Below are 115,343 nucleotides of genomic sequence, written 5' to 3'. Positions count from 1 at the left end.
TAAATTGGTATTACAGAAAAAATTTGTACCTTCTGAGATTGAAATCGTCAAACGCGAACGTGAAATCCGCATGGATCAGCCATTTTCAGTGCTGATGGATCAAATGTTTAAAGCGGCGTATGGCAATCAATATTTAGGTCGTTTACCGATTGGCGATTTACCCGAGCTCAAATCGATTCAACTGGATGAAGTCAATAAGTTTTATCGAACATGGTATGCGCCTAATAATGCTGTAATGGTCATTTCAGGGAAATTTGACAAAGCAGAAGTGTTGAAGAATATTGATAAAAACTTTAGCCCAATTGCTGCACGTACGATTCCTGCCAGTGTACAAGTGCCAAAACTGGATTCAAGTAGAATCAATCCACGCAACTTTTTAGTTCAAAAGGGCAGTGATTTGGCTAAGTTTCATATTTATATGAATGGACAAAATCAGAAAATCCAACCTGCATTGGCACTTTCGCCGTTACTTTATACCATGCAACCGAGTGGACATTTATATCAGGGATTAGTTGAAACGGGGATCAGTACAGCAGTTCAGTCGACTACATGGTTAGATCAGGATTTTAACCTTGTGTTTTTAGGTGCAATTTATGCGCCGAATAATGATGAGAAAAAAGTCGAATCTACCCTGATTTCTCAGGTGGAAAATGGCAAAGCATTTGACGACATTGAGTTAAAACGTGTCAAAACTCTGATGCAAAATCAGGCAGATCTGATCATGAATGACGCGACTGCTTTGGGTTCGCGTTTGAGTGATTATATTGTCTCCTCAAAAGGTAATTGGGGGCAATATTTTAATGATCTGGATGCGGTGCAGAAACTCAATGTGAATGAGGTTAATCAAACTTTAAAACAGTTTTTAACGCCTGAACATCGTATTGCGGGGGATATTAAACCCACCCCAGAAGAACAGAAAAAGGCACTGGAACAAAAAAAGCAGCAGGAAAAACCCAAAACGCTAGATCAACAACAAGCTGCTGAAGAACCTTTAAAAGATGTCAGTATTTATAAGCAGGAAGTCAGTCAATATGTAAAATCATCGGCAGATTATTTACAAAATACTGAGAAAAAAATTCAACGCGGTAAACTTAAAAACGGTATGCAATATGCGTTGTTCCCAACACAAACCCGAGATGATCGTGTTTACGCTACGATCACGCTTGATTTTGGTACGGAAAAATCTCTATTTGATAAAGGTACAGTGCTGGATTTAACTTCTTATTTGTTGCTGCGTGGTTCAGACAAATATACTTTACAGCAAGTTGCTGATAAATCGATTGAAGCGGGCGGTGCTGCGACAGCGACCAGTGCAGATAATGGGATGACCATTAATATTCAAGCGCGTAAAGACAAATTTGAAGACTTTTTTAAATTTGTGGTCGAGGTGATGAAACATCCAAGTTTTGAGCAAACCCAGTTTGATTTGATTAAGTCACAAAGCTTGGCCAGTCTGGATCGTCCATATACTGAACCTGAGACAGTAGCTGCTTTGAATTTGGCACGACTTATTGAAATTTATCAACCGGGCGATTTGCGTTACCACTTTGAACCTGAATTTGCAAAAAAGCAGCTTAATCAAGCGACGCAGGCACAAGTCAAACAGCTTTATAATCAATTCTTTGCCATGAATCATGCCCAAATTGCAATTACAGGCGATTTTGATGCTAAAAAAATGCAGCAATTCATCGCTCAATCATTTGGTTCTTGGTCAAGTTCACAGCCTTATCAGAAAATTTTATCGACAGATACAGATTATCCTGCTCAGAAAATACATGCCTTGTCTGAACAACGCGAATTTGGAAACTATCAAAGTATTTTGACTTTCCCTGTGGGGGTGGATCATCCCGATGCACCAGCGTTGATTGTCTTTACCAATATTTTAGGTCAATCACAATTATCTTCACGTTTAGGGCAGGAGCTTCGTGAGAAAAATGCGCTGGTTTATGGCTTTGGTAGCGATTTGCAATTGGATAGTGGCACCAATGTGGGTGCATTAACCATTGAAGCTAACTATACTGCAGGGCGTGGTGAGCAAGTTTCTCAAACGGTGCATCATGTCTTGCAAAAGTTATTGCAAAGTGGAGTCACCGAACAAGAATTAGAATCTGCCAAGGCTGATATTTTGAAAAAACGAGTGACTACGCTTGAGGATGAACGCAGTATTCATCGTATGCTGAATAGTCAGTTAGAACGTGGTAAAAATATGCTGGATCGAGGACAACGTGATCGAGATATTGCTAAGTTAAGCAAGGCGGATATTGATGCTGTGATTAAAAAATACATCAAGCTCGATCACTTTGTTGAGGTCATGGCTGATCAATATGGTCAAACTGTAAACAAACCATAAAATTTAATTGTTCAATGGGCTGCCCAATCCATCTGCCTAAGTTTTAGGAGTAGATGGTTTGGCAGCTTTTTTATAAATGTGGATTTGGATTTGACTCAATAGTAAAAAAAAGGCTATGTTAATTTTGTTGAAAATATAAAAGTTCAAAATAAAGGTAAAATCATGTTGAATAAAAGCACAAGATCGTTCGTTATCATTGCATTAATTACATTATTGGGCAGTCCAGCCCTTGTTTTAGCCAGTACAGAAACCAGTACAGTTCGCAGTCAAAATGGAAGCTTGGTTTATCTTGGGGATAGTTACGCTAATCTAATGCAAAAAATGCAGCAAGCGCCTGTTTCTCAGCGCAGTTATGAGTGGGAAGAAAATCGCAAAAAATTAACCGCAGTCGATTATATCTATTTGATTGATAATACCTATTATACAGTGACCATCGTGAATAATGTCGTTAAAAAAATTGTTTGGGATCGTAAAATTGATCACTAAATTTTATAGACTTCTTTCATCACTGTTTAGATTGTCTTTATTGTCTCCCAAACAAAAATAAAAGAATTGATGAAAGAAATCTTAAAATAAAAGACATAAAAAAAGCCCGTAAGGGCTTTTTCTCAATGGTTGTGATCGTGTTTATGATCATGCTTATGCGTATGAAATTCTTCATTTTCACGAAAGCGTAAATAGTTATCAAACTGTTCGCAATACTCGTCATAATTATCTTCAAGCATCATTTGGAACTGTTGCAAAACATATGACATCACTTGTTGTTTGGCATCACGCATTTCATTGCCATCTTTAAAGTTATTGGCAGCAACCCAAGTATTAAAACGCGCTGTTCCAAATAACATGGCTGCACTGACCTGACCGCGAACTTCGGCAGGATTTGGTTTTTCACCCTTCTTAGGGCGGCAAAACTCATTGGCAAGTTTAATAAACTCATCAGCACGCTCAAAAAAAACTGCATTTAAAGCTTCTTCTTCAGTGATATCAGTGGCATCAATTTTTTGAGACATGGCTTTTTCCAACACAAACGAATGCAGCTATTATACGTGAAAGCCTTGCATAAACTAAACCTTTGATCTAGGCTTAAAATAGCCTAAGTAAATTTAAAACAGGTGCTTTATGCAAGATGCAATCGCCATTCAACGTTTAAAAACGGACATCGCTGTATTGCGTCAGCATAGTTGGCCACCTGAACATCTGGAGCATGTCGAAGGTTTACCGATTTATTATGGTTTGCAAAATGAAGTTGAACAATATTATCTTCAATGGAAAGAATTGATTGAAAGGGCACAAGCGCTATGCCAGCCTTTTATGCAAGATGAAGTCTTAGATGCAATTCATTTACCTAGCCATTTAAATTTACCACTATTCTTCTTTCATGTTGATCGGATTCGGATTAATAAAACTCGGGCGAAAGAATCCAAGACCTTTAGAGGTGTTGCCAGCTTAATCGAAAAATGTGGACAGTTTGACACAGATCAAATTTTTGCTATGCAGCAATGGCTGGAAAACGATGACACAGCCGCTTTAGTGGCTCATCGCGAATTTATTGATTTAAGAACTTATGTTTTCCAGCATGGGCAAAGTGACTATACCCGTACTCGATTTTATGTAAATGGTATTATTTTAGGGGTTGAGCCGCATTTTAAACTGGTCGATGCCCGTGAAAAACCAAGAAAACAACGTAGTGATAGTTATCAAGACCCAATTGCAGACAATGGCGTCTGGAAAGTCTTTGCTAAGCATCGTTAATATAAACATGAGACCTAAGTCTAAAACTTAGATCTCATTAACTTACCAAAACACTTTAATGTCTGCCAATTTCTTCAATGCTTGTTCGGACTCATGTAAAAGTTGCTGCTGTTTCGCTTTACTCCAACCCACGGCAAACCAGTATTCAGCTTGTTGATCGGCAGATTGACTAAAGACCTGCTCAGTCACGTGTAAATCGTTATATAAACCAAGTTTGTCTTGAACAGCTTGCAATTGTTTTAGATATTTTTTTACCGATTTTCCATCATATAAGCTTGAAACAAACTCAATGCAATAACGTAATCGTTTACACCGTTTACGGGTACGATGTCTTGCTTCAACTTCAAGTTGACTAAAATGATCAGCATCATGAATGATGTTCTGATGCAATTGGTTCAATGACTTCTCGATTTTTTTCTTGAGTTTTGATGATTCTTTATGATTTGTTTGCTCGTGATAACTAAATGCTAAAAGTTGTAGCAGCAAGCACATGGTTTCTGTTTTTTGAAAAAGTAGATGAAGCTGTTCATCTATTATTGCCGTTTCAGGTAAATTTTGAAAAGGCGCGTCTGCTTTTAATAATTCAGGCAATATTTCATCCCGAACCACGTCTAAATCACGAGTTGTCCCAAGCGCCTGAAAAATTTGCTTAAGCTGCGGCTCCCATAAAGGATCAATATCTTCTGACCAAGATTTAAAACTTTTAAAAATACTACGCATACGTCGAATCGCGATACGTGCCTGATGAATGTGTTCAGGATCAGCAAACCCATCTGCAATCACTGCGACATTGGGTAATAACTGTTGCAATGTATTTGACACCATTTTTCGTATGGCGGCATCTGGGGAATCTTTTTTACTTAATATCAAACTTTTGGCTTTCACCGCAGGAGATGCTTTTTGTTGAATTGACAATAAATTACCCCGTTCAGCTTTACTACGCACATCGAGCCAAAGCTGATATTTTTTCACCCATTCTTGGGTAAATAAAATCAATTGTTCGGGTGAACCTTGCTTTAACTCAAACTCAACTTCGCAAATTTTTTCGGATAGCTCTGCTGCGGAAACGATGCCATCATCCAGACAAACTTCAATGTCTGTTTCATCAATGGAAAAAATTTTAAAAGTACGCTGAACATCTGTTTTAAATTGCAGCATTAACTGCTGTTGTTCACCTAATACTTGGTCAAGTAAATCTTTAACAACTTTATTTTCAGAAAATAGCTCAAGATTTAATTCGGGTTCAATATCACATTGACCTAAATGAACTTCATGTTCAATGCGTTCCAAATGGTTTTTACCCGAAGCTTTAAAAGTTTGTACCCAATGATCACCTTCCTGACGTAACCGAATAGCCATATGATTTTGCGCAAGTAAACGTTCAGTCGTGTCATAGTACTTGGCTTGTAAACGAATTTTTTGGGCAGTTTTGGGCTTTAGTGCTTGCAATACACTTTTTTTCTTACTCTCAGGAAGCTGAAATTTTAGTTCAATTTCGACCATGCGCTTACTCCTAAAACTTCTTTAGATTTTAATGGTTTAATTTTGCTTAAGCATAACATTAAAAGCTGTTTTGAAATTGTAAGATTTCATGAGGTTAGCTTTGATCGTTGTATATCAGAATACATCTAACATGTTCTATTACTCCATTTCATATTACCAGAAAACAGGCTTTTTAAAGATTGAGCTTTCAGGTAAAGTCAGGAATAAATAGTCTCAGGATGATGACCATGAATGCGCCAGTAAAGTTTCAAAAAAATTCCAACAGCAACCTAAATATTCAATTACCCATTAGAAATTATCAGGAATTTTATCACTTCTATCTCACCGAACATCGCAATATTTTAAGCCGTCGTTTACATGTTACGGGAAGTAGTGTAGGGCTCTATTTTTTGAGTAAAGCAATTCGTAAGCGTCAACCGAGGTACATTGCTTATGGATTATTTTCAGGTTATGCCTGTGCGTGGATTGGACATTTTGTTTTTGAAAAAAATAAACCTGCCAGTTTTAAGCAGCCACTTTATAGTTTTATTTCAGACTGGAAAATGTTTTCAGATGTGGTTCGAGGTCGACTCAGTTTAAAAGATCGAAAATTGGATAAAATTAATAGTTGAGTATTTAAAAGCTTAACAATCAGTAAAATGATGATGCTTTGAATCAAGCAAGTTTAGATATATTCATTACTATCTTATAAAGTTAATTTTTGATTATTTAATTTATTTTTAAGGTAACTCATTTTTTAAAATATAGGTAAGTCGTAATTGATTATTACTTGCCTTTTTAGTGAATAAAATTTGAGGTGTTATGTTGATATTGATAAAAATAATTTTAATAAAATTCATGCAATTATAAGAAATGAACTGGTTAAGTTATAAATCTGTATTGATCTTTTAAGTATTTATTCTAATAATTGTCAAACAATAAGGTTTGGACGCCTTAGACCTTATCGTATTTACGACAAATTGATAGGATTTCCCATGAGAAAATTAACAACAGCACTCCTACCAGTAGCATTACTTGCTACAAGCTTTGCAACACACGCAGCAACTTCTGACGGTAAAACTATTGGGGTTTCAGCAGGCTGGATGCACATCATGCCTCAAGGTGAGAAACAAGGTGTTGCAGGAAGTTTAAATTTAGGTTCAAAAATCTCAACTTCTGATCCAGATGCAGGCTTTGAGATTGACGATGCTGATACTGGCGCAATTCTGTTTGATTACTATGTAAATGATAATGTATCTTTAGAATTTGTGGGTGGCTATCCACCGAAAATGAAAATTGATGGAAAAGGCACAATTCTAAAAAGTATTAGTCTAGGCAATAATACACTTGCAGGTCCATCAGTAAATCTTGGAAATATTGGTGAAGTAGGGGATGTGGATGCATATACACCTGCATTATTGGCTAAGTATCAGTTTGGGACTGTAAATAGTAAATTTCGTCCATTTGTTGGCGCAGGTATCATGTATGCTCATTTCTCAAATTTCAAACTTAATGGCTCAGTCAATCCTGCTCTAAATGCTTCTATGACGAGTTATCTAGGTACTCCAAGTGGTCAGGCAGTTTCAGGATATTTAGCATTGACTAATCCACAAGTGGCTAAAGCAATTGCAGCAGCGGGTGGTAATTTCGGTTTAGCTGTATCAAAAGTTGATATTGATGATGCGGTTGCTCCAATTGCAACCATTGGAGCAGACTATAATTTTAATAAAGACTGGTTTGCGACAGCTTCTGTATCTTATGCACATCTTCAAACAACTGCTAAATTAGATATTACCTCTAGCACTTTAGGTGGTGCGAAAGTTGTATCAGGTCAAAGTGAAATTGAAATCAATCCAATCGTGACTTACGTGGGTATCGGTTACCGCTTCTAATACTTTAAGTATAAAAAGACCTCGATTTATCGAGGTTTTTTTTATGGGAAAAAATTAAAAATAGATTGGACTTTCACATTATTTAATTGTGATTTTTGCTATAGTGATGCAGTTTATTATCCAGATAAGAGTAGTTAAATGTTAGAAGCTCATCATCGTAAAGCATTATTTTTTATGGGATTGGGGTTATGTTTTCTATTTTTTCTTATTGGAATGGCTTTTTGGGCAGCAAAAAGCGATGCAGAAAATCAGCGTCAATATCAGCAACAACGCGCAGAAATTGCCAAAAAATATAACCAATCTGATGCTGAATAAAACAGAATTTTATCAGCTTAAAATCTGAATGATTACAAAATGTCTTTATGTAATTGACGAATACTGGGGACGTTAGTATATCGAAAAATGCACTATGTCAATGAAAAATATATAAAGAAACTATTTGATAACTTTATTTAATTAGGAAAAGTGAATGGTCGTCGAGTTCTATGACCGCGATCACTTCAAGCGCATCATTTAAAATGACAAAATCTGTGACTTTTCGATTAAATTTACGTCTAATTTTATAGTGATTACTGGTAATCAAAGCACTAAAAGCGACTTGGGCCAGAACATGATGATTGGGAAAAGCACTTTTCAACCGATGAAACATTTTTGATTCAAAAGGTGTGATAGGAGCGCGAGCAAAAAACTGTTGTCTGGAAAAGAAAAATGATTTAAAGCAAGTAATTAGAAGCAATAGACTGGATATACAGCCTAAACTTAAAAAGAATATTTGAGATGAACTCAACACACTTTGCCTATACTAAAAAGAAAACCCACTCTAAATAGAGTGGGTTAAAAATTTGGCTCTCCCACCTGGGCTCGAACCAGGGACCTGCGGATTAACAGTCCGTCGCTCTACCGACTGAGCTATGGGAGAATCTGGAGTAGGATTCTAAAAGGCAATCGGTTTTCGGTCAAGCTTTAATAAGCTGAAATTATTAAAAAAAGTTTAACTGATTTAAAAATAGTCAGATGCTAGTTGCTTAGCTTTATTTTTAGATTTTTATTCAATCATTTTAATCAAAACAATAGACTTCTTTACATGATTCTTAGATTAGCGTTTGAAATGCAACGCCATGTTGTAGCCATAATACCTGTCTCGGACTTATAAAATACGTCTAATATTAATTCGAATCTGTTTATGATAATTTGCAAGTGTTATACAATATTTTTGCGTTTTACGATTAAATTTGAATTTTTATTGTATTTTATTATTTTAAGTGCAATTTAATTGCGTTTTATCGGTACAAACGCTTATTATTGCTGCTTAATTATAGTATCAACTCATTTATTGTGGTTTTCATTCAACTGATGTTGAATTTAATTGAAAACACAATAAATTTCAATTGGGTAAAGACCTGATATGAATGATTCACTTGATGAATATGATTTTAAAATCTTGCAGCATCTGCAATGTAATGGTCGATTAAGCAATCAGGAATTGGCTGAAATCATTGGTTTATCAACTTCACAGTGTTCTCGTCGTCGTATCGCGCTTGAGCAAAATGGCATGATTAAGGGCTATTATGCCCAGTTGCATCCTGAGGCTGAGTTACAGCCGATCATGGGAATGATTGAAATCAAGTTACTTCAATATAGTGATGATGTCTTGAACAGGTTTCTGGATTTTGTACAACATGAGAACATGATTCGTGAAGTTTATAAACTGACGGGTAATTTTGATTATTTATTAAAAGTGATGGTGCGCGATTTAAATGAAATGAGTCAACTGATTAATAAGCTGACTACGCTAAAAATTGGGGTAAGTAATTGTCATACCTCTATTGTTCTTGAGCGTATCAAAGAAAATTATCAAATGATGAATCTGGATCAATCACATGACTAATCTGACTGCTGATCTAAATCTCAATGCTGAGATCAAAACTCGACCACATACTTATATTGAAGATGGTCTTGCGATGATTATTGCGACCTTTATTATCTCATTTGGCATGATGTTGATGCAGCAGGCGGGAACACTGACAGGTGGGACAGCAGGTTTATCTTTATTGATTCATTATGCGACAGGACTAAAATTTGGTCTGGTTTTTTTCTTGATCAATATTCCATTTTATTATTTGGCATACAAACGCTTAGGTATGCCCATGGTGATCAAAACTTTCGTGGCGGTCGCGCTACTTTCTGTGTTAACAGAATTACATCCTTATTTTATTCATGTTGATGGCTTAACTCCATTGTATGCTACGGTTTTAGCCAATGTGTTAATGGGCTTGGGTTTTCTGATTTTATTTAGACATCGTTCAAGTCTGGGTGGTTTTAATTTGCTGGTTTTATTTATTCAAGAGCGTTATGGAGTTCCAGCAGGCAAAGTTCAAATGGGTTTGGATATTAGTATTTTACTGGCATCAGTTGCGTTCGTCAGTTGGACATTACTGGCTATTTCTATTTTAGGTGCAATCATCCTTAATTTGATATTGGCACTTAATCATCGTCCAGATCGCTATGTAGCTTAAATGATCTATACGCTTAAAGCAGCAGGGGCAATCCTCGCTGTTTTATTTACTTCTCACAAATAGACATCCAGCCATGACAATAAAAAAAGCCTACATTAAATATGTAGGCTTTTTTTGAATCTTGGCTCTCCCACCTGGGCTCGAACCAGGGACCTGCGGATTAACAGTCCGTCGCTCTACCGACTGAGCTATGAGAGATTAGTTTTGGCTCTCCAACCTGGGCTCGAACCAGGGACCTGCGGATTAACAGTCCGTCGCTCTACCGACTGAGCTATTGGAGAATCTGATGCGCATTCTAGGCACATCTTATGTACAGGTCAAGGATAAAAACTGAAAACAACATTTAAATGATTTATTTATCATCAAAACATAAACTTATGCTGCTTTATTCGGCATGCACGATGTCTTTAAAATGGTTTTAACCAAAGAAGATACAAAAATTTGTCTTTTTGAGCATAACAATCTTATGAAAATGTTTTCTCATGGTCTTGAGTATTAGGCTAAGCAAAAATACATTTATTGTTTAATCTATAATTAACTTGCTGAAATTAAAAACATTTATTTTTATATCCTTTGTTTTTTGATTTTTATAGTTATCATACAAAAGTATAATTGTTGACAATATTATTGATTTTAACCAATTAAACCATTATTTTTGACTTATTAAATATTAATTGTTGACAATATTGTGACAACTGAAATAACTCAACCGATTAAAGAGCTAAATTCAATCACGCTCACCGATCAGATATTTAGAAAGATTCAAACCGCAATTGTCAGTGGTGATATTGCCCCAGGTACTAAAATTTCTGAGCCTGAGCTTGCTCGCGTTTATGGGATTAGCCGTGGGCCATTACGTGAGGCGATTCATCGTCTAGAAGGGCAAAAGCTGGTTGAACGTACTGCGCATGTCGGTGCGAGAGTCGTGTCGTTGTCACATCAACAGCTTTTCGAGCTATATCAAATTCGTGAAACTTTAGAAGGTTTGGCTTGTCGTTTAGCTGCACAGAGCATCGATAAACAACAAATTTTAAATTTGCGTGAAGTGTTGCACTTGCATGCGCAAGATCCAAACTTTAAAGAAGGTAAAGGTTATTACTTACAAGAAGGTCAGGATGATTTTCATTATTGCATCATCAAAAACTGCGGTAATAAAACTCTTGAAAAAATGCTGTGTGATGAGCTTTATCATTTGATTCGTATGTATCGGGTGCAATATTCCAAAACGCCGAATCGTCCACACAAAGCGCTGTCTGAACACATTCGTATATTAGATGCGATCGCAGATGGCGATGCTGAACTGGCAGAGCTTCTGATGTGCCGTCATATCGCTTCATCTTATCGCAATATCCAAAAACATTTTATTTAACCCGATGTTATAGATCAGTTATAAAGACAAGGAGTAACAAATTCATGTCAGTATTATCCGCAGGACAAAAGTTTAGAGAAGCAGTTGCCACTGAGCATCCACTACAGGTTGTGGGTGCAATCAATGCTAACCATGCTTTATTGGCACAACGTGCAGGCTACAAAGCCATTTATTTGTCTGGTGGGGGTGTTGCAGCAGGTTCATTGGGTTTACCTGATTTGGGGATCAGTAACCTTGATGATGTTCTAACCGATGTTCGTCGTATTACCGATGTTTGTGATTTGCCATTATTGGTCGATGTCGATACAGGTTTTGGTGCTTCTGCTTTTAATATTGCGCGTACCACCAAGTCGATGATTAAATTCGGTGCGGCTGCAATGCATATTGAAGATCAGGTGGGTGCAAAGCGTTGTGGTCATCGTCCGAATAAAGCCATTGTGACCCAGCAAGAGATGGTCGATCGTATTAAAGCGGCGGTCGATGCACGAACCGATGAAAACTTTGTGATTATGGCACGTACTGATGCTTTGGCTGTAGAAGGTTTACAAGCTGCGATTGATCGTGCGGGTGCATACATTGAAGCGGGTGCAGATATGTTGTTCCCAGAAGCGATTACAGAGCTGGCCATGTATAAACAGTTTGCCAATGCCACGAAAGTGCCAGTTTTAGCCAATATAACCGAGTTTGGTTCTACGCCATTATTTACTACGGAAGAATTAGCATCTGCCGATGTCAGTATTGCGCTCTATCCACTTTCAGCATTCCGTGCCATGAACAAAGCAGCGGAAAATGTCTATGAGACGCTGCGTAAACAAGGCACACAAAAGAATGTGGTCGATACCATGCAAACCCGTCAAGAATTGTATGAGCGTATTAATTACCATGCGTTTGAGCAATATCTTGATGGAACTTTTGCGAAGAGTAAATAATTTTACCCCTCCTAACCTCCTCCAGAGGGAGAGGGAATTCACGAATTTAAGCCCTTCTTTCATGAAAGTCTTAGTAATCGTGAAGGCGGCATGGATGCCGCCACGTTGGGCTGCGGTAGCAGGGAAGTACCGTCAGGTCAACAAAGGATTTTTGCTTACTTTTGATCCCTCAAAAGTAAGTCCAGCCGAAGGCTTATCCTCAAATAAGATGAGAGTTCGGTAAGACACCGCTACGAAATTCACCAAAGGATATAAAAAGGACAATCTTATGAGCAGTAATGAAACAACCACAGGCTTCAAACCAAAAAAATCAGTTGCACTCAGCGGACAAGTGGCAGGCAACACTGCACTCTGTACCGTAGGCCGCAGTGGCAACGACTTGCACTACCGTGGTTATGACATTCTCGACCTTGCAGTCGGTAGCGAATTTGAAGAAGTGGCGCATTTACTGGTACATGGCAAACTTCCAAACAAAGCAGAACTCAAAGCCTATAAAACAAAACTTAAAGCACTTCGTGGTTTGCCCGCAGCACTCAAAACGGCGCTTGAACAATTACCACCATCTGCACACCCTATGGATGTGATGCGTACAGGTGTTTCAGTTTTAGGTTGCCTAACCCCAGAACATGAAGACCATAACGAAGCGGGCGCGAAAGACATCGCTGACAAATTAATGGCAAGCTTGGGCTCAATGTTGTTGTACTGGTATCACTTTAGCAACAACGGTCGTCGTATCGAAGTTGAAACCAACGATGACTCAATCGCTGCACATTTCTTGCATTTACTTCATGGTGAAGCGCCATCTGAAGAATGGATTCAAGCCATGCATACGTCTTTGATTTTGTATGCAGAGCATGAGTTCAACGCATCAACCTTTACTTCACGTGTGGTTGCAGGTACAGGTTCAGATATGTACTCAGCAATTACTGGCGGTATTGGTGCGCTGCGTGGTCCAAAACATGGTGGGGCGAATGAAGTTGCATTCGTGATTCAACAACGTTATGACAATGCTGATGAAGCAGAAGCAGACATCCGTAGTCGTGTTGAGAAAAAAGAAGTGGTGATTGGTTTTGGTCATCCCGTCTACACCGTTTCTGACCCACGTAATGAAGTGATCAAGAAAGTGGCGTGTGATCTTGCCGAAGCGCAAGAGAACAACAAGATGTACCTCATCGCTGAGCGTTTAGAAGCGGTGATGAAAGAAGTGAAAAACATGTTCCCGAACCTGGACTGGTTCAGTGCGGTGAGCTATCACTTGATGGGTGTTCCAACCGCAATGTTTACCCCATTATTTGTGATTGCACGTACCGCAGGTTGGTCAGCACATGTGATTGAACAACGTCAAGATGGTAAGATCATTCGCCCAAGCGCGAACTACACTGGCCCTGAAAACTTAGAATTCAAACCATTGGCGGAGCGTGGTTAATGACAAATCAATACCGTAAACCGCTGCCAAATCAGAATGGCAATACCCAGCTCGAATACTATGACGTGCGTCAAGCCGTTGAAGATATTCAGCCAGGCGCATATGAAACTTTGCCATACACCTCGAAAGTACTGGCTGAACAGCTGGTGCGTAAAGCTGATGCAGAAAACTTAACTGATTATTTAAAGCAATTGATTGAACGCCGTCAGGACATGGATTTTCCTTGGTATCCTGCACGTGTGGTCTGTCATGACATCTTGGGTCAAACTGCATTGGTTGACCTTGCAGGCTTGCGTGATGCGATTGCTGATAAAGGTGGTGATCCTTCTAAAGTCAATCCTGTGGTGCCAACCCAGTTGATTGTAGACCACTCATTAGCCGTGGAATTTGGTGGCTTTGACCCTGATGCATTTGAGAAAAACCGTGCAATTGAAGATCGTCGCAACGAAGACCGTTTCCATTTTATTGAATGGACGAAGACTGCATTTAAAAATGTTGACGTGATCCCTGCGGGCAACGGCATCATGCACCAAATCAACTTGGAGAAAATGTCTCCAGTGATCCAAAACCGTGATGGCTTGGCGTTCCCTGATACCTGTGTTGGTACAGATTCACATACCCCACATACCGATGCGCTTGGCGTGATTTCAGTGGGTGTAGGTGGTTTAGAAGCTGAAAATGTCATGTTGGGTCGTGCATCGTGGATGCGTTTGCCCGATATTATCGGTGTTGAATTGGTCGGTCAGCGTCAAGCAGGGATTACTGCAACTGATATCGTATTGGCACTCACTGAATTTTTGCGTAAAGAACGTGTGGTAGGCGCATATTTGGAATTCTTTGGTGAAGGTGCGGGCAGCATGTCGGTGGGCGATCGTGCCACGATTTCCAACATGACCCCAGAATATGGCGCAACCGCGGCCATGTTCTATATCGATCAAAACACCATTGATTATTTACGCCTGACCGGTCGTGAAGACGCACAAGTGGCATTGGTGGAGCAATATGCCAAAGAAATCGGGCTTTGGGCATCGGATATGACCCAAGCGGTTTATCCACGTGTGCTTCGTTTTGATTTATCGCAAGTCACACGTAATATTGCAGGCCCTTCAAATCCACATGCGCGTGTATCTACGGCTGATTTGGCAGCCAAAGGCATTGCAGGCAATTTGGATGCGGCAAAAGCGCAAGAAGCGGAAGGCTTAATGCCTGATGGTGCAGTGATTATCGCAGCCATTACCTCGTGTACCAATACCTCAAATCCACGTAACACCGTAGCGGCAGGTCTATTGGCACGTAAAGCCAATCAATTGGGTTTAGTGCGTAAACCGTGGGTGAAATCGTCTTTTGCACCTGGTTCTAAAGCGGCTGCGCTTTACTTAGAAGAAGCTGGCGTACTCGAAGACCTTGAGAAATTGGGTTTTGGTATCGTGGCCTATGCCTGTACCACCTGTAACGGGATGTCGGGCGCACTTGACCCTGTGATTCAACAAGAAATCATTGACCGTGACTTATATGCCACCGCCGTGCTTTCAGGTAACCGTAACTTTGATGGTCGTATCCATCCCTATGCAAAACAAGCGTTCTTGGCATCTCCTCCATTGGTTGTCGCTTATGCAATTGCAGGCACGATTCGTTTTGATATCGAAAAAGATGCACTAGGTACAGACAAAGATGGTAATCCAATTTACCTGAAAGATATCTGGCCTTCAGATGCTGAAATTGATGCGCTCGTCAAAGAAGCGGTGAAGCCTGAACAGTTCCGTAAAGTCTACATTCCAATGTTTGACTTGGGCGAATTTGAACAAGCTGAAAGTCCGTTATACGACTGGCGTCCGCAAAGTACTTACATCCGCCGTCCGCCGTATTGGGAAGGTGCATTAGCTGCTCCACGCACTTTAACTAATATGCGTCCGCTTGCGATCTTGGGGGATAACATCACCACTGACCATTTATCGCCTTCCAATGCGATTATGATGGATTCGGCTGCGGGTGAATATCTACATAAAATGGGCGTACCTGAAGAAGACTTCAATTCATACGCAACCCACCGTGGTGACCATTTAACTGCGCAACGTGCGACATTTGCCAACCCGAAATTGTTTAATGAAATGGTGGTTCGTTCAGACGGCACCATTAAGCAAGGTTCAAAAGCGCGTGTCGAGCCAGAAGGCGAAGTGATGCGCATGTGGGAAGCGATTGAAACCTACATGAACCGTAAGCAACCGTTGATCATTGTCGCGGGTGCGGATTATGGTCAGGGTTCTAGTCGTGACTGGGCTGCCAAAGGTGTACGTCTTGCAGGTGTTGAAGCGATTGTGGCTGAAGGTTTTGAGCGTATTCACCGTACTAACTTAGTTGGTATGGGCGTTTTACCGCTTGAGTTTAAAGCTGGTGTAAACCGTAAGACCTTAAAGCTAGATGGTACTGAGCTGTATAGCGTGATTGGTAATATTGCACCGCGTTCGACTTTAACTTTAGTCATTGAACGTGCCACAGCGGATGGTAAAGAAGAGATTCTTGAAGTGCCTGTCACTTGCCGCCTAGATACAGAAGAAGAAGTTTCTGTTTATGAAGCGGGTGGGGTGTTGCAGCGTTTTGCGCAGGACTTTTTAGAAGGTCAAGTGGCGTAATGCTTTAGCTAAAAGTTATTGATATTGTTTCATAAAAGCCCTATCTTGATGATGGGGTTTTTATTTTGAGAAAATACATGAAAGTAAAAGAAATCCGTCTTAACAATTTTAAAAGATTTTTTAACTTAACAATTAGAAATATTAATGAACAAGCTAAATTAATCATTATTGTTGGACCAAATGGAAGTGGGAAATCTTCACTTTTTGATGCATTTCACCATTACTATAAACAAAGGGCTGGTTGGGGGTGGAGCGGTGATACAAGTTATTATTCGAGAAATCCCTTATTAAGCTTTGATTCTTATAATTCGGTTCAGATTGATTTTTATGATTATAAAGAACAACATTTACCGCGGAATGCAATTTATTTTAGATCTGCATATAGGCATGAGCCAGATTTTCAAGTAAATCAATTTAGTAAAATGAATCAGCCATTTGATCATTTGAAAGTGAATAGATCAATTGATACAGATCAAACGGTTTCCGAAAACTATCAAAGACTTGTGCAAAACACTATGAAATCTTTATTTAGTGAAAATAATAATACGAGAACTGTGGAGGATTTAAGGGGTGAGCTGATTGGAAAAATAAGAGAATCTTTTAATAGAATTTTCCCTGAATTAACTTTAAGAAATATTGTCGATCCATTAAGCGATAGTTGTTTTACTTTTAAAAAAGGAAATGTTGAGAACTATCCGTATAAAAATTTGTCAGCTGGTGAGAAAGCTGTTTTTGATTTGATATTAGATTTACAAGTAAAAATAGATTCATACAATAATACTATTTTTATGATAGATGAACCTGAACTTCATATTCATACTTCTCTTCAATCTAAGCTTTTAGAGGAATTGTATAATATTATTCCTGATAATTCACAGCTTTGGATAAATACACATTCTTTAGGCATTATGCAAAAAGCTAAAGAGATTTCGACTCAATATTCTGATACTGTTAATTTTATTGATTTTCATATAGAGAGTTTTGATGATGAAACAACTTTATATCCTACATCTATAGATAAAGTGGTTTGGGAAAAGTTTCTTGCAATTGCATTAGGAGAATTAAAAAATTCATTTTTACCTTCTAATATTATTGTATGCGAAGGTAGTTTATTAGGTAATACCCGAAAAGAATTCGATGCATTTATATACTCAATGATCTTATCAAAGAGTTCCCAAAATATTACTTTTATAAGTGGGGGAGGATGTAATGATATTGAAAAACCAGATCATGCAGTTACCTTGGTTTTAAAAAATTTAATGCCTAGAACGAAGATATTAAAGCTATTAGATAGAGATGATCGTTCAGAGCAAGAAGTTAAAGAACTTAATCAAGATGATATTTATGTAACAAGCAGGCGTAATTTGGAAAGTTATTTGCTTGATGATGAAGTAATAGAAGAATATTTAAAGTCTATTGAAAAACATGAAAAACTAGCAGATGTATTAAAAATTAAAGCTGATGCTTTACAAGCGAGCATAATGAGAGGAAACCCCAATGATGATTTAAAATCAGCTTCTGGCGATTTCTTTACAAAATTTAAGCAAGAGTTAGGTATAACAAGAATTGGAAATAGAGCAGATACTTTTTTAAAAGATACCATAGCACCTGTGATCAAACCAGGCATGAAGATCTTCGAAGAAATTGAAAGTATGTTTGTTTCTATTTTGGATAGAGTCCAGTTACCAGAAAATTAAAAGAGATCTTTTTTATCTGAAAGTAGTCAACTCAATAAAAAAGCCCGACATACTGTCGGGTTTTTTCGTATTTGATTGTTAGATATGCCCCCTGTTGTATTCCATCCTTCATCTTTCCGCCACCACCACTCGTCAGAAAGGTCAATCATTCACTAGTCTTATCAAGTTATAATATATATACCATTTCTAAAATCTATGGAGAGCAAAAATGGTTACTGCTGGCGAAAAACCTGGAACAGGCTTCTATTTTTGTATTCAATGCGGGCACCGCGTTTATTTAGAAATTGGTACTGATCGTTTACCTCCGTGTACCAAATGCCTTGGCAAGCAATTTAACAGTAAGCTTGCTTAAGCTGCACACATCAAACAGTTATCCACTGTTGAGAATGAAAGCCCTGTTCATCGACAGGGTTTTTTATTATTTCCGCTTAAAATAATGGGTGCGTAAAATTTAAGCCTCAATACTTCGACTAAATTTCCAACATACAATAACGCCGAAACTCACTAAACACGTTCCAATCCAAAACGTCCATTCTGGAACTGTTCGTAGCAATACACTGGCAAATATACTTGATAGAACAGGGGTAAAATAAGTCGCCAACAATAACAATTGAATCTGTCCAAACTGTAAACTTTGATTCCAGTTTTTATAGGCAATCCCAATCAAAGTCCCCATGACAATGATGACTAGCCACAGCTTTACAGAAGGCATTTGCCACGACTGATGTGTCATAAAAAACAAAATCCACAGTGCGATAGCCGTAAAACAAAAAAATAAAGGAACGCCATTATGACCTTGTGCCAATTTTCGAGTCAGCACACAATATAACGACCATAAAATTGCCGCGATAAAAGCCAATAGATAAGCAACAGGATTTTTAGAAATAGTATCTAAAAATAAAGACAAATGAAAAAGTTGAGGGTTAATGACTATCCCTAGCCCTAAGATAGAAATAGCGATGCCTAAAAATGCAGGGAGTTGAAAAGAAAGCTGTCGATAGAGATAAGCAAACAATAAAGTCAAACTTGGCCATAAATAGTTAATCATCGCCAAGATCAAAGCTTCTTCACGTGTATGAGATAGACCAATCGAAGTTAAAAACAAAATTTCATAAAGAACAAAAAAGCTGCTGCAATAGACTAAATATTTTGGTGGTAAGGCTATTTTTAAGGCTTTGGGGTTGGATAACACAATACTAAATGCACTGACGCTATAAAGTAGTGCAATACCAAGCATAGGGGTTAATTGCTCGGTCACCAGTTTGACGCCACCCACGATACTCGCCCAAATCAAAATGGAAGAAAATCCAAGAAAATTGGCAGTCATGGGTTTCATCTAACATTACCAGTGCAAACAATTTGTTCATTTTAAACAAAATAAGAATAATGAGAATATTTTAATTTCAAAGTTATGCACCGCATTAAGACAAAAAAATGAAAACGCACCAATATGGTTCATAAATTTAACAGTTAAATTGCGCTAAAATGAAAATGTTTGAATATGGTGCAATTAAAATTGCAAGCAGTATAATAGCAATGGGATAAACAGGTCTTTTTTAATATTCTGCTAAAGAATTCAATAAATTAGAATAGTCTCAAAAAGTTGGTATGGGAATTGCTTTATAACAGCCAACGACTAACACGCACTTCACAAGTGCAATAATACTTCATTGGAGCATACAGAGCATGGCGAACAAGGTCCTCGAACTCATCAAAGAAAGTGGCGCTAAATGGGTCGATTTTCGCTTTACGGATACTAAAGGTAAAGAGCAACACGTTACTTATCCAGCAGATTCAATTGATGAAGATACATTTGAAGACGGTAAAATGTTCGACGGTTCTTCAATTGCAGGTTGGAAAGGCATTGAAGCTTCTGACATGATTTTACGTCCGGATGCAGAAACTGGTTTTATCGACCCGTTCTTTGCTGAACCTACAGTGGTTGTAACTTGTGACGTTATTGAGCCTTCAACTGGTCAAGGCTATGAACGTGACCCACGCTCGATCGCTCGTCGTGCAGAAGAATATTTAAAATCAACTGGTATTGGTGATACAGCATTCTTTGGTCCAGAGCCAGAATTTTTTGTATTTGACGAAGTAAAATGGGACATCGATATGTCTGGCGCTCGTCATACATTGATCGCTGAAGAAGCTGCATGGTCGACTGGTAAAGACTATGAATCTGGTAACTCTGGTCACCGTCCACGTGTTAAAGGTGGTTATTTCCCAGTTCCACCAGTGGATTCTTCACAAGATATGCGTGCAGAAATGTGTGCAAAAATTGAAGATATCATGGGTCCAGGTCGTGTAGAAGTACATCACCATGAAGTTGCATCTTGCCAGTTAGAAATTGGTGTGAGCTTCAATACACTTGTTCGTAAAGCTGATGAAGTACAACAATTCAAATATGCAGTTTGGAACGTTGCTCATCAATATGCAAAAACAGCAACCTTTATGCCTAAACCAATGGTAGGTGATAATGGTTCTGGTATGCACGTTCACATGTCGATCTCTAAAGATGGCAAGAACTTGTTTGCTGGTGATGAATATGCTGGTTTGTCAGAAATGGCACTTTACTTCATCGGTGGTGTCATCAAGCACGCTCGTGCATTGAATGCAATCACAAACCCGTCTACAAACTCTTATAAGCGTTTGGTTCCTCACTTCGAAGCACCAATTATGCTTGCTTACTCTGCACGTAACCGTTCAGCGTCTATCCGTATTCCTTACGTGTCTAGCCCGAAAGGCAAGCGTATCGAAGCTCGTTTCCCAGATCCAATGATGAACCCGTACTTGGGCTTTGCAGCATTGTTAATGGCGGGTATTGATGGTATTCAAAACAAAATCCATCCGGGCGAAGCGGCTGACAAAAACTTGTATGATCTTCCTCCTGAAGAAGAAGCAAAAATCCCAACAGTGGCTCACAGCCTAGATATGGCGCTTGAAGCACTTCAAAATGACCACGAATTCCTTCTTAAAGGTGGCGTGTTCACGAAAGAAATGTTGGATGCTTATATCGAACTTAAAACTGAAGATGTACGTCGTTTAAATACAACGACTCATCCAGTTGAATTTGATATGTACTACAGCTTGTAATCCATATCAATTTAAGAAAGCTCGCGTAATGCGGGCTTTTTTTATACTTTAAATTTTATGCTACATTGATGGAATTAAGAAAATAGAATAATAGTGAAGACTTAAATCATAAATTTCAGGCATAAAAAAACCCGCTTTAATGCTGCGGGCTTTTTTGTATTTGGCTCTCCCACCTGGGCTCGAACCAGGGACCTGCGGATTAACAGTCCGTCGCTCTACCGACTGAGCTATGGGAGAATCTGAAAGCGATTATAAGGGGATTTTAAATACGGTCAAGTCCAATCTGTCATGTTTCTTTCATTTTCCGTGTGTATGATGTTTATTTGAACAAATACTATATCTGACATAAAAATACTTGTGCTTTGAGTTGTAGATTGCTATGTTTAACAGCGTAAGAGTGTTTGAATGGACATTCAAACTGTGTGGATTTAACCCAACTTGCCAGCACTAAATGGCTAAATCGGAGGGCAGTATTATGCCAATTCTTCATATTCAAGATATCTTCTCTCAATTTAAATTTTATCAAGCTCAATATCTGGATATTGTGCGTGATCCCGCTTTGTATTATCAGCCGGTTGAAGATGCTCACATTCATTTTTCTATCGTGAGTGAAGAAAAAATCTATCTAGGTGATTTGTTACAATTATGGTTTGGGGATAAATGGACTGAGCATCAGGTAAAAGTTCTAAATGATGTCAATCATGGACTATGGACGCAATTGAGCGAATGCTGGTACAACTCTTTATTTCTTTTTGCAATTGAGCGTAAAGGTTTATTTGCCAAAACTTCTGCGCTGGCTTGGAGTACAGAAGAACAGCAGATTAAAGAAATTACCCTAGATCAAACCTTGCCTTATTATTGTCATTATTTAAGTCTGGAACGACCTAAACGTTATAGTTAATTTTAATCAATTGAACGAGTTTCCTTACTTATAAAATAAAAAAATCTATCCGAAGATAGATTTTTTTATTTGCAAAAGTGGATTAAGCTTTTTTCTCAGCTTCAATAGAGGCAATTGCAGCATCAATGCCATCGATAGATTCAGCTGCTTTTTTGATACGCGCTAAAGCATCGACTAAAACTTCGTCTGCAGTCGCATACGAGATACGCATAAAGCCACCCAGACCAAAAGCATCACCCGGTACAACGGCAACACCAGTTTCTTCAAGTAACCATTCAGAAAACTCGGTGCAAGATTTTAAACCTTTGGCACGAATGAGTGGACGAATATTGGCATAAGCATAGAAAGCGCCATCGGCTGGTAAGCAGCTAATACCATGAATTTCGTTTAAGCCATTTACAACTAAATCATGGCGGCGTTTAAATGCCTCAATCATTGGCTCAAGTACATCTTGTGGGCCATTCAATGCAGCTTCAGCAGCAACTTGTGAAATCGAAGTCGGGTTTGAAGTGGATTGAGACTGAATTTTTTTCATTGCGCCGATGAGCTTTGCTGGACCTGCTGCATAACCAATACGCCAGCCTGTCATGGCATAGGCTTTAGATACACCATTTAAAACAATAGTGCGGTCATACAAATCAGGAGCAACAGTTGCGATATTGTAGAACTCATCTTCCCAACGAATCGGTTCATACATATCGTCAGAAGCGATATAAACCTGTGGGTGTTTGCGTAAAACTTCAGCCAATGCTTCAAGTTCAGCTTTGGTATAAATCATACCTGTTGGGTTAGAAGGGCTATTTAGTACCAATAAACGAGTATTTGGTGTAATCGCTGCTTCTAATTGTGCTGGCGTAATTTTAAAACGTTGGTCTTCACCACATTTTACAATCACAGGTGTCCCTTCAGCGATAATCACCATATCTGGATAACTTACCCAGTAAGGTGCAGGGATAATGACTTCGTCACCTTTATTTAACAATGCCAATGCAAGGTTAAAAAATGATTGTTTACCGCCACACGATACCAAAATCTGGTTCGCTTGATAATCAAGATGATTGTCGCGTTTAAATTTTGCAATGATTGCTTTTTTTAGGCCTGGCGTACCATCAACCGCTGTATATTTAGTAAAACCATTATTAATGGCTTCAATAGCAGCATCTTTGATGTGTTGCGGGGTATCAAAATCTGGTTCACCTGCGCCCAAACCAATCACATTTTTACCTGCTGCTTTAAGTTCAGCAGCTTTGTTGGTAACAGCAAGAGTAGGGGACGGTTTGATGGCATTTACACGATCAGACAGACGTACGTCCACGGCAGCATTCCTTCTTATGGGATTAAAAAAATAAAAGCATACTATCTTAGCCCAAAATTGTTGAGACGTGTTTTATTATCAAAACAAATTTATAAAAAACATGACGCGAGTGTAATTCAAATAAACGAATAGACATTTACTTTGTTATTTTTAGCGGCATCTTAGGTGAAAATCATTTAAAATAAATAAAGGTCACCCAAAATTTAAGTGAACATCATGAGTGAACAAAAGCCCAAAGCGAAAAAGGCTTTAGTGAAATTACCTTTTCCAATGCCTCAAGCGGCAGATTGCGATGACGAAGATGCTGTGCATAATCAGGTTCGTCCAAAACCTGAACAATATGCTGATCGTACTTGGATGCCGCCACGTGGTACGCGTAGATCAATGGGAAAACGCTAATTTTAAGCTATTTTCTTTACGCTGAATCAAAAGCCTTTCATGTAACCATGAAAGGCTTTTTTTCGACTATGAACATTGTGACTTGACGCAGGATGATATTTTAGATTAATGTTATATTATAACATATCTATTAATGGGTCTTATATTATGCAAGTTCTATCTTCTCTTAAAAGTGCAAAAAAGCGTTCGCCAGATTGTCAAATTGTTCGTCGTCGTGGCAAGCTGTATGTGATTTGCAAATCCAATCCACGTTTTAAGGCACGTCAAGGATAAAAACAGGATTTTCCTGTTTTTTAACTCGCCTCTTTATCCTGATAAAAATGCTTTTTGCGCTGATACATTTGTTGATCGGCGCGTTTAAGCATGGCTTCAATACTTTCATTTTCAAGTGTGGTCGCAGACCCAAATGACATACTAATCGGCTGGCTTGAATAGTATTGATTGTCAATATTAAACAGTTCCTGAATGGTCTGTAGCATCACCAAAACTGCGGTTTCATCTGTTCCTGGCATCAGGATGACAAATTCATCTCCCCCAATACGTGACGCTGTATAGGTTGTATTTTGAATTGCTTGAGTTAATACACTGCCAACACGACGTAATAAACCATCGCCCACGTCATGCCCCAGTTGATCATTGACTTCTTTTAAGCCATTCATATCCAGGAAAATACAGGAAACAGGTCGCAAGATACTACGTTCCAGACGATTAAGTTCTTCCGTAAAGAACGAGCGATTATATAGTTTGGTCAGCACATCATGTTTGCCTAAATATTCCAGATAATTTTCTGCTTTTTTCCGTGCAGTGATGTCGGTTAAAGCAACTTGAACCAGCCCCCAATCCTTTTCATAGCCCGGAAAAACGGTAAACTGCAACAACACATTACGAATACTGCCATCTAGTGCATAATTGACCGCTTCGCGTTGATGATGAATATTACCTTTCCATAACTCAATCAGTTGCTCGCGGAAGGTGCCTAGCATCTCATTTGAAAAAACTTTATGGATATTTTTGAGCAGGATTTGTTTGTCAGGGGCTTGAAATAAATCGAGTGTCGCCTGATTGACATCGAGGATTAAAATATCCTCAATACATTGATTGACAAACTCAGGATGTACATCTAAAAAAGTTCGAAAATCGTCAATTCCAATCTGTTTTAATTGATCAATTCGAACTTTAACCCGACTAAAATCTTCAACCCAAAGAGAAGCTGGTGAATATACAAATCTTGCTTCAGCCAATCTGCGATTTTTTTCTTCTAATCTACGTGCGTTTTGATAAGAGGTTACATCTTCAGTGGTAATGAGTAACCTTTCAAAAGATTGTTCGTATCCAGGAAGGATTGACCCACGTAGTTGGATGTCCAGACGTTTGCCAGACAGAGTGTAATTGACTGCTACACTCGAAAAATGAGTTTTACCATTCCATAAATCAATTAATTCATAAATATGGGATTTGAACATATCTTCCTGAAAGATACGATCTAGATTGCTACATAAATGTTCCTGTGAATTTGCTTCAAATAAATCCAGTGTTTGTTGATTGACTGAGATGATTTTTATTTTATGAGCGCATTGGCGTACCCGATCAAGATCTTCGCTTAAAAATGCATGTAAATCTTCGACCCCCTGAGCGCGCCATGCATCAAACTGGATTTTTATATCGCTATAATCCTCCAGCCACATTGGAATCGGTGCAAGGTCAAAAATAGATGAATCTAAAGTCTGCATTCAGGAAATTCCAATGAATTATTTATTTTTCATGGAGTATAAAACCAACAGTTACACTTGGAAATAGTAAGGTGTAAAAAATAGACAATTTATGTGAAGTAGGTGAGCAAAAGCATCCATAGTTTTGCTGTGAAAGAGTCAGCATAAGATTTCTTTGATCACGTATTCAATTTTATTTATTCTTCTTCGCAAAGCCGAGATAAAAAAAGACGGAATAAGAGAAATCTATAAAGCTCTTTTATAAAGGAATAAAAGAGCAGGGAATACAATATCTTACGATTTTATTCGATTAATGGGATGTTGAATGGTGATGTCACCACGCCAGAGTTTAATGAAGTCTTGTTCATCGATATCATAAAGTTCCATCAATGCCACAATCACCCCGACAAAAATCATCGCGCCTTCGCGATTATCATGAAAATTAAAAATCTTGCCATTGAGTTTGCTTAAAATATCTTCAAGCTCACTTTCGCGGCCACGGCCATAACGGTCGCGCGGGTACATATCTTCATTTAAAACAATGAGTGCAATCGATTTTTCAGCATCACTTAAATCAGTTTTATCTAAGGCTTCTTCAAAAGAGTCACTACCATGATCAAAATAAAAAATCACATCGTCGTTAATAAAGGACTGTACAGTATGCGAAGTCAAATCTGGAAATTGTGAAATGGCATTTTCATCAATATAGGGTTTAAACGACTCAGGCAAGATCACATTGTTGTGAATCCCTTTAAATAAAGGAGCAATTTCAGAGACTTTATAACCTGCAATACCACAACCCAAAGCAGTGATGAAATATTTCATTTTGGGGTGATGTTGGGCATAGACTTTAAAATCATCTATATAGTGTTCAATTTGCGATAATGGCATCCGCTGCAAATGTTCATTTAAAGTGGGAATGGCAAAGCTTTGACCTGCCCAACCACGACCAACATGATTCACCGCACCAAAATGCTGTGCAGCGACACGTGCTGCACCATGTGTGTGTTGTCCAGCCATATTACTGCCAAAGACAAAAACCGTATCTTCAGGAAGTTCCGTGATGATGCTTTCGTCGTGATAATGGTATGCCATGTTGTTTCAATTCTGATGCTGATGTGTTCCATGTTGCAGACGAAACGCAGATGGGTCAAGTACAAAATGTAGAAATTAAATTTACAGGAAAAGCCTTTAAATTGAGGGTGAATTACCCCATAAAGGGCTTAGTGAAATGAAATTTTGAAAAGAAGAGAGCAGCCGAGTGAGCGATAAGCAACCCTTTGAATTAGTCACCAGTTACCAACCCGCAGGTGACCAGCCTCAAGCGATTGAAAAACTGGTACATGGTGTTGAAAGTGGCTATCGCAATCAGTTGCTATTGGGGGTTACGGGGTCGGGTAAAACCTATACCATGGCTAATGTCATTGCTCAGACTCAACGCCCCACGATTGTCATGGCGCATAATAAAACCTTAGCGGCGCAGCTTTATGGTGAGTTTAAGGCTTTTTTCCCTAATAACGCGGTGGAATATTTCGTCAGTTATTATGATTATTACCAACCAGAAGCATATGTGCCTTCGTCAGATACTTTTATTGAAAAAGATGCCGCGATTAATGATCATATCGATCAGATGCGTCTTTCGGCGACACGAGCTTTATTAGAACGTCGTGATGCAATTATTGTGGCCTCGGTTTCTGCTATTTATGGTTTGGGTGATCCTGAAGCCTATATGAAAATGTTGCTGCATGTGGTCGAAGGTGATCGTGTCAATCGTGATGATTTGATTCGCCGTCTGGTTGAAATGCAATATACCCGTAATGAACTGGAGTTTTTACGGGGTACTTATCGTATTCGGGGTGAAATTTTAGATGTATTTCCTGCTGAATCCGATCAAAATGCGATTCGCATCGAGTTGTTTGATGACGAAGTTGAATCAATTCGCTGGTTTGATCCTTTAACAGGTAAAATGTTGCGTCAGGTGCCGCGTGTAACCATTTATCCAAAAAGCCATTATGTGACGCCAAAAGACAATTTATCCCGCGCGATCGATACTATTAAAGTTGAATTACAGGATCAGCTTAAATTTTTCCGTGAACATGACAAATTGATCGAAGCACAACGCATCGAGCAACGGACGCGTTACGATCTGGAAATGATGCAGCAATTAGGCTACACCAATGGCATCGAAAACTATTCACGTCATTTATCAGGTCGTCCATCGGGCGAAGCACCACCGACTCTATTTGATTATATCCCTGATGATGCGCTACTAATCATTGATGAATCGCACGTGACTGTTCCACAAATTGGTGCAATGTATAAGGGTGACCGTTCACGCAAAGAAAATCTGGTGAATTATGGTTTTCGTTTGCCAAGTGCACTGGATAATCGCCCGATGAAATTTGAAGAATGGGAGCGTATTGTTCCGACTACAATTTATGTCAGTGCAACACCTGCCAAGTACGAATTGGAACGATCAGATCAGATTGTAGAGCAAGTGGTGCGTCCGACAGGTCTAGTCGATCCTGAAATTGAAATTCGTCCAGTGTTGACACAAGTCGATGATGTATTATCTGAAATTAATCTGCGCAAAGATCTGGATGAACGGGTTTTGGTGACGACATTAACCAAACGAATGGCAGAAGATTTGACCTCTTATTTAAAAGAATATGGGGTGAAAGTCGCTTATTTGCATTCTGATATCGATACGGTTGAACGGGTCAAGATTATTCATGAACTCCGCACAGGCGTTTATGATGTGCTAGTGGGTATTAACTTGCTCCGTGAGGGATTGGATATGCCAGAAGTATCTTTGGTGGCGATTTTGGATGCAGACAAAGAAGGCTTTTTACGTTCCGAACGTTCACTGATTCAAACCATTGGTCGTGCTGCACGTAACCTGAAAGGTAAAGCGATTTTATATGCAGATCGTGTAACCGATTCGATGCAAAAAGCCATCGATGAAACAGATCGTCGTCGTAATAAGCAAATTGAATTTAATCAGGAACATGGGATTACGCCGCGTAGTGCAGTACGTCAGAAAATTAAAGAAATTGATACTGGCGAAGTCTTTAATGATGATGAAATTGATGCCAAAATTTCTGATCAGGCGAAGGCGCTTTCAGCAGACGAACGACATATTCTGGCTGATCCAAAACTCTTTACCAAGCATATTGGTAAATTAGAGAAGGAAATGATCAAGGCATCGAAAGAGTTGCAATTTGAGCAAGCAGCGCGGTTACGCGATGAAATCGTGCGTTTAAAAGCGCAGATGTTGCAATAAATCTGGACACCATTCTCTGTGTAAATTGCTACATATCTATACATTATTTGCATATAAAACAAGCTAATGTGAGTAATCTTGAATAAATCGATGCCGATTAAATCAGGCAATGAGCAGGGGAATACAAATGTCATTAAAACAGAATCTCCCAAAAGCCAGTTGGACACTGACTAAAATTGCAGTGGGCGGGATTGTATTAACAGGTTTAGCGGTTGCAACGGTTGCTTATGCGCAAAGTAAGCCATTGCCAACGGTAGAGCGGGTTGAGTTAGACAAATACTTGGGTGTCTGGTACGAAATTGCACGTAAACCAATGTATTTTGAGAAACAATGTGCCAAGGACATTACCGCAACTTACACCTTGAATGAAAATGGCAACGTGACTGTTGATAATCGTTGTTACAGCAAAGATGGTGTGCTTAAACAATCGGTTGGTGAGGCTTTTGTCGAAAATCCTCCTTTTAATACCAAATTAAAAGTCAGCTTTTTGCCTGAAGCAATACGTTGGGTTCCTGTGGCGCGGGGAGATTATTGGATTCTTAAACTTGATGAAAATTATCAAACTGTATTGGTCGGAGAACCTTCCCGTAAATACTTATGGGTACTATCCAGAACGCCTGAACTGTCTGAAGATGTATTGAATGAGTATTTGAGTTATGCAAAATCTTTAGGTTATGACCTGAATGATATTATTCGCCCTCAACATACTCTAAAATAATGGTTATGATGATAAGATCAAGCCATGCGAATGCATGGTTTTTTTGTTTTTTAATCGTTTGATATTTTAGATATTTTTCGCGCGTTAATATAAGAGGTCAGGATGTTTAAGGGCATAATATTGTCGGTTATCGCATCGGTGACCTTTGGTGTATTGTATTTTTATACCCAGTTATTAAAAGGTCTGGACAGCGAACAAACCTTTGGTTGGCGCATGTTGGCAACCTTGCCTTTTTTAACGCTGCTGATGTGGTTGTTGGGGGATTTGCCGCATATTAAAAGCATTTATCAACGAGTGCTTGCAAATCCAGCTTTCCTTTTATTGGTGATCCTATCTTCGTTGCTGACTTCAGTTCAGCTTTGGTTATTTTTATGGGGACCTATGAATGGACGAGGTTTACAGGTTTCACTGGGATATTTTTTATTGCCGTTGGTTCTGGTATTGAGCGGTAGCTTATTTTATGGCGAAAAACTGTCTAAATTTCAAATCGCTGCTGTAATTCTTGCGGTTATAGGCGTTAGTCACGAAATTTTTCGTTTAGGGTCTATTGCTTGGGAAACGGCACTGGTTGCTTTTGGTTACTCGGCTTATTTTTTATTGCGTAAAAAAATGGGTACGGATAATCTTGGTGGTTTTTGGTGGGATATTGTCATTATCTTGCCTATTGCTGTGTACTTTATTCAAAGTGGAACGGGAAGTCTGGCGATACAACAGCAACCGTTCATGTGGTTGGTTGTGCTTGGACTAGGCTTATTAAGCGCAGTGGGTTTGGGGAGTTATATTTTAGCAAGCCGTTTTTTACCGATGATTTTATTTGGTCTGCTTAGCTATTTAGAGCCTATTTTATTGGCATTGGCTTCTTTGGCATTGGGTGAAAAAATTAGTCCTCAAGAATGGTACACTTACATTCCCATTTGGTGTGCGGTGTCATTGTTAGTGATAGAGGGAAGTTGGCACCTTTATCAACAACATAAAAATAAACGAGCACTTGAGCGAAATGTTGCGCATTATCAAAAACGCTTAAACGAGGAGATTTGAGATAATTTTAATCAAATTTCAACACTTTAGACTTGAGTAACATTTGATATGATCAAAAAAAATACGACGAAATTTAAATTTTGACTCACTTTTAGAAAAATAATGTAAAAATTAAAATAAAAAATTATAAGTATTTTATAAATTTATAGTGAATATCACTGAAAATATCATCGACATTCACAGCTTTTGATTCAATCTTGATGATAATTCCTTTACAATTATGGGGTTTTGAAATTCACGCCTAAAATTATTCATTAGAGGACGTATTTGTGAGCAAAGACACTATCATCGCCCTACACGCGGAACACCAAGGTCGCTGGGAAAACCGCGAAGAAATTGCGGAACATATGATCGCGTTAATCGGTCAGTTATACCGTGAAAAAAATATTGTCGTTTCTGTTTACGGTCGTTCTTTAATTAACCGCTCTGTGATTCAGATTTTAAAAACGCATCGTCGTACTCGCGTGGTTGATGTTGAGCTTTCTGTTGTTAATACTTTCCCAATTTTAGAAGCATTGGCTAAAATTGAGAATATCGGTTCTGCTGAAGTGGATATTGGTAAACTTGCTGTTGAATATAAAGAAAAAGGCGGCGATATCGATGCTTTTGTTGCTCAAGCTGTTGAGTCAATTAAAGGTAATGCAACTTCTGAACAACCTAAAGATGTCGTGTTGTACGGTTTTGGTCGTATCGGTCGTATCTTGGCGCGTTTAATCATCAGTCAATCTGGCTTGGGTCGCGGTTTAAGCCTTAAAGCAATCGTAGTACGCAAATCTTCTGATGGTGATTTGGCAAAACGTGCGTCTTTGTTACGTCGTGACTCAATTCACGGTACTTTCGCAGGAACCATTGCTGTTGATGAAGAAAACGAAGCGATCATCGCAAACGGTAACTACATCAAAGTCATCTATGCATCTAGTCCAAGTGAAGTGGATTATACCCAGTATGGTATTAACAATGCGCTTCTGATTGATAATACGGGTAAATGGCGCGATGCTGAAGGTCTAAGCCAACACTTGAAATGTGCGGGTATTGCACGTGTCGTGTTGACTGCACCAAGTAAAGGCGAAATGAAGAACGTCGTATACGGTGTAAATAACGCAGATATCTTGGATGAAGACAAGATTATTTCTGCTGCAAGCTGTACTACCAATGCAATTACACCAATCCTAAAAGTATTGGATGAGAAATATCACGTGTTAAATGGTCACGTTGAAACTGTTCATTCATTTACCAATGACCAAAACTTGATTGATAACTATCATAAAGCGGATCGTCGTGGTCGTGCGGCAACCTTGAATATGGTGATTACTGAAACTGGTGCAGCGAAAGCGGTTGCGAAAGCATTGCCACAGCTTAAAGGTAAATTAACAGGTAACTCGGTTCGTGTACCAACACCAAACGTTTCACTTGCGATCTTGAATTTGACTTTAGATAAAGAAGTAGATCGTGACGAAGTGAATGAATATATTCGTCAGATTTCAATTAACTCGAATCTACAAGGTCAAATTGGTTATACCAACTCAACTGAAGTGGTTTCAAGCGACTTTATTGGTTCACGTACTGCGGGCGTATTTGATGCTCAGGCAACGATTACTTCGGGTAACCGTTTAACTGCTTATGTTTGGTATGACAATGAAGTCGGTTATAGCTGTCAGGTATTACGTATCGCTGAGCAAATGTGTGGCGTAAGCTATCCAAAAGTTCCTGCTGGAACCGATGCTTAAGCATTTTTCTGATCAAGATTTCCAAAAGCTCAGTTTCGACTGAGCTTTTTTACATAAGATACAAAACCAAAGCTGAATATTTTACAAATTATGTGAACACTATTCACGAAGGAAAAACAGATTAAGGATAGATCGTTGCAATTCAGACAAGCGTTGGGTGCATTGGCATTTATTGTATTGGCAGCTCTGATTGGTGTTGCTATTGCTATATGGGTATTTAAAAACTTTAATATTTATATCCCATTGAAAAATCAAGCTGTTGATATTGATTTACAAGAACCTTTACAGGCCAAAGTTAAAATTCAGGATGCTTTGGATGTGGATGTGACGGGGAGAGTCAATGCCTCTATTCCCATTCGTGAAGATCTGAATATCCCTTTAACTCAGACATTGACTCCACGTGTTTATTTCGATAACCAAGTTCCAATTAAAACTTCGATTCCAGTCAAAGAAACCTTAAAAGTGAATCAGGATTTACCCATCGACACTAAAGTTCAGGTCAAAGTTTTGGGTAAAGATATTACTTTACCTTTGAAAGGAACGATTCCAATCAAACTGGATGTACCGATTGATATACAAGTTCCGCTTGAGCAAAATGTGCATCTTAAATTTGATGCCCCTGTACGTACAGTTTTAAAAGAAAATTTAAATATTCCACTGGATACGACGCTTAAAACCAATATTCCAATTAATGGGCATTTGAATGTTCCCATTGAAACAGCTTTAGCTGCTTCGGTAGATGTGCAAAATACTTTGCCGATTAAAATCAGACAGGGCGAGTTAAAAATTCCATTATCGAGTGTCCGGATTCAAAAGGCTGGCGATTTACAGCCTGCGCCACAGAACAAGGATTCTGTTGCTGTGCAGCATAAGGAACGGTAATCAATGTGGATTTTTGCTTCTGTTAAACGGACTTTATTGATTTTTATTAGTATCGTGATGTTGGTCGCGGTTTTATTCTGGTTGTATTTGAATATTCAGGCCTCTGTTTCAGTCTCTTCTCATCATGCCCAGATTCATTTACCAGAATCACTTCCGACCAAAATCTATGTCGGAAATTATCTGCAAACTCGATCGGTAGGTAAACTAGATACGACGATTGATATCAATCGTCAGTTAGATTTACCGTTACGTGGTAAATATTTGGCGGATTTAAGTTTTGAAGTAGAAACGCCAATCACTGTCAATATCGATTATTCTACGATGTTGAAAGTTGATGAAACGATGCCGCTTGAAACCACAACAGATCTGATTTATCAAAATAAATTATTACCCAAGTTTCCTTTAAAGTTAGATATTCCGATTCAACTGGATATCCCTTTTCAGCTAAAACGCAATTATACCTTGCCTGTTAAAATTTCATTTAGTGGGCCTGTCTATTTTGAGTTTAATGAACCAGTACATTTAAATGTACAACACCAGTTCAAACCGACTTTGAATATTAATGATCCAATGACCCTGCGTAAGATTGCGACTTTTAATGCCATTATGTATAACTCCGTACAAACGACTCAGGCAAATCTGGATATGCAGATGCAGTTACCATTAAAGAATATTCATCCCTAAAAATCAGTCTCAATTTTCATTTTTTAGGTCTTGGTTTTTATTCAAGCTTAGTGTTTTTTTAGCAAACTCAGAGTTTGTCTGCATTTTCTATTCGAGAATTTTAGTAAAATATGGCAGAATAGGCGGTTTTTAGAGATTTCAGAGGATTGGCACATGCGCTTTGTTGATGAAGCAGTCATTACCGTAGATGCTGGCGACGGTGGCAATGGCGTAGCCAGTTTTCGCCGTGAAAAATTTGTACCGTTTGGTGGGCCAGATGGCGGCGACGGTGGTCGTGGTGGTAGCGTGTATATCCAAGCGGATGATGATACCAGTACACTGGTGGACTATCGTTATACGCGTAAATTCCGTGCAGAACGTGGAAAAAATGGTTCAGGTGCGAACTGCTCAGGTCGTGGCGGTGAAGATGTTATTTTAAAAGTTCCTGTGGGAACAACCATTGTTGATACTGACTCAGGCGATATTATTGGCGATTTGGTCAAAGACGGTCAGCGTGTTTTAGTTGCTCATGGTGGCGATGGTGGTTTGGGAAATACTCATTTTAAATCATCAACCAACCGTGCACCGCGTAAATTTACTACAGGTGTCAAAGGCGAATTTCGTGAAATTCGTTTAGAGCTCAAAGTATTGGCAGATGTTGGTTTGCTCGGTATGCCAAATGCGGGTAAATCTACTTTTATCCGTGCAGTCAGTGCGGCGAAACCGAAAGTTGCGGATTATCCGTTTACCACGATGGTGCCAAATCTGGGTGTGGTTGATGCCGATCGTCATCGCTCATTTGTGATGGCAGATATTCCAGGTTTGATTGAAGGTGCAGCAGAAGGTGCAGGGCTCGGAATTCGCTTCCTGAAACATTTGGCGCGTACTCGTATTTTATTACATATCGTAGATGTGCAACCGATTGATGGTTCAGATCCTGCGCATAATGCTAGAGCGATTGTGGCGGAACTGGAAAAATTCTCTCCGACCTTGGCGAAACTGCCGATTGTATTGGTTTTAAACAAACTGGATCAATTGGATGAAGACAGCCGTGATGAATGGTGTCAACACATCATTGATGAATTGCAATGGACAGGACCAGTGTTTAAGACTTCTGGTTTGTTAGAGGAAGGCACTAAACCTGTGGTGTATTACCTCATGGATCAGATTGAACAACAACGCGAACGTGAAGTTGAAGATCCAGAATACGCAGCAGAAGTGAAAGCATTCCGTGAGCAGCTTGAAGCTGAAACGCGAGAACAAACCATCGCAGCCAAAGAAGCATATCGTGCTATGCGCCGTGCACAACGTCTGGAAGGCTTACTGGCTGGTGAAGATGATGATGACTTCGATGACGAAGATGATGATAACGATGTCGAAAGTATTTATGTACGTGACTAGAGTTCGCAATTTGGCTTTTTAAAAAACCTTTAATTCTCCCTGAGAAGCACTCGTCTCTGCTTCGCAAGGGGGAAATAATTTGAGGAAAACATGATAGAAGTGGTGGATGGGCAACGTCAGCTCAATGCGTGTAAACGAATCGTTGTTAAAATCGGATCATCGCTACTCACAGCAAACGGGCAAGGTTTAGATTTAGATGCAATCTCGCATTGGGCAATGCAAATTGCTGATCTACACACTGCTGGACACGAAATTATTTTGGTTTCGTCTGGTGCTGTAGCTGAAGGGATGGTACGCATGAAACTGACCAGCCGACCCACCGATCTACCCAGCCTGCAAGCCTGTGCGGCTATTGGTCAAATGGGCTTGATCCACACTTGGTCAAGTGTACTTGAAAAGCATCATATTCAGACTGCACAAGTGCTTTTGACACATGATGATCTTGCCGATCGCCGTCGTTACTTGAACTCTTGTGATGCTCTGCAAAATCTGATTGACTGGCGTGTGATTCCTGTCATTAATGAAAATGATACGGTATCCACCGATGAAATTCGTTTTGGTGATAACGATACCTTGGCAGCCATGGTGGCAGGGCAAGTGCATGCAGATTTATTAATTATTCTGACCGATCAACAAGGCATGTTTGATTCCGATCCACGCAGTAATCCAGATGCCAAGCTCCTAACTGAAGTCCGTGCTTTAGATGACAGTTTGTTTGAAATGGCAGGCGGTGGTGGAGTGCTTGGTCGTGGCGGAATGGTCACTAAAGTCCGTGCAGCACGTCTTGCTGCTAAATCAGGCTGTCCAACGCTGATCGCCAGTGGTGAAAGCGATCGTGTTTTATCACGTTTGATGGCAGGTGAAATGCTCGGAACTTTATTTAGTACCGATAAAGACCGTATGACCGCGCATCAGCAATGGTTGGCAGCACATTTACAAACCGCAGGTCGTTTAATTATTGATGATGGTGCTGTGGAGGCGATTAAGGAGCGTCATCGCAGTTTATTACCTGTGGGTGTGAAAGCGGTCGAAGGACATTTTGATCGTGGTGATGTGGTGGAATGTGTAGACAAATCGGGTAAACGTATTGCCGTCGGGCGAGTCAATTTTAGCTCACAATCTGCTGATATTATTAAAGGATTGGCTTCGGACAAAGTCTATCAAGTGCTAGGTGAAGCGCGTTCACTGGAAATGATCCATCGTAACCACATGGCGATTTACTAAATTTTAAAAATAAAACAACTCGCTTAGGCGAGTTTTTTTACATCTGCTAATCGAGGTAACTGTTGATCTTCTCCGACCATATAGCAGCTATCTGCCAGACTAAACATCTGTAAATCTTCATAGCTATTGCCATACGCATAAACATGCGCGTAATCATTGAGATGATAAGCCTCATGAACCCGAATCTTTTTCTGCTCAGAACTACAGTCGGGTGTAGAATATTGACCTGTAATGAATCCATTATGGATTTCAACTTGTGTACAGATCAGATCGATATTGAGGAGTTCACACACTGGTTTCAGATACAAATCGATTGAAGCAGAAACCAGTACCACTTTATCGCCTTGCGCCTGATGTTGTAATAGGCGTTGAAATAGCTGAGTGTCCAGATTTTTCACTAAAGTTTGCGCGTATTCTTGACCCAGTTGCTGTAGTTGTTTTGCTGAATTTCCTTTAAACATCGTACTAAAAAGCTTGGCGCGCATAGCATCAGCGGGATAAAGTTTTAAATAATAAGCCTGAATCCATGGAAGAATTCTCAGGCCTTTACGCATGATATGTCTTTTAGACAAAGTATAAAAAATAAAGCCAGTGAAACTATCTTTCGTACAGAGTGTTCCGTCAAAATCAAACAGGGCGAGATTTATAGTCTTATTCTTTTCGCTCGTTGCATACATGTTTCATATCTTCCATTGACGCGGGAGGCAAACCAGTTGGTATTGTAATCTCGGCTTAATTTAGGCCCAGAAATAATGACTTGTGGCATGATGGCATAAATAGGTTCTTTGCCTGTCTTTGTTTTGTATAGTTTTTTCACTGCAATATAGGTTTGAGTATTTTCAAAAGATTTCTCTTTCTCTTTTTTTAGATCTGAACGAATTTGACGTGGTGTCACCAGTACATTATTTTGCGCAAAGACAGAGATAAGTTCTTTCTCAGATTGGCTAAGAACCGCACGAGGACTGCCATCTTTATTATAAAGCAATAAATCACCATCCAGATCCAGTTCTTTCGGTGTTAAATCATTGAGCATACTTTGAAAAGCCGCGTTACGACTTGAATACATGCCTGAATTATAATCAGCAAATCGATAAATCGATTTATTATAATCGGCAGGATACATCATTAAACGATGTATTCCATAATACAAGCCACCATATTGTGTATATAAATCGTCACGTAATTCATTGGTATTCATGCGTGAACGCTTATGATCCTGAGCATAAGTAATCAGCACCTGCATGGAACCCAGCGTAGTAATCGGATTCATCTTTTCGCCAATATCCTGACCCACCAGTTTGGCTGCACCTGTTAGGGCACTGACATGGTAATGACTCGCCATAAAATCAAAAATCTGGCGATAAAGTAAATCCAGATCGCGTTCTGTACGGACTTTACGCATTTGGCTCATATAATTATTATCTGGAGAGGGTTGGTTTTTGAGTACGTCCTCAAAATAACCCGCAACTTGACCACCAATCGTAGTCCCTAGCTTTTCTTCAAATTTTTCATTTAAACGTGTATTAACTTCTTTAACCGCTTTCGCACCCAAGCCAGGTACCACGGGATCAGCCACAAAATTAGATTCTTGATCGACCACGGCGACAATACTGCATACATTTTCTTTGGTTTTTGGAATGCCTAATTTTTCCATAATGTCGTCAATATCATTGGCCCAAGATTCACGACCATTTACGCGTGTCGGAATCACACGTTTAATCTGTTCTGCTTTAAATTCTGGCTCATCTTTTTGAGACCACCAATTACCATCACCGCATCCAACTAATGCAAGACTCAACGTAATTGTGCTCAATGATTTTAAATAAAAACCAGATTTAATTGGGCTATTCATGCAAGCAGGGCACCTTGATAAAAAGATGAGCAAAAAAGACAGATGCAGTATACTATGTTGATCAAAAAAAGCATGAATATTATGTATATTGGCTCCTATCAACTGTCAAATAATTTAATCGTTGCCCCAATGGCCGGAGTCACTGACCGTCCATTTCGTTCGCTATGCAAATATTTTGGAGCAGGGCATGCGGTCAGTGAAATGATGACCGCCGACAAAACACTGCGTATGACGAAAAAAAGTTTATATCGTGCTAATTTTGATGGTGAGCTTGCGCCTATTTCGGCACAAATTGCAGGTTCTGACCCTGAGCAACTGGCTGAAGCGGCACGTTATCAAGTCGAAAATGGTGCCCAAATCGTGGACATTAATATGGGTTGTCCTGCTAAAAAAGTCTGCAATAAGCTGGCAGGCTCAGCCTTGTTACAGGATGAAGATCTGGTGGCACGTATTTTAGATAGCGTGGTTGCTGCAGTGGATGTTCCTGTGACCTTAAAAACTCGACTAGGTTTTTTAAATGGTCATGAAAATATTCTACGAGTTGCGCAACGTGCCGAACAAGCAGGCATAGCAGCATTGGCCTTACATGGTCGAACTCGTGAAGATATGTATTTAAATACCGCGCGTTATGATTTGATTAAGGAAGTAAAGCAACTTCTAAATATTCCTGTAATTGCTAATGGCGATATTGATGGTCCAGAAAAGGCTAAATTTGTGCTGGATTATACGGGTGCTGATGCGATCATGATTGGGCGTGCAGCGCAGGGCCGTCCGTGGATTTTTCGGGAAATTGCCCATTATTTGAAAACAGGTGAACATTTGGCTGCACCCAGTATCGCTGAAGTGAAACAGGTGTTGCTGGGGCATCTGGATGAGCTGTATCAGTTTTATGGCGAATATTCAGGCTGTCGCATCGCACGTAAACATATTGCTTGGTACACCAAAGGCTTACGTTCAAGTAATGAGTTTCGCCAAAATATGTATCAAGTTGAAACGACCCATCAACAGGCTCAAGTCGTGGAAGCTTATTTTAATCAATTATTGGATCAAGGACATATCATGAGTGATGTCCAAGTGGAACAGGTCGATTTATTGGTGATCAATTAAGGATAAGCAGCCATGACGGATATTTATAAAATCAGTAAGGAAAGTCTACTGCTTTTAGCTGAATATAATGTCTGGGCAACGCAGCGATTATTGAATAGCTTGAAGCCATTATCTGATGATGAACTGCATTGTGATGCCGGTTTATTTTTTGGCAGCATTTTGGGAACATTGAATCATCTTTTGGTCGGTGAACATTTACTTTGGTACGCGCGGTTTGCCCAGTCTATTTCTCCCAAAATGACACTGAATGCTATTGTTGAACAGGATCCTGTGCAATTATTTATAGAATTAGAGTCAAGAGCTAAAAACTGGATCACTTTTCTTGAGCAGTTAGATCAAGAAAATTTGAACAGTCAGTTCAGTTATCAAACGGCAAGTGGTGAAGCAAAGTGTTTACCTTATGCAGCGACGTTATTACATGTGTTTAAACATGCGACCCAGCATCGAGGGCAGATTACCGCAGCCTTAACGGGATTGGGTTATGAGTGTCCTGAGCTTGATTTGGTCTATATGCTGGTAGAAAAGCATGCATCATTTTTAGATACTGAATAGATGTCTTTTATCGCTTTTCTTTCATCATTGTTTAGCTCCTCTTTATTTTTCTCCTGAAGTGAGAAGTAAAAAAATTATAAAAGAAATCTGCATCTATTCAGCTTATTCACTCATTTCTAAAATCAATTGATTGATTAAATCTCGTGCTTCCATTTCACGAATTTGTGCGACATTACTGCCTGCCCAAAACGCACCATAGCCAGAATCACCTGCCTGAGTTGCGATAGCATGTAGTTGTTTAGCCAGATCATAAGCATAAGGGTAAGCCGCTACAGTTGGGCGTTGTGGATGGTCAACCTGAGTATGCCAGTGATTAATAATGCCGCGCGCAGGTCGACCAGAAATACTGGATGTGATTTGGGTAAGGGGCTGATTTAAAAGTGCCTGACGATAAGCTGCATTGGCATTTGAAGTTTTACATTGCACAAAAGCGGTGCCGAGTTGAACGGCTTGTGCACCTAAGCTGATGATTTTTTTGGCTTGACGACCATTCATAATCCCGCCTGCCGCAATCACAGGTGTATCACAATGCTGAGTCATCAGTTGTACCAGATCCGCTGTTTTTACAGCACCATCTAGATCGGCATTGAATATTCCACGATGCCCACCCGCTTCGATACCTTGTGCAATAATGATATCAATTCCAGCTGCCTCAATCGCTTTAGCTTCAGCCAGATTAGTTGCAGAAACCAATGTGATGATTCCTGCTTGTTTTAAAGCCTGTATTTGATGAGGATGTGGAATTCCAAAATGAAAACTGACCGCTTTGGGTTGTGTTTCCAATATCAAATTTAAAAAGTCATCATGGTCCAAAAAGCTTGGGTAAATACATTGCAAGGTTCGCGGCGGTTGTACATGAAAACGTTCAAATTCTGGGGTTAAATACTCGATCCAACGTTGAGCTTCCTGCTCATTTAAAATTTGAGGTTGATGGCAAAAGAAATTCACTTGAAATGGCGCATCTGTAAGGGCTTGGGTTTTAAGTATTTGTTCTCTAGCCGAACTGACATTATTTGCTCCAAGACCCAAAGAACCTAAGCCACCACTGTTGGAGACTTCGGCTGCTAGTTCAGGTGTTGATACACCTGCCATCGGAGCTAACAGAATCGGGTGTTTAATTCCAAGCTGCTGTAATATTGACATATTCTTATGATCCAGATGTTTTACTCACCATAGCCTGAATTGTTCAAAAGAAGCAAATCATGTTCAGTATTTTTTTATTAAATGATGAGCTTGATGAATTGCTTCTGATTTTTGTGGATCTAGCCCATATTTTAATGGTGAACTTTGTCACTTTACATGCCTTAGACGTTTAAATTCCAAATATCTGGTATGAATTATGCTTGTTTCTTCTCATAAAAATGAAAAATGAGAGAAAGCTCATGTCAGAAACCAAATCCATTGCAAGTGATATTGCTTCGTCTCAAGATGAACATAAAAGCCATCATGAATATTTTGCCCAAAGGCAGCTAAAACAAGGCGCAGTTGGCTGGATACTTCTGGTTGGACTCGGTGTGGCTTATGTCATTTCTGGGGATTTTGCGGGTTGGAATTTTGGTCTCGCGCAAGGTGGCTGGGGAGGTATGTTTATTGCCACTGTGGTCGTCGCCATCATGTATTTATGTATGTGTCTTGCCATGTCGGAAATGTCAACCATGCTACCTACGGCGGGAGGCGGTTATAGTTTTGCCCGCACAGCCTTTGGGCCATTGGGAGGTTATCTGACAGGGACGGCCATTTTGATTGAATATGCGATTGCACCCGCTGCGATTGCTGTATTTATCGGTGCATATTGCCAGTCCTTATTTGGTATTGGCGGATGGATCGTTTATTTAGTTTGTTATCTGATTTTTATGGGGATTCATTTAAAAGGTGCAGGTGAAGCCCTAAAAATCATGTTTGTCATTACCGCCGTTGCTTGTGTTGCATTGTTTGTCTTTATTATTGCGATGATTCCACATTTTAATAGCGCCAATTTATTTAATATTGCGGTCACAGATCATGCGGGAGCAAGTAATTTTTTACCCATGGGCTATATCGGGATCTGGGCGGCGGTGCCATATGCTATCTGGTTCTTTTTGGCCGTTGAAGGAGTGCCTTTAGCAGCAGAAGAGGCCAAAGATCCAGCGAAATCCTTACCACGCGGTTTGATTGGTTCCATGTTGATTTTAGCTGCTTTTGCCTTGCTTATTTTATTTTTAGGGGCGGGTGCAGCAGGTGCGGATCAATTAAAAGCCTCTGGTGCACCATTGGTGGATGCGTTGGTAGCTGTTTATGGCAAAAATACATGGTTGGCCAGTTTTGTAAATTTTGTTGGTTTAGCTGGACTCATTGCAAGTTTCTTTTCAATTATTTATGCCTATTCACGACAAATCTTCGCATTGTCTCGTGCAGGTTATTTACCTAAAAAGTTATCGCTGACCAATAAAAATAAAACTCCACATTGGGCGATTATTATTCCTGGCATTATTGGCTTTTTATTATCGTTATCTGGGGAGGGGGATTTACTTATTTTAATGGCTGTTTTTGGTGCAACGCTCTCTTATGTGTTGATGATGTTGTCTTATATCAAACTCAAAATTTCACGTCCAAATTTGCCTCGTCCTTATAAAGCTCCGGGTGGCATTGTGACTGCTTCGATTGCACTAATTTTATCGGCGATTGCAGTCGTGGCAGGCTTTTTAGTGGATCCTAAAGTCTGGTTGATGGCAGCAGCGATTTATGTGGCGTTTATTTTATATTTTATGTTTTATAGTCGGCATCATTTAGTGACAGGTACGCCTGAAGAGGAATTTGCCAATATTAAATCGGCTGAAGAAGATTTGCGCTAGGGGAATTGTCATGTCATTTGAAATCATCGTTGCCCAACAGCGATATGTGTTTAAGGACTTAAAAACATTATTGGCAAAAGCAACACCTGAACGCTCGGGAGATCAACTGGCTGGTGTGGCGGCAAAGGATGCAACGGAACGTGTCGCAGCACAAATGGCTTTAGCCGATTTACCGCTCAAACATTTTTTGAATGAAACGGTGACAGCCTATGAACAGGATGAAATCACGCGTTTAATTATTGATGAACATGATGCTTTGGCATTTTATCCAATTTCGCATTTTACCGTAGGTGATTTTCGAAATTGGTTACTTTCTGCGGATGCCACCACTGAAAAACTGACTGAATTGGCAACTGGACTCACGCCTGAAATGGTCGCTGCGGTGAGTAAGATCATGCGTAACCAAGATTTGATTTTGGTTGCGAAAAAATGTCAGGTCATTACCCAATTTCGAAATACCATCGGTCTGGAGGGACATTTATCCACTCGTTTACAACCGAATCATCCCACCGATGATCTGCTTGGAATCTCGGCCAGTATTCTGGATGGTTTAATGTATGGTAATGGCGATGCGGTGATTGGGATTAACCCTGCCACCGATAATTTACAGAATTTATCTGAGCTGTTGAAATTACTGGATCATGTGATTCAGCATTATGAAATTCCAACACAGTCTTGTGTTTTAACTCATGTCACTTCGGGGATTGAACTGGCAAATCGAGGTGTGCCGATTGATTTAATGTTTCAGTCCATTGCAGGAACGCAACAGGCCAATGATGCCTTTGGTATTTCTCTGTCTGTTTTACAGGAAGGTTATGAGGCGGCATTAAGTTTAAAACGTGGAACTTTGGGGCAAAATGTCATGTACTTTGAAACAGGTCAGGGCAGTGCTTTATCCAGTAATGCCCATTTTGGGGTCGATCAGCAGACCATTGAAGCCCGTGCTTATGCCGTTGCCCGAAAGTATAAGCCGCTACTGGTCAATACTGTAGTTGGCTTCATTGGGCCTGAATACCTTTACAATGGCAAGCAAATTATCCGAGCAGGTTTGGAAGATCATTTTTGTGGCAAATTATTGGGTGTGCCGATGGGCTGTGATATTTGCTATACCAATCATGCCGATGCTGATCAGGACGATATGGATATTTTACTGACCTTATTAGGTAATGCAGGAATTAATTTTATTATGGGAATTCCTGGTTCAGATGATGTGATGTTGAATTATCAGACCACGTCATTTCATGATGCGCTGTATGTACGTCAATTATTAGGGCTAGAGCCCGCACCTGAGTTTGCGGCATGGCTGGAGCAACAAGGCATTTTCAAACAATCGCAGCATCATATTCACTGGGCAGAACAAATGCCTGAAAAATTTTCACGTTTGCTGATGTCTTAAATGGAGGTTGTCGTGAACTTGATGAAAGATACTCAATACCCACAGTCATTACATGAAGATGTCTGGAGCAAGCTTAAAAATTTTACTGATGCACGAATAGCACTGGGACGTGTAGGTTGTAGTGTGCCAACCAAGCCATTACTTGAGTTCCAACTGGCACATGCGCAAGCCAAAGATGCTGTTTTACAGGCATTAGATATCGAATTATTTAAAAGAAAGTTATCACATTTAAATCATCAATTACTGCTGATTCAGAGTTGTGCTGTAGATAAAGAAACTTATCTTAAACGTCCAGATTTGGGGCGAAGTTTAAGTGAAAATTCACGTCAGGAATTACAACACTATCAAGCCCAAAATCCCAATAAATATGATGTTGTCATCGTCATTGGAGATGGTTTATCTGCAAGAGCCATCGATGAGAATGCGCCCATTTTGATTGAACATCTAATAGCTGAGTTTAAAGCACTGAAATGGTCAGTTGCGCCTTTGATCATCGCACAGGGCAGTCGCGTTGCATTAGGCGATGAAGTCGCCCAGATTTTGAATGCTAAAATGTTAGTGATGCTGATTGGAGAGCGTCCGGGTCTCAGTTCGCCCGATAGTCTAGGGATCTATTATACTTATGATGCCCATTTAGGTTGTCATGATGCGATGCGCAATTGCATTTCAAATGTACGTCCAGCGGGACTTCCCATATTGATTGCAACACAGCGCTTAATTGCTTTAATGAAAAAATCCCTACAACTGGATTTTTCGGGTGTCAATCTAAAAGATGAACACGAAATGACTGTTGAACATCAGCAGCATGAGACACATTTATTATTTTGATATTGAATGATTAAGACTTATCCGTTACATTTTAAGCGACATCTCATGTCGTTTAAAATGAATACAAATCCCCTGATCAGCGTTGATTTTTTATAATAAACGAATGTGAATTATAAGGTGGATGTTCATGTCTGATCGTATCCGCGAAAAACTACAGATTTTAGCCGATGCTGCCAAATATGATGTATCTTGCTCATCCAGTGGCAGCAATCGGAAAAATAAAGATAAGGGATTGGGCAATACCGGCTCAGGCATTTGTCACTCTTATACTGAAGATGGTCGCTGTGTGTCATTGCTTAAAATTTTATTTAGCAATGTCTGTATTTTTGACTGCGCTTATTGTGTTTCACGTCGTTCCAATGACATTCAACGTGCTGCATTTACCGTGCAGGAAGTGGTTGATCTGACCATTAATTTTTATCGCCGTAATTATATTGAGGGCTTATTTTTAAGTTCCGGTATTTTTAAATCCGCCGACCATACCATGGAGCGTATGTTACAGGTAGTGAAGAAGCTGCGTTTAGAAGAAAATTTTAATGGTTATATTCATCTCAAAACTATTCCAGGTGCTTCACCAGAACTGATCACTGAAGCTGGACTCTATGCTGACCGCATGAGTATTAATCTGGAAATGCCGACAGAAGCAGGATTAAAACGTTTTGCACCTGAAAAAACACATGCTGAAGTACAAAAGGATTTAGGCATTGTACGTGATCGCTTAATTCAGTTTAAGGATGAACGAAAACTGATTCGAACTGTCCCTAAATTTGTGCCAGCAGGGCAAACCACACAAATGGTGGTGGGAGCAGCCAGTGAAACTGATTATGATGTGATGATGATGGCGGATCAGCATTATAAGGAATTTAAACTGAAACGCGTTTATTATTCAGGTTACATTCCAATCAATGAACAAGAAAAAGCTTTGCCTGCAATTGGATCAGCACCACCATTGCTACGCGAAAATCGACTCTATCAGTCTGATTGGCTGATGCGTTTTTATGGCTTTGCTGCCGATGAAATTGTCAATCCGCAACATCCCAATCTAGATCTGGATATCGACCCAAAACTGAGTTGGGCGCTGCGTAATCCAGAACAATTTCCTGTTGATCTAAACCGAGCTGATTACAAAATGATTTTGCGCATTCCGGGAATTGGGGTGAAATCAGCCCAAAAAATTGTACAGGCACGTCGTTTTGGGGCTTTGCGAATTGATCAGTTGAAACGTATGGGGGTGGCGTATAGCCGTGCACAGCATTTTATTCGTTGCGTGGATACTCCACAGTTTCAACGTGATTTACAACCGCATCAAGTACGCCAGCAAATTTTACAATCAGGGCAGTCCAAATATACCAAACAGATTTCACCGCAACTCGGTTTTGGTTTTTAATACGATGGTAAATACGATAATTCTAAAATGATCATTTATCAGTTCGATGGCAGTCTGACTGGACTATTAAGCTGTATTTTCAGAGCATTTCAATTTAAGCAATTTGAAGTGCAATTGGCATTAGAGCATCAGGTGCAGGATTCACTGTTTGCTGAAAGTGTTGTAGTTGCAAGTCATGAGCAGCAAGCACAGCGTGTTTGGAAGGGTTTGACTCAGAAACTTTCTTCAGAAGGGATAAAGCGTTTTCATTATACGTTTTTATCTGAACAATTAATTGCCTTTCAGCATTTGTTTAATTTCGCCATTTATGTATTTCAAAATCCATTTTCAATTGAAAAAAATTATGGTCATGCCGATGTGCTTGGCGTATCACAATGGACCAAACAAGTGGGTCGTGAAAAGCACCGTATGGAAGCTTTTGTAAGATTTAAGAAAACACAAGAAGGCTTATTTATCAGTCTGGTACGTCCAGATTTTAATGTGCTGCCGCTGATTGAAAAACATTTTAAAGCACGTTATCAGGATCAAAAATGGCTGATTTATGATGAAAAACGCCATTTCGGTATTTATTATGATTTAGATCAGATTCATCAGGTCGAACTGGATGCCTCGACACTGGATAAAAATATTGAAAATGGCTTTAGTCAGGATTTTAGTTTAGAACTAGATGAAAACGAAGCCTTATACGACCAGCTTTGGAAAGATTATTTTAAAAGCGTCAATATTGAGGCACGCAACAATATCAAATTGCATATTCAATATGTGCCGAGACGTTATTGGCGCTATATGAATGAAAAAATCCTGTAATCTATACGATACGTTTCGACCAGTCTAAAGCATCCTGTAAACGATCATTTCCCCAAAACAGCTCACCATTCACAATAAATGACGGCGCACCAAAAATACGTAATTGTTCTGCGTGTAATCCATTGTACTTTAAAGCTTGTTTTGCAGGCTCTGTTGTAGACATTTCGATAATACTTTGACTGTCCAACTGTAATTTTTTTAAAATACTTTCAATTGTTTCAGTTTGGCTAATATTTTGTCCATATACAAAATTAGCTTGATAAACTTCGCAAATAAAGTCAAAAATCCAGTCAGCCTGCGCATATTGACAGACAATTCGAGCGGCCAATAAACCATTTTGTGGGAAAATCTCAGGGCGATTGAATCCAATTTCAAGCTTTTCACAAATACGTTGCATATCACGCCACATGTATTCGCCCTTCAATGGATAAATATTGAATGGAGAATCATTGAGTCCTTGTTTGTGAAAAATACCACCTAACAAAAATGGGTGAAGGCTAAATGGATATTGATCTTTTAACTGTCGAATTTGCATAGCCGAAAGATAGGAATATGTACTTGCAAAATCAAACCAGAATTGAATGTTCGCCATGAATGTTAGGTCTCAAAAATTTATCTTTAACATACTGGTTACATTGGATTTACATGAAATAAAGAACCAATCCAGCTTGAAAAAGCCATCGCCAGAATGCCCCAAACTGTAATGCGTAAACTACCTTTCCAAAGTGAAGTCCCTGCAAAATAACTGGAAAGCGCACCTAAAATCATCAAGGAAATAATACCTGTAACCAAAACGACCTGAGCCGTATAAGCGCTGGGGCTAAATAAAATAGCCAGCATCGGACATAATGCGCCAAGTGAAAAAGAAAGGGCAGAAGACAAGGCCGCTTGCACTGGACGAGCTGCTGTTTGTTCGATGATGCCAATTTCATCACGCGCATGTGCTTCTAAGGCATCTTTTTGTGTAAGTTGAATCGCCACTTCTTTTGCGAGCTCCGGTGTTAAACCACGATGAATATAAATGGTCGTCAACTCTTCTAATTCTAAATGTGGATGTTGTTCGAGTAAAGTTGCTTCAAATTTAAGGTCGGCGTGTTCAATATCTTTTTGTGACTGCACAGAAACATATTCACCCGCAGCCATTGAAGTAGCGCCTGAAATTAAGCCAGCCAGACAAGCAATCAATAAAGTATGGGTATTTGCACCACTGGCTGCCATTCCCATCACTAAACTTGTGACGGAAATAATGCCATCATTGGCACCCAACACTGAGGCACGCAGCCAACCTGTCCGTTGGATAAAATGAGGTTGATCATGATGGGAATGAGACATAAACCGCCTGAATAAATGCTTTTATATTTTAGTGACAAGAATGCTGAATTGGTAAAAAAAAAGCAAGAAAATCATAAGAGTTGATTTTCCTGCCGTCTAGTGAGATGAATTTTTTATTATAATGATAGGTTTATCAATTATTTTTTAAATTTGGCTTTAAAATCAGCCCATTTTTGTTGACGTTTTTGCTTGTTTTCTTCTTTTCTTTGTTCCTTTAAGACTTTATTGGCTTCTTTATTGGCGTGTTCCCAAGCTTCGATTGAAGCTTCTACTTCAGCTTCTACAACTTCATAATTCCAGCGATAAACCGTCGCTCCAAGATTACGAAGCAGCGTATCAGTTGCATTTTCATCTTGTTCCTCGATATCAATAATTAATCCAGTTGAACCAATAGGAAGATATTTAGAAATTTCAGCTAAAACAGCTTCATCAGTATCAGCATCATCCAGATCTGCCAGAGAACCAATCAATGCACCCGTAGAAAACCCAAGGAGCATCCCTAAAGGACCACCTAAAATACCAATGAGAGTCCCAATAAGACTGCCGCCGACTGTATTGTCGCCAGCGGTGTAGCTATAACCGTCATTAATTGATATTTTACCGTCATCTTGCCGTTCGATGACGGCCAATTGATTAATATTGCCTGTGATTTGATTCTTAACCTGACTATAGGCTTCATAGGCTTTTGAAGATGTATCCCAAGTAACGAGTAGAATATTATGGCTCATGTTATGTTTCCTGTAGTAACGTTCGTTATTAGTAAAATAAATAATTATATTAGGGCTTGTTGTTCATCATAAAGACTTGTTGCTCTCTTAGAGTAAAGTTCTAGTATGAATAATTATGTATATAAATGATGGTGGATTGTATTTATATTTGTGGGGTGTTGTGGTTTTGTATCTTAATCGGTCTGCATTAATTTATAAATGATTAGTTTTACATTCTATTTCACATAGGAGTAAATCCAAAAACAATAAACATCTCTGAGTTGATTATGTGTGTATGTTCACATTTTAAAACTTAAAGTTTATGAAATAATGACTTAAAAAATAAAAAATATTTTAAGTATTCTTTTTTTTGTTTTGATGATGATTACGTATAATTACTTATATTTACATTAGGAATATCTTGATATAACACAAAGTAAAGAAAATAAAGTATTTTAGTTTTAGAGTAGTACTGTCTTTTATAAGTATATTTAGGAACAATTATGTCTCTTGAAAAAGTTGTTTATCGTGCACAAGCCAAAGCAACTGGCGGTCGAGATGGTCAAGTCGTTTCTTCAGACGGTGTTTTAAATGTGAAATTGGGTGTTCCCAAAGAAATGGGAGGCGCGGGCGGTGCCGTTACGAATCCTGAACAATTATTTGCTGGAGGATATTCAGCCTGTTTCTTGGGTGCAATGAAATTTGTTGCGCATAGAGATAAAATTAAGATACCAGCGGATGCTTATATCGAAGGCGAAGTGGGTATTGGGCCGATTCCAACAGGTTTTAGTATCGAAGCTAAGTTAAATATTCATTTAGAAGGTATGGATGAAGCAGAGGCGAAGAAATTGGTCGATGCTGCACATATCGTCTGCCCATATTCGAATGCGACACGCGGTAATATTGATGTAGATCTTAATATTATTGTTTAAACCTTTTGATCTAAAATAATTAATTAAGAAGCATAATTAAAAAAATATATTATTTAGTTGTTCTGATTAATACATAATGATTGATAAGTTGGACTTCTTTCATAATTGTTTAGATCCTCTTTATTTTCTGCTATTTTGGAAGAAATAAAAGAAGCTTATGAAAGAAGTCTATTATTATATAGTAATTTTAATGTTATAAATGAATACAAATTATAGAAATTGAGGCTCTCCTAACCTAGGTCGGGAGTTTCCTAAAATAAAATTAAATAACTCTTGAACTTAATAATAAAGAAAGTGAGAGGTCTAAAGAATGGAATGGCTACAAAGTATATTAAAACATAGCCCTGAAATATTACTGTTTCTATCAATTTCAATTGGTTTCTGGATTGGAAAATTTCAGGTTGGAAAATTTCAATTAGGTGGTGTCGCAGGCTCATTACTTGTAGCGGTGGTGCTGAGTCTAATCGGTGTTTCAGTTGATAATGGTGTCAAATCCATTTTATTTGCATTATTCATTTATGCAGTTGGTTTTGAAAGTGGTCCACAGTTTTTTAAATCTTTAGGGCCAAGTTCAATCAAGGAAATTCTCCTTGCTGCATTTATGGCGATTTGTGGTCTGATCACTGTCTTGGTCATGGCAAAAATCTTCCATCTGGATAAAGGTTTGGCAGCAGGTTTGGCGGCAGGTGGAATGACGCAATCTGCGATTATTGGTACGGCAGGTGACGCATTGTCACGTCTGGATTTACCATTGGAAGAAATTCAGAGATTACAAAGTAATGTCGCGATTGGGTATGCCGTAACCTACGTTTTTGGCTCACTGGGCGCGATTATTGTCTGTGTGAATCTACTACCCAAGTTTATGGGGCGTGAGATTCGTGATGATGCCATCAAAGCGCAATCAGAATTGCTTAAAGGTGCTGTTGAACTTGTACCAGGGCAAGAAATGGCGATGCCTGAGATTGTCAGTCGTATTTATCAGGTTGATCAAGCAAATGGTAAAACGGTTGAAGAAATTGAATCTAAGACTAACAGCGTGACCATTGAAAAATTAAAACGCAATGACCGCTTGGTCGATATTACACCTGAGACGATTTTACAAAAAGATGATGTTGTCTTGGTGGTGGGTCGTCGTAATGGTGTGGTTGAGATTGCAAATAGTATCGGGCATGAGTTGCAATCGTCTGAAGGTATGGAATTAATCATGGAGACTACCGATGTCATCCTGAAGAATTCAAAATATATCAACCGAACACTAGGCGATTTAAAATCAAATACTCCACCGTATTTAAAGCACGGTATTTATATCTTAGGTATTAAACGTAATGGAGAGCCTGTTGAACTTACCGATGATTTTATTTTTCATCGTGGTGATGTAGTCACTGTCTATGGTACTCAAAGTGACCTAGCTCGAGTCGTGAAAGAGGGCGGTCAGGCGATTCCAGAAAGCATTAAAACTGACTGGATTTTCCATGGTGCGGGTTTAGCCATTGGTTTAGCGATCGGTCTTATTGTTGTTCATCTTGGAGATATTCCTTTAACTTTAGGTGCAGGCGGTGGTGCACTGCTTTCAGGTTTAGTCTTCGGCTGGATACGGAGTCGTGATCAAATCCACGGCAATATGCCTTTAGCTGCTTCTCAGCTGTTAAAAGATCTAGGCTTGGCAGGCTTTGTGGCAGCAGTGGGCTTGCAGTCTGGTTTACAGGCAATTCAAACGGTGAAAGAAAGTGGACTTTCTCTATTCCTTATTGGAGTGGTGGTGACACTAGTTCCTCTTATTCTGAGTATGCTATTTGGACGTTATGTCCTTCGGTACGATAACGTTGCCGTCTTTGCAGGTGCGCTCTCAGGTGCGCGTAGCGCAAATCCAGCCTTTGGTGCGGTATTAGATAAAGCTGGAAACTCTATTCCTACGGTTCCGTTTGCAATCACTTATGCGCTTGCAAATGTATTCTTAACTTTACTCGGTCCTTTAATTGTGGGTCTGGTCAGAGGTGGTCCCACATGTTTGAACAACTAAAAGCTTATTTATAAGTGATACTCTGCTCTAGTTAAGCTACCTTATTTTGTTGTGGTAGCTGGTCATAGTAAAACTCATCTGGAGTCATTTTGTCCAGACTCGAATGAGGTCGTTTCAAATTATAAAATTCAAAATATGCGTTTAATTGCTTCTTCGCATCCAAAACATTGCTGTAGGCTTTGAGATACACCTCTTCATATTTAACGCTCCGCCATAATCGTTCAACCATCACATTATCAACCCATCGACCTTTACCATCCATACTGATTTGAATGCCATTTGATTTCAATACATCAATAAATGCATCACTGGTAAACTGACTGCCTTGGTCTGTATTAAATATTTCAGGTCGACCATATTTTTCAATAGCTTCATTTAATGTTTCTATGCAAAATGTAACCTCCATACTAATCGATACTCTATGCGCAAGTACCTTGCGGCTATGCCAATCAATCACAGCACATAAATAAACAAAGCCTTTTGCCATAGGGATATACGTTATATCCGTAGACCACACTTGATTACTGCGCTGAATAGCCAATCCTTTGAGCAGATATGGATATTTGCGGTGAGCTTGATTAGCCTGGCTTAAATTTGGTTTGCAATATAACGCATTAATGCCCATTTTCTTCATTAAAGTACGTGTATGACGTCGTCCTATATGATGTCCTTGACGATTCAACAAATCACGCATCATACGGCTACCTGCAAAAGGGTATTGCATATGTAACTCATCCATACACCGCATTAGCTTCAGATCTGATGCACTCACAGGTTTTGGGCGATAGTAATAACAACCACGGGAGACTTTCAGCAGCTGAGCTTGCTTAGATACTGAAATCTGAAGTGAGTCATCGATTAACTTTTGTGGTTGAAGCGGCCCAGTTTCTTCAACACACCTTCTAAAAAATCAATTTCTAATGCCTGCTCACCGATTTTTGCATGTAGTTTTTTTAGATCGATGGGTGGTTCTGTTGGAGCTTTTGATTGATCGAAAGCTTGCGAGGAAGCTGAAATCAGTTGATTTTTCCAGTCGATAATTTGGTTTTGATGAACATCAAATTCAGCACTCAATTCAGCAAGTGTTTTTTCTGCTTTAATCGCAGCAAGTGCTACCTTAGCTTTAAAATCATTTGAATGATTTCTTCTTGGTCTACGTGCCATAAAATACTCCATATATTGATGTTTATAACATCATTTGGGGAGCAAAATATCACTTATAAGTGTTGTTCAAATTTCCTGATCCACCTCTAAAATGCATCGTTTAGGGTTCTAATTAAAATTGATAATAAAAGAATATCAGACGAGAAGCGATTTATATGATTCAAGGTCATAGTGAAAGTCAGCCATCATGATGGAGCATTTTTAAATATTGCAGCGCAATTTGTTGAGAAAAATCTGTGCTATCTTGTAGTTGATTGGCAATTGCTTCATCTGCAACCCCATGTACACCTGAATAAATCAACAAAGCGGTTAATCTTGGCTGTTCTAAATGCCAAATATCCGCCTGCTGCCCTCCATTTAAGATTTGCAGCAGTTGTTCCAATATCATATTTTTTTCATTATTTTTTCGTTCATGGTGATGTGCACCAAAAACAATATCATGTATAGCATAGCTTTCGAGATAGGTTTGTATATTGGCAGAGATCCAAACCTTAAATTGACTGACCCAATCTTCAGCATCACATGTTGCAACAGCTGTGTCTAAGGCCGCGATAAAAAAATCGATATAACGTTTTTTTAAGGCTTCAACAATATGCTGTTTCGATTCAAAGTAATGATAAAAGGTCCCTTTAGCAACGCCCACACTGGCAATAATTTCACTAATCGTGGTGGCTTCAACGCCTTTTGCTAAAAAAAGCGTTTGTGCAGCATTCATCAGCTCATCAATTCGGACTTCTGCTGGCTTGGTTTGCCTTTTTGTCACCTGAGTAGAAGCGACTTGAGATTGTGATGACATACTTCTCTATTTTCTACACGCAAGAATTTAATTATAGATGAGCCTTATCTAATTCACAATTCAAGCTAATACGAGTTCCCGAATACATCAATGTGGATATAATCCTAGTTCAGTCATACCAAATAATATTTTAGCTGATAAAGAGACTTGTTCTTTTAAATTCTCTAATGAAAATAGACCTACTTAAAATGTCTAAATATTTTTTAATACTGATATAAAAAATGGGAGAACTGAGTCAATAAGTTCTCCCATTTTATTCTGTGCTATTGATCTAAGCCTACACATTTAAGTTTCGTTATTTCCCCCCTAACCATTTGGTCGAGTCACAATTGGGAAAATTGAATCTGGACGTTTAAACATTGTAAAGAATTTTCCAATTTTCAATGGATTGCCTTTGACTTTACTGTCTTTAGAAAGCAGGACTTTTACCCCTTCTATTTGACCTGTAATCATTTTTAGATATAAGGGCTTGGTTACGGTTAATGTTGGGCAATCCGATGCCAAACCATTACTGTCATCATGACGTTTAAACTGCATGACTGAGTTTTCAACCCATAATGAAAAATTCTCTTGGGTATCCGACAAAACCAGATTGATACACTGGTTTTCATTTTTTAAATTTTCCACATCTAAATTTGTCGCCATGGCTTCAAGAAATCTTTCAGTTGGCGTGTGAATCAATAAATCACTCGGATCAGAGGTATTTTGTAGTGGTACATTATTCTGTAACTCTTGAGCGCCCACCAAAAAGAAATTACGCCAAGTCGAAGCCTCAGCAGCATAGCCCAATTGACGATAAGTATTTGCCAATAAGTCTTTCGCTTGTTGGTTTTGAGGGTTATTCAACACAATATGTTTTAAAATCTCGGCAGCCCATCTATAGTCAGCTTGAGCATAGGCATCCTGCGCATTTTTCAATGCATTGTTCTCTCCACCTGCTAACTCAATATATTTTTTTGCAACAGCTTTAGGCGGTAAAGGATCTAAATTGGAAGGATGAGCATCGAACCATCCCATATAGTATTGGTATACCGCTTTTACATTATGCTTTAAGGTTCCATAATAGCCATGCGCATATAGCTTTTGATCAAGTGCCGCTGGAAGCTGAATTTTCTCGGCAATTTCAGCACCATTAAAACCAGAGTTCATATATCTTACCGTCTGATCATGAGTGAATTTATAAACATCTCGCTGGGTTTTAATAAAATCTTGAATATTGTCATTGCCCCAGACCGGCCAATGATGTTGTGCAATCAATACATCGGATGCTTTGGCATGCTGCATTGCTTGGTCTAAATAGCCCACCCATTTTAAGGCATCACGTACTTTAGCACCTCGAAGGGTATAAAGATTATGCATGGTATGCGAAAGAATTTCTGCGCCATTATAAAGTTTCAGTGATGGAATAGAGAATGTTAATTCAGCAGGTGCTTCTGAACCCGGCACGTTATAGAACACAAAATCCAAACCATCAATGCTCATTTTCTGTTCTGCTTGGGTGATCAGTTGTGTAGGCTCAAGGATTCCCATTTTTCCCACAGCAACAGCCTTACCTAAACCAGTATCCACCAATCCTTCGGCATTCTTAGGTAAAAAAGTTCCATACATATAAGTCGCACGACGTATCATGGCTGAACCTGCCATTACATTTTCACTGGTCGCTTCTTCCATAAAACCTTGTGGCGCAATAATTGGAGTTTTTCTTGCGTTAATTTCGTCACTAGAAAGAACCCCTAACGCCCCACCAAAATGATCGATATGGCTATGGGTAAAGATAATGGCTGAAATTTTTTGCTCACCTAAATGCTGCCTAGCAAATTTAAGTGCTGCTTCTGCCGTTTCTTTGGAGGTTAATGTATCCACAATAATCCAGCCAGTATCACCCTGAATAATGGTCATATTTGCCAAATCAAAACCACGAATTTGCCAAACTCGATCTGTCACTTTAAATAGACCAACATTGTTGTTTAGCTTTGCTTGTCGCCATAGCGCAGGATTAACAGTATTTGGTGCTGGATCATTTAAAAAATTAAATGCATCAAAATCCCAGATCACATTGCCTTTCTCACTTTTAATTTGACCGGTTGGCTTAGCAATAAAACCTTTTTGCGCATGATTAAACTCAGTCATATCGTCTAAATTATATTTCGTTTTATACGCATTATTTGATTCAATGACCGCTTTTTCGACTTGCCCATTTGCTGCCAAAACAGAAAATGGCAAAATAAACATCAATGAGACTGTTAAAAATTTAATTTTCATTGTCATTCCTTTTTTCAAAATATAGAGGTGGTCCCACATGTTTGAACAACTAAAAGCTTATTTATAAGTGATACTCTGCTCTAGTTAAGCTACCTTATTTTGTTGTGGTAGCTGGTCATAGTAAAACTCATCTGGAGTCATTTTGTCCAGACTCGAATGAGGTCGTTTCAAATTATAAAATTCAAAATATGCGTTTAATTGCTTCTTCGCATCCAAAACATTGCTGTAGGCTTTGAGATACACCTCTTCATATTTAACGCTCCGCCATAATCGTTCAACCATCACATTATCAACCCATCGACCTTTACCATCCATACTGATTTGAATGCCATTTGATTTCAATACATCAATAAATGCATCACTGGTAAACTGACTGCCTTGGTCTGTATTAAATATTTCAGGTCGACCATATTTTTCAATAGCTTCATTTAATGTTTCTATGCAAAATGTAACCTCCATACTAATCGATACTCTATGCGCAAGTACCTTGCGGCTATGCCAATCAATCACAGCACATAAATAAACAAAGCCTTTTGCCATAGGGATATACGTTATATCCGTAGACCACACTTGATTACTGCGCTGAATAGCCAATCCTTTGAGCAGATATGGATATTTGCGGTGAGCTTGATTAGCCTGGCTTAAATTTGGTTTGCAATATAACGCATTAATGCCCATTTTCTTCATTAAAGTACGTGTATGACGTCGTCCTATATGATGTCCTTGACGATTCAACAAATCACGCATCATACGGCTACCTGCAAAAGGGTATTGCATATGTAACTCATCCATACACCGCATTAGCTTCAGATCTGATGCACTCACAGGTTTTGGGCGATAGTAATAACAACCACGGGAGACTTTCAGCAGCTGAGCTTGCTTAGATACTGAAATCTGAAGTGAGTCATCGATTAACTTTTGTGGTTGAAGCGGCCCAGTTTCTTCAACACACCTTCTAAAAAATCAATTTCTAATGCCTGCTCACCGATTTTTGCATGTAGTTTTTTTAGATCGATGGGTGGTTCTGTTGGAGCTTTTGATTGATCGAAAGCTTGCGAGGAAGCTGAAATCAGTTGATTTTTCCAGTCGATAATTTGGTTTTGATGAACATCAAATTCAGCACTCAATTCAGCAAGTGTTTTTTCTGCTTTAATCGCAGCAAGTGCTACCTTAGCTTTAAAATCATTTGAATGATTTCTTCTTGGTCTACGTGCCATAAAATACTCCATATATTGATGTTTATAACATCATTTGGGGAGCAAAATATCACTTATAAGTGTTGTTCAAATTTCCTGATCCACCTCTGTCTAATGACCAACCCACATCATAATTACACGATTTACTATAATTAATAATGGAGACACTTCTCATGGCCAAAGTAGATTATTCCAAGTATTCAAAACTTAGCCCATTTGAATTAAAAGACGAACTCATTGCTCTGGCGCAGAGTAAAACAGATCGCATCATGCTGAATGCAGGTCGCGGGAATCCCAATTTTTTAGCGACAATTCCACGCCGTGCTTTTTTCCAGTTAGGTCTATTTTCTGCGACAGAATCTGAGTTTTCTTTTTCTTATATGCCAGAAGGCCTAGGTGGATTTCCACGTCCTGTCGGTCTACAACAACGATTTGATCATTTTGTTCTGGAAAATCGTGATAAACCTGGTGTCGTATTTTTAGGAAAAGCAATTTCTTATGTACGTGACCAATTAGGTTTGGATGCAGATGCTTTTCTACTTGAAATGGTAGAAGGTATTTTAGGTTGTAACTATCCTGTTCCTGACCGCATGTTAAGAGTAAGTGAATCTATCGTTAAAGAGTATATCTTGCGGGAAATGGGTGTGCAGGGCATGCCGAAAGAGTCTCTGGACTTGTTCGCTGTTGAAGGTGGTACGGCTGCAATGGCGTATATTTTCAACTCTTTAAAAGAAAATAAGCTCATTGACTATGGTGATAAAATTGCAATTGGTGTTCCTGTTTTTACGCCATATCTTGAAATCCCAGAGTTAAATGATTATCAGCTTGAAGAAGTGTTGATTCATGCAGATCCAAATATGGGATGGCAATATCCAGAATCTGAATTACGCAAACTCGAAGATCCTTCGATTAAAGCCTTTTTTCTCGTTAATCCAAGTAATCCACCTTCTGTAAAAATGAGCGATGAAGGTCTGGAAATTTTGGCGGATATTGTCAAAAAACGTCCTGACTTAATGATCTTAACTGATGATGTGTACGGAACGTTTGCAGATAACTTTAAATCTTTATTTGCGATTTGCCCCGAAAATACCATTTTAGTGTATTCATTCTCCAAATATTTTGGCGCTACTGGCTGGCGTTTGGGAATTATCGCGACTGCGAAAGAAAACATTCTGGATAAAAAAATCGCAGCTTTATCGAAAAAGGACAAAGCTGAACTTGAGAAACGTTATGGTTCATTGACGACTGACCCTGCTAGCATCAAGTTTATTGATCGATTAGTCGCAGACAGTCGTAATGTCGCCCTGAATCATACTGCGGGTCTTTCGACACCTCAGCAAGTTCAAATGGTTCTGTTTTCATTGTTTAATATGATGGATTCACGTCAGGATTATAAAAAAGCGGTTAAATCTGTAGTGCGTGAACGTGATGCAACCTTGTATCGTCAATTGGGTGTTGAAGTGCCACAAGATCCAAATTCGGTTGATTACTATACTTTAATTAACCTTGAAGATACTTCACGACAACTTTATGGAGATGATTTTGCGAATTGGATCATGAAAACCATGAATCCAACAGAATTATTATTCCGTGTTGCCGATGAAACTGGTGTCGTCCTATTACCAGGTTCAGGTTTTGGCGTACAGCATCCATCAGGTCGAGCATCTTTGGCGAATTTGAATGAATATCAATATGCTGCGATTGGTAATTCTTTGCGAAGTTTTGCAGAAGAGTACTACCAAGAGTATCAAAAAACGCTGAAGAAGAAATAACTTCAGAACCCTAAATATGATCCTCGATGCAAGCTAGTGTATCGGGGATTTTTTATGGGAGGATAATAAGCGTTATGATTTATTTAATATTTCACAAATCAAGCGTATTTTTAATCAACATCTGACTGTAAAGTTTTCATCTGTAGCGCAATATAGGATGATTTTTTATGTAAAAATCATGAGAATCTTTAAGTCTCAAGATAGAACAACAATATTGAAAAGGAAGTACACATGCTAGCTTATGATGCTGATCTGGAATTATTTCGCGATAATTTTAAACGTTATATGAATGAGCATATTGCCCCACATTATGAACAATGGGAACGTGAAGGGATTATGCCACGTTCAGTCTGGTCATCACTGGGTGAAAATGGTTTTTTATGTGTCGATGTACCTGAACAATATGGCGGTTATGGCGTACCTACCCATTATTCTTTAATGTTAGTTGAAGAATCTGCCCGTGCTGGCTATGGGGCGTTATCCACTGCAATTTCATGTCATTCCGAGATTGCTGCACCTTATATTTTGCATATTGCAACAGAAGAACAAAAACTACATTGGCTTCCGAAAATGGTCAGTGGTGAAGTGGTCGGCGCAATTGGTATGACAGAACCAGGTGCGGGATCAGACTTACAGGCAATGCGAACCAGTGCCATTTTGCAAGATGATCATTATGTCTTAAATGGTTCTAAAACCTTTATTTCCAATGGTCAACATGCAGACTTGGTAGTACTTGCCGTCAAGACAGATCCACAAGCCCGAGCCAAAGGCGTATCGCTTTTACTGGTAGATACACATCTGGATGGTTTTAAGAAAGGAACCAATCTCGATAAAATTGGGCTACATTCTCAGGATACCTCCGAGCTGTTCTTTGATAATGTGCAAGTGCCTAAAGATCAGCTTTTAGGACAGCCAGGTCAGGGCTTTGCCTACTTAATGCAAGAATTACCACGTGAGCGTACTGCGATTGCAGCCACAGCTTTAGGTGCGATTCGTGGTGCAATTGATGTCACTACAAAATATGTCAAAGAGCGTCAGGCTTTTGGTCAACCAATTGCAAACTTTCAAAATACGCGCTTTGTTTTAGCTCAGGCGAAAATTGATGAGTTAGCCACGGCTGCTTTTTATAATCAGAACCTTGCCTTATATCAAGAGGCAAAATTAGATGTCGAAACAGCGGCAGCACTTAAAAGTTTTAGCACAGATATGCAGATGAAAGTTGCCGATAATTTGCTTCAATTATTCGGCGGTTATGGATATATGACCGAGTATCCAATTTCACGTTTCTTTGTGGATGCGCGTATTCAGCGTATTTATGGTGGAACTAATGAAATCATGAAAGAAATTGTAGCGCGCGGCATCATTGGAAAATCATGAAGGCCATGTAAAAAGATAAAAAAACGGTAGATTATCTACCGTTTTTTATTTGTAAGACGCTTTATAAACGTAGTACTTTTAATGTTTCATCAACAAATTTTGGAAATAAATCAGGACTGCGAGAGGAGATGTATAAATTATTATCATTCACTACGTCTTGATTAAGACACACCGCGCCTGCATCCTCCAGATCATTCAAAATGGTTTGCATCGCGCAAATTCTCCGACCTTTCACTACACCTGCATGCATTAAAAGTTGTGGTGCATAACAGCAAATAAAAATCGGTTTTTGTAGATTGGCAAAACGTCTGACGAAGAATACAAATCGTTCGTCGTTTCTCAGCGCTTCGGGGGATTCCCCGCCTGGAATAAACAACGCATCAAAATGATGAACATCACTATCATCAATGCCTAAATCAATGGTCGTTGAGGTTTTGCGTTGAATGCCGTACACAATATTGCCTTCATGGTGTTCGATATTAATTACGCTATGACCCGCAGCACGATAGGCATGAACGGTTTCGCAATATTCAAGATCTTCGAAATCATGCGTCACTAAAGCTGCAATTGTTTTTGACATCTCTATACTCCCTTTTTCAGGAAGGTTTTTTATAGGAATTATTACAATACGACTTGATTAAAAAAACAACATTGACGCTTTGTAGTGAAAGCGTCATTAATTGTAATTTTGTGATCAAAGTGATTGATTTTAAAATATTTAATTTTCATCAAATAATTTTTCGCAATTCTCAGTACTGTTACATGCAGCAAATAAAATCGCTTTAGGAAGACTGGCATACATATTGGTAATGTGTTGTTCAGCAGGATGGTTAAAATGCCAATAATGAAGTCGATCTGATTTTAATGTTTTAAAATCTTCAAAGAAATTGGAACTGGACGGTTGAGCACCTCTAGGCGGACGTCCACGTCCTTCAGCAGTTCCCACCGTAGTCATCACTAAAATTGGCGTTTTAGGTTCAGTTTTTTTATCTTTGAATTGCTGTAACTCTTTGCCCAACACATTTTGATCGAACCACAAAGAGGGGCTAGCGGCAATATAACGATTAAAGCTTTGCGGGTATTCGAATAAAGTATTCAGCGTAAATAAACCACCAAATGAATGTCCAAATAAAGTTTGTTGTTGGGTATTTATCTGGATTCCTTGCTGAATTCGCGGTTTCAATTCATTTTGAATAAATTTCAGAAAATTATCTGCACCGCCATATTGGTATCGTTCATCTTTTTGCGGATCATTTTTAGGCAAGGGCGTATAGTCAAGCGCACGTTGCTGACCAGAAAACTGGGTTTCACTTGGATAGCCAATTGTTACGATGACAATGGGATCGAGTCCCATTTTATCCGAACCACCACCAAGCGACTGAGCAATGCTGCTGGCACTATTAAATACCGCGTTGCCATCTAGCATATACAAAACGGGATAGCCTGATTTCGGAGCTGGTGTATAGGGAATATACACCTGAATAAAATATTCATTAGGGGTATATTTTGATTGCATGCTGAATTGTTGAGTGGTGCCTTTGCGTTGTAAATCCAGTCGAGGTCCTTCGCTCGATTTTGTTTGGAGAGGGGCATTATTACTGTTTTGCGCACAAGTCAATGAGCTTAGTCCACTCAGTGAAATTGCACAGATGCTGTAGAGGAAAGGTTTTAGCATAATAGGTGATTAAATGAGATTAATTCTTAATAAAATGTATTAAAACATAAATAACAAAGATGTGAAGTGAAAATCAGGATTTTATCCATTTGACTGATCTCGATTGCTATAGCAAACATGGCAAGTCTTGATATACTGTCGCAAACCATTTGCAGAGGCTGCATTACAATGATCCATGATGATCAGAACTCGTCAACTTCTCTCGATTTACAACAAATTCGCGATGATATCGATTCTGTCGACCAACAGATTCAGGAACTCATTAATCGTCGTGCAAGTCTGGCTGAAGCAGTAGCTAAAGCAAAATTTGCAGCCGAGGAAAATCCGTTGTTTTATCGACCAGAACGTGAGGCACAAGTTCTGCGCAGAGTCATGGAGCGTAATAAAGGCCCATTATCTGATACCACGATGGCACGTTTATTTCGTGAAATCATGTCGGCTTGTTTGGCATTGGAAGCGCCGCAAAGCATTGCATTTTTAGGGCCAGAAGGGACATTTACCCAGTCTGCCGTACTTAAGCATTTTGGTAAAGATGCGATCGTGCGCCCATTACCGACCATTGATGAAGTATTTCGTGAAGTTGAAGCTGGAAGTGCGCATTATGGTGTGGTTCCTGTTGAGAACTCCTCTGAAGGGATTGTGAATCACACACTGGACTGCTTCAAAACCTCGCAACTGAATGTGATTGGTGAAGTAGAGCTTCGCATCCACCATCAGTTTTTAGTGTCTGAAAATACTCGTAAAGACAGCATTAAACAGATTTATGCGCATCAGCAAACACTAGCACAGTGTCGTCAATGGCTTGATGCACATTATCCAGGTGTTGAGCGTGTAGCATTAAACTCAAATGCAGAAGCGGCGCGTCGTATTCGCAACGAATGGCATTCGGCTGCGATTGCTTCTGACCTTGCCGCATCACTTTATAATCTTGAAATCTTACATAGCAATATCGAAGACAACCCAGAAAATACCACACGTTTCTTAGTCATCGGTCGTGAAAAAATTCCACAAAGTGGCAATGATAAAACCTCGCTTTTGATTTCTGCACATGATCGTGCAGGTGCTTTACTGGATATTTTAGCGCCGTTTGCAAAACATGGTATCAGTCTGACCAGTATTGAAACACGTCCAGCTTTGCCTGAAAAATGGGCTTATGTGTTCTTTATCGATTTAGAAGGGCATATTGATCAGGAAAATGTCAAAGCAGCGTTGAATGATATCCGACCAACTGTTAAAGAGTTACGTGTACTTGGTTCTTATCCAGCAGCTGTATTGTAGTTCTGTCTTGATTTTTTCATGATACAGAGATGACACTGTCCTTTTAAATATTGCTTATGGATCTAGATATACACATGACGCCAGAACCTTTGTTTCATAAAGTCGCATTTATTGGACTCGGCCTGATTGGTTCGAGTCTGGCACGAGTGATACAGGCTGAACATTTAGCAAAAACAGTGGTAGCTTCGACCCGTTCGCAAAAAACACTGGATGATGCCAAAGCCTTAGGTTTAATTGATGTCGGTTATCAAAATCCGATTGATGCTGTGCAAGATGCAGATTTGGTTATATTGGCCTTGCCTGTTCGTGCAACACAAAAAATTTTGCAACAAATTAAACCCTATTTAAGTGAAGATGCGATTTTAACCGATGTAGGAAGCACCAAGGGCAATGTTGTCGCTGCTGCTCAAGCTGTGTATGGGCAAGATTTGCCCGTAGGTTTTGTGCCAGGTCATCCGATTGCAGGAAGCGAACATACGGGTGTGCATGCAGGAAAAGTTGATTTATTTGCTAATCATAAAGTGATTTTAACGCCACTTCCAAGTAGCGCAGATTGGGCGGTTGAAAAATTAATTGAATTATGGTCTGCGGCCAAAGCCGAAGTGATTTGCATGGATGTGGAAAAGCATGATGAAGTGCTGGCACATACCAGTCATTTACCACACTTAATGGCGTTTAATCTGGTTGAGCAGCTGGCCAATCGTGAAGATAATCTGGACATTTTTCGTTATGCGGCGGGTGGTTTTCGGGATTTCTCACGGATTGCAGCCAGTGATCCTCAAATGTGGCATGACATCTTTTTTGCCAATAAAACTGCGATACTCAAGGCTGTTGATGGTTTTGAACAGCAACTTGCTCAATTACGACAACTGATTGAAAGTGAAGACTCACATGCACTGATGGGGCTGCTTGGGCATGCTCAGGCTGCGCGTCAACATTTTAATCATATGTTAGCTCAGAAACCCTTCATGGAGAAAAATAAGGTGACACAGCAATTTAGTATTCTACCGGGAAAAAAATCATTTCAAGGTAAATTTACCGTTCCGGGTGACAAATCTGTGTCACATCGCTCCATCATGTTTGGTGCGATTGCGGAAGGTACCACCCATGTTACGGGATTTCTGGAAGGCGAAGATGCATTAGCCACTTTGCAGGCTTTCCGAGATATGGGAGTCAGCATCGAAGGACCTAAAAATGGTGAAGTGACCATTCATGGTGTAGGGATGCAGGGCCTGAAAGCTCCTGCGGGCGCGTTATATATGGGGAACTCGGGCACCAGTATGCGATTACTTTCGGGCATGCTTTCTGCACAAAAGTTTGATTCGGTGATGACGGGTGATGCATCACTCTCTAAACGTCCAATGGAACGTATTGCCAAACCGCTTCGTGAAATGGGTGCTCAAATCCAGACCACAGGCGAAAAAGGAACACCACCTGTCAGCATTACGGGCAGCCAGACATTAAAAGGCATTCACTACGATTTGCCGATGGCATCTGCACAAGTCAAATCAGGTATTTTATTGGCAGGTCTATGGGCGGAGGGAGAAACGTCAGTGACTGAACCTGAACCTACCCGTGACCATACCGAGCGTATGCTTCGTGCTTTTGGCTATGAAGTCAAAACTGAAGGAAATAAAATTTCACTCATTGGCGGTGGTAAATTAACGGGGACGGATATCCAAGTCCCATCCGATATTTCCTCTGCCGCATTCTTTATGGTGGGTGCTGCGATTACGGAAGGTTCAGATGTTATCCTTGAAGCAGTTGGGATTAATCCTACCCGTACCGGTGTAATTGAGATTTTAAAACAGATGGGTGCTGACCTGACTGTGGAAAATGAACGTATCGCAGGCGGTGAACCCATTGCAGACATTCATATTAAGGGTACACGTACACTAAAAGGTATTCATATGCCTGAAGACCAAGTGCCACTTGCGATTGATGAGTTTCCAGCCTTATTCATTGCGGCAGCTTGTGCAGAAGGTCAAACGATTTTAACAGGTGCGGCTGAGCTTCGCGTTAAAGAATCTGATCGTATCCAAGTGATGGCAGACGGTTTAAAAATCATGGGCATCGATTGTACTCCTACGGATGACGGCATCATCATTCAAGGCAAAGGAAAATCAGGTGATTGGTCTGCAATTTTCACAGGTGGTGAAATTGAGTCGCATCATGATCATCGTATTGCCATGAGTTTTAGTATGGCAGGTTTACGCACTTCTGAAGAAATTAAAATTGTGGGTACTGAAACGGTCGCGACAAGTTTTCCTACTTTTACCGAGTTGGCAAATCGTGCGGGCTTAACCATTCAGGTCAGCCAATAATTTAGCAGCTAGATTGCGCTATACTGGTTAACATAATAGTGACACAGCGGTCGAGTTTCGGCTTGGCTGCTGTTTGTTTATTGCTTTATGCTAAATGACAGTGATAACTATAAATGCAGGGTGCGCAACATGAGAAAACTACAGTTTATTGCGAATTGTCCTCATCACTATGAAGGTCATGAGCTAAATGAATGCCGTATTACGCAGGAATATGTGGCTGCACTTTTATTTAAACAACTAGGTGAGTATGGCTTTGATGCCCAGCATATTGCCCATGAGCATCAAAAAGTTGAAGTGAATATTGAAAATCATCAGCTTCCTTTATCTGTAACCTGTACTCAAAAAAATGATGATGGGCAATTGATGTGTGAAATCACGGCCTATCCCAAAGAAGAACAAGACTGGTTTGAAAAAATAGAAACTCAGAGTGTGATCCGTCAGTTGGCACAGGCCGTTGAAAATAGTTTGAAATCAGATCAGACCTTTACTGCATTTGAGTGGAAAAACTAACACAACAATTATCAGTATCTCTGGAAGTTGTTGCGGTGTATATTTTTAAATATCTAAAGCCGTTGTCCAGAGTTCAATTTACATGTCACAAGTCGATTTTTCCCAACTTGCTCCAAATTTGGTCTGGAAACATTTTCAGACCTTATGCACAATTCCGCGTCCCTCAAAAAAAGAACAAAAACTACGTGATCATCTGCAAGCTTGGGCTGAACAATTAGGCTTGGAAACCTATGTGGATCAAGTCGGTAATCTGATGATTCGTAAAGCTGCAAGCCAAGGCAAAGAACACGTGACAGGTGTGGTTTTACAGGGTCATCTGGATATGGTGACGCAGGCCAACTCGGGCACGATTCATAATTTTGAGCAAGACCCGATACGACCTATATTGGAAGATGGTTGGTTGGTTGCCAAAGACACGACATTGGGTGCTGATAATGGCATTGGCGTAGCTCTGGCGCTAGCGGTACTGGAATCCGATGATATTTCTCATGGTCCAATTGAGGTTTTACTCACTGTAGATGAAGAAGCGGGCATGAGTGGCGCGAGATTACTTGAAAGTGGTGTTCTTAAAAGTAAGTGGCTATTTAATATCGATACCGAAGAATGGGGCGAGCTTTACTTGGGTTGTGCGGGTAGTCAGGATGTTGAGGTTCATCAAAAGCTAAGCTATATCGCGGCTCCTCGATCGGGATTAAAAACGGTTGAAATCTCAGTTACTGGATTGAAAGGTGGACATTCTGGCGTAGATATTCATTTAGGGCGTGGTAATGCCAATGTCATCCTGTCAAAATTTTTGCATCAGTATTTATTTGAGTTGGATGCTTATCTGGTTGAATTTAGCGGCGGTAGTGCGCGTAATGCAATTCCGCGTGAAGCCACAGCTTTGATTCTGATTGATGAAAGCCGAATAGAGACGCTACAAAAATATGTCAAAAACTATGAGAATCAATGTCTACAAAAATTAAAAGGGATTGATGATCGATTAAAAATTGACGTTGAACTTAAAGAGCAAACAGTCACACAAGCGATTCATCCTCAACAACAAACCTCGTGGTTAAGTGCTTTGGCAACTTGTCCTTATGGGGTGGCAAAAATGAGTGATGTTTTAGACAATGTAGTTGAAACCTCGAACAATATTGGCGTGGTTCAACTCAATCAACAACAAGCCAAAGCTTTGATTATGGTGCGTTCAATGGTTAATCGTGAAGCTGAACGTTTTTCTCAGGAGATTGCAGCACATTTTAATAAAGCTGGTATCGCATCTGAGTTTACACCGCTGGTTTCAGGTTGGACACCTAACCCAGATTCTGCGGCATTAAAATGTCTACAACAGGCTTATCAGACGGCTTTTAATATTGAACCGCATTTAAAAGTGATACATGCTGGTTTGGAGTGCGGCATTATTGCTGAGCATTATCCTGATTTACAAATGGTCTCATTTGGACCTGATATTCAAGGTGCGCATGCACCGGGAGAGCAGGTGAAAGTGGATACGGTCGAAAAATGCTGGAAGTTGTTGGTAACCGCATTGGAAAGTGTGAAATAAAAAGAGTGAATACGGCTCAAAATCAAGGTCATTACTTTGATCCAGAGCCGATACCTTCATCAAGTGTTTTATTTCAATTGATATTTATATAAACGATGATTGTCAACAAAATCCTAAATTCGCTTTGAGACTGAAAGTGTTATAGTCTTACTTATTATTTATTTACAGGTTTATTGAGGTTTTTATGCTTTCAGTCATTTCTCCCGCCAAGACTTTAGACTATGAAACCACATTACCAACAGATAAACACACTTTACCAAGACTACTAAATCAGTCTGAGCAATTGATTGAAGTTTGCCGTGAGCTATCAGCATCACAAATTGCCAGTCTAATGAGTGTCAGTGACAAGATAGCAACTCTAAATGCAGATCGTTTTCGTGATTGGACCGCTGATTTGTCGCTTGCCAATGCACGACAAGCCATTTATGCCTTTAAAGGTGATGTTTATACGGGCTTGGATGCATACAGTTTAAAACAGGCAGATATCGAATTTGCTCAGACCCATTTACGCATGTTATCGGGTTTGTATGGACTACTGCGTCCATTGGACTTGATGATGCCATATCGTCTGGAAATGGGAACCAAATTACACAATCCGCGCGGACATAATTTGTATGAGTTCTGGGATGATCAAATTACCCAGTTGATCATTAAAGATTTGGAACACACCAAAACTGATATCCTAGTGAATATTGCTTCAGATGAATACTATAAATCGGTCAATGAAAAACTGATTGATGCGCAGATTATCAAACCTGTATTTCTCGATCAAAAAAATGGTAAATACAAAGTGATTAGTTTTTATGCCAAAAAAGCCAGAGGTTTAATGGCACGCTTTATCATTGAAAATAAACTGGAAAAAGCACAGGACTTAAAAGCATTTAATGGTGATGGTTATTATTTTGATGCTGATAATTCCACTGAATCTGAACTGGTATTTAAACGTGATGAACAGGCTTAATAATGGTGAAACTTGCTTAAGAGTACAGCAGGAGTGATGATCGATGTGGAACGAAATACTTCATCGTTCATGGCTTCGGTTAGAGCAAAATTATCATTTTAATGATAGTCAAAATGTTCTAAACGTGTTAAAGCAGGCTTATGCTGAATCCCAACGCGCCTATCATACTTTGCAACATATAAGTGAATGTCTATTCCACTTTGAACAGGTGCAGGATTTACTTGAGGATGCCCGCGCAGTTGAACTGGCTCTGTGGTTTCATGATGCAGTTTATAATCCTAAAACTTCAGATAATGAAGCATGTAGCGCAACATTATTTCAGGATTTATTAAAAGATGATTTATCTACCGCGCTCTTAGCTAAAATTTCGCAATGGATTATTGCGACCAAACAACATTTCCCCAGTTCCGATCAGGATTTAAACCTGTTATTGGATATTGATTTGGCAATTCTAGGGGCTACATCTAAACGGTTTATAGAATATCAACAACAGATTCAATGTGAATATGATTGGGTTGATTCAGAAATTTATCAACATAAACGTAAGCAGGTGTTAACGCATTTTTTTCTGCAACAACCGTTATATCAAACGACTTTTTTTCAAGATCATTTTGAATTACAAGCCAAACAAAATCTTACACTGGCACTTGCTGGAAATCTAAAATGAATACTGGTGTATCAAGAACCATTGAAACTCCATTACGTCCATGGAGGCTTGAAACCGATCTAGAGCCTTTCTTTATCCTTAATTCTGATCCACAAGTGATGAAATATTTTCCCAGTCCTTTGACTCGTGCTGAAAGTGATGCCTTAGCACTAAAAATATTTGAATTGATTGAACAACAGGGTTGGGGATTTTGGGCGATTGAATTAAAAGAGACGCATCATTTTATTGGATTTTGCGGTTTACATTCGCAACCAGATTTATTTGATTTTTCGCCATGTGTAGAAATTGGTTGGCGGTTGGATAAAAATTATTGGGGGGAGGGGTATGCTTTTGAAGCAGCGCAGGCAGCATTGAACTTTGCTTTTACTCATTTGAAGTTAGATGCGGTAGTTGCATTTACTGCAATACAGAACAAGCCTTCAGAAAAACTGATGCAACGCTTAGGAATGTCTTTTCAATCGACATTTAAACATCCTAAGCTTCCAGAAGAAAGTCCTTTACAATTGCATGTTTTATATAAGATATTATCTCCCCAATAAAAAAATCCCGCTTTTAATGAGCGGGATTTTTTGATCAACATCAATCAGTGTTGAGTATCTTTTTTCACATCTTGTGCTGTTTTCTCTACTGAAGCAGCGGCATCGTGAGCAGCATCACGAGTTGCTGCTTCTGCTTTATCCGCAGCATGTTCAGTTGTTGCCGCTGCATGATCGGCCGCAGCATCTATTTTCGCGACTGCATTGTCTGTAGCCGCATCAATTTTTGCAGCAGCGTCAGAAGTTGCATGCTCAACATCATGGCTCGCCTGAGTGGCTGCATTTTCAAGATGTTCGCCTGTCGTTGCCCCTGTTTCTGGTGCTTTATCTTTATTACAGCCAACGAGGGCAACGGTCGCAGCAAGACCAAGAATCATCATAAATTTATTCATTTTAACTTTCCTTTTAATATGGCATCCAAAATGACTGGATGAATAAATTGTACGCATAAGAAGCAATTCATGACGATTATAATTTGTAATTAAAATGTTAAAAAATGCAATAAAAAAAAAGGCTTATCCTTCGAGGTTGGATAAGCCTATAAAATCAAGTCTGATTTTTACAACATTTGTTTAACTATTCCGAATAATATAATCAAACGCTGAAAGAGATGCTTTCGCCCCTTCACCTGTGGCAATAATGATCTGCTTATACGGCACAGTGGTACAGTCACCCGCAGCAAATACACCTGCTACATTGGTTTCGTTACGCTCGTTGATAATAATCTCACCGCGTGGACTTAACTCGACTGACCCTTTCAAGAAATCTGTGTTCGGCAATAAACCAATCTGTACAAAAATTCCTGACAGTTCAATACTGTGTTCTGTATCTGTGGCACGGTCTTTATATTTCAAAGCGGTCACCTGAGCACCATCACCGACGACTTCAGTTGAAAGTGCATGGGTGATTACAGTCGCATTCCGCAAGCTATTTAATTTGTCCTGTAACACTTGGTCTGCACGAAGTTTGGTATCAAACTCAACCAAAGTCACATGCTCCACAATACCTGCCAGATCAATTGCCGCTTCAACACCCGAGTTACCACCACCAATTACCGCAACTTTTTTGCCTTTGAATAATGGGCCATCACAGTGTGGACAATACGCTACACCACGAGTCGCATATTCCTGTTCACCCGAAACGCCCATCTTTCTCCAGCGCGCACCTGTCGATAAAATCACGGTTTTCGATTCAACTTTGGCACCATTTTCCAGTTCAACTTCCACCAGACCTGAAGCAGTTTGATCGGCACCGACAATTTTACTGACACGTTGCAGATTCATAATGTCCACATCGTACTCACGTACATGTTTTTCCATATCCGCAGCAAACTGTGGACCTACAGTTTTTTGTACAGAAGTAAAGTTTTCAATGTCCATGGTGTCCATGACCTGACCACCAAAACGCTCTGCGATCATGCCTGTACGAATGCCTTTACGTGCTGCATAAATCGCCGCAGTACCGCCCGCAGGACCCGCACCGACCACTAATACATCAAAAGCCTGTTTGGCATTAATTGCCGCCGCATCTTTTTCAGCAGCTCCACTGTCCAGTTTTGCCACAATTTCTTCTAAGGTCATACGACCTTGACCGATATGATTGCCATCTTGGAATACCATCGGAACTGCCATGATTTTGCGTTGTTCCACTTCATCCTGGAAGAAGGCACCATCAATCATGGTCGCAGTGGTATTGGGGTTATAAATCGCAATTAGATTCAGTGCCTGAACCACATCTGGACAGTTATGACAGCTCAAAGATACAAATACATCAAAGTCTGCTTTAAGATTCAAACCTTTAATCTGGTTGAGCAGCTCATCAGAGACTTTCGGGGCATAACCTGAAGTTTGTAATAAGGCTAAGATCAATGAGGTAAACTCATGACCCATCGGTAAACCCGCAAAGAACACACGTGGTTGTTCACCGACTTTGGCAATACCAAAACTTGGACGGCGTGTATTTTGACCATCAAAACGGGCCGTGACTTGATCAGAGAGTTCCGCAATTTCAGTAACCAATTCTTTGATTTTGGCAGCTTTGTCTGAATCATCCAGAGCAGCGACCAATTCGATAGGACTTTCTAAACGTTCTAAATAGGCTTTTAACTGAGTTTTGATATTTTGATCTAACATAATCAAGCTCCAAAGGAGAAAATTTTTAACTTGTTGAGAATATTACGATAAAACTTCAAATAGGTGAAACAGTATGTTTTTATAATTTTAATCGGTTTATTGAATAAACGGATTGTAATAAAAATCACGCTTTATTGATTCATACTTAGTGAAAATCACTTTGTTATATAAATGACATCTTGAGATGAGATAAGATGATCAACCTTATACTTAAGGAATATCAGCATGAAACTACAGGCAGGAATCTATCAACATTATAAAGGTAATCTTTATCAGGTTTTTCATGTGGCTAGACATAGTGAAACAGAAGAAGAGTTGGTCGTTTATCAATGTTTATATGGTGATTATTCTATTTGGGTAAGGCCTTTGACCATGTTTATTGAAACGGTTGATGTGGATGGTCAGCCAGTACCGCGTTTTAATTTTCTTCATCAAGTTTAAAAAGCTCTAAAGGTGAGTGTATGCTAAATCGTGAATTTTTATTGCGTCTATCCGAATTATACGATGAGTTTCAACAACACGATGCCAAGCAGTCTGATCGTCTTCAACGTTTTCGGAATATCGAGCCGGATTCCGCGCAATTTCTTTCGATGCTAATTCGGACGCAACAATCCAAATCTATTTTAGAAATAGGCACATCGACAGGTTATTCAACTTTATGGTTAGCTGAAGCAGCACAGGCAACTGGGGCAAACATTGTTACACTCGAAATAGAAGAAAAACGCAGCCAACAGGCAAAAAACTACGCGCAGGAACTCAAACTGGACACAGTTATTGAGTTTTGGGTGGGAGATGCCGCTCAATATTTACAACAAGCCCAAACCACCTTTGATTTTATTTTATTGGATGCAGAGCGAAGTTATTATCCAAATTACTGGAATGATCTTAAGCGTTTAATGCGTAAAAACGGTGGAGTCTTGATGGTGGATAATGTGATTTCCCACGCGGCTGAGGTCAAAGCTTTTTTAAATATGATTAAACAGGATGGGGATTTTTTAACCAGTACCATTTCATTCGGCGCAGGTTTGTTTATGGTGGTGGCAAAATAAACGATCAAACGGGCGTGTATGGCAAGGTGACTCAGCTTAAATAAACACGATCGTGCCTTGCCTAAAGATAAAGAATGTGTCGTATAAAAAATTGTTGAGATTTAAAAAATCGACAGTCGACTAAAATGTAAATCAAATTCTAAATATTTCTGCACAAAAGCGGTTTTATCTTGTGAGCGCAGTAAATTGTCATAAATAAATTCTGGTACGGGGTGATACAGTTCACCTTTGCCATTATTATAAAAAATTTTTAGATAACGTGAAGCCGCATTGTATTTCCAGGAAGTGACGGCAACCAATTTTTCCATAGAATTCTCCCCTAAAGGTGAGCAGCATACGATAAAAGATCGTGCTACTCATTTGAACATTAATGTAATTGATGCTGCACCTATAGATGAGAATTGTAAAAGTTTAATTCATGATAAATTAATCACTTAAAATGAAAGAGCCACCCAAAAGGGTGGCTCCAGATCTATTTAAAATCTAAAGAATTAGATTTTACCAACTAGATCAATTGAAGGTGCTAGAGTTGCGTCGCCTTCTTTCCATTTTGCAGGGCAAACTTCACCTGGGTGAGAGTGAACGTATTGCGCTGCTTTTACTTTGCGAAGAAGTTCTTGCGCATCACGACCAATACCACCTGCATTGATTTCAACGATTTGGATTTTACCTTCTGGATCGATTACGAAAGTACCACGGTCAGCAAGACCAGCAGACTCAATCAGAACTTCGAAGTTTTTAGCAAGTGCCCAAGTTGGGTCGCCAACCATAACGTATTGGATTTTTTTGATTTCTTCAGAAGAATCATGCCAAGCTTTATGCGTGAAATGAGTGTCAGTTGAAACTGAGTAGATTTCTACGCCTAATTTTTGGAATTCAGCATAGTTGTCTGCAAGGTCACCAAGTTCAGTTGGGCAAACAAATGTAAAATCAGCTGGATAGAAGAAAACAACAGACCATTTGCCTTTAAAGTTTGCTTCAGAAACTTCAACGAATTGACCGTTGTGATATGCAGTTGCTGTGAATGGTTTAACTTCTGTATTAATTAAGCTCATCATTTTCTCCATGATTGAGGTTTATATTTAAACTCTAAAATTCTGATTTAGCATAAAGAATTTTATTTTATTGAGGAAATGGTATTTTTGCATGATTAGAATCGGAAAAACTAATAATCCTGTAAAATGACCATCACCACATTATGGTTTCCATCATTTCAGCGCAAAATTATGATCTGAAAATGACAATCGCCTATAAATTTGATTTGCATTAGAACATGCAGGCGATTGAGAAAAAATTCAAGGTGAAAATGTAAAAAACAATGAATTTGTCAGAAATAAACCAGTTCTTTCATCATTGTTGCAACCCTCTTTATTTTTCTCCCAAAGAAAGAAATAAAAGGGACTGATGAAAGAAGCCTAATGGCTTTCGTTATCAGGTTATACCGCGTAAAATAGATCGCTTGTTTATCAATATTTAGGAAATTTTATCTGTGCAGCGTGATTTAGATGTAAATCAATGGGTGATGGTGCGTGATCGACATCGTTTAAATCGACTAGGCAAAGGTAAAGAAAAAAATTTAGAGCAATATCAACAATTATTCGAAAAATCAAATGCTCAGGTGAAAGCGCGAATTGCTCGTTTTCCCAAAATAAAACTCAATCAGGATTTGCCTGTCACGCAATATGCGGATCGTTTGATTGACGCCATCCAACAGCATCAAGTGATCATTGTGGCGGGTGAAACAGGTTCGGGTAAAACCACCCAGTTGCCTCAGATTGCGATGTTGGCACGGCGTGGTGCAACAGGCATGATTGGTCATACTCAGCCTCGACGTTTGGCAGCGCGGAGTGTCTCACAACGGATTGCAGAAGAAGTCGGGGAAAAACTAGGAGAATCGATTGGTTTTAAAGTTCGTTTTAATGAACAGGGTTCCAACGATTCCATCGTTCGGTTAATGACCGATGGTATTTTATTGGCAGAGCTGGGACATGATCGCTACTTAAATAAATACGATACGATTATTATCGATGAAGCACATGAACGCTCGCTGAATATCGATTTTATCATGGGCTATCTCAAGCAGATTTTAAAAAAACGTCCAGATCTAAAAGTCATCGTGACCTCGGCAACTTTGGATGTCAATCGCTTTAGTCGTTATTTTAATGATGCCCCAATTTTTGAAGTCGAAGGGCGTAGTTTTCCAGTCGAAGTGCGTTATCGCCCAATTTCGGAACTCAGTATTGGAGGTAGTGATGACGACGAGTTTGATGATTTTGAAGAAAATTTGCCACGTGCTGTGGTACAAGCGGTCGAAGAATGTTTCGCTGATGCCGAAGAGAAGGGGCATCCTGAACATGCCGATATTCTGATTTTCTCTAGTACCGAACAGGAAATTCGAGAGTTACAGGAAACCTTGCAAAAACACGGCCCACGTCATACTGAAATTTTACCGTTATATGCACGTTTAGGTCTGGTTGAGCAACAGAAGATTTTTAGTCCAAGCGGTAAAGGTCGGCGCATTATTATCGCCACCAACGTGGCTGAAACTGCGTTGACGGTACCGAATATTCGTTACGTGATTGACAGTGGTTTTGCGCGTATCTCCCGTTATAGCTACCGTTCACGGGTTCAACGGCTACCAATTGAAGCGATTTCCCAAGCAGCCGCCAATCAGCGTAAAGGACGTTGTGGTCGTATTGCACCTGGGGTTTGTATTCGTCTTTACAGTGAAGAAGATTTTCTCAGTCGTCCTGAATTTACCGAACCTGAAATTAAACGGACTAATCTAGCGTCAGTGATTTTGCAAATGCAAAGTCTGGGCTTGGGAACCGTTGAGGAATTTGATTTCATTGAACCGCCTGATCATCGTTTTGTCAATGATGGGCGTAAACTTCTGGTTGAACTTGGTGCGATGAACGAGCGTAAACATGAGTTAACCAAAGTTGGACAAATGATGTCACGCATGCCGATTGATCCAAGATTGGCTCGAATGATTGTCGGTGGTTCTCATTTCGGTGTACTCAATGAAATTTTGGTCGTGGTCAGTGCGCTAGCGGTACAAGATCCGCGTGAACGTCCCGCAGACAAACAAATGCAGGCGGATCAAAAGCATGCTTTGTTCCGTGAAGCAGATTCAGACTTTCTGTTTTATTTAAAACTTTGGGATACTCTGCAAAATAATCCTGACATGGCAACGGAAAATAAACGGCGTCAATTTGCCCGTCAGCATTTTTTAAGCTGGTTGCGTTTACGTGAATGGAAACAAACCCATGCGCAATTGGTCGATTTAGCGCAAAGTATCAAACTGTCTTTTAACGATAAAAAAGCCAGTTATGAAAATTTACATCGTGCATTACTCACGGGTTTATTGTCTTTTGTGGCCAATAAAACTGATGAACGTAATATTTATATGGCAGTGCGTCAGCAAAAAGCCAAAGTCTTTCCTGCCAGTACTTTGCACAAATCTAATACGCCGTGGGTGATGGCCTTTGAAATGGTGGAAACGTCTCAGGTGTATTTGCGTACACTGGCCAAGATTGATCCCGAATGGATTTTGCTCGCGGCGCGTGACTTGTTGAAATATCACTATTTTGAGCCACACTGGTCGAAAAAAGCGGGAATTGTGCAGGCCTATGCCCAGATTTCTTTGTTCGGTTTAATTATTGAACCGAAACGTTTAATTAATTTTGAAAAAGTCGATCATCCAGCAGCGCGTGAAATTTTTCTCAGAGATGCATTGACGACTGGTCATCTGGGCATCATGCCGCCATTTTTAAAACATAATTTACTCAAACTTGAAGAAGTCGAACGGGTTGAGGACAAATTACGCCGACGTGATCTGGTGGTCGATGAAGAAACGATTTATCAGTTTTATGCAGAACGTGTGCCTACTGATATTGCCAGTCGAAGCAGTTTTGAAGATTGGCGCGCGACGATTGAGCCCAAACAGCCGCGTTATTTATTTGTTGAAGATGATGCGCTTTGGCAAAGTGATCGACCCACCACGCAACAATTTCCTGATTATTTACACAACGGTGATTTACGTTTAGCGACTACTTATCGTTTTGATCCAAGTCATGATCAGGATGGTGCAACCGTTAAAATTCCTGTGCAGGCTTTAGCCCAAGTTGACGAAAATTTATGGTCGTGGGGCATTCCGGGATGGCGGCTGGATTTGATCGAGGCCTTACTCAAAGCCTTACCCAAAGACAAACGTCGACATTTAGTCCCGATTCCAGATACCGCTAAAAAACTGATGCAAAGTGTCGATGCAACCCATTTACGCGAGCATATTTTTAAGTTTCTGGCGTTTGCGCTACGTGGTGAACAGATCACCGAAAAAGATTTTTCTTTTGAACGTATTGACCAATATCTGGTGCCTTTTATCTTAGTCGTTGATGAAAAAGGTCGAGTGATTGAAAAAGGTCGCGATTTAGCTGAATTAAAAGCACGTTGCCGTACTGAAACCCATCGTCCGGTCAAACAAATGCAAGGCGAGTTTAAAACTTTCCCAGAAAGCTTTGTGTTTGAAGCATCACAGAAAGTCACAGGCGTGGTGGTCAAGCAATATCAGGCTTTAGTTCCAGTCAAAAAGTTTGCTGAATTGCAACAAAAAGATGAATCTGGCGTGGTGATTCAAACTTTTAATGATCAGGCTGAAGCAATCAGACAGCATCGAGAAGGGATTATTGGTTTAGTGCATATGCAACTGGGTGATCTGGTCAGACAGTTGAAAAAGCAAATCTCTAAACCATTGGCTTTGGCTTATTCTCCTTTGGGGGATAAAGCCAAACTTGAACAGATGCTGGTCTATGCGACATTGCAACTGAGTATCGATCAACTGCCAGTCAATCAGGCTGAGTTTCAGCAATTATTACAGGACGTTAAGCAGACGTTTTTAACGCATGGGCAACAGGCGCTTCAAGTCATTTCGGATATTTTTATTCAGTGGCAAAGCATACGCCGTCAACTCATGATGCTAGATACCGAGATTTTTGGACGCAGTATCGATGATATTGAAGATCAACTGGATTTGATGCAACTCAGTGATTTTGTTTATACCCGTAGCTCAGAGGTCTGGCTTGAATATCCACGTTATTTAAAAGCATTGTTGATGCGTCTGGAGCGTTTGCCGAATAATTTGCAACGTGATGAAGCTGCAATTAAAGACGTTGATCCATGGATGGATAAACTATTTAAGTTTAAAAACAATCCTCAAATTAAAGAGCTATACTTTATGGTAGAGGAATTTCGAATTTCCTTATTTTCTCAACCGATGAAAACCAAGATGCCTGTTTCTCCCACTCGGCTACAAAAACTATGGGAAAAACAAGGAATCGGTTAGAATACTTACATTCTTAACAAGGAGTTTTACATGGGCATCCGTATTACTGGAACTGGTCTATTTCATCCGACCGAAACAATCAGCAACGAAGAACTGGTTGAAACGCTTAATGCTTATGTGGAACGTTACAATACAGAAAATGCAGATAAAATAGCCGTAGGCGAGTTGCCTGAGCGTCGTGGTTCAAGTGCTGATTTTATTGAAAAAGCATCTGGTGTTAAAAGTCGTTATGTGGTTGAAAAATCAGGGGTACTTGATCCAGCACGATTACGTCCACACTTGCGTGAACGCAGTGATGATGAGATTTCATTACAAGCAGAGTGGGGCGTGATTGCAGCCAAACAAGCCATGCAAAATGCAGGCGTAGGGCCAGAAGATATCGACGTGGTGATTTTGGCTTGTTCAAATATCCAGCGTGCTTACCCTGCTGTTGCCATTGAAATTCAGTCAGCATTAGGCATTCAAGGTTATGCTTATGACATGAATGTCGCCTGTTCAGCCGCAACTTTTGGTCTAAAACAAGCCGCTGATGCGATTAAATCAGGTGCGCGCCGCGTATTATTGGTCAATGTTGAGATTACATCAGGACATACCGATTATCGTTCACGTGACTGTCACTTTATTTTTGGTGATGTTGCCACCGCTTCAATTATTGAAGACACCGAAACCAAAGAAGGTTTTGAAATTCTAGATATTCATTTGTTTACTCAGTTCTCCAATAATATCCGTAATAACTTTGGCTTCTTAAACAGTAGTGAAGAAACCAGTCGTGACGACAAACAGTTCCGTCAGGATGGCCGTAAAGTATTTAAAGATGTTTGTCCTTTGGTTGCCAAAATCATTACAGGTCAACTGGAAAAAATGCAGATCCCCGCGGATGATGTTAAACGTTTCTGGTTACATCAAGCCAATGCCAATATGAACCAACTGGTTGCAAAATTAGTTTTGGGTAAAGAAGCCGAAGCTGATCGTACACCGATTATTCTGGATGAATTTGCCAATACCTCATCGGCTGGGGTGATCATTGCCTTGCATCGTACGGGTAATCAGGTCGATGCGGGTGAATACGGTGTGATTTGTTCATTCGGTGCAGGTTACTCAGTCGGTTCGCTCATTGTACAAAAGCGCAAAGCAGGCTAAGTTCTGATTTAAAAATTTTGAGACTCCACTTTTGTGGAGTTTTTTATTTTGATCTGTTTAGATTTATGTAATAACGCATTGAAAATCGGGTTTGAAAAGTAGATATTCATTCAAAGATCAAGATAAATTAAGTCCAAACATTGAACCCACATATATAAAATTCCAGAACCAGAAAATCCAGGAACAGAAAATATAGAACCACGATTTGCTTTCGATGATGAATTTAATGTGTTTAATCGTCTCTTACAATATAAATAACGGCAGGTGAAGTGATGGATCATGATAATCAAAAGCCAGAACACGATCATGGCTATGCAAGAATTGAACCCTACGATCAACCTGCTGGAGGTTGGGGAGCCTTACTCAGTGTAGCCCGAAATTTAAAACGTCAGGAAACGTTCAAAAAAGGTTCTATTTCACTGCTCAATATTAATCAGCCGACAGGTTTTGACTGTCCGGGATGCGCATGGCCAGAAAAGAAAGATGCGCATGCTTTTAATTTTTGTGAGAATGGTGCAAAAGCAGTTGCATTTGAAGCTACCAGTAAACGTGTCAGTCCTGAGTTTTTTGCAACACATACGGTAAGCTGGTTAACTGAACAAAGTGACTTTTTTCTGGAAGATGCAGGGCGGATTACCGATCCGATGCGTTACGATGTCGTAACGGACAAATACGTTCCTATTAGCTGGGATGAGGCCTTTGAGTTGATTGCCAAGCATCTACAGGCATTGGATGATCCTAATCAAGCCGCATTTTATACTTCAGGACGAGCCAGTAACGAGGCTGCTTTCCTGTATCAGCTTTTTGTGCGAAGTTATGGCACCAATAATTTTCCTGATTGTTCCAACATGTGCCATGAAACCACCAGCGTCGGTTTAAAAGATTCGATTGGTTTAGGCAAGGGGACCGTGACACTAGATGATTTCGATCAGGCAGATGCGATTTTTAGTTTCGGTCATAATCCGGGGACCAATCATCCTCGAATGCTCGCGACCTTAAGAGAAGTATCGAAACGCGGTGGAACTATTATTGCAATTAATCCTTTAAAAGAACGTGGCTTGGAGCGTTTTCAGGATCCACAAGCGCCCTTGGAAATGATCACTAATGGTAGCACACCGATTAGCCGCTATTATTTTCAACCGAAAGTGGGCGGTGATTATGCCATTATGTTTGGAATGCTTAAACACCTGTTAGAGTGGGATCAACAGGCGATTGCCAAATCGAAGGAAAGTGTATTTGATCGCTCATTTATTGTGGTGAATACGATTGGTTTTGAAGAAATGCGTGCAGAAGTGCAAAATACTTCATGGTCAGACATTCATCCGCATACGGGTCTTAGCCCTGAACATCTGGAGGCATTAGCCAAGCTTTATCTTGAATCCAAACGTGCCATTTTCTGTTGGGGCATGGGCATTACCCAGCATCGTCATGGTACAGCCAATGTACATATGCTTGCCAATCTCATGTTAGCGCGGGGGCATATCGGTCGTCCTGGTGCGGGTTTGGCACCGATTCGTGGTCATAGTAACGTTCAGGGTGACCGAACCATGGGCATTAATGAACTGCCAAGTCCTAAAATGCTGGACAATATTGATCGGGTATTTGGTATTCAATCTCCGCGAGAAAATGGCATGGGTGTGGTTGAAACCATTAAAGCGATGGCAGAAGGGCGAGTCAAAGTTTTCATTGGCTTAGGAGGGAATTTTGCGGTTGCCACACCTGACACTGAATATACTCAGCAAGCCTTACGTGCTTGTAATTTGACGGTACACATCACCACGAAAATGAATCGAAGTCATCTGGTTTGTGGACAAGATGCCTTAATGTTGCCCTGTTTGGGGCGTACTGAAGTTGATATCCAAAAACATGGGCCACAGTCAATTTCCGTTGAAGATTCTATGAGTAATGTACATTTGTCTGCTGGACGCAATGAACCGATTTCATCAGATTTACTCTCTGAGCCCGATATTATCGCCAGAATTGCCGAAGCAACCTTGCCTAAGAGTCAAATCAAATGGCGTTGGTATATCGAAAGTTATGATCGTATTCGTGATGCGATTTCGGAAGTCTTTGATGAGTTTCATGACTTTAATCAGCGTGTTTATCAACCCGGCGGTTTTCATTTGGAACACCCTGCCAATCAACATATCTGGAATACGCCAAGTGGCAAGGCGCAATTTTTAATTACTCCGATTTCGGAAGTCTATGCAGATCACGAACATCGCTATGCAGATGCTTACACCGAGGCTAAAGTCTATACACTCATGACCACACGTTCGCATGATCAATACAATACGACTTTGTATGGTCTGGATGACCGTTATCGAGGGGTATATGGACAGCGCCGTGTCTTATTTATGAATGAACAGGATATTGAAGCAGCAGGTTTTCAGCCTGATCAATGGGTCGATATTGAAAGTATTTATTCAGATGGGATAAAGCGCATTGTGCATAGTTTTCGGATTGTGCCTTATAACATCCCGCGTGGAAGTTTGGCGGCTTACTATCCTGAAACTAATCCACTTGTGGCGCTGAGTAGCCATGACAAATACGCCAAGATACCAGCTTCTAAAAGTGTGCCAGTGATTTTGCATGTAGGACATGCGCCTGAACATTTTAATCTGGCGGCAGAGGTTGATCCTGAGAAAGCCGATCAAATTATTGCTACGACGAAAGTCAGTTAGTGTTCTATTCATGTGGAAATGGCGTGTCAAAAGCGCCATTTTCTGATAAGGAAAAATCGATGGATGATACCTTACAGTCGCCATTAGGTTATGAACCTTTGATCGTTCAGCGTTATAGTCATGGAAGTGTTCAGGAGCAGTTAGACGACGTCGTGCAAGAAACCCCTGTAGCACTGGTTTACAATGGGATTTCTCATGCCGTGATGATGGTGACTCCGACGGATCTTGACGTCTTTGCCAAAGGTTTTAGTTTATCGGAAGGTATTCTGCAACATCTCGCTGAACTCTACACACTTGACATTGTAGAAAATGAGCTAGGGATTCAGGTAGGCATGACGATTTCATCGCGTGCTTTTGCGGCATTGAAGCAGCATCGTCGTGCTATGACTGGTCGTACTGGTTGTGGACTTTGTGGGATAGAAAGTCTACAACAGCTTCATCAGGATGTAACGTCAGTCAGTACCAAATTTTTATCGACATGGCTCAATGATATTCCACAAGCAGTTTTACAGTTAAATGCAAAACAAAAAATCACAGCATTGACTGGAGGAGCACACGCCGCTGCATGGGTAGTGAATGGTGAAATTTGCATTTTGTTTGAAGATGTAGGACGACATAATGCACTGGACAAGTTACTTGGATATATTGCACAGCAACAATTGGATGTTTCCAATGGTTTTGTGCTCATGACCAGTCGAGCCAGTTATGAATTGGTACGAAAATGTGCTCGACTGAACATTGCCTTACTCGCATGTATTTCTGCCCCCACCAGTTTGGCGATTGAGATGGCTAAACATTCAGGTTTGGCTTTGGCTGCATTTTGTCGAGGACACGGCTATGTGCTATATAACGATTAAAACCCTACGATTTAATTTGTGCTGAATTTTCAATTTCACTGTCAAACTTGAGTTTTAACTCGCTTGTTCTGGATCTAGCCTCAAGGCTTCATTTGGACAAATCGATTCAATAATGCTTTGTACCACTAAAGGATGCTGTAAATAACCTACGATCTCATGAGGTTTATGCGCAAAAGTCGAAATTCCTTGATTGATAATCGACGGTTGAAAATTGAAAAAGCTATGATCAAGCGGAAAAGTGGTCAAATAGTCTTCATGCGAATAAAAATTATGCCAATCTCCTTGCAAGGCTTCGAGTTGTTCTGTTGGACGATTCAGTCTGGATTGCACTACTCGAAAAGCCAGTGGTGAAGCAAGAGTAATGAAGCGCTTTATTTTTACTTTCTTTGAAAGCTGTTGCAGTAAATTATAGGCAATCACCGTTCCGAGTGAATGTGCCACAATGATGTATTCTTCATCTTCGTCAAAAGATTGAATCACACGCTGATGTACATCATTCATAAAGTCTGGATTGGCGAGATACAAATACACTTCCAGAATATATCGATGCAACATATTTTCATGCAATTTGGGAAATTTGTTTAATAACATCACAAATTCACGTAATACATGATCTTTGGCTAAATGCGAAAACAAATATAAACGCGAAGTCAAACTTAATTCCTCATGGTGTTTCGCCAATAAAGGAATTAATTTTCGATCCTGATCAATCTGTTGCGGTTCAGGATTTTGTAAATAGGGTAAATGCCAGTCTTGCCATGCTTGTGGCATAAAAGCATCTAAGGGCGTATCTAATTGCGCCAATCGATGTTGATGGATTAAATCGCCATAGTAAGGAAAAGCTAGATTAAGATTTTGAAATGGAACCTGAACATCAAGATGATCTAAACCGAGTTTAAAAATATTTAACCAGTGATTTTGTAAGCCTTGAGCATCAAAGCCTTGTTGTTGTGCACCGTGTATAAAAATTAGTTTCATTTTCATGGTATCAATTATTCTTATGCTTGATTTGACTGTAGCACTGAGAGGTCTGGAGATACCAGCCATACAAATAAAAAAAGTGTAGCGATTTGCTACACTTTTGCTAGAAAAATGAAGTTATTAGCGTTTAATGATTCGAATTACGATAAAATATAAAATGGCTCACATAGCACAAAGCAATAAAAATTAGACAGCAAATAAAACCTGTCAGCATTTCAGGATCCGCCGCCATACTTAAGCAAGTAATCAGGCAGAAGAAAAACCCTAAAATCGGCACAATTGGAAAAAGTGGCGCTGCAAATTTCAAATCCTGAACTGTATGACCTGTCTTATACCATTGTCTTCTGAAATTAAACTGACTTAAACAGATACTCATCCAGACCACAACCATGGTAAATGCTGCTACACCCAAGAGATTTTTAAAAATCGTTTCAGGTGCAAATTGCTCAGATAATAGTCCTGGAATTGCACCGAACATAGTCACAATTAAGGCAACAATAGGTGTACCACTTTTGGTGAGTTTAGAAAAAATACGTGGTAAATGTTGCTGTGAGGAGAGTGACCACATCATCCGTGAAGCAGCATATAAACCTGAATTGGCTGCGGAAAGTAGCGCAGTGATAATCACGAAACGAATAATATCATCCGCATAAGGAATCCCAATGTAGTTAAATACCGTAACAAACGGACTATTACTCACACTATGACCGCCTAAACCTGCTTGTTCAAAAGGCAGTAGGGCACTGATCACAATAATTGTACCCACAAAGAAGATCAATAAACGCCAGATTGCTGCATTAATCGCTTTGGGGACATTATCCGCAGGATCTTTTGTTTCGCCTGCTGCAACACCAATCAGTTCTGTACCCGAAAAAGCAAAGTTCACAATCAGCATGGTAGCGAAAATCGGCATGAATCCCTGAGGAAACCAGCCTTGTGCAGTTAAATTACTAAATAGAGGAGCTGATTCATAACCATGAAATGAAATGAAGCCCACAATAGCCAGCAAGCCTAAAATAATAAAACTGATGACGGTTATGACTTTCACCAGTGAAAGCCAAAACTCCGATTCAGCAAAAATTTTGGTCGAGCTGAGATTGAGTGTGAAAATAGTGGCTGCAAAGATCAGTGTCCAGATCCACATCGAAATATGAGGAAACCATTCCTGCATCAGTAATGCCGCGGCGGTAAACTCGGTTCCGAGCGTTGCTGTCCATGTCAGCCAGTAGAGCCACGACACCATATAGCCTGTACTTGGGCCAATATATTTGGCTGCATACGCCCCAAAAGAACCAGAAACAGGCATATGTACAGCTAATTCGCCTAAACACAGCATCACCATGTAGGCAATCAATCCACCTAAAATATAGGCAAGAATTGCTCCAACTGGGCCTGTTTGAGAAATGACTTCACCTGAGCCTAAAAAAAGACCTGTACCAATTGCACCGCCTAAAGAAAGCATAACCAAATGGCGCGTACTCATTGCTCGTTTTAATGGAGCAGAATCACTGGATGAGGTGATATTTGAAGATTCAGATGGTTGCATACACAACGTCACGTTCAAAATGGACAAGCGCGCTATTGTAGAGAAAAATTAGAAATGTGCAATCTTGAGGCAGACAAACAATAGCCAATAGGCACAATAAAAAAGAAAGGATTTTAAAAATATGGCGTCCCTACGGGGATTCGAACCCCGGTTACCGCCGTGAAAGGGCGATGTCCTAGGCCTCTAGACGATAGGGACGTTGAGGATGGCGGTATCTTAAGAATCCGCCGGTAAAGTGTCAAGTAAGTAAGGAGCGAGTTTGTTCAAAATATAGCAAAACAGTTCAGCCGTCTTTTGTGTATCGTACAAAGCCGAATGTGCTTCTTTACCGTCAAACTCGATTCCAGCCTGAATACAGGCCCTTGCCAATACTGTTTGACCAAACATGACAGCGCTTAAAGTTACGGTATCAAACACCGAGAAGCTATGAAATGGATTCTGATTTTTGGTTGAAGTACGTGCAATCGCTGCTTGTAAAAAACCAAGATCAAAATGCGCATTATGACCAACCAGTACCGCATGGGTACATTGTTGTTGACGACGCACCTCATTGAGCGATTTAAAAATACGGCGTAGCGCTGTTTTTTCATCTTCAGCCATGGCAACACGCATGGGGTTAAAAGGATCAATCCCAATAAAATCTAAAGATCTTCGATCAAGATTAGCGCCTTCAAATGGATTGATGTGCGCATGATAAGCCTCACCAGGTACAAACTGACCTGCTTCGTTATAAACAATCGGAATACAGGCGATTTCGAGTAAAGCATCTGTTTGTGAATTAAAGCCCGCTGTTTCGACATCGACTACAACAGGCAAAAAACCACGAAAACGCTGCCCAATCACGGGTGGAGCGCTGATTTGTTGGTTCACACTTTCCTCCATTGAAGAGTTTTACCTGCATACAGCGGAATAATTTTTTCACCATCCAGATAATCGAGCTGTTCTGGAATGGTTTGTTCCTCTTTGACCAAGGTAATGGTTGTCGTATTGCGCGGTAAACCATAAAAGTCTGCCCCAAAGTGACTGGCAAAGCCCTCAAGTCGTTCAATTTTACCGACTTGATCAAATGCTTGCGCATACAGCTCAATTGCAGTGGGGGCACTATAGCAGCCTGCACAGCCACATGCATTTTCTTTAGCATTTTTCGAATGCGGTGCACTATCTGTACCCAAGAAAAACTTTGGATTACCACTGGTTGCAACTTCAATCAATGTTTGTTGGTGCGTTTGACGTTTTAAAATCGGTAAACAATAGAAGTGTGGTTTAACTCCACCGACCAACATATCATTACGATTAAACAATAAGTGCTGCGGGGTAATAGTTGCAGCCACATTGCGATCATGTTCAAGTACAAAATGTGCAGCTTCGCTGGTGGTGATGTGTTCAAGAACCAGTTTAAGCTTTGGAAATTGTTTTAATAATGGCGATAAAATTTCATCAAGAAAACGTTTTTCACGATCAAAAATATCTACATGATGATGAGTGACTTCACCATGCAGTAATAATGGAACCTGATGTTCTTCGAGTTGTTCAATCACCGCATAGACTTTGCGGATATCACTGACCCCATTGTCTGAATTGGTGGTTGCACCAGCAGGATAGAGCTTAATTGCATTGACATGTGCTGAAGCTTTAATTTTACGGACTTCATCTGGAGATGTTTGATCAGTGAAATACAACACCATACGCGGATCAAAATTTATCCCTTCAGGTACATGCGCCATGATGCGTTCACGGTAGGCCAGTGCTTCTTCAACAGTTTTTACTGGTGGAACCAGATTAGGCATACAGATTGCGCGGGCAAATTGTTGAGCTAAATCAGGAACAGTACGTTGTAGGGCTAAACCATCACGTAAATGAGCGTGCCAGTCATCGGGCTGAAGAAGAGTAATAGTATCCAAGGCGATTCAAACTGAAAAATAAAACAGATGATAATCCATATATGCTCAAAATGGTAAACAGTTTTATGGATAAAAAGCGAAATCAGGTTGATAAAAGTCATGTTAAGTGTATTATTTTTATTCAAATAAGGATGATTTCTTGCAGGGTGTAATGGATTATAAATACAACCTTGACGAGCTTCATAAAAGAAAAGAAGAAGTTGAACAGCTTTCACATGTACGTGAAAAACAGACCAATCGGGCTTTACCAAGGGTATTGGAAAAGCAGTTCTGGAATATGCATATTGAGCGTACACGGCTAAATACTATTCAATTTTTTTGGAGCGGTCTCGTCACCTATATTATTTTTATGTTATTGACGGTTCCTGGTGATTATATGGTCATCGAGAAACAATATTTTATTTCAGATTTTGTTCGATGTCTTTTAAGCGTGATCAATGGGGCGGTATGTTTATTGGTTTATGTCGCTTTTGCCAAAATTTCATCATTAAGGCCATATTTTTATCAGGCAGCCTATACGATCGTGCTTTGGGCAATTGTTGTCACATCAATTCTGATGATGACTGTACAGAGCGAGGCACTTAAAAATCAGGCGATGTTATTGATCTCATTTATATATATGTTGGGTTTTATTCTGAGTGGGCTAAAACCTATACATATGTTAATGGTCGGAATGCTATCTGCATTGATTACGTTGACGTGGCTTACAGTTTTTAATATTGATTTTCATCTGGTGATTTTAACGCGCGCTTTAATCGGGAGTTGTTTATTAGGTTTTGCCATTAGTTCAATGTTGGTATCTAAAGAAAGAATGTTGTTTTTAAATGCAAAGCTTTCTGAAATTAATGAAAATATTCAGCGCATTCATGCCTCTGAATTTTTACATCTGAGTCAGCATGATGGATTAACCCAACTTTCTAACCGACGAACTTTCGATGAAATGTTAGATGTGTTCTATTTACAGACCCGAAGGGATAACAGCTCTTTAGGAATTTTGTTTATCGATATCGATTTTTTTAAAAATTATAATGATTTTTATGGGCATCAGATGGGTGATCATGTCATAGCCAGTCTGGCAAAAGCCATAAAAAATTCGATTCGGCACATGGACTTCGTGGCTCGCTATGGGGGCGAAGAATTTGTGGTGTTATTACCTGAAACCGATGCACAAGGGGCTTATGCAGTTGCATCGAATATTTATCGTTCGATTGAACGGCTTGAAATTCATCATGAAAAATCGCTAGTTTCGAAGCAAATCACGATTAGTTTAGGAATAACAGTATATCGGGGTGAAGCCAATATTGATCAACAAGAACTACTCTCGTATGCGGATCAAGCCTTATATCGTGCAAAAAAATTGGGTCGTAATCAGATTTATTATCATTCACTACGTGGTAATCAAGTTTAGTCAATAAAAAACCAGTCTTTAACGACTGGCTTTTTGATCAGTGAGATTGGGGCGTCAAATATTTTTCTATGTATTCTTCACGTATTGCAGCACGCTCCTCTAAAGGGGCCTTTTGCATACGTTTACGCAAATCATTTCTTTCCTGAGTGCTCATCTTTTGCCATGCGTCACGCATTTTTTGCTTTTCTTGCTCAGGCAATTGAGTAAACCAATCCATTCTTTGCTGTAAATCAACAGATTGATCTTTGGGTTCATCTTTTAAAGACTCATAACGTTTGATCAATGCACGTTGTTCATTTTCGGATAAGGTATTCCACGTTTCATTGACTTTGGTATCTGCACTTTTTGAAAATATCCAAAAGCGTTCAAAACCAGCAAAACTGGTTTGTAAAAAACTAAGCGCACAGAGTGCCAGCGCTATTTTTTTAGCTACCATGTGGAACTTTATCCTCACCTAAAACACTCAGCATTTCCAAATCTTCCACCATTTGTGGTGAAAGTTTTGGACTTGCCATCACCTGATTTTGTGATTGATCCGACGTATCAAAGCTAGCAGGTAAAATGACAAATCCTGTAATCGCCGCAGCGAGAGCAAAGCCAGACATTTTCCAGATATGATAAAAAGATCGTGGTTCCCGCTTAATCGTATCCAAAACGTTGGCGATGACCTGAGGTTTATGCTTATGGTGACGTGCAAGTCCATCAAGCTTGGACGTTACCTGCTTGGTAAAATCATCTCGATTCATCTGATGAACCTCCCAAAGATGGATTTAAATGAGCTAAAGCAGTACGAAGCCCTTGAATAGCGCGATGATAATGCGTTTTTACACTGCCTTCGCTACAATTCATGATCTGTGCAGTGGTTTGTGTATCAAAGCCTTCCCACGCACGTAACATAAATGCTTGCTGCTGACGTAGCGGAAGTTCTGCAATGGCTTCTTGAATTTCTTCAATGGTGACTTCCTGACTTAAAAAATCTGAAGGATTCAGTGTTGTTTCATCAACAACCTCAATGACTTCATCATTATCACTATCAAGACTCACCTTTTTAAAAAAAGAAAAAGGATTAGATCGGCGCGCTTCTTTACGTCGCCAGTCCTGTAATTTGTTATTTAAAATCGTATAGAACAGGGGATACCATTCATCAAGAGTTTTATCGGCATAAGATTTGTGTAAAGAAATAAAAGCTTCCTGTACCAAATCCATCGCTATACCTTGTTGCCCCTGTGTTGCACTTTCCATCATGACCAGCGCGCGTCCTGTGACTTCATTCATAAAATGTTTTAGGCGATGTTCAGCCGTATTCACATGAACACTATCAACTTCTGATCCAGACTGCTTTGGCGCTAAGTCCATAGAAATGGAAAATCCTGTCATTCGATCCCCATTCTTCCTTTTTTACAGTTACCTACTATATAACGCAGAAAAGAAAGAATAGGTTGACAATATAAGATGTTATTTTGACAGATTTAAGTTTAAATGATTTTTTTCAAATGATTGAGCCGCTTTAATATAAATTAACGATTTAAAGACGTTGTCGAACCATTTCAAAAAAGCAAATTGAGCCTGCAATTGCGACATTAAGAGATTCCTGTCCGCCAGGCTGTGGAATCGCGACTGCTTGCGCATGGCCGAGGGCATAATCAGAGGCCCCTTGACCTTCGTTACCTAAAATCCAGACGCAAGGCTTAGTTAAATTTTGTTCGTATAAACTATTTGAACGATGTGAACTGGTAACAAATACTGGGATGTTAAATTGATCTAGTAAGCTTTCAAGTTCAATATTTTCAAAGGTATGTAAACTAAAATGCGCACCCATACCTGCACGGAGTACGCGAGGTGACCAAAGCGATGCAGAGCCTTTAGTACAAATAACTTGTTTGATATTGGCAGCAGCAGCGGAGCGTAAAAGAGTACCTACATTACCTGGATCCTGAATATTTTCCAAAATAAGCGTATCTGCCTGAAAATCCAGTGCTGTGCTACTTTGCGGTAAATCTATCACCGCGAGACAAGCTAAACTGGTGCCCAATGTACTAATGTCTTTGTACAAAGTTTCACTAATGACAAAAACAGCGCCATTATATTGTTCAATAATCGCTTGTAAATCTGAATGCTCTAAAGCAGCTTCAGTAGTAAAAAGCGAGACAAGTTTGCCTTTTTCCTGCAACCATGACAGGCACAGATGAGTTCCCTCAAGCACCGTTTGACGTTGTTTTTTTCGGTAGGCTTGTTGCTCAATGAGACTGCGCAAATGCTTAATTTTAGCGTTGTCTTTTGATTCAAGAAAAATAATAGCCATAAAAGAAAATCCACGATGATGCGGTGAAGCATCATCGCTATAAAAAATAATTAATGGTAACTGGTTACCAGCTCAACTTCTTGTTTAGAGCCAATGATCACAGGGACACGTTGATGTAATTCAGTGGGCTGAATCTCTAAAATACGGACACGGCCTGTCGTAGATGCGCCACCAGCCTGTTCGATCAGCATGCTCATCGGGTTGGCTTCATACATTAAACGTAAACGTCCTGCTTTCTTTGGATCCTTTAAATCATAAGGATAAAGGAAAATACCGCCACGACATAAAATACGATGAATATCACCCACCATACATGCGACCCAGCGCATATTGAAGTCTTTTGCACGAACTGAGGTTTTTCCTGCAAGAAGTTCATCAATATAACGTTTTACAGGCTGCTCCCAATGACGCTGGTTAGAAGCATTGATTGCAAATTCTTGTGTCTCTTCACTGACTTTGACTTGATCAGCCGTCAGAATAAATTGCTGACTTTCTGGATCATAAGTAAAGAATGCAACACCATTGCCAACAGTTAAAGCCAACATCGTAGATGGGCCATACAAAACATAACCTGCTGCAACTTGTTCAGTTCCAGCTTGCATGAAATCAGCCGCTTGAGTGACTGCATTTTTGGCAGGTAAAATTGAAAAGATTGTACCGACACACATATTGATATCAATGTTGCTAGAACCATCAAGTGGATCAAATAACACCAAATATTTACCGTTTGCTTGAGCTGGTGTGAAATCATCGAGTTCTTCAGATGCCAAACCACCGACATGTGGGTGAACTTTTAATGCATCAATTAAATAATCATTTGAGATCACATCCAGTTTTTTCTGGGTTTCACCTTGAACGTTTTCATTTTCTGCACTCCCCAGAATGCCTGCTAAAGCACCTTTTTGTAATGCCTGATCAATGGTATTACAAGTAGCGGCAATGGTTTCAATCACTTGAGCAAGTTCAGGTGTCAAATGGCCTGATTGTTGTTGTAAATATTGCGTCAAATTCAGGTTTGACATACAGGAAAACTCCAAAATGAAAAGGGTCGTTTAGAAATGGCTATAGTGTAGATGAGATCGACCTAAAAGAAAAATTATATGACTTTATTTGTTGCGATTTTATGCTTGCAAGTGTACAGCAACGTGTTATGTTGAATAATAATAAGGATGTGAAAAGTCAGTATAAGTATGAGAGGAGACGAGGCATGACGACCAAAACCTTCGGTGCGATGCCAACCCCAAATGAACCGATTAATCTCGACGAAATTTCAAAAGAGTCTGTAGATGAAGCGTGGAAAGGGTATGAGGCGAAACCTGAATACAAAGAGTTTAATAAACACGATTTGATTGAATCCATGCATCCGCCTAAAACAGAGCAGGAACAACAAAGTCCCTAAATTAAAAAATCGCTTAGAGTCTGAGACTTTAAGCGATTTTGATGATCTAAAGAATCATTATTTCAATAGGGGTGGAACAGCTTCGTAGTTAATTTCTACACGGCGGTTTTCTTTCCACGCTGCTTCATCATGCCCTGCATTTACAGGCATTTCTTTACCATAACTCACCGCTTCTAATTGTTGCGGATTGACACCATTGGTAATCAAAAAGCTTTGAACGGCTTTAGCACGACGTTCACCTAAAGCCATGTTGTATTCACGTGTACCACGTTCATCGGTATGTCCAGTGAGCGCGACACGTGAATTTGCATTTGCCATTAAAAACTGAGCATGCGCTTGTAGCGTTTGATAATCTTCAGAAGATAAGTCACTGCTGTCATAATCAAAGTGAACCACACGTTTTGCAAGTGCAGCACGATTTGCAGCAGTCACACCTTTTGATGATGCACCTGTTAGGTTTTGTGCATTTAATGCAGCATCGTCACTCAACCCAGATGTATTGACTGTGCCAGCACTATTTGGATTATTTCCTGCTTGAATTTCAGCAGCAGGTTTACGGCTTGCACAGCCTGTCATAATGACAGCAGTTGCGAGTACGGGTAAAACGAATAGTTTAACGGCTTTCATTGTGATCTCCATCTAATTCAGTTAAAAAATATAAGTGCTTCATCGTCATTTAGGCGACCAATTTATTTAGGTGCCCAAGCAGGTTCACGAACTTCGCCTTGTTCACTTGGTAAATTCATGCGGAATCGACCATCTGTGGACATCACAGAGAGTAGGCCACGATTACCTTCGCGAGTGGCATAAACCACCATCTGGCCATTTGGTGAAAAACTTGGCGATTCATCTAAACTGGTTGGGGTCAAAATATTTACGATACCCGTCGAAATATTCATAATGGCCACTTTGTAATTGCTACCCGATGGGCGATGTACCAGTGCAATATTTTTTCCATCTGCACTTAAAGTTCCACGGGCATTGAAAGCACCTCGGAAAGTGAGTCGGTTAACAGAAGCATCATCAAAACTATAGCGATAAATTTGTGCTGAACCGCCGCGATCAGAAGTAAAAATAAAAGACTTTCCATCTGGCGCGTAACGAGCTTCGGTATCAATCGCACTGTCATTGGTCATCCGTTGCAGTTGACGGGTTTCCAGATTCATTTGATAGACTTCTGGGTTGCCATGCATAGATGCAGTAAACAACATCGACTTACCATCAGGTGAGAAACTTGGCGCGCCATTTAAACCTTTAAAGCGAGCCAACACTTCACGTTGACCTGTTGCCAAATCTTGTAAATAAATCGCGGGACGTTTTGTTTCAAACGAAACATACGCGATTTTTTTCGCGTCAGGTGTCCATGCAGGCGAAAGGATTGGATCACGCGAAGACAACACAGTTTTAGGCTGCTCGCCGTCAGTATCTGCGATTTGTAAAGTATAGCGCTGTTCAGGTGTGGCGGGGTTACGTAGAACATAGGCAATACGACCACTAAAGTCACCCTGAATCCCTGTTAATGCCTGATAAATGGCATCACTGATCATATGAGCAGCTTGACGCACACGGGAATTAGGTACGGTTAATAATTCATTCAGCAAAAACTGCTTTTTTTGTACGTCATAAAGTTGATAATGCACTTCAGAACTATTATTGGCGGAAGGTTTGATATTTCCCACAACAACATAAGGAATACCCGCCGCTTGCCATGCATCTGTCTGAATCTGATCAATTGCACCTGTAACAGGTAAATTGTTTGATGCACTGGTAAAACGACCAGAACGGTTTAGGTCATTTTCAACAATAGGATAAATGGATTGATCATTGGCAAAGGGAACAATCGCAATTTTAGGGGCTTGTTCTGGTGCTTTGGCGATTTCAAGATGCAGTTGTGCAAATGCTTGGGGAACAAAAGCTGAACTCAGTGCAGTAATGATAGCGATTGATAAGAGATGTTTGCGATTCATATCCATAGTCGTATTGTGAGAGCGGCTCATTTTTGTGGAATAAAAGTATTTAGCATAATTACAGGGTCAAAATCCATTTAAACCATGTAATTATGACCAAAATATTATTTAGCAGTAAATGTTGATGTGAAAGTTCTTGCTTCACGACGTGCATCTGCATCAGAAGGCATCGGATAAGGTGCGGCTGAACGAACAGCAGCTTCTACACTCGCTTTCATATCTGGATCACTTGCATTTACAATCACGGAGGCAACAGCACCACTATCGGTTAAGGTGACACGAGCAGTTGCTTTTTTACCCGATGATCCCATTGGAATATCCCAAGTGCGATAGATTTTCTGCTCAAAATCACGTTTTGCTGTGGATGCAATTTTTTTAGCGTCAGCTTTTTTCTGAGCCGCTTCTTCAGCGGCTTGCTTGGCAGCTGAGGCTTTTGCTTCCGCATCTGCTTCTGCTTTTCGTTTAGCATCCGCTTCTGCTTTCGCTTTGGCATCTGCTTCATGTTTTGCCTTTGCTGCCGCATCTGCTTTAGCTTTTGCATCTGCTTCATGTTTTGCTTTTGCTGCTGCATCGGCTTTAGCTTTTGCATCTGCTTGTTGTTTTGCTTTTGCAGCTGCATCGGCTTTAGCTTTTGCATCTGCTTGTTGTTTTGCTTTTGCCGCAGCATCGGCTTTAGCTTTTGCATCTGCTTGTTGTTTTGCTTTTGCTACTGCATCGGCTTTAGCTTTTGCATCTACTTCATGTTTTGCTTTCGCTGCTGCATCTGCTTTAGCTTTGGCATCCGCTTGTTGTTTTGCTTTTGCTGCTGCATCAGCTTTAGCATCCGCCTGTTGTTTTGCTTTAGCTGCTGCATCAGCTTTAGCTTTGGCATCCGCTTGTTGTTTTGCCTTTGCTGCTGCATCAGCTTTAGCATTCGCCTGTTGTTTCGCTTTTTCCGCGGCCTCTGCCTTAGCTTTGGCATCTGCCTGTTGTTTCGCCTTTTCCACTGCTTCTGCTTTAGCATCCGCTTGTTGTTGTGTTTTAGCCGCGGCCTCTGCTTTGGCTTTCACGTCAGCTTGCTGTTTTGCTTTAGCAGCAGCTTCAGCTTTCGCGTCGGCTTGTTGTTTCGCCTTTTCTGCTGCTTCCGCTTTGGCTTTTTCAATGGCTTCAGTGGATTTGGTTAAAGCAGGGGTAGGTGGTGGACTGCTCGGAATAACAGGTGCTGTAACTTCAGGTTCTTGTGTAGTTTGAATTTGCTCAGCAACTTGGGTGCTGGTGGTTTCTGCTTCTTGAACAGGAATCGCTAAATCCGCAGGATTGACCAGCACAGTTGTGATTTTTTTTGGTGGTTCAGGCGGTTTACTTAAACCTAAATAAAGCAAGCCGACAATCGCAAGGGCATGTACGCCAAGCGTAAAACCAAGTGCAATTGCTTTTTCCTGAAAAGGTGGCTTTTGAAAATTCTTCATAACTTACTTTAATGGCTCAGTGAGTAGACCAACTTGGGTTAAACCCGCTTCTTGCAAGCTTGACATTAAAGAAACCACATCACCATATGGTCTGGTTTTTTCACCGTTAACCAATACCGTTATTTTTTGATTACTATCATCTGCTTGAGTTTGTGCATCACCTAAAATTTCTTTTAACTGAGATAAAGAAACCTGCTCTTTATTATGTTCTTTATATTGCAGATAAATATTGCCGTCTTGCCCTAATGTGACAATCGCGGGTTCTTTGGTTTCAATCGGGGTATTGGTCGCTTGCGGTAAATCAACTTTGATACCACTGGTAATCATCGGTGCTGTTACCATGAAAATCACCAGTAATACGAGCATCACATCGATATACGGCACGACATTCATATCACTTTTTAATGGTTTTTTGATACGCTCAAAGCGTCCTGAACGCTGAATGGCCATTAAACTTCTTCCTGTGCAGAACCCACAGACTGACGTTGTAATAATGCCACCATTTCCTCGGCAAAAAGCGCACGATCTGAATAAATCGCTTCGCCTTTAGCGGTATAGTGGTTAAAAGCGAGTACCGCAGGAATGGCTGCAAATAAACCGATCGCAGTGGCAATCAAGGCTTCAGCAATCCCTGGAGCTACGGTAGCAAGTGTTACTTGATCCACATCAGCCAAGCCAATAAACGCATTCATGATGCCCCAAACGGTTCCAAATAAACCGACATAAGGCGCCACTGAACCAATACTGGCCAATGCACCAAGCCCTTGTTCAAGGATACTTTGATCTCGGCTTAAACCGACACGCAAAATACGTTCAGTTCCTTCAATGGTCTGGTTTGCAGTAGCATGACGTTTTTTTAGTTTAAAAAACTCGCCTAAGCCTTGATAAAAAATATCCTCCAGACCATGACGTTTTGAATTTAACTGTGCATTGTTATAAAGCGTATTGAGTTCAGCACCCGACCAGAACATTTTTTGAAAATGTTCATCTTGTTGTGCTGCTTTCTTATAGCCCATATGTAACTTGGCGATCAGATACCAGCTATAAATTGATGCCAAAAGTAATAAAAGCATGACTGCCTGAACGACAGGGCTTGCTTGTAAAATAAGATCAGAAATATGTAGAGAAGATTGGATCTGTGTTGCCATAGTTACATGTGCCAAAGTATGTTTTTTTAATCTTGTTCCAGTTCTTGAAGAATAAGATTGCGAATTTCATCAGGGAGTCGGCGTGGTCGCATTTCTGTGTTTAAACATGCCAGTTCAACCTCGCCAGAAGCAAGCATGATTTCACCACGATAAATATTTTGTTGCAATACAAATGACGAAGCTTTACATGAAAGTACACTCGCTGTAACAGTAATCATGTCGTCCATCATAATTGGGCGCATGTATTTCAATGCGATTTTATGTACGACAAAATTATAATCTTTTTGATGCCAATAATGATCGATGCCAGAAGCACGTAGCCATTCTGTACGAGTCCGTTCCATAAAGCGGATATGATTGGCATGATAAACGATACCACCAGCATCTGTATCTTCAATATATACGCGAATTTTGAACTCAAAAAGATTAGCCATGATAGATATCCGTACTAAGGTATAAACAATAACAAGTAAGCAGGGCTTGCCCGATTTTTATCGGCTAGGGCGCTCTGGAAGTAATGCTCTTAAACGCATGGAAGTTTAGCATAATGACTATTTCGTCAAATGGCACAAGCTTTCAATCTGAGATCGCTTGATAGCAAGTGGTTTGAAAGCATATCGACTTAAACGTGAGCAATAGATCTGGCAAAAGGATGCTCCTTTAACACTGTGGTTTAGGGCATCATTGTTCAGCTTAGAATGAGGTCTATGCACGAAAAAGCCTTAAAAAGATGCATGAAGTTTATTTAACGCTTTTACTCAAAGCATAGCTTCTCGTCTTGCGCATGAGGAATATATTCCGTAAGAAGCGTTGTTTTGCTTATCGCTATCACTCACAGCCTAGCTGTTCGTCTTGCGCCGCTAAAAAGCCTCGTTTTTCTTAACGCGTTTACTCGAAGCATAGCTTCTCGTCTTGCGCAGCGGCAAAACGTTGTTTTGCTTATCGCTGCTCAGGTGGGGTGATTCCAAACTGGGCATAGGCATGATTGGTGGCAATACGCCCACGTGCAGTACGCATCACGTAGCCTTGCTGGATCAGATACGGTTCAATGACATCTTCCAGAGTTCCGCTATCTTCGGCCATAGCAGCAGCAAGAGCTTCAACGCCTGCGGGGCCACCTTCAAAGCGTTCTAGTATCATACTCAGGTAACGTCGATCGAGTGTATCTAAGCCAGATTTATCGACATTGAGCATATCTAGTGCACGTTGTGCCATGTCCTGAGTGACTTCACCTGTGCCTTTGACCTGAGCATAGTCACGTACACGACGTAATAAACGATTGGCAATACGTGGTGTACCACGCGAACGTCGTGCAATTTCTTCAGCACCTGTTCGGGTAATCGGTACATCCATTAAGTTGGCAGAACGGGTGACAATATGCGTTAAATCTTCAACGGAATAAAATTCCAGACGTTGCACAATCCCGAAACGATCACGCAACGGTGAGGTGAGCAAGCCTGCGCGTGTTGTTGCAGCAACCAGTGTAAACGGCGGCAAGTCCAGTTTAATTGAACGTGCCGCTGGACCTTCGCCAATCATAATATCCAGTTGGTAGTCTTCCATCGCAGGATATAAAATTTCTTCAATAACAGGAGAAAGACGATGAATTTCATCGATAAATAACACATCACCTTCTTCAAGATTGGTGAGCATGGCAGCCAAATCTCCAGCCCGTTCCAGCACAGGCCCAGAAGTGGATTTTAAATTGCCTCCCATTTCTCGGGCAATAATATTGGCAAGTGTGGTTTTACCGAGTCCTGGCGGGCCAAAAATCAGGGTGTGATCCAGTGCTTCACCACGACCACGCGCAGCACCAATGAAAATTTCCATTTGCTCGCGTACCACGGGCTGACCAATATAGTCTGCCAAAGAAGTTGGTCGAATGGCACGATCGAATTGATCTTCTGGTTTTTCTTTGCCACTAATTAAACGGTCATGCATGATTGGTTACTTCATCATTGATTTGAGTGCAGCACGAATTAAGTCTGCGGCTTCAGTATAATCAGCTTTCACTGCAGCCACTGCTTTTTGTGCTTCAATCGGTTTGTAGCCTAATGATTGTAATGCAGCTTCGGCTTCGGCAACAGGAGAGTTAGATACAAACTGAATTTGCGAAATAGTATTGTTTGAGGTCGCACTGCCTTGATTTGCAAGTGCTTTAAAACGATCACGAAGTTCAATCATCAAACGTTCGGCAGTCTTTTTACCCACACCCGGAACTTTCACCAAGGTATTGATATCATCATGTTCAATGGTTTGGATCAAAAGCTCAACGCTTAAAGTCGATAAAATACCCAGTGCCATTTTAGGGCCAACACCATTAACCTTCAGCAAGGTACGGAAAATGGTCTTTTCCTGTGCTTCTAAAAAACCATAAAGTTGTTGTGCATCTTCACGCACCACTAAATGCGTCCACAAGGTTGCTTTTTGCCCTTTTTGGAGTTGGCAAAATGTTGAAAGTGGCGTATCAATTTCATAGCCAACCCCATTGACATTCAGGAGTACCGTAGGTGCTTCCAGTGCAAATACTTCACCAATTAAACAACCGATCATTGAAAACTTATTTCCTAAAATAATATAAAAATTAGATGTCCGAAATCATCCCGACATTACATAAAACTGGCACGACGACCTTGTAGTACCTGAGCGAGATCATAAGCTTGGTGATCTGAAAATTTACTAATAATATCCAATATTTGCATAATATTTTGGTAGTGATTGTCCTGAAAATTGGCACCAAACTGCTGCAAAATGGACATCAGCCGTTTCTCTTTAAAACTCAAAGCTTTTTGCGGTACGGACAATGGAATAAATGCATCCAGAATCGATTGCAAACTACTATGTGCAATAATTTCCAGATCAGACTTTTGCCGATGCTCAAAAATTTTATTGCGCGCCAAATCTTTGGCTTTTTCGATTCCCACGCCAATATCCGCAGGGCAATATTCTAAAAGTGTTCCCTGTAATTGTCCTGATAATATTTCAACATGATGTCGGGCAAAGGCGCTGGAAACCTCAGCAACCAGACGTTTCATGACTCGTCCACGCAAAGCGGCAATTTTTTGTTGCCAAGTGGTATTACGTTGACCCAATTCGTCAGGAATCCCATAATCTGCAATTAAATTTAGAAAAATAGGCTCAACTTCTTCATAAGTCAGCATATTTAAAATAATACCATCTTCCAGATCAATCAGCGCATAACACATGTCATCTGCTGCTTCGAGCAAATAAGTCAGAGGATGACGGCAATAATGATATTCACCCAATTGAATCAGTCCAAGCTGATCAGCAATTTCGACCAAAATTTCTTTTTCAGTCTGATAGCAACCAAATTTTGCACGTTGGTTGGAAGGACGGTCGCCTTGTGACTCAATGGTTTTAGACAACCACGGATATTTTAAATAAGCACCTAACGTGGCGTGAGTCAGGCGCATACCGCCATCATCAGGATGATAATCAATACGTGTTAATAAGCGTAAACCTTGTGCATTCCCTTCAAACTGGCGCACATCAGCTTCTTCTTCAGGGCTAAGTTCTTTTAGGAAATCGTTATGTGAAGCATCGTCAAACCATTCGCGAATCGCATATTCACCTGCATGTCCATAGGGTGGGTTGCCAATATCGTGGGCGAGACATGCCGCCTGAATAATGGCTCCGACATCGGATGGTGAAATCCATGCAGGTAAATCATCCTTAATTTTTTCAGCGGTCATCATGCCGAGCGACCGCCCGATGCAAGACACTTCAAGGGAATGGGTTAAACGAGTATGGATACCATCTTGGAGTGCGAAAGGATGAACCTGTGTTTTACGATTAAGCTGACGAAAACTTTGTGAAAATATGATCCGATCATAATCTTTATGAAAAGGGCTTCGTCCCAGTTCTGTTGTACTTTTTTTACTACCTAAACGAACTGCTGAAAGCAGCTCCATCCAACGCATTTGTTCCATTTATAACTGTTCTTGAGAGATCTACTTTGCATCATGCCAAAAAAATATTGAAAGCACTAGGGTAGTGCGACATGATTTGTCTGCTATCTGTATTTTTATCAATTTATCCAAGCACTTTATAGATATTTTATAAGCTTGGGAAGAATGATTGAATCGAGCCATGTTTTATTATTTCTATTTTAAAAATATTCATAAGCAATCCATTTTTTATTATTTTAAATCATAAAGCAGAGTGCCATACCATTGATAACAATAGCGACTTTTATCAAATGTTATGAGTAAGAAAAATTCTAAACCTTTATGGATTACAGCAATCGTCCTTGTGGCGATTGTTACATTTATTATTTATCAAAATCGTAAAGGTCAAGATCAAACACCTGCTGCACAAAGTGTCGGTGGTCAATCGGTGATTATTGCCTACCAAACTGGTGTTGATCCGAGCAAAGTTGCACAGGCAAACGGTGATTATGAAAAAGACAGTAAGCAGCACATTCAATGGAAAAAATTTGATGCGGGTTCAGATGTCGTCAATGCGTTGGCTTCAGGCGATGTGGTGATTGGCAATATTGGATCAAGTCCCTTGGCTGCAGCAGCAAGCCGAAATGTCCCTATTGAAGTGTTTTTAATTACTGCAAAACTGGGTGGATCAGAGGCATTGGTGGTCAGTCAAAAATCTAACATTCAGTCGCCACAGGATTTAATAGGTAAAACCATTGCGGTGCCTTTTGTTTCAACCACCCATTACAGTTTATTGTCTGCACTGAAACATTGGGGAATTTCTGAAAATCAGGTCAAAATTATTAATTTACGCCCACCAGAAATTGCCGCGGCTTGGGAACGTGGCGATATTGATGCCACTTATGTCTGGGAACCTGCTTTAAGCAAAGCCAAAGCAACAGGGAAGGTACTTACTGACTCTAAACAAGTGGGGGAATGGGGTGCGCCGACTTATGACCTATGGGTGGTGCGTAAAGACTTTGCAGAAAAGAATCCAGATTTCATCAAATCTTTTGTTAAAACCACACTGAAACAAATCGATGCTTATCAGCAAAATCCGCAAGCATTTGTGCAAGATCAAGCAAATATCGACAAGATTGCCAAACTGACAGGTTCATATCCAAAAGATATTCCATTGTTATTGTCAGGAAATGATTATCTCAATCTCGAACAGCAACAAAAAACATTATCAGGCGAGTTTGCTAAAAATATTTTCGATACAGCGACTTTTTTGAAAAGTCAGGGCAAGGTCGATCAAGTTAAAGCAAGTTATGCCGAAAATGTCACGACCGCCTTTTTGCAATAATTGGAGTGTGCCATGAGTACCTTGAAAGCTGAACATGTGCAATTACAGTTTCCAAAGCAATCATTACCTGTTTTGCAGGATGTCAATCTCTCGATTGAATCGGGCACTTTGAATGTAATTTTGGGGGAATCTGGCTGCGGTAAAACCACATTGCTCAATATTTTGGCGGGCTTCCAAAAAGTAGATACAGGCCAAGTCAAAATTGATGATGAAGTTTTGAACGGCCCTGATGCACGCCGTGCCGTGGTATTTCAGGATCATGCCTTATTGCCGTGGCTCAATGTCGAGCAAAATGTTGGTTTCGCTTTGGAGCTTAAAGGGTTAAGGGAAAGTGAAATCGAACAACAAGTGACCTCGATTTTAAACATTGTGGGGCTGTCTCATGTAGCCAAAGGCAATATCTGGGAGCTTTCAGGGGGCATGAAGCAGCGTGTGGGGATCGCACGTGCTTTGGTCAGTCATGCACCCTTCATTTTATTGGATGAACCTTTTGCGGCACTGGATGCCTTTACACGTGAAACGATGCAACAACTGGTTCTGGATTTATGGATTCAGCAAAATAAGGGCTTTTTCCTGATTACGCATGATATTGAAGAAGCCTTATTACTGAGTCAGCAATTGGTGTTGATGACCGCTCATCCTGGGAAAATTGTGCAGACATTGCAATTAAATTTTGCGGAGCGTTATCGGGCAGGTGAGTCGATTCGTTCGATTAAATCTGATCCTGAATTTATCGCGTTGCGGGAACAGTTGTTTGAGCGACTACGCGAACAAAAGCAACAACGAAAACAACCTAGCCATGAGGTGTTGACATGAATAGTCGAACTGAGTCGGTCAGTTACAAAAATCAGATCGCAAAGAGTAATACGACAGCACGTCTAACACAGCGTTCTTTCGGAAATTTTCGCGTGTGGTTCACTCGACATCATCGTCTGGCATTAAGTGCGCTAAGTGTTTTTAGTGTGTTATTGCTGTGGTTTTTGATGACTGCTTTACATCTTGTGCCTGCATTATTTTTACCGAGCCCTCAAGCAGTTTGGCAAAAGTTTTTGGAAGTCAGTCAGCAGGGATTTATGAAAGCCACACTTTGGCAACATTTGGCGGCCAGTATTTCTAGAGTTTTATTTGCGTTGCTCGCTGCGATTGCAATCGGTGTTCCCGTTGGATTATGGATGGGGCTGAATAAATATGCACGAGCTGTGCTTGATCCATTGGTTGAATTATTACGACCTATCCCACCTTTGGCATATTTACCATTACTCGTCATTTGGTTTGGTATTGGTGAAACCACCAAAATTTTACTGATCTTTTTTTCGATTTTGGCACCGGTAATTATCAGTAGTACCCATGGCGTGATCAGTCATCAACTCAATCGTGAACGTGCTGCTTTGTCACTCGGTGCAACACAGGCACAAGTGTTTTGGAAAGTGATTTTACCTACAGCCTTACCACACATTTTAACAGGAATCAGAATTGGACTTGGTGTGGGTTGGTCAACATTGGTCGCAGCAGAATTGGTGGCAGCTGATCGTGGTATTGGCTTTATGGTGCAATCGGCTGCGCAATTTTTAATTACTGATACGGTGATTTTAGGGATTATCGTGATTGCTGTGGTTGCGGTCAGTTTTGAATTATTTTTACGTTGGTTACAACAGCAATTATCTCCCTGGTATGGCCAGCAGTTATAGGGTATAGGCGATAAAATGAGTTTAATTATCGAAACAATCAAACCAGCCATTGGCGCAATCATTACTGGCGTTGATTTAAATCATTTGAACAAACAGCACACAACTGAAATTCAACAGGCTTTATTGAAACATCATGTGATCTTTTTTCGTGAGCAGCAATTAGCGCCACAAGCTCAGGCAGCATTGGCGCGTAGTTTTGGCTCTTTGCATATCCATCCGATTTATCCTTCCATTGAAGATGTACCTGAAGTGTTAGTTTTGGATAGTTGGCAACAGGATTTACGCGATAACGAGCTTTGGCATACCGATGTCACTTTTAGTCAAACTCCGCCATTAGGCTGCGTACTGCAAGCGATAAAAATCCCTGCAACAGGTGGTGATACACTGTGGTCAAGTGGCGTTGCTGCGTTTACTGGACTTGATATCAACTTGCAGCATAAGCTGAGAGGATTAACGGCAACTCACGATATTCGAAAATCCTTCCCAATTGAACGATTTGCAACAAATGAGGTAGAACGTGAAAAACTGCTACAAACGTTTAAACGTAATCCACCTGTTATTCATCCTGTCGTCAGAACACATCCTGTGACAGGACAACCGATTTTATTTGTGAGCGAAGGTTTTACTACCCGAATAAATGAGTTAAGCCAACAGGAAAGTGATGAATTATTAGAGTTTTTATTTGAGAAATCTACTCAGGAACAATTTCATTTGCGCTGGCAATGGCAAGAAGGTGATGTCGCGATTTGGGACAATCGCTGTACTCAGCATAAGGCATTGTTTGATTATGGAGATGCACATCGAATTATGCATCGCGCAACTATAAATGGCGATACACCTTATTATCAACAAGCCAGTTAACCTTATAAAAATAGCGAATAGCCCTATCTGAATGATGGGGTTTTTTATTCACATCATAATTTTAATAAATGATTAGACTTCTTTCATAATTGTTTGAACTCTCTTTATTTTTCCTCCAAAGGAAGAAATAAAAAGGACTGATGAAAGAAGGCTGTTAAACTTTGCGAAAACATATTTATGGCCTGTGTCATCCTATTTTATTGCAGATAAGATAGAAGGCTAAAATGAATGTCTTTTTATATAAATGTTATTTAACTTTTTGAATGTAAATTATTTTTTATTTTACGGCAGAAGTTCTTTTATTTTTTAAGAAAACTTTAAGTTTCAGAACACATTTAAGCAACGATACCATGAGCGTTTTTAATTCTTAAAATGATGTAATAGCGACTCCCATACTAAATAAAATTAATAAGGTTTAAAGCTATGGTTCATTCTTCCATCTATAGAAAAAACAGCAGTATACCCGTAAAAATATTTTCGGTGATCTTACTGTTATTTGCCCTTACATTATTCATTGGCGGTATCTATTTAGCGTATTTAGGAGGTTCGTGGTACTACGTCATCAATGGAGTGATCTTAATCGCTTCTAGTGTTTATTTGCTTAAAAATGATCAATTAGGTGTAAAACTTTTTTGGCTGTTCTTCTTCTACACTCTGATCTGGACAATATGGGAAGCGGGTACACGCTACTGGGGCTGGGTGCCTCGGCTCGCTATAGTGGCTGTTTTTGCATTTTTTATGAGCTTACTTATGCCAAATATTGGTTCAGGAGCGAGTAAGAAAATTTCATATAGTTTAACTGGCTTTATTATTCTATGCTTTGTTGTTGCGGGTGGTCTGGCTTTTTATCCACATTCATCCTATGTGTCAGGGCAGGAAATTTCAGCGCAGTCTTTTAGCACCAATTCATCAAATGCTACAACAATTCAACCTGACACTGACTGGCAATATTATGGTCGTGATGAAAATGCGACCCGCTATTCACCGCTTAACCAAGTTACTCCTGACAATGTCAATAAACTTGAGGTGGCATGGACGTATCGGACAGGTGATGTGCCTCAGGCAGGTCAAACCAATAAATGGGCTGCTGAAACCACGCCAATTAAAGTGGGTAATGCCGTATATTTATGTAGTGCGACCAATAATATTATTAAATTGGATGCAGCCTCAGGCAAAAAAATCTGGGAACACAAGTCTGGTGTGAAATATGAAAATATTCCATATACCGCTGCATGTAAGGCAGTCACTTTTTATCAATCTAAAACTATTCCCGAAGGACAGGCTTGTCACAACAAACTTATTGTTGGTACCTTAGACATGCGTTTGCTGGCGGTTGACGCAGAAACAGGTGAGTCGTGTCAAGGTTTTGGTCAGCATGGTCAAACTGATTTATCTGTAGGTATTGGTAAGTGGGTACCTGGTCAACTTGCGGTTACTGCACCTGTACCAATCATTAATGGTGTAATTGTAGTCAATCATCAGGTTCTTGATGGACAGCGTCGATGGGCACCTTCTGGTGTAATCCGTGGCTATGATGCAGATTCAGGTCAGTTTAAATGGGCATGGGATGTCAATCGTCCAAATGACAACACTGAACCTAAAACAGGTGAGCAATACAGTCGTGGTACACCAAACTCATGGGCTGCCATGATTGGCGATGAAAAATTAGGATTGGTTTATGTTCCAACAGGGAACTCGGCTGCGGATTATTATAGTGCGATGCGCAGCGCTAATGAAAATCGTGTGTCTTCAGCAGTTGTTGCGCTCGATGTAAATACGGGACGTGAAAAATGGGTCTTCCAGACTGCACATAAAGATGTATGGGATTATGATATCGGCTCTCAGCCAACATTGGTGGATTATCCAGATGCTTCAGGAAAAAAAGTTCCAGCCTTGATTATGCCAACCAAGCGTGGTCAGACGTTTATTCTTGATCGCGCTACTGGTAAAGCTTTAACCAAAGTTGAAGAACGACCAGCACCTGTACCAAACGATGCAAAGGCTTATCATGCTGTACCAAATGATCCACGTGCTAAAACTCAACCGTGGTCTGTCGAGATTCCACGTTTAGGTTTGCCTGATCTTCAGGAAAAAACCATGTGGGGAATTTCTCCAATTGATCAAATGCTGTGTCGTATTAAATTTAAACAGGCAAATTATCTTGGAGAATTTACACCCCCAAGTATCGATAAACCATGGATTGAATTCCCTGGCTACAATGGTGGAAGTGATTGGGGCAGTGTAGCGGTAAATCCTCATTCTGGTTTAATGATTGCAAACTGGAATGTGACACCAATGTACGACAAATTGGTTACCCGTACAGAAGCCAATAAGCAGGGCTTAAAGTCAATTGATGACCCAAGTTATAAATCAGGTGGTGGCGGTGCTGAAGGAAATGGTGCGATGGCTGATACCCCTTATGGAATTAATGTATCACCATTTTATGCTCCAATTTCTCAAGTCCTCTGTAACGAACCACCTTATGGCATGATTACGGCTATTGATTTACATAGCAAAAAAGTACTTTGGCAGCACCCATTCGGTAGTGCTGAACACAATGGCCCGTTTGGTTTGCCAACTTACTTGCCAATTAATATTGGTACACCAAATAACGGCGGTCCAATTATTACAGCCGGTGGTTTAACATTTGTTGCTGCTGCAACAGATAATAAATTACACGCCTTGGACAACCGTACAGGTAAACTCGTCTGGACTGCAAATTTGCCTGCGGGTGGTCAAGCAACACCGATGACTTATGCCATCAATGGAGAGCAATATATTGTGATCATGGCGGGTGGACATCACTTTATGAAAACACCAGTAGGTGATTATGTAATTGCTTATAAACTGAAAAAATAATCGGGTTTTATGTGAAAAAACGGACTGTTAATCAGTCCGTTTTTTTATTTTAGTCTGCATGGTTTTGGTATAGATAAATAAAAAGCCCAAATCTTTTGATTAGGGCTTTTTAAAATTTTGGAGCGGGAAACGAGACTCGAACTCGCGACCCCAACCTTGGCAAGGTTGTGCTCTACCAACTGAGCTATTCCCGCAATGTGAGATGCATTATAGACAGTTTCATTTAACTGTCAACATCCATCCATTTTAATTGTCGATTTAATCAGCACGTCGCCAAACGGTTCCTTGGCGGGTATCTTCAAGTGCAACACCTTTTTCAAGTAAAGACTGGCGAATACCATCGGCTTTGGCAAAATCTTTTGCTTTTTTTGCGTCATGACGTTGTTGAATCAAAGCTTCAATTTCATCGTCATTCAAGCTGAGTGCTTGTTGGCCAATATCTGATTTTAAGAATTCATCAACATTATGCTGAACCAAGCCCAGAATTGTCGTTAAATGGCGCAAAGTTGCATAATAAAGCGCCGCTTGTTCAGCGCATTGCTCTTTCACCGCTCGATTGAGTTCACGATTCAAATCAAACAGAACCGCCATGGCTTCTGGTGTATTAAAGTCATCGCGCATGGCTGAGTTAAAACGTTCTATAAACTCATGATCTAACTGGTCAGAATGAATTTGACCATAGGTTTGTTCATAAGCTTTAAAAGCATGATAGAAGCGAGTGAGTGCAGTTTTCGCTTCTTTTAACGCAGTATCTGAAAAGTTCACAGGACTACGATAGTGCGAAGACACAATAAAGTAGCGAATCACTTCAGGATGAAACTTTTCCATTACATCACGAATGGTAAAGAAATTTCCCAAAGACTTTGACATTTTCTCGCCATCGACATTGATAAAGCCCACATGCATCCAATAATTCACATACTGTTCGCCTGTTGCAGCCTCGCTTTGCGCGATTTCATTTTCATGATGTGGAAATAATAAGTCTGACCCACCACCATGAATGTCAAAGTGATTGCCTAAGCAGCAAGTTGACATGGCTGAACATTCAATATGCCAACCCGGACGACCATTGCCCCAAGGGGATTGCCATGACGGTTCATTGGCTTTGGCATGTTTCCACAGCACAAAGTCAAACGGATGTTTTTTCTCGACTTCGACATCAACACGCTCACTGGCTCCTGCTTGCATATCATCCAGTTTACGTCCAGATAGGCGACCGTATTTGGCAAATTTAGTGACTTCATAATAAACATCACCATTGGAGGAAGGATAAGCGGTGCCATTTTCGACCAAAGTCCCAATCATATTTTGCATTTGGTCGATGTATTCGGTGGCTTTGGGCGATTCATCAGGTTCAGCACAACCGAGACTGGCTGCATCTTCATTCATAGCAGTGATAAAACGCGCGGTTAGTTGCTGAATCGTTTCACCATTTTCATTGGCACGACTGATAATTTTATCGTCAATATCGGTGATATTACGGATATACCGTACTTTCCAGCCCTGACTACGCAGAAAACGAATAATATAGTCAAAAGCAACCATGACTCGAGCATGTCCAATATGACAGTAGTCATACACCGTCATGCCGCAGACATAGATATCTATCTGGCCATCAACACGTGGGACAAATTCAACTTTTTTACGTTGCTCTGAGTTATATAAAACGAATGGTTGCATAAGACTCTTAAAAACATTCACCAAAAATAGTGTTACATCTTAACGTAAGCCACATATTTCACAAAGGTTTATCCATAATTTTTATAAGTAAGTGAAAACTTGTACATTTAAAAACGTGACAGGAAATGAGATGTGCTAGAATAGCGCAAATTTTTTAGTTAAAAAGTCTATTGTCGGTTTGGCAGTAGCGAATTGTTTGAGCTCATATTTTATGACCAGTACCACCGATTTTAAGAAAATTGCACTGGAAACCATTGCGATAGAACAACATGCCCTAGATGTATTGGCAAGTCAAATAGACGATCGTTTTGATCAGGCTTGTGAAATTATTTTACAGTGTCAGGGTCGTGTAGTGGTGACAGGTATGGGTAAATCTGGTCATATTGGTCGAAAAATGGCAGCCACTTTTGCTTCCACAGGTACACCTTCGTTTTTTATGCATCCTGGTGAAGCGGGGCATGGTGACTTGGGAATGTTAGTACGGGGTGATGTACTCATTGCCATTTCCAATTCAGGCAAAAGTGATGAGATCATGATGCTGATGCCTTTGATTAAACATCTGGAAGTACCATTGATCACCATTAGCCGTGATGATACAGGTCCAATGCCAAAAAATGCAGATGTAGCTTTAACTTTGGGTGAGTCAAACGAAGCTTGTCCATTAGGGCTTGCACCCACCTCAAGTACCACTGCGACATTGGTATTGGGTGATGCGCTCGCGGTTGCATTGTTGGAAGCGCGAGGCTTTACTGCCGACGACTTTGCTCGCTCGCATCCAGCAGGTGCTTTAGGTAAACGTTTACTTTTACATGTAAAACATTTAATGCATACCGGTGAGGAGCTTCCAAAAGTATCTCCTGATACCCCAATGAATCAGGTCCTTTACGAAATTTCAAACAAACGTTTAGGTTTGACGACCATTGTTGATGAACAAGATCATTTATTAGGTATCTTTACGGATGGTGATTTACGTCGTCTAATTGATAAGCAACAAGGTTTTGATGTCAAACTTCCTGTGTCTGCGGTGATGATTGAACATCCTGCGACGATTTCTCAGGAAGCTCGTGCAGTAGAAGCATTACAACAACTGAATGCTAAAAAAATTAGTCAGTTTGTCGTTGTTGATGATCAAAATAAGGTGATTGGTGTGATCAGTATGCATGACCTAATTCAGGCAGGGGTAAATTAATTCATGGCATCTTATGCATTACTTGAACAGGCTCGTCATATTCAGGCACTGGTTTTAGATGTGGACGGTATCTTGAGTGATGGATTTGTGACATTGACCAATAGTGGTGATGAAATCAAATCTTTTGATATTCGTGATGGTTTGGGGATGAAACTGGTTCAGCAAGCTGGTCTTAAAGTCATTATCATTACAGGTCGTAAAAGTCAGATCGTTGAAAAAAGGATGTCTGATTTAGGCGTCGATCTGATCTTTCAAGGCCGTGAAGATAAAGGCGTGGCATTGCGTGAAGCATGTGCGCAATTTAATTTAGCACCTTCTGATTGTTTATATATGGGTGATGATTGGCCTGATTTATCGGCTTTTTCACTTGCAGGAATGTGTGTGACTGTTCCAAATGGACATGTAGAATTACGCCGTCGTGCTCATTTGGTAACTCAAGCGATGGGCGGTCGTGGAGCAGTGCGTGAAGTCTGTGATATGTTACTGAATGCAAAAGGAGTTTACGAAGAACTTCTTGCAAAATATCTGACTGTACCCCATTAATATTCTAAGCCAGAGAAAAAGGTGATATTACGCCGCTTATGGATACTAGAGTTTTATATATCGTGGCGATTGCAATCGCAGCTGTAAGTGGTGGCTATTATTACTACAGTGGCAGTGCGAACAAACTGGATGCTGATGATAGTCGCAATATGACTTATACAGCAAATGATATCAATTTGACTCAGACAAACGATCTTGGTCATTTGTATATTCGTGCAAAGGTCGATCGACTTGAACAGGATATGCAGAAACAAACGTCAAAACTTGAAAATTTACATGCGTCAATGTATGAAAATGGACAAGTGAATGCTACTTTTTCTTCAAAAGTTGCAAATGGTTATGATGATAACGAAAAGGTTATTCTTTCAGGTGATGTCATTGCAACAAGACTTGCTGAAAAAGGTGAAATTGTTTTTCGAACGGATGAGCTGACGACCTATCCGAAAACAAAAAAAATTGAAACGACACATCAGGTGGATGTGCAATCACCACAGGCTTCTTTTGTCAGCAATGGTTTAAAAGCAGATCTGGAAAATAGCCAATACGAATTTTTTAATATTCGAGGAAAGTATGCACCAAACTCTTAAATCGATTTCTTGTTCGACTTTCCTGAAACAAGTAACAGGTTTCACGATCTTTGCCGTGATGTCTGCATCTGCATTGGCGCTCCCTTCAGATCGTAGTCAGCCTATCTCATTGGTCGCTGACAAAGCTACCTATAATGATAAAACAGGCATTACAACCTATACCGGAAATGTGGTGATCGAACAGGGCACTATGAAATTACAGGCGGATTCGATTGTTGCACAACTGAATTCCAAACGTGAAATTCAAACCATTACTGCCAATGGTCGACCATCCAAATTTCAGCAACAGATTAGTGCTGAAAAAGGGGTCGCACGTGGTGAAGCACAGAAAATTATTTATAACGCAGATACAGGCATTATTACTTTAACAGGCAATGCTTATTTATTTCAGGATGGAGCCAGCATTCGAGGCAATAGCTTAAAATATAGTATGAATAAAGGTGATATTGAAGCACAAGGTTCAAGTTCAAATCGTGTTCAACTGATTATTCCACCATCAAGTTCTAAAAGTTTTCCGGGAGCACGTGATTAATGGAGCAAACACGTCAAAAACCACAAACCCTTTGTATCAAACACTTGGCAAAAAACTATAATAAACGCTGGGTGGTTAAAGATGTGTCCTTTCAAATGCAAAGTGGACAAATTGTGGGATTGCTTGGTCCAAACGGTGCAGGGAAAACGACCAGTTTCTATATGGTGGTTGGCTTGGTTCGTATGGATAAAGGAGAAATTCATTTAGACAATGAAGACTTATCTCACCTTGCCATGCATGAACGTGCTAGAAAAGGTATTGGTTATCTACCACAAGAAGCCTCTATTTTTAGAAAACTCACCATTGCCGAAAATATTATGGCAATTTTGGAAACTCGTAAAGACTTAAATAAACAGCAACGTCAACAGCGTTTAAACGAATTGCTGGCAGATTTTAAAATTGGTCATATCAAAGATTCGCTTGGCATGAGTGTTTCTGGTGGTGAGCGTCGCCGTGCTGAAATCGCTCGCGCTTTGGCGGCTGATCCAAAATTTATGTTGCTGGATGAGCCTTTTGCGGGGGTTGATCCTATTTCAGTGGGTGATATTAAAGAGATTATTCGTAATCTTAAAGAACGAGGGATTGGTGTTCTGATTACGGATCATAATGTACGTGAAACATTGGCAATTTGCGAGCATGCTTATATTGTGAGTGAGGGATCCGTCATCGCAGAGGGCTCTCCGCAGGATATTCTCGAAAATGAACAAGTTCGCAAAGTCTATTTAGGTGACGATTTTACAGTTTAACTTTTAAATAACTGCACTTGTTGGATTGAAATAATCCTCTTTTTGTTGAAAAACAGAAAGGGGATTATTTTTTAATATAAAAACACCATGATTATTAAGATTATATTAATGATGAATTGTATATTTATTCTATGCAATTTTTTAGTTAAAATGAATGTAATTCAATTTTTATATTATATTTGAATAATCATATAAATTTTAACTAAATAAAAAATAATATTTGTTTATAAAATAAAGACTCATCTTTTTTTTAAAATAAATTTTTGTAAAAAATATTCGAAAATAAATTCTGCATATCAATAAAACTTATAAATAAAAGTGATGACTTTTTAGTCAGATTATAAGCGTATCACTGTTAGTCTTTTTTTAAAAAAATGTGATTAATTTATCTTTTTATTGTAATTTTTATGTTGTAATATCTATACAAAATTTAACATTTTATGGGGGTTCTTATGATTCGTAGCGGTAGTCTTGTTCTTCTTAGCCTTTTACTCACGGCTTGTGGTACACCTTTAAGTACATATAACAAGCCTTCAAATTTATTATTTCAACAAAAAGATGGAAATAGTAATCAGGTTATTCATGTTTATCGTGATAATAAGCTTTGTTTAAACGATGATAAAAATAGACAGGTCTGTCCAATTAATTTTTATATCGATGATTTTAAGGCTGGAACTTTCTATATTAATAATAAAGCGAATTATTATTTAAAACCTGATGCCTATGTCCTAAAAGTTAAGAGTTGTAAAACAGAATGTGCAACTTATGTATTCAAATTGGATTTAAATAATCAGCTTAAAGCTCCAGATTTTAAAATTTCAATTGATGAAAATGACAAGCCATTTATTACGCAAATTAGCACTCAAGGAGTTAGCTGATTTCTATAAGTATATCTAAATTTTGATGCAAAAAATCTTATCTATAGATATGAAATTTTGAAGTAAGTGCTTTATTTGGCTGCAAATTTTAAAAAATCAGATTCAATTTTTCAAAAGAATGATTGTATCTAAAAAATGTAATCGTTTTTAAGTGAAATTTGGCGGCTCAAAAATGGTTAATGGACGAATTCGAGCTTTCTTAAGCAACTCATGTTCAGAGATCTGAGCCGTTAAAAGAAAGTAAATCATAAATTATTTATCAAGGGTTTAGTAATGGGTTTACTCATTATTGGGGATAAGACATGACAAAATTTGTAGTAACTGAAAAAAAATCTTTAGTAAAGAATACGATAGATAATTCGCAAGTCATATTAAAAGCGGCGGCTATTGTTCAGGTTAACTTACATCGAGAAGATGTTGCTGAGTTTATTCAAGATGGTAATAATTTAATTTTAAAACTGCAAAATGGCGATGTCATTACCATCCAAAATTTCTTTGTACAATATGAAGATAATATCGTTTCAGATTTAGTTTTTGAAGATAATGATTGTGCTTTCTTGTGGTTTGACTGGAACAATGGTGCTCCATTATTTAAAGAAATTTCTGGTTTAGAAGTTTTTTTGCCGATTGCGAGTGGCAGTAGCTCAGGTGCGCTTCTTCCATGGATTGCTGGTGGACTTGCCGTGATAGGTGGAACTGCTTTGGGAAGCAGTGGAAGTAGTGGGAAAGATAATAATGAATCAGTCAATAAAGCACCACAAGTTCTCGAAATTAATAAACAACAACCCATAAGTGTCATTGAAGATGTACCTAAAACTGGTGTAATTATCAATGTCACGGATCCAGATAGTGATCATCTTACTTATAGTGTTTCAGAGAAGCCGACGCACGGTACCGTCAGCATTGACTCAGCAACAGGTGGTTATACTTATACGCCAAATGCCAACTACAACGGTTCAGACAGCTTTGAAGTGACGGTTGCTGATGGCAAAGGTGGAACGACGACT

At 39.9% G+C, this 115,343-nt stretch carries 105 protein-coding genes, 6 tRNA genes and 1 pseudogene (1 of these 112 running past the window's edge); 64 read left to right on the top strand and 48 right to left on the bottom strand.

Annotated features, from left to right (window positions below):
• Both F944_RS03635 and F944_RS03630 read left to right on the top strand, forming a co-directional pair.
• A protein-coding gene (locus F944_RS03635; RefSeq protein ID WP_004987045.1) for a M16 family metallopeptidase crosses the window boundary here: on the top strand, positions 1–2,350 show its 3' portion. Its footprint begins 422 nt before the window's first position; 2,350 of the gene's 2,772 nt are visible here — the last part of the coding sequence; the start codon falls outside the window, past its left edge; the stop codon is at positions 2,348–2,350.
• A gap of 162 nt (positions 2,351–2,512) precedes the next feature.
• The gene (locus F944_RS03630) at positions 2,513–2,836 is read left to right on the top strand and encodes a hypothetical protein (RefSeq protein WP_004987044.1); all 324 of its coding nucleotides are present in this window, start codon (positions 2,513–2,515) and stop codon (positions 2,834–2,836) included.
• A gap of 122 nt (positions 2,837–2,958) precedes the next feature.
• Here the strand turns inward: F944_RS03630 and F944_RS03625 are convergent, their stop codons facing one another.
• Complete coding sequence (locus F944_RS03625) at positions 2,959–3,360, bottom strand: DUF3144 domain-containing protein (RefSeq protein ID WP_004987043.1); 402 nt, start codon at positions 3,358–3,360, stop codon at positions 2,959–2,961.
• 109 nt (positions 3,361–3,469) lie between these two features.
• Here F944_RS03625 and F944_RS03620 point away from each other — a divergent pair, with 109 nt between their 5' ends.
• Positions 3,470–4,102 carry a hypothetical protein gene (locus F944_RS03620; RefSeq protein ID WP_004987041.1) on the top strand — a complete coding sequence of 211 codons (633 nt, stop codon included), beginning with the start codon at positions 3,470–3,472 and terminating at the stop codon, positions 4,100–4,102.
• A 42-nt stretch (positions 4,103–4,144) separates the two neighbouring features.
• Here F944_RS03620 and F944_RS03615 read toward each other — a convergent pair whose 3' ends face one another.
• Positions 4,145–5,605, bottom strand: coding sequence for a CYTH and CHAD domain-containing protein (locus F944_RS03615; RefSeq protein WP_004987038.1), 1,461 nt, complete (start codon positions 5,603–5,605; stop codon positions 4,145–4,147).
• Positions 5,606–5,832: 227 nt separating this feature from the next.
• On the opposite strand from F944_RS03615, the gene F944_RS03610 reads away from it, so the two are divergent.
• The 3 genes from F944_RS03610 to F944_RS17055 all read left to right on the top strand — a co-directional run bounded on the left by F944_RS03610 (position 5,833) and on the right by F944_RS17055 (position 7,791).
• Positions 5,833–6,216, top strand: a complete 384-nt coding sequence (locus tag F944_RS03610) for an Mpo1-like protein (protein WP_004987025.1) — start codon at positions 5,833–5,835, stop codon at positions 6,214–6,216.
• A 363-nt stretch (positions 6,217–6,579) separates the two neighbouring features.
• Entirely contained in the window at positions 6,580–7,476 is an 897-nt protein-coding gene (locus F944_RS03605) for an OmpW/AlkL family protein (RefSeq protein WP_004987024.1), read from the top strand.
• A gap of 138 nt (positions 7,477–7,614) precedes the next feature.
• Entirely contained in the window at positions 7,615–7,791 is a 177-nt protein-coding gene (locus tag F944_RS17055; RefSeq protein ID WP_004987023.1) for a hypothetical protein, read from the top strand.
• Positions 7,792–7,883: 92 nt separating this feature from the next.
• Here the strand turns inward: F944_RS17055 and F944_RS03600 are convergent.
• Together F944_RS03600 and F944_RS03595 are read right to left on the bottom strand one after the other, a co-directional pair.
• Positions 7,884–8,266: pseudogene (locus F944_RS03600) on the bottom strand (DUF2726 domain-containing protein).
• Positions 8,267–8,319: 53 nt separating this feature from the next.
• Positions 8,320–8,395: transfer RNA gene (locus tag F944_RS03595), tRNA-Asn, on the bottom strand.
• A gap of 486 nt (positions 8,396–8,881) precedes the next feature.
• On the opposite strand from F944_RS03595, the gene F944_RS03590 reads away from it, so the two are divergent.
• Positions 8,882–9,364, top strand: a complete 483-nt coding sequence (locus tag F944_RS03590) for an Lrp/AsnC family transcriptional regulator (RefSeq protein WP_004987021.1) — start codon at positions 8,882–8,884, stop codon at positions 9,362–9,364.
• Positions 9,357–9,992, top strand: a complete 636-nt coding sequence (locus tag F944_RS03585; RefSeq protein WP_004987018.1) for a YitT family protein — start codon at positions 9,357–9,359, stop codon at positions 9,990–9,992. The genes F944_RS03590 and F944_RS03585 overlap by 8 nt, the downstream gene beginning before the upstream one ends.
• Before the next feature lie 122 nt (positions 9,993–10,114).
• Here the strand turns inward: F944_RS03585 and F944_RS03580 are convergent.
• Together F944_RS03580 and F944_RS03575 are read right to left on the bottom strand one after the other, a co-directional pair.
• Positions 10,115–10,190: transfer RNA gene (locus tag F944_RS03580), tRNA-Asn, on the bottom strand.
• 7 nt (positions 10,191–10,197) lie between these two features.
• Positions 10,198–10,273 (bottom strand) — tRNA-Asn (locus F944_RS03575).
• Positions 10,274–10,680: 407 nt separating this feature from the next.
• Between F944_RS03575 and F944_RS03570 the strand changes: the two genes are divergently transcribed.
• From F944_RS03570 to F944_RS16670, 6 genes are all read left to right on the top strand, one after another.
• Complete coding sequence (locus F944_RS03570) at positions 10,681–11,361, top strand: GntR family transcriptional regulator (RefSeq protein WP_004987017.1); 681 nt, start codon at positions 10,681–10,683, stop codon at positions 11,359–11,361.
• Between the two features lie 44 nt (positions 11,362–11,405).
• Positions 11,406–12,290 carry a methylisocitrate lyase gene (gene prpB, locus F944_RS03565; protein WP_004987014.1) on the top strand — a complete coding sequence of 295 codons (885 nt, stop codon included), beginning with the start codon at positions 11,406–11,408 and terminating at the stop codon, positions 12,288–12,290.
• A 268-nt stretch (positions 12,291–12,558) separates the two neighbouring features.
• On the top strand, positions 12,559–13,716 hold the full coding sequence (gene prpC, locus F944_RS03555) for a bifunctional 2-methylcitrate synthase/citrate synthase (RefSeq protein ID WP_004987012.1): 1,158 nt from the start codon (positions 12,559–12,561) through the stop codon (positions 13,714–13,716).
• Positions 13,716–16,346 carry a Fe/S-dependent 2-methylisocitrate dehydratase AcnD gene (acnD, locus tag F944_RS03550; protein WP_004987010.1) on the top strand — a complete coding sequence of 877 codons (2,631 nt, stop codon included), beginning with the start codon at positions 13,716–13,718 and terminating at the stop codon, positions 16,344–16,346. The genes prpC and acnD overlap by 1 nt, the downstream gene beginning before the upstream one ends.
• Positions 16,347–16,423: 77 nt before the next feature.
• Positions 16,424–18,043, top strand: coding sequence for an AAA family ATPase (locus F944_RS03545; RefSeq protein ID WP_004987007.1), 1,620 nt, complete (start codon positions 16,424–16,426; stop codon positions 18,041–18,043).
• Positions 18,044–18,251: 208 nt separating this feature from the next.
• Positions 18,252–18,395, top strand: a complete 144-nt coding sequence (locus F944_RS16670; RefSeq protein ID WP_004987005.1) for a zinc ribbon-containing protein — start codon at positions 18,252–18,254, stop codon at positions 18,393–18,395.
• A gap of 99 nt (positions 18,396–18,494) precedes the next feature.
• On the opposite strand, the gene yddG is transcribed toward F944_RS16670, so the two are convergent.
• Positions 18,495–19,370: an aromatic amino acid DMT transporter YddG gene (gene yddG, locus F944_RS03540; protein ID WP_004987003.1), complete on the bottom strand. Its 876-nt coding sequence runs from the start codon at positions 19,368–19,370 to the stop codon at positions 18,495–18,497.
• 359 nt (positions 19,371–19,729) lie between these two features.
• Between yddG and glnA the strand changes: the two genes are divergently transcribed.
• Complete coding sequence (gene glnA, locus F944_RS03535) at positions 19,730–21,139, top strand: type I glutamate--ammonia ligase (RefSeq protein ID WP_004987001.1); 1,410 nt, start codon at positions 19,730–19,732, stop codon at positions 21,137–21,139.
• 161 nt (positions 21,140–21,300) lie between these two features.
• On the opposite strand, the gene F944_RS03530 is transcribed toward glnA, so the two are convergent.
• A tRNA-Asn gene (locus F944_RS03530) sits at positions 21,301–21,376 on the bottom strand.
• A gap of 238 nt (positions 21,377–21,614) precedes the next feature.
• Between F944_RS03530 and F944_RS03525 the strand changes: the two genes are divergently transcribed.
• Positions 21,615–22,040, top strand: a complete 426-nt coding sequence (locus F944_RS03525) for a hypothetical protein (protein WP_004986999.1) — start codon at positions 21,615–21,617, stop codon at positions 22,038–22,040.
• 82 nt (positions 22,041–22,122) lie between these two features.
• On the opposite strand, the gene F944_RS03520 is transcribed toward F944_RS03525, so the two are convergent.
• Positions 22,123–23,355 carry a pyridoxal phosphate-dependent aminotransferase gene (locus F944_RS03520; RefSeq protein ID WP_004986996.1) on the bottom strand — a complete coding sequence of 411 codons (1,233 nt, stop codon included), beginning with the start codon at positions 23,353–23,355 and terminating at the stop codon, positions 22,123–22,125.
• 216 nt (positions 23,356–23,571) lie between these two features.
• On the opposite strand from F944_RS03520, the gene F944_RS03515 reads away from it, so the two are divergent.
• Both F944_RS03515 and ykgO read left to right on the top strand, forming a co-directional pair.
• A complete protein-coding gene (locus tag F944_RS03515) occupies positions 23,572–23,754 on the top strand; it encodes a hypothetical protein (RefSeq protein ID WP_004986994.1) in 183 nt (60 codons plus the stop codon).
• 147 nt (positions 23,755–23,901) lie between these two features.
• Positions 23,902–24,027, top strand: a complete 126-nt coding sequence (ykgO, locus tag F944_RS03510; RefSeq protein WP_010588981.1) for a type B 50S ribosomal protein L36 — start codon at positions 23,902–23,904, stop codon at positions 24,025–24,027.
• Between the two features lie 20 nt (positions 24,028–24,047).
• On the opposite strand, the gene F944_RS03505 is transcribed toward ykgO, so the two are convergent.
• Both F944_RS03505 and F944_RS03500 read right to left on the bottom strand, forming a co-directional pair.
• Positions 24,048–25,484 carry a sensor domain-containing diguanylate cyclase gene (locus F944_RS03505; protein WP_004986989.1) on the bottom strand — a complete coding sequence of 479 codons (1,437 nt, stop codon included), beginning with the start codon at positions 25,482–25,484 and terminating at the stop codon, positions 24,048–24,050.
• A 273-nt stretch (positions 25,485–25,757) separates the two neighbouring features.
• Positions 25,758–26,558, bottom strand: a complete 801-nt coding sequence (locus F944_RS03500) for an A1S_2505 family phage non-structural protein (protein WP_004986987.1) — start codon at positions 26,556–26,558, stop codon at positions 25,758–25,760.
• 166 nt (positions 26,559–26,724) lie between these two features.
• On the opposite strand from F944_RS03500, the gene uvrB reads away from it, so the two are divergent.
• The 8 genes from uvrB (at position 26,725) to proB (ending at position 36,399) form a co-directional block, all read left to right on the top strand.
• On the top strand, positions 26,725–28,746 hold the full coding sequence (gene uvrB / locus F944_RS03495; RefSeq protein WP_004986975.1) for an excinuclease ABC subunit UvrB: 2,022 nt from the start codon (positions 26,725–26,727) through the stop codon (positions 28,744–28,746).
• 127 nt (positions 28,747–28,873) lie between these two features.
• A complete protein-coding gene (locus F944_RS03490) occupies positions 28,874–29,464 on the top strand; it encodes a lipocalin family protein (protein ID WP_004986974.1) in 591 nt (196 codons plus the stop codon).
• 102 nt (positions 29,465–29,566) lie between these two features.
• Entirely contained in the window at positions 29,567–30,502 is a 936-nt protein-coding gene (gene rarD / locus F944_RS03485) for an EamA family transporter RarD (RefSeq protein ID WP_004986973.1), read from the top strand.
• Positions 30,503–30,771: 269 nt separating this feature from the next.
• The gene (locus F944_RS03480; protein ID WP_004986966.1) at positions 30,772–32,229 is read left to right on the top strand and encodes a glyceraldehyde-3-phosphate dehydrogenase; all 1,458 of its coding nucleotides are present in this window, start codon (positions 30,772–30,774) and stop codon (positions 32,227–32,229) included.
• 135 nt (positions 32,230–32,364) lie between these two features.
• The gene (locus F944_RS03475) at positions 32,365–33,111 is read left to right on the top strand and encodes a hypothetical protein (RefSeq protein WP_004986965.1); all 747 of its coding nucleotides are present in this window, start codon (positions 32,365–32,367) and stop codon (positions 33,109–33,111) included.
• Positions 33,112–33,120: 9 nt separating this feature from the next.
• Complete coding sequence (locus F944_RS03470; RefSeq protein ID WP_026039989.1) at positions 33,121–33,795, top strand: hypothetical protein; 675 nt, start codon at positions 33,121–33,123, stop codon at positions 33,793–33,795.
• A gap of 153 nt (positions 33,796–33,948) precedes the next feature.
• Positions 33,949–35,175: an Obg family GTPase CgtA gene (cgtA, locus tag F944_RS03465; RefSeq protein ID WP_004986963.1), complete on the top strand. Its 1,227-nt coding sequence runs from the start codon at positions 33,949–33,951 to the stop codon at positions 35,173–35,175.
• A gap of 90 nt (positions 35,176–35,265) precedes the next feature.
• Positions 35,266–36,399, top strand: a complete 1,134-nt coding sequence (gene proB / locus F944_RS03460) for a glutamate 5-kinase (protein ID WP_004986962.1) — start codon at positions 35,266–35,268, stop codon at positions 36,397–36,399.
• Between the two features lie 23 nt (positions 36,400–36,422).
• Here proB and F944_RS03455 read toward each other — a convergent pair whose 3' ends face one another.
• Both F944_RS03455 and F944_RS03450 read right to left on the bottom strand, forming a co-directional pair.
• Positions 36,423–37,076 carry an HAD-IB family hydrolase gene (locus F944_RS03455; RefSeq protein ID WP_004986961.1) on the bottom strand — a complete coding sequence of 218 codons (654 nt, stop codon included), beginning with the start codon at positions 37,074–37,076 and terminating at the stop codon, positions 36,423–36,425.
• Positions 37,043–38,251, bottom strand: coding sequence for a DUF1615 domain-containing protein (locus F944_RS03450; protein WP_004986960.1), 1,209 nt, complete (start codon positions 38,249–38,251; stop codon positions 37,043–37,045). Before F944_RS03450 ends, F944_RS03455 begins: the two co-directional genes overlap by 34 nt.
• Before the next feature lie 81 nt (positions 38,252–38,332).
• On the opposite strand from F944_RS03450, the gene dusB reads away from it, so the two are divergent.
• Both dusB and F944_RS03440 read left to right on the top strand, forming a co-directional pair.
• On the top strand, positions 38,333–39,358 hold the full coding sequence (gene dusB / locus F944_RS03445) for a tRNA dihydrouridine synthase DusB (protein ID WP_010588982.1): 1,026 nt from the start codon (positions 38,333–38,335) through the stop codon (positions 39,356–39,358).
• A 12-nt stretch (positions 39,359–39,370) separates the two neighbouring features.
• Positions 39,371–39,910 (top strand): DinB family protein, encoded by a 540-nt coding sequence (locus F944_RS03440; RefSeq protein WP_004986956.1) that lies wholly within the window; start codon positions 39,371–39,373, stop codon positions 39,908–39,910.
• A gap of 102 nt (positions 39,911–40,012) precedes the next feature.
• Here the strand turns inward: F944_RS03440 and F944_RS03435 are convergent, their stop codons facing one another.
• The gene (locus F944_RS03435) at positions 40,013–41,053 is read right to left on the bottom strand and encodes an NAD(P)H-dependent flavin oxidoreductase (protein WP_004986954.1); all 1,041 of its coding nucleotides are present in this window, start codon (positions 41,051–41,053) and stop codon (positions 40,013–40,015) included.
• Between the two features lie 239 nt (positions 41,054–41,292).
• Between F944_RS03435 and eat the strand changes: the two genes are divergently transcribed.
• The 5 genes from eat to F944_RS03410 all read left to right on the top strand — a co-directional run bounded on the left by eat (position 41,293) and on the right by F944_RS03410 (position 47,159).
• Entirely contained in the window at positions 41,293–42,741 is a 1,449-nt protein-coding gene (gene eat, locus F944_RS03430; protein WP_004986951.1) for an ethanolamine permease, read from the top strand.
• Positions 42,742–42,751: 10 nt separating this feature from the next.
• Positions 42,752–44,137 (top strand): ethanolamine ammonia-lyase subunit EutB, encoded by a 1,386-nt coding sequence (locus F944_RS03425; protein WP_004986949.1) that lies wholly within the window; start codon positions 42,752–42,754, stop codon positions 44,135–44,137.
• A gap of 12 nt (positions 44,138–44,149) precedes the next feature.
• Positions 44,150–44,965, top strand: a complete 816-nt coding sequence (gene eutC / locus F944_RS03420; RefSeq protein WP_004986947.1) for an ethanolamine ammonia-lyase subunit EutC — start codon at positions 44,150–44,152, stop codon at positions 44,963–44,965.
• Between the two features lie 127 nt (positions 44,966–45,092).
• The gene (locus tag F944_RS03415) at positions 45,093–46,352 is read left to right on the top strand and encodes a putative DNA modification/repair radical SAM protein (protein ID WP_004986945.1); all 1,260 of its coding nucleotides are present in this window, start codon (positions 45,093–45,095) and stop codon (positions 46,350–46,352) included.
• A gap of 27 nt (positions 46,353–46,379) precedes the next feature.
• The gene (locus F944_RS03410) at positions 46,380–47,159 is read left to right on the top strand and encodes a TIGR03915 family putative DNA repair protein (RefSeq protein ID WP_004986942.1); all 780 of its coding nucleotides are present in this window, start codon (positions 46,380–46,382) and stop codon (positions 47,157–47,159) included.
• A gap of 1 nt (position 47,160) precedes the next feature.
• On the opposite strand, the gene F944_RS03405 is transcribed toward F944_RS03410, so the two are convergent.
• The 3 genes from F944_RS03405 to F944_RS03395 form a co-directional block, all read right to left on the bottom strand.
• Positions 47,161–47,751, bottom strand: a complete 591-nt coding sequence (locus F944_RS03405) for a 2-hydroxychromene-2-carboxylate isomerase (protein WP_004986940.1) — start codon at positions 47,749–47,751, stop codon at positions 47,161–47,163.
• A 38-nt stretch (positions 47,752–47,789) separates the two neighbouring features.
• The gene (locus F944_RS03400) at positions 47,790–48,491 is read right to left on the bottom strand and encodes a VIT1/CCC1 transporter family protein (protein ID WP_004986934.1); all 702 of its coding nucleotides are present in this window, start codon (positions 48,489–48,491) and stop codon (positions 47,790–47,792) included.
• Positions 48,492–48,628: 137 nt separating this feature from the next.
• On the bottom strand, positions 48,629–49,219 hold the full coding sequence (locus tag F944_RS03395) for a DUF1269 domain-containing protein (RefSeq protein WP_004986931.1): 591 nt from the start codon (positions 49,217–49,219) through the stop codon (positions 48,629–48,631).
• A 482-nt stretch (positions 49,220–49,701) separates the two neighbouring features.
• Between F944_RS03395 and F944_RS03390 the strand changes: the two genes are divergently transcribed.
• Both F944_RS03390 and aspT read left to right on the top strand, forming a co-directional pair.
• Positions 49,702–50,130, top strand: a complete 429-nt coding sequence (locus F944_RS03390; protein ID WP_004986929.1) for an organic hydroperoxide resistance protein — start codon at positions 49,702–49,704, stop codon at positions 50,128–50,130.
• A gap of 310 nt (positions 50,131–50,440) precedes the next feature.
• Positions 50,441–52,150, top strand: a complete 1,710-nt coding sequence (gene aspT, locus F944_RS03385; RefSeq protein ID WP_004986927.1) for an aspartate-alanine antiporter — start codon at positions 50,441–50,443, stop codon at positions 52,148–52,150.
• A 31-nt stretch (positions 52,151–52,181) separates the two neighbouring features.
• On the opposite strand, the gene F944_RS16665 is transcribed toward aspT, so the two are convergent.
• The 4 genes from F944_RS16665 to F944_RS16660 all read right to left on the bottom strand — a co-directional run bounded on the left by F944_RS16665 (position 52,182) and on the right by F944_RS16660 (position 57,589).
• A protein-coding gene (locus F944_RS16665; protein WP_223235881.1) for an IS3 family transposase occupies positions 52,182–53,314 on the bottom strand; the annotation gives its coding sequence in 2 pieces (ribosomal slippage) (positions 52,182–53,062 and positions 53,062–53,314; 1,134 coding nt in all).
• A 178-nt stretch (positions 53,315–53,492) separates the two neighbouring features.
• Positions 53,493–54,110: a TetR/AcrR family transcriptional regulator gene (locus F944_RS03370; protein ID WP_004986924.1), complete on the bottom strand. Its 618-nt coding sequence runs from the start codon at positions 54,108–54,110 to the stop codon at positions 53,493–53,495.
• Between the two features lie 306 nt (positions 54,111–54,416).
• Complete coding sequence (locus tag F944_RS03365) at positions 54,417–56,372, bottom strand: alkyl/aryl-sulfatase (protein WP_004986921.1); 1,956 nt, start codon at positions 56,370–56,372, stop codon at positions 54,417–54,419.
• 84 nt (positions 56,373–56,456) lie between these two features.
• A protein-coding gene (locus F944_RS16660) for an IS3 family transposase (RefSeq protein ID WP_223235881.1) occupies positions 56,457–57,589 on the bottom strand; the annotation gives its coding sequence in 2 pieces (ribosomal slippage) (positions 56,457–57,337 and positions 57,337–57,589; 1,134 coding nt in all).
• A gap of 152 nt (positions 57,590–57,741) precedes the next feature.
• Here F944_RS16660 and F944_RS03350 point away from each other — a divergent pair.
• Both F944_RS03350 and F944_RS03345 read left to right on the top strand, forming a co-directional pair.
• Positions 57,742–59,340 (top strand): bifunctional aspartate transaminase/aspartate 4-decarboxylase, encoded by a 1,599-nt coding sequence (locus tag F944_RS03350; RefSeq protein ID WP_004986919.1) that lies wholly within the window; start codon positions 57,742–57,744, stop codon positions 59,338–59,340.
• Positions 59,341–59,571: 231 nt separating this feature from the next.
• A complete protein-coding gene (locus F944_RS03345; protein WP_004986917.1) occupies positions 59,572–60,717 on the top strand; it encodes an acyl-CoA dehydrogenase family protein in 1,146 nt (381 codons plus the stop codon).
• Between the two features lie 61 nt (positions 60,718–60,778).
• Here F944_RS03345 and F944_RS03340 read toward each other — a convergent pair whose 3' ends face one another.
• Both F944_RS03340 and F944_RS03335 read right to left on the bottom strand, forming a co-directional pair.
• Positions 60,779–61,297 (bottom strand): DJ-1/PfpI family protein, encoded by a 519-nt coding sequence (locus tag F944_RS03340; RefSeq protein ID WP_004986911.1) that lies wholly within the window; start codon positions 61,295–61,297, stop codon positions 60,779–60,781.
• Between the two features lie 138 nt (positions 61,298–61,435).
• A complete protein-coding gene (locus tag F944_RS03335; protein WP_004986909.1) occupies positions 61,436–62,392 on the bottom strand; it encodes an alpha/beta hydrolase in 957 nt (318 codons plus the stop codon).
• A 168-nt stretch (positions 62,393–62,560) separates the two neighbouring features.
• On the opposite strand from F944_RS03335, the gene pheA reads away from it, so the two are divergent.
• The 7 genes from pheA (at position 62,561) to F944_RS03300 (ending at position 70,217) form a co-directional block, all read left to right on the top strand.
• On the top strand, positions 62,561–63,670 hold the full coding sequence (gene pheA, locus F944_RS03330) for a prephenate dehydratase (RefSeq protein ID WP_004986906.1): 1,110 nt from the start codon (positions 62,561–62,563) through the stop codon (positions 63,668–63,670).
• 74 nt (positions 63,671–63,744) lie between these two features.
• Positions 63,745–65,994, top strand: coding sequence for a bifunctional prephenate dehydrogenase/3-phosphoshikimate 1-carboxyvinyltransferase (locus F944_RS03325; protein ID WP_010589032.1), 2,250 nt, complete (start codon positions 63,745–63,747; stop codon positions 65,992–65,994).
• Positions 65,995–66,123: 129 nt separating this feature from the next.
• Positions 66,124–66,504 carry a hypothetical protein gene (locus tag F944_RS03320; RefSeq protein ID WP_004986901.1) on the top strand — a complete coding sequence of 127 codons (381 nt, stop codon included), beginning with the start codon at positions 66,124–66,126 and terminating at the stop codon, positions 66,502–66,504.
• Positions 66,505–66,586: 82 nt separating this feature from the next.
• Complete coding sequence (locus F944_RS03315) at positions 66,587–68,050, top strand: aminoacyl-histidine dipeptidase (protein ID WP_004986900.1); 1,464 nt, start codon at positions 66,587–66,589, stop codon at positions 68,048–68,050.
• Between the two features lie 184 nt (positions 68,051–68,234).
• Positions 68,235–69,011 carry a peroxide stress protein YaaA gene (yaaA, locus tag F944_RS03310; protein WP_004986898.1) on the top strand — a complete coding sequence of 259 codons (777 nt, stop codon included), beginning with the start codon at positions 68,235–68,237 and terminating at the stop codon, positions 69,009–69,011.
• Positions 69,012–69,054: 43 nt separating this feature from the next.
• The gene (locus tag F944_RS03305; RefSeq protein ID WP_004986896.1) at positions 69,055–69,678 is read left to right on the top strand and encodes an HD domain-containing protein; all 624 of its coding nucleotides are present in this window, start codon (positions 69,055–69,057) and stop codon (positions 69,676–69,678) included.
• Positions 69,675–70,217, top strand: a complete 543-nt coding sequence (locus F944_RS03300) for a GNAT family N-acetyltransferase (RefSeq protein ID WP_004986892.1) — start codon at positions 69,675–69,677, stop codon at positions 70,215–70,217. The genes F944_RS03305 and F944_RS03300 overlap by 4 nt, the downstream gene beginning before the upstream one ends.
• Before the next feature lie 44 nt (positions 70,218–70,261).
• Here the strand turns inward: F944_RS03300 and F944_RS03295 are convergent, their stop codons facing one another.
• Positions 70,262–70,606 (bottom strand): hypothetical protein, encoded by a 345-nt coding sequence (locus F944_RS03295; protein ID WP_004986891.1) that lies wholly within the window; start codon positions 70,604–70,606, stop codon positions 70,262–70,264.
• A gap of 180 nt (positions 70,607–70,786) precedes the next feature.
• Positions 70,787–72,346, bottom strand: coding sequence for an alkyl hydroperoxide reductase subunit F (ahpF, locus tag F944_RS03290; protein ID WP_004986889.1), 1,560 nt, complete (start codon positions 72,344–72,346; stop codon positions 70,787–70,789).
• 225 nt (positions 72,347–72,571) lie between these two features.
• On the opposite strand from ahpF, the gene F944_RS03285 reads away from it, so the two are divergent.
• Both F944_RS03285 and F944_RS03280 read left to right on the top strand, forming a co-directional pair.
• Entirely contained in the window at positions 72,572–72,787 is a 216-nt protein-coding gene (locus F944_RS03285) for a DUF1653 domain-containing protein (protein WP_004986886.1), read from the top strand.
• A gap of 20 nt (positions 72,788–72,807) precedes the next feature.
• On the top strand, positions 72,808–73,395 hold the full coding sequence (locus F944_RS03280; RefSeq protein WP_004986884.1) for an O-methyltransferase: 588 nt from the start codon (positions 72,808–72,810) through the stop codon (positions 73,393–73,395).
• 101 nt (positions 73,396–73,496) lie between these two features.
• On the opposite strand, the gene F944_RS03275 is transcribed toward F944_RS03280, so the two are convergent.
• Together F944_RS03275 and ahpC are read right to left on the bottom strand one after the other, a co-directional pair.
• Complete coding sequence (locus F944_RS03275) at positions 73,497–73,703, bottom strand: KTSC domain-containing protein (protein WP_004986883.1); 207 nt, start codon at positions 73,701–73,703, stop codon at positions 73,497–73,499.
• 183 nt (positions 73,704–73,886) lie between these two features.
• Positions 73,887–74,450, bottom strand: coding sequence for an alkyl hydroperoxide reductase subunit C (ahpC, locus tag F944_RS03270; RefSeq protein WP_004986882.1), 564 nt, complete (start codon positions 74,448–74,450; stop codon positions 73,887–73,889).
• 434 nt (positions 74,451–74,884) lie between these two features.
• Here ahpC and hrpA point away from each other — a divergent pair, with 434 nt between their 5' ends.
• The 4 genes from hrpA (at position 74,885) to fdhD (ending at position 83,420) form a co-directional block, all read left to right on the top strand.
• Positions 74,885–78,739, top strand: a complete 3,855-nt coding sequence (gene hrpA / locus F944_RS03265; RefSeq protein WP_004986881.1) for an ATP-dependent RNA helicase HrpA — start codon at positions 74,885–74,887, stop codon at positions 78,737–78,739.
• Positions 78,740–78,769: 30 nt separating this feature from the next.
• Positions 78,770–79,879, top strand: a complete 1,110-nt coding sequence (locus F944_RS03260; RefSeq protein ID WP_004986880.1) for a beta-ketoacyl-ACP synthase III — start codon at positions 78,770–78,772, stop codon at positions 79,877–79,879.
• 272 nt (positions 79,880–80,151) lie between these two features.
• Positions 80,152–82,563, top strand: coding sequence for an FdhF/YdeP family oxidoreductase (locus tag F944_RS03255; RefSeq protein ID WP_004986876.1), 2,412 nt, complete (start codon positions 80,152–80,154; stop codon positions 82,561–82,563).
• A 59-nt stretch (positions 82,564–82,622) separates the two neighbouring features.
• A complete protein-coding gene (gene fdhD / locus F944_RS03250; RefSeq protein ID WP_004986874.1) occupies positions 82,623–83,420 on the top strand; it encodes a formate dehydrogenase accessory sulfurtransferase FdhD in 798 nt (265 codons plus the stop codon).
• Between the two features lie 54 nt (positions 83,421–83,474).
• Here the strand turns inward: fdhD and F944_RS03245 are convergent, their stop codons facing one another.
• From F944_RS03245 to pyrC, 5 genes are all read right to left on the bottom strand, one after another.
• On the bottom strand, positions 83,475–84,398 hold the full coding sequence (locus F944_RS03245) for a lipase family protein (protein WP_005004904.1): 924 nt from the start codon (positions 84,396–84,398) through the stop codon (positions 83,475–83,477).
• 130 nt (positions 84,399–84,528) lie between these two features.
• Entirely contained in the window at positions 84,529–85,947 is a 1,419-nt protein-coding gene (locus F944_RS03240; RefSeq protein ID WP_004986870.1) for an amino acid permease, read from the bottom strand.
• Positions 85,948–86,069: 122 nt separating this feature from the next.
• A tRNA-Glu gene (locus tag F944_RS03235) sits at positions 86,070–86,145 on the bottom strand.
• Between the two features lie 18 nt (positions 86,146–86,163).
• Positions 86,164–86,829, bottom strand: coding sequence for a ribonuclease T (gene rnt / locus F944_RS03230; RefSeq protein WP_035245403.1), 666 nt, complete (start codon positions 86,827–86,829; stop codon positions 86,164–86,166).
• Positions 86,814–87,848, bottom strand: a complete 1,035-nt coding sequence (gene pyrC / locus F944_RS03225) for a dihydroorotase (RefSeq protein ID WP_004986865.1) — start codon at positions 87,846–87,848, stop codon at positions 86,814–86,816. Before pyrC ends, rnt begins: the two co-directional genes overlap by 16 nt.
• Before the next feature lie 151 nt (positions 87,849–87,999).
• Here pyrC and F944_RS03220 point away from each other — a divergent pair, with 151 nt between their 5' ends.
• The gene (locus F944_RS03220; RefSeq protein ID WP_004986862.1) at positions 88,000–89,256 is read left to right on the top strand and encodes a GGDEF domain-containing protein; all 1,257 of its coding nucleotides are present in this window, start codon (positions 88,000–88,002) and stop codon (positions 89,254–89,256) included.
• 37 nt (positions 89,257–89,293) lie between these two features.
• On the opposite strand, the gene F944_RS03215 is transcribed toward F944_RS03220, so the two are convergent.
• The 5 genes from F944_RS03215 to F944_RS03195 all read right to left on the bottom strand — a co-directional run bounded on the left by F944_RS03215 (position 89,294) and on the right by F944_RS03195 (position 92,580).
• Positions 89,294–89,692 carry a DUF3106 domain-containing protein gene (locus F944_RS03215; RefSeq protein WP_004986859.1) on the bottom strand — a complete coding sequence of 133 codons (399 nt, stop codon included), beginning with the start codon at positions 89,690–89,692 and terminating at the stop codon, positions 89,294–89,296.
• Positions 89,682–90,002, bottom strand: a complete 321-nt coding sequence (locus F944_RS03210; protein ID WP_004986858.1) for a hypothetical protein — start codon at positions 90,000–90,002, stop codon at positions 89,682–89,684. The genes F944_RS03215 and F944_RS03210 overlap by 11 nt, the downstream gene beginning before the upstream one ends.
• A complete protein-coding gene (locus F944_RS03205) occupies positions 89,989–90,612 on the bottom strand; it encodes an RNA polymerase sigma factor (RefSeq protein ID WP_004986856.1) in 624 nt (207 codons plus the stop codon). Before F944_RS03205 ends, F944_RS03210 begins: the two co-directional genes overlap by 14 nt.
• A gap of 169 nt (positions 90,613–90,781) precedes the next feature.
• Positions 90,782–91,558, bottom strand: coding sequence for a TrmH family RNA methyltransferase (locus F944_RS03200; RefSeq protein ID WP_004986853.1), 777 nt, complete (start codon positions 91,556–91,558; stop codon positions 90,782–90,784).
• Positions 91,559–91,608: 50 nt separating this feature from the next.
• Positions 91,609–92,580 carry a class 1 fructose-bisphosphatase gene (locus F944_RS03195; RefSeq protein ID WP_004986849.1) on the bottom strand — a complete coding sequence of 324 codons (972 nt, stop codon included), beginning with the start codon at positions 92,578–92,580 and terminating at the stop codon, positions 91,609–91,611.
• A 185-nt stretch (positions 92,581–92,765) separates the two neighbouring features.
• Between F944_RS03195 and F944_RS03190 the strand changes: the two genes are divergently transcribed.
• Positions 92,766–92,957, top strand: coding sequence for an NF038105 family protein (locus F944_RS03190; RefSeq protein WP_004986842.1), 192 nt, complete (start codon positions 92,766–92,768; stop codon positions 92,955–92,957).
• Between the two features lie 57 nt (positions 92,958–93,014).
• Here F944_RS03190 and pal read toward each other — a convergent pair whose 3' ends face one another.
• The 9 genes from pal to F944_RS03145 all read right to left on the bottom strand — a co-directional run bounded on the left by pal (position 93,015) and on the right by F944_RS03145 (position 101,470).
• On the bottom strand, positions 93,015–93,584 hold the full coding sequence (pal, locus tag F944_RS03185; protein WP_004986839.1) for a peptidoglycan-associated lipoprotein Pal: 570 nt from the start codon (positions 93,582–93,584) through the stop codon (positions 93,015–93,017).
• Positions 93,585–93,646: 62 nt separating this feature from the next.
• Entirely contained in the window at positions 93,647–94,930 is a 1,284-nt protein-coding gene (tolB, locus tag F944_RS03180; RefSeq protein ID WP_010588931.1) for a Tol-Pal system beta propeller repeat protein TolB, read from the bottom strand.
• 98 nt (positions 94,931–95,028) lie between these two features.
• Positions 95,029–96,372, bottom strand: coding sequence for a cell envelope integrity protein TolA (gene tolA, locus F944_RS03175; RefSeq protein WP_004986835.1), 1,344 nt, complete (start codon positions 96,370–96,372; stop codon positions 95,029–95,031).
• A gap of 3 nt (positions 96,373–96,375) precedes the next feature.
• Positions 96,376–96,822, bottom strand: a complete 447-nt coding sequence (gene tolR / locus F944_RS03170) for a protein TolR (RefSeq protein WP_004986834.1) — start codon at positions 96,820–96,822, stop codon at positions 96,376–96,378.
• Positions 96,822–97,520 carry a protein TolQ gene (tolQ, locus tag F944_RS03165; RefSeq protein WP_004986832.1) on the bottom strand — a complete coding sequence of 233 codons (699 nt, stop codon included), beginning with the start codon at positions 97,518–97,520 and terminating at the stop codon, positions 96,822–96,824. Before tolQ ends, tolR begins: the two co-directional genes overlap by 1 nt.
• A gap of 26 nt (positions 97,521–97,546) precedes the next feature.
• A complete protein-coding gene (gene ybgC / locus F944_RS03160; protein ID WP_004986831.1) occupies positions 97,547–97,954 on the bottom strand; it encodes a tol-pal system-associated acyl-CoA thioesterase in 408 nt (135 codons plus the stop codon).
• Between the two features lie 505 nt (positions 97,955–98,459).
• Complete coding sequence (ruvB, locus tag F944_RS03155) at positions 98,460–99,461, bottom strand: Holliday junction branch migration DNA helicase RuvB (RefSeq protein ID WP_004986828.1); 1,002 nt, start codon at positions 99,459–99,461, stop codon at positions 98,460–98,462.
• A gap of 6 nt (positions 99,462–99,467) precedes the next feature.
• On the bottom strand, positions 99,468–100,073 hold the full coding sequence (gene ruvA, locus F944_RS03150; RefSeq protein ID WP_004986826.1) for a Holliday junction branch migration protein RuvA: 606 nt from the start codon (positions 100,071–100,073) through the stop codon (positions 99,468–99,470).
• Positions 100,074–100,129: 56 nt separating this feature from the next.
• Positions 100,130–101,470 (bottom strand): deoxyguanosinetriphosphate triphosphohydrolase, encoded by a 1,341-nt coding sequence (locus tag F944_RS03145; RefSeq protein ID WP_004986824.1) that lies wholly within the window; start codon positions 101,468–101,470, stop codon positions 100,130–100,132.
• A 274-nt stretch (positions 101,471–101,744) separates the two neighbouring features.
• On the opposite strand from F944_RS03145, the gene tauA reads away from it, so the two are divergent.
• The 5 genes from tauA to F944_RS03120 all read left to right on the top strand — a co-directional run bounded on the left by tauA (position 101,745) and on the right by F944_RS03120 (position 108,181).
• The gene (gene tauA / locus F944_RS03140) at positions 101,745–102,773 is read left to right on the top strand and encodes a taurine ABC transporter substrate-binding protein (RefSeq protein ID WP_004986820.1); all 1,029 of its coding nucleotides are present in this window, start codon (positions 101,745–101,747) and stop codon (positions 102,771–102,773) included.
• A 12-nt stretch (positions 102,774–102,785) separates the two neighbouring features.
• Positions 102,786–103,589, top strand: a complete 804-nt coding sequence (locus F944_RS03135; protein WP_004986818.1) for a taurine ABC transporter ATP-binding protein — start codon at positions 102,786–102,788, stop codon at positions 103,587–103,589.
• On the top strand, positions 103,586–104,461 hold the full coding sequence (gene tauC, locus F944_RS03130; RefSeq protein ID WP_004986815.1) for a taurine ABC transporter permease TauC: 876 nt from the start codon (positions 103,586–103,588) through the stop codon (positions 104,459–104,461). Before F944_RS03135 ends, tauC begins: the two co-directional genes overlap by 4 nt.
• 15 nt (positions 104,462–104,476) lie before the next feature.
• Positions 104,477–105,322, top strand: a complete 846-nt coding sequence (gene tauD, locus F944_RS03125) for a taurine dioxygenase (RefSeq protein WP_004986814.1) — start codon at positions 104,477–104,479, stop codon at positions 105,320–105,322.
• Between the two features lie 423 nt (positions 105,323–105,745).
• The gene (locus tag F944_RS03120; RefSeq protein ID WP_004986809.1) at positions 105,746–108,181 is read left to right on the top strand and encodes a membrane-bound PQQ-dependent dehydrogenase, glucose/quinate/shikimate family; all 2,436 of its coding nucleotides are present in this window, start codon (positions 105,746–105,748) and stop codon (positions 108,179–108,181) included.
• 118 nt (positions 108,182–108,299) lie between these two features.
• Here F944_RS03120 and F944_RS03115 read toward each other — a convergent pair.
• Positions 108,300–108,375: transfer RNA gene (locus F944_RS03115), tRNA-Gly, on the bottom strand.
• Positions 108,376–108,439: 64 nt separating this feature from the next.
• Positions 108,440–109,861: a cysteine--tRNA ligase gene (cysS, locus tag F944_RS03110; protein ID WP_004986808.1), complete on the bottom strand. Its 1,422-nt coding sequence runs from the start codon at positions 109,859–109,861 to the stop codon at positions 108,440–108,442.
• Positions 109,862–110,072: 211 nt separating this feature from the next.
• Here cysS and F944_RS03105 point away from each other — a divergent pair, with 211 nt between their 5' ends.
• The 7 genes from F944_RS03105 to F944_RS03075 all read left to right on the top strand — a co-directional run.
• Positions 110,073–111,050, top strand: coding sequence for a KpsF/GutQ family sugar-phosphate isomerase (locus F944_RS03105; protein ID WP_004986806.1), 978 nt, complete (start codon positions 110,073–110,075; stop codon positions 111,048–111,050).
• A gap of 3 nt (positions 111,051–111,053) precedes the next feature.
• Complete coding sequence (locus tag F944_RS03100) at positions 111,054–111,593, top strand: KdsC family phosphatase (protein WP_004986805.1); 540 nt, start codon at positions 111,054–111,056, stop codon at positions 111,591–111,593.
• 38 nt (positions 111,594–111,631) lie between these two features.
• Positions 111,632–112,180: an LPS export ABC transporter periplasmic protein LptC gene (gene lptC / locus F944_RS03095; protein WP_004986801.1), complete on the top strand. Its 549-nt coding sequence runs from the start codon at positions 111,632–111,634 to the stop codon at positions 112,178–112,180.
• A complete protein-coding gene (gene lptA, locus F944_RS03090) occupies positions 112,164–112,712 on the top strand; it encodes a lipopolysaccharide transport periplasmic protein LptA (RefSeq protein WP_004986800.1) in 549 nt (182 codons plus the stop codon). The genes lptC and lptA overlap by 17 nt, the downstream gene beginning before the upstream one ends.
• Complete coding sequence (gene lptB, locus F944_RS03085; protein WP_004986798.1) at positions 112,712–113,458, top strand: LPS export ABC transporter ATP-binding protein; 747 nt, start codon at positions 112,712–112,714, stop codon at positions 113,456–113,458. The genes lptA and lptB overlap by 1 nt, the downstream gene beginning before the upstream one ends.
• A 452-nt stretch (positions 113,459–113,910) precedes the next feature.
• Positions 113,911–114,336, top strand: a complete 426-nt coding sequence (locus F944_RS03080; RefSeq protein WP_004986796.1) for a hypothetical protein — start codon at positions 113,911–113,913, stop codon at positions 114,334–114,336.
• 302 nt (positions 114,337–114,638) lie between these two features.
• Positions 114,639–115,343, top strand: a 705-nt coding sequence (locus F944_RS03075; protein ID WP_004986794.1) for a BapA/Bap/LapF family prefix-like domain-containing protein, incomplete at its 3' end; no start/stop codon positions are given.

The organism is Acinetobacter ursingii DSM 16037 = CIP 107286, from assembly GCF_000368825.1.
Taxonomy (GTDB): domain Bacteria; phylum Pseudomonadota; class Gammaproteobacteria; order Pseudomonadales; family Moraxellaceae; genus Acinetobacter; species Acinetobacter ursingii.
The sequence above is the reverse complement of the archived record's forward strand: the minus strand, read 5'-3'. Positions and strand labels throughout refer to the sequence as shown.

Coding starts and splice junctions, on each gene's coding strand:
- tolB (WP_010588931.1), bottom strand. CDS start 94,930: ATGGATATGAATCGCAAACATCTCTTATCAATCGCTATCATTACTGCA.
- F944_RS03515 (WP_004986994.1), top strand. CDS start 23,572: ATGAGTGAACAAAAGCCCAAAGCGAAAAAGGCTTTAGTGAAATTACCT.
- rarD (WP_004986973.1), top strand. CDS start 29,567: ATGTTTAAGGGCATAATATTGTCGGTTATCGCATCGGTGACCTTTGGT.
- F944_RS03610 (WP_004987025.1), top strand. CDS start 5,833: ATGAATGCGCCAGTAAAGTTTCAAAAAAATTCCAACAGCAACCTAAAT.
- F944_RS03625 (WP_004987043.1), bottom strand. CDS start 3,360: ATGTCTCAAAAAATTGATGCCACTGATATCACTGAAGAAGAAGCTTTA.
- rnt (WP_035245403.1), bottom strand. CDS start 86,829: ATGGAGGAAAGTGTGAACCAACAAATCAGCGCTCCACCCGTGATTGGG.
- yaaA (WP_004986898.1), top strand. CDS start 68,235: ATGCTTTCAGTCATTTCTCCCGCCAAGACTTTAGACTATGAAACCACA.
- F944_RS03620 (WP_004987041.1), top strand. CDS start 3,470: ATGCAAGATGCAATCGCCATTCAACGTTTAAAAACGGACATCGCTGTA.
- F944_RS03120 (WP_004986809.1), top strand. CDS start 105,746: ATGGTTCATTCTTCCATCTATAGAAAAAACAGCAGTATACCCGTAAAA.
- F944_RS03220 (WP_004986862.1), top strand. CDS start 88,000: ATGGATTATAAATACAACCTTGACGAGCTTCATAAAAGAAAAGAAGAA.
- F944_RS03195 (WP_004986849.1), bottom strand. CDS start 92,580: ATGTCAAACCTGAATTTGACGCAATATTTACAACAACAATCAGGCCAT.
- F944_RS03200 (WP_004986853.1), bottom strand. CDS start 91,558: ATGGCTATTATTTTTCTTGAATCAAAAGACAACGCTAAAATTAAGCAT.
- ybgC (WP_004986831.1), bottom strand. CDS start 97,954: ATGGCTAATCTTTTTGAGTTCAAAATTCGCGTATATATTGAAGATACA.
- proB (WP_004986962.1), top strand. CDS start 35,266: ATGATAGAAGTGGTGGATGGGCAACGTCAGCTCAATGCGTGTAAACGA.
- F944_RS03280 (WP_004986884.1), top strand. CDS start 72,808: ATGCTAAATCGTGAATTTTTATTGCGTCTATCCGAATTATACGATGAG.
- F944_RS03455 (WP_004986961.1), bottom strand. CDS start 37,076: ATGTATGCAACGAGCGAAAAGAATAAGACTATAAATCTCGCCCTGTTT.
- tauC (WP_004986815.1), top strand. CDS start 103,586: ATGAATAGTCGAACTGAGTCGGTCAGTTACAAAAATCAGATCGCAAAG.
- F944_RS03390 (WP_004986929.1), top strand. CDS start 49,702: ATGTCTCTTGAAAAAGTTGTTTATCGTGCACAAGCCAAAGCAACTGGC.
- tolA (WP_004986835.1), bottom strand. CDS start 96,372: ATGAAGAATTTTCAAAAGCCACCTTTTCAGGAAAAAGCAATTGCACTT.
- F944_RS03340 (WP_004986911.1), bottom strand. CDS start 61,297: ATGTCAAAAACAATTGCAGCTTTAGTGACGCATGATTTCGAAGATCTT.
- F944_RS03545 (WP_004987007.1), top strand. CDS start 16,424: ATGAAAGTAAAAGAAATCCGTCTTAACAATTTTAAAAGATTTTTTAAC.
- pal (WP_004986839.1), bottom strand. CDS start 93,584: ATGAAAGCCGTTAAACTATTCGTTTTACCCGTACTCGCAACTGCTGTC.
- fdhD (WP_004986874.1), top strand. CDS start 82,623: ATGGATGATACCTTACAGTCGCCATTAGGTTATGAACCTTTGATCGTT.
- F944_RS03615 (WP_004987038.1), bottom strand. CDS start 5,605: ATGGTCGAAATTGAACTAAAATTTCAGCTTCCTGAGAGTAAGAAAAAA.
- F944_RS03325 (WP_010589032.1), top strand. CDS start 63,745: ATGACGCCAGAACCTTTGTTTCATAAAGTCGCATTTATTGGACTCGGC.
- F944_RS03320 (WP_004986901.1), top strand. CDS start 66,124: ATGAGAAAACTACAGTTTATTGCGAATTGTCCTCATCACTATGAAGGT.
- F944_RS03435 (WP_004986954.1), bottom strand. CDS start 41,053: ATGTCAATATTACAGCAGCTTGGAATTAAACACCCGATTCTGTTAGCT.
- cysS (WP_004986808.1), bottom strand. CDS start 109,861: ATGCAACCATTCGTTTTATATAACTCAGAGCAACGTAAAAAAGTTGAA.
- tauA (WP_004986820.1), top strand. CDS start 101,745: ATGAGTAAGAAAAATTCTAAACCTTTATGGATTACAGCAATCGTCCTT.
- F944_RS03590 (WP_004987021.1), top strand. CDS start 8,882: ATGAATGATTCACTTGATGAATATGATTTTAAAATCTTGCAGCATCTG.
- F944_RS03285 (WP_004986886.1), top strand. CDS start 72,572: ATGAAACTACAGGCAGGAATCTATCAACATTATAAAGGTAATCTTTAT.
- F944_RS03395 (WP_004986931.1), bottom strand. CDS start 49,219: ATGAGCCATAATATTCTACTCGTTACTTGGGATACATCTTCAAAAGCC.
- F944_RS03275 (WP_004986883.1), bottom strand. CDS start 73,703: ATGGAAAAATTGGTTGCCGTCACTTCCTGGAAATACAATGCGGCTTCA.
- ahpF (WP_004986889.1), bottom strand. CDS start 72,346: ATGTTAGATCAAAATATCAAAACTCAGTTAAAAGCCTATTTAGAACGT.
- F944_RS03080 (WP_004986796.1), top strand. CDS start 113,911: ATGATTCGTAGCGGTAGTCTTGTTCTTCTTAGCCTTTTACTCACGGCT.
- F944_RS03300 (WP_004986892.1), top strand. CDS start 69,675: ATGAATACTGGTGTATCAAGAACCATTGAAACTCCATTACGTCCATGG.
- F944_RS03335 (WP_004986909.1), bottom strand. CDS start 62,392: ATGCTAAAACCTTTCCTCTACAGCATCTGTGCAATTTCACTGAGTGGA.
- eat (WP_004986951.1), top strand. CDS start 41,293: ATGTCAGAAACCAAATCCATTGCAAGTGATATTGCTTCGTCTCAAGAT.
- F944_RS03370 (WP_004986924.1), bottom strand. CDS start 54,110: ATGTCATCACAATCTCAAGTCGCTTCTACTCAGGTGACAAAAAGGCAA.
- F944_RS03490 (WP_004986974.1), top strand. CDS start 28,874: ATGTCATTAAAACAGAATCTCCCAAAAGCCAGTTGGACACTGACTAAA.
- F944_RS03210 (WP_004986858.1), bottom strand. CDS start 90,002: ATGAATCGAGATGATTTTACCAAGCAGGTAACGTCCAAGCTTGATGGA.
- F944_RS03145 (WP_004986824.1), bottom strand. CDS start 101,470: ATGGAACAAATGCGTTGGATGGAGCTGCTTTCAGCAGTTCGTTTAGGT.
- F944_RS03100 (WP_004986805.1), top strand. CDS start 111,054: ATGGCATCTTATGCATTACTTGAACAGGCTCGTCATATTCAGGCACTG.
- F944_RS03425 (WP_004986949.1), top strand. CDS start 42,752: ATGTCATTTGAAATCATCGTTGCCCAACAGCGATATGTGTTTAAGGAC.
- F944_RS03525 (WP_004986999.1), top strand. CDS start 21,615: ATGCCAATTCTTCATATTCAAGATATCTTCTCTCAATTTAAATTTTAT.
- lptA (WP_004986800.1), top strand. CDS start 112,164: ATGCACCAAACTCTTAAATCGATTTCTTGTTCGACTTTCCTGAAACAA.
- F944_RS03585 (WP_004987018.1), top strand. CDS start 9,357: ATGACTAATCTGACTGCTGATCTAAATCTCAATGCTGAGATCAAAACT.
- F944_RS03135 (WP_004986818.1), top strand. CDS start 102,786: ATGAGTACCTTGAAAGCTGAACATGTGCAATTACAGTTTCCAAAGCAA.
- F944_RS03415 (WP_004986945.1), top strand. CDS start 45,093: ATGTCTGATCGTATCCGCGAAAAACTACAGATTTTAGCCGATGCTGCC.
- F944_RS03295 (WP_004986891.1), bottom strand. CDS start 70,606: ATGAATAAATTTATGATGATTCTTGGTCTTGCTGCGACCGTTGCCCTC.
- F944_RS03440 (WP_004986956.1), top strand. CDS start 39,371: ATGACGGATATTTATAAAATCAGTAAGGAAAGTCTACTGCTTTTAGCT.
- prpB (WP_004987014.1), top strand. CDS start 11,406: ATGTCAGTATTATCCGCAGGACAAAAGTTTAGAGAAGCAGTTGCCACT.
- F944_RS03350 (WP_004986919.1), top strand. CDS start 57,742: ATGGCCAAAGTAGATTATTCCAAGTATTCAAAACTTAGCCCATTTGAA.
- F944_RS03505 (WP_004986989.1), bottom strand. CDS start 25,484: ATGCAGACTTTAGATTCATCTATTTTTGACCTTGCACCGATTCCAATG.
- pheA (WP_004986906.1), top strand. CDS start 62,561: ATGATCCATGATGATCAGAACTCGTCAACTTCTCTCGATTTACAACAA.
- F944_RS03450 (WP_004986960.1), bottom strand. CDS start 38,251: ATGAATAGCCCAATTAAATCTGGTTTTTATTTAAAATCATTGAGCACA.
- F944_RS03305 (WP_004986896.1), top strand. CDS start 69,055: ATGTGGAACGAAATACTTCATCGTTCATGGCTTCGGTTAGAGCAAAAT.
- F944_RS17055 (WP_004987023.1), top strand. CDS start 7,615: ATGTTAGAAGCTCATCATCGTAAAGCATTATTTTTTATGGGATTGGGG.
- acnD (WP_004987010.1), top strand. CDS start 13,716: ATGACAAATCAATACCGTAAACCGCTGCCAAATCAGAATGGCAATACC.
- F944_RS03255 (WP_004986876.1), top strand. CDS start 80,152: ATGGATCATGATAATCAAAAGCCAGAACACGATCATGGCTATGCAAGA.
- F944_RS03315 (WP_004986900.1), top strand. CDS start 66,587: ATGTCACAAGTCGATTTTTCCCAACTTGCTCCAAATTTGGTCTGGAAA.
- prpC (WP_004987012.1), top strand. CDS start 12,559: ATGAGCAGTAATGAAACAACCACAGGCTTCAAACCAAAAAAATCAGTT.
- tauD (WP_004986814.1), top strand. CDS start 104,477: ATGAGTTTAATTATCGAAACAATCAAACCAGCCATTGGCGCAATCATT.
- glnA (WP_004987001.1), top strand. CDS start 19,730: ATGGCGAACAAGGTCCTCGAACTCATCAAAGAAAGTGGCGCTAAATGG.
- F944_RS03215 (WP_004986859.1), bottom strand. CDS start 89,692: ATGGTAGCTAAAAAAATAGCGCTGGCACTCTGTGCGCTTAGTTTTTTA.
- F944_RS03365 (WP_004986921.1), bottom strand. CDS start 56,372: ATGAAAATTAAATTTTTAACAGTCTCATTGATGTTTATTTTGCCATTT.
- lptC (WP_004986801.1), top strand. CDS start 111,632: ATGGATACTAGAGTTTTATATATCGTGGCGATTGCAATCGCAGCTGTA.
- F944_RS03245 (WP_005004904.1), bottom strand. CDS start 84,398: ATGAAACTAATTTTTATACACGGTGCACAACAACAAGGCTTTGATGCT.
- F944_RS03190 (WP_004986842.1), top strand. CDS start 92,766: ATGACGACCAAAACCTTCGGTGCGATGCCAACCCCAAATGAACCGATT.
- tolQ (WP_004986832.1), bottom strand. CDS start 97,520: ATGGCAACACAGATCCAATCTTCTCTACATATTTCTGATCTTATTTTA.
- F944_RS03240 (WP_004986870.1), bottom strand. CDS start 85,947: ATGCAACCATCTGAATCTTCAAATATCACCTCATCCAGTGATTCTGCT.
- aspT (WP_004986927.1), top strand. CDS start 50,441: ATGGAATGGCTACAAAGTATATTAAAACATAGCCCTGAAATATTACTG.
- ahpC (WP_004986882.1), bottom strand. CDS start 74,450: ATGAGCTTAATTAATACAGAAGTTAAACCATTCACAGCAACTGCATAT.
- F944_RS03410 (WP_004986942.1), top strand. CDS start 46,380: ATGATCATTTATCAGTTCGATGGCAGTCTGACTGGACTATTAAGCTGT.
- ruvB (WP_004986828.1), bottom strand. CDS start 99,461: ATGCATGACCGTTTAATTAGTGGCAAAGAAAAACCAGAAGATCAATTC.
- F944_RS03630 (WP_004987044.1), top strand. CDS start 2,513: ATGTTGAATAAAAGCACAAGATCGTTCGTTATCATTGCATTAATTACA.
- F944_RS03345 (WP_004986917.1), top strand. CDS start 59,572: ATGCTAGCTTATGATGCTGATCTGGAATTATTTCGCGATAATTTTAAA.
- F944_RS03260 (WP_004986880.1), top strand. CDS start 78,770: ATGGGCATCCGTATTACTGGAACTGGTCTATTTCATCCGACCGAAACA.
- F944_RS03105 (WP_004986806.1), top strand. CDS start 110,073: ATGACCAGTACCACCGATTTTAAGAAAATTGCACTGGAAACCATTGCG.
- ruvA (WP_004986826.1), bottom strand. CDS start 100,073: ATGATCGGTTGTTTAATTGGTGAAGTATTTGCACTGGAAGCACCTACG.
- F944_RS03500 (WP_004986987.1), bottom strand. CDS start 26,558: ATGGCATACCATTATCACGACGAAAGCATCATCACGGAACTTCCTGAA.
- F944_RS03405 (WP_004986940.1), bottom strand. CDS start 47,751: ATGGCGAACATTCAATTCTGGTTTGATTTTGCAAGTACATATTCCTAT.
- F944_RS03605 (WP_004987024.1), top strand. CDS start 6,580: ATGAGAAAATTAACAACAGCACTCCTACCAGTAGCATTACTTGCTACA.
- F944_RS03400 (WP_004986934.1), bottom strand. CDS start 48,491: ATGTCTCATTCCCATCATGATCAACCTCATTTTATCCAACGGACAGGT.
- yddG (WP_004987003.1), bottom strand. CDS start 19,370: ATGACTGCCAATTTTCTTGGATTTTCTTCCATTTTGATTTGGGCGAGT.
- F944_RS03205 (WP_004986856.1), bottom strand. CDS start 90,612: ATGGACTTAGCGCCAAAGCAGTCTGGATCAGAAGTTGATAGTGTTCAT.
- ykgO (WP_010588981.1), top strand. CDS start 23,902: ATGCAAGTTCTATCTTCTCTTAAAAGTGCAAAAAAGCGTTCGCCAGAT.
- F944_RS16670 (WP_004987005.1), top strand. CDS start 18,252: ATGGTTACTGCTGGCGAAAAACCTGGAACAGGCTTCTATTTTTGTATT.
- cgtA (WP_004986963.1), top strand. CDS start 33,949: ATGCGCTTTGTTGATGAAGCAGTCATTACCGTAGATGCTGGCGACGGT.
- tolR (WP_004986834.1), bottom strand. CDS start 96,822: ATGGCCATTCAGCGTTCAGGACGCTTTGAGCGTATCAAAAAACCATTA.
- dusB (WP_010588982.1), top strand. CDS start 38,333: ATGTATATTGGCTCCTATCAACTGTCAAATAATTTAATCGTTGCCCCA.
- lptB (WP_004986798.1), top strand. CDS start 112,712: ATGGAGCAAACACGTCAAAAACCACAAACCCTTTGTATCAAACACTTG.